At 70.7% G+C, this 82,807-nt stretch carries 81 protein-coding genes (1 of these 81 only partly in view); 53 read left to right on the forward strand and 28 right to left on the reverse strand.

Features of this window, described 5'->3' with window-relative positions:
• Positions 1–330 carry the 5' portion of an AfsA-related hotdog domain-containing protein gene (locus ABZ845_RS18550; RefSeq protein ID WP_360980477.1) on the reverse strand. Its footprint begins 486 nt before the window's first position, so the window shows 330 of its 816 coding nt (coding positions 1–330); it begins with the start codon at positions 328–330; the stop codon falls past the left edge of the window.
• A gap of 227 nt (positions 331–557) precedes the next feature.
• Between ABZ845_RS18550 and ABZ845_RS18555 the strand changes: the two genes are divergently transcribed.
• The 7 genes from ABZ845_RS18555 (at position 558) to ABZ845_RS18585 (ending at position 5,143) form a co-directional block, all read left to right on the forward strand.
• A complete protein-coding gene (locus ABZ845_RS18555) occupies positions 558–1,160 on the forward strand; it encodes a TetR/AcrR family transcriptional regulator (RefSeq protein WP_360980480.1) in 603 nt (200 codons plus the stop codon).
• Positions 1,161–1,399: 239 nt separating this feature from the next.
• The gene (locus ABZ845_RS18560; protein WP_360980483.1) at positions 1,400–2,194 is read left to right on the forward strand and encodes an SDR family oxidoreductase; all 795 of its coding nucleotides are present in this window, start codon (positions 1,400–1,402) and stop codon (positions 2,192–2,194) included.
• A 116-nt stretch (positions 2,195–2,310) separates the two neighbouring features.
• Positions 2,311–2,541: a tautomerase family protein gene (locus tag ABZ845_RS18565; RefSeq protein ID WP_360980486.1), complete on the forward strand. Its 231-nt coding sequence runs from the start codon at positions 2,311–2,313 to the stop codon at positions 2,539–2,541.
• Between the two features lie 58 nt (positions 2,542–2,599).
• A complete protein-coding gene (locus ABZ845_RS18570) occupies positions 2,600–4,030 on the forward strand; it encodes an MFS transporter (protein ID WP_360980489.1) in 1,431 nt (476 codons plus the stop codon).
• A gap of 167 nt (positions 4,031–4,197) precedes the next feature.
• Positions 4,198–4,488 (forward strand): hypothetical protein, encoded by a 291-nt coding sequence (locus tag ABZ845_RS18575; RefSeq protein ID WP_360980494.1) that lies wholly within the window; start codon positions 4,198–4,200, stop codon positions 4,486–4,488.
• Complete coding sequence (locus ABZ845_RS18580) at positions 4,485–4,712, forward strand: acyl-CoA carboxylase subunit epsilon (RefSeq protein ID WP_360980497.1); 228 nt, start codon at positions 4,485–4,487, stop codon at positions 4,710–4,712. The genes ABZ845_RS18575 and ABZ845_RS18580 overlap by 4 nt, the downstream gene beginning before the upstream one ends.
• A complete protein-coding gene (locus ABZ845_RS18585; protein ID WP_360980500.1) occupies positions 4,703–5,143 on the forward strand; it encodes a MerR family transcriptional regulator in 441 nt (146 codons plus the stop codon). The genes ABZ845_RS18580 and ABZ845_RS18585 overlap by 10 nt, the downstream gene beginning before the upstream one ends.
• Here the strand turns inward: ABZ845_RS18585 and ABZ845_RS18590 are convergent.
• Positions 5,101–6,234: an acyl-CoA dehydrogenase family protein gene (locus ABZ845_RS18590; protein WP_360980503.1), complete on the reverse strand. Its 1,134-nt coding sequence runs from the start codon at positions 6,232–6,234 to the stop codon at positions 5,101–5,103. The genes ABZ845_RS18585 and ABZ845_RS18590 overlap by 43 nt on opposite strands.
• 103 nt (positions 6,235–6,337) lie before the next feature.
• Here ABZ845_RS18590 and ABZ845_RS18595 point away from each other — a divergent pair, with 103 nt between their 5' ends.
• Entirely contained in the window at positions 6,338–6,940 is a 603-nt protein-coding gene (locus ABZ845_RS18595) for a TetR/AcrR family transcriptional regulator (protein ID WP_360980506.1), read from the forward strand.
• Here the strand turns inward: ABZ845_RS18595 and ABZ845_RS18600 are convergent.
• A complete protein-coding gene (locus tag ABZ845_RS18600; RefSeq protein ID WP_360980509.1) occupies positions 6,910–7,998 on the reverse strand; it encodes a ScbA/BarX family gamma-butyrolactone biosynthesis protein in 1,089 nt (362 codons plus the stop codon). The genes ABZ845_RS18595 and ABZ845_RS18600 overlap by 31 nt on opposite strands.
• A 108-nt stretch (positions 7,999–8,106) precedes the next feature.
• Here ABZ845_RS18600 and ABZ845_RS18605 point away from each other — a divergent pair, with 108 nt between their 5' ends.
• On the forward strand, positions 8,107–8,805 hold the full coding sequence (locus tag ABZ845_RS18605; RefSeq protein ID WP_360980512.1) for a ScbR family autoregulator-binding transcription factor: 699 nt from the start codon (positions 8,107–8,109) through the stop codon (positions 8,803–8,805).
• Positions 8,806–8,836: 31 nt separating this feature from the next.
• On the opposite strand, the gene ABZ845_RS18610 is transcribed toward ABZ845_RS18605, so the two are convergent.
• The gene (locus ABZ845_RS18610; RefSeq protein ID WP_360980515.1) at positions 8,837–10,117 is read right to left on the reverse strand and encodes an amino acid deaminase; all 1,281 of its coding nucleotides are present in this window, start codon (positions 10,115–10,117) and stop codon (positions 8,837–8,839) included.
• Positions 10,118–10,271: 154 nt separating this feature from the next.
• Between ABZ845_RS18610 and ABZ845_RS18615 the strand changes: the two genes are divergently transcribed.
• Positions 10,272–10,883, forward strand: a complete 612-nt coding sequence (locus ABZ845_RS18615) for a hypothetical protein (RefSeq protein WP_360980518.1) — start codon at positions 10,272–10,274, stop codon at positions 10,881–10,883.
• A 6-nt stretch (positions 10,884–10,889) separates the two neighbouring features.
• On the opposite strand, the gene ABZ845_RS18620 is transcribed toward ABZ845_RS18615, so the two are convergent.
• Positions 10,890–12,140 carry a hypothetical protein gene (locus tag ABZ845_RS18620; RefSeq protein WP_360980521.1) on the reverse strand — a complete coding sequence of 417 codons (1,251 nt, stop codon included), beginning with the start codon at positions 12,138–12,140 and terminating at the stop codon, positions 10,890–10,892.
• 56 nt (positions 12,141–12,196) lie between these two features.
• Positions 12,197–12,712, reverse strand: a complete 516-nt coding sequence (locus ABZ845_RS18625; protein ID WP_360980524.1) for a SigE family RNA polymerase sigma factor — start codon at positions 12,710–12,712, stop codon at positions 12,197–12,199.
• Positions 12,713–12,810: 98 nt separating this feature from the next.
• Between ABZ845_RS18625 and ABZ845_RS18630 the strand changes: the two genes are divergently transcribed.
• Positions 12,811–13,302 (forward strand): hypothetical protein, encoded by a 492-nt coding sequence (locus ABZ845_RS18630; protein ID WP_360980527.1) that lies wholly within the window; start codon positions 12,811–12,813, stop codon positions 13,300–13,302.
• Positions 13,303–13,556: 254 nt separating this feature from the next.
• On the opposite strand, the gene ABZ845_RS18635 is transcribed toward ABZ845_RS18630, so the two are convergent.
• Complete coding sequence (locus ABZ845_RS18635) at positions 13,557–15,233, reverse strand: glycoside hydrolase family 18 protein (RefSeq protein WP_360980530.1); 1,677 nt, start codon at positions 15,231–15,233, stop codon at positions 13,557–13,559.
• 402 nt (positions 15,234–15,635) lie between these two features.
• Here ABZ845_RS18635 and ABZ845_RS18640 point away from each other — a divergent pair, with 402 nt between their 5' ends.
• The 15 genes from ABZ845_RS18640 to ABZ845_RS18710 all read left to right on the forward strand — a co-directional run bounded on the left by ABZ845_RS18640 (position 15,636) and on the right by ABZ845_RS18710 (position 28,476).
• Positions 15,636–16,499, forward strand: a complete 864-nt coding sequence (locus ABZ845_RS18640) for a hypothetical protein (protein ID WP_360980533.1) — start codon at positions 15,636–15,638, stop codon at positions 16,497–16,499.
• A 137-nt stretch (positions 16,500–16,636) separates the two neighbouring features.
• Positions 16,637–17,350 carry a Flp pilus assembly protein CpaB gene (gene cpaB, locus ABZ845_RS18645; protein ID WP_360980536.1) on the forward strand — a complete coding sequence of 238 codons (714 nt, stop codon included), beginning with the start codon at positions 16,637–16,639 and terminating at the stop codon, positions 17,348–17,350.
• 60 nt (positions 17,351–17,410) lie between these two features.
• A complete protein-coding gene (locus ABZ845_RS18650; protein ID WP_360980539.1) occupies positions 17,411–19,030 on the forward strand; it encodes an AAA family ATPase in 1,620 nt (539 codons plus the stop codon).
• A gap of 104 nt (positions 19,031–19,134) precedes the next feature.
• The gene (locus tag ABZ845_RS18655) at positions 19,135–19,449 is read left to right on the forward strand and encodes a TadE/TadG family type IV pilus assembly protein (RefSeq protein WP_360980542.1); all 315 of its coding nucleotides are present in this window, start codon (positions 19,135–19,137) and stop codon (positions 19,447–19,449) included.
• A 40-nt stretch (positions 19,450–19,489) separates the two neighbouring features.
• Positions 19,490–20,830: a CpaF family protein gene (locus tag ABZ845_RS18660; RefSeq protein ID WP_360980545.1), complete on the forward strand. Its 1,341-nt coding sequence runs from the start codon at positions 19,490–19,492 to the stop codon at positions 20,828–20,830.
• Between the two features lie 37 nt (positions 20,831–20,867).
• Positions 20,868–21,815: a type II secretion system F family protein gene (locus ABZ845_RS18665; RefSeq protein WP_360980548.1), complete on the forward strand. Its 948-nt coding sequence runs from the start codon at positions 20,868–20,870 to the stop codon at positions 21,813–21,815.
• A gap of 13 nt (positions 21,816–21,828) precedes the next feature.
• Complete coding sequence (locus tag ABZ845_RS18670; protein WP_360980715.1) at positions 21,829–22,719, forward strand: DUF5936 domain-containing protein; 891 nt, start codon at positions 21,829–21,831, stop codon at positions 22,717–22,719.
• A complete protein-coding gene (locus ABZ845_RS18675; RefSeq protein ID WP_360980551.1) occupies positions 22,716–24,044 on the forward strand; it encodes a histidine kinase in 1,329 nt (442 codons plus the stop codon). Before ABZ845_RS18670 ends, ABZ845_RS18675 begins: the two co-directional genes overlap by 4 nt.
• On the forward strand, positions 24,037–24,780 hold the full coding sequence (locus ABZ845_RS18680) for a response regulator transcription factor (RefSeq protein ID WP_360980554.1): 744 nt from the start codon (positions 24,037–24,039) through the stop codon (positions 24,778–24,780). Before ABZ845_RS18675 ends, ABZ845_RS18680 begins: the two co-directional genes overlap by 8 nt.
• A gap of 111 nt (positions 24,781–24,891) precedes the next feature.
• A complete protein-coding gene (locus ABZ845_RS18685) occupies positions 24,892–25,101 on the forward strand; it encodes a hypothetical protein (protein ID WP_360980718.1) in 210 nt (69 codons plus the stop codon).
• A gap of 11 nt (positions 25,102–25,112) precedes the next feature.
• Positions 25,113–25,706: a pilus assembly protein TadG-related protein gene (locus tag ABZ845_RS18690; protein WP_360980557.1), complete on the forward strand. Its 594-nt coding sequence runs from the start codon at positions 25,113–25,115 to the stop codon at positions 25,704–25,706.
• Between the two features lie 15 nt (positions 25,707–25,721).
• Positions 25,722–26,303 carry a hypothetical protein gene (locus ABZ845_RS18695; RefSeq protein ID WP_360980559.1) on the forward strand — a complete coding sequence of 194 codons (582 nt, stop codon included), beginning with the start codon at positions 25,722–25,724 and terminating at the stop codon, positions 26,301–26,303.
• Positions 26,304–26,309: 6 nt separating this feature from the next.
• A complete protein-coding gene (locus ABZ845_RS18700; RefSeq protein ID WP_360980562.1) occupies positions 26,310–26,942 on the forward strand; it encodes an OmpA family protein in 633 nt (210 codons plus the stop codon).
• Positions 26,943–27,039: 97 nt separating this feature from the next.
• Complete coding sequence (locus ABZ845_RS18705; protein ID WP_360980565.1) at positions 27,040–27,615, forward strand: dihydrofolate reductase family protein; 576 nt, start codon at positions 27,040–27,042, stop codon at positions 27,613–27,615.
• Positions 27,616–27,705: 90 nt separating this feature from the next.
• Complete coding sequence (locus tag ABZ845_RS18710; RefSeq protein ID WP_360980568.1) at positions 27,706–28,476, forward strand: class I SAM-dependent methyltransferase; 771 nt, start codon at positions 27,706–27,708, stop codon at positions 28,474–28,476.
• A 191-nt stretch (positions 28,477–28,667) separates the two neighbouring features.
• On the opposite strand, the gene ABZ845_RS18715 is transcribed toward ABZ845_RS18710, so the two are convergent.
• Complete coding sequence (locus ABZ845_RS18715) at positions 28,668–29,003, reverse strand: DUF192 domain-containing protein (protein WP_360980571.1); 336 nt, start codon at positions 29,001–29,003, stop codon at positions 28,668–28,670.
• Between the two features lie 657 nt (positions 29,004–29,660).
• Here ABZ845_RS18715 and ABZ845_RS18720 point away from each other — a divergent pair.
• From ABZ845_RS18720 to ABZ845_RS18735, 4 genes are all read left to right on the forward strand, one after another.
• A complete protein-coding gene (locus ABZ845_RS18720) occupies positions 29,661–30,434 on the forward strand; it encodes an isoprenyl transferase (protein ID WP_360980574.1) in 774 nt (257 codons plus the stop codon).
• A 452-nt stretch (positions 30,435–30,886) separates the two neighbouring features.
• A complete protein-coding gene (locus ABZ845_RS18725; RefSeq protein WP_360980577.1) occupies positions 30,887–32,212 on the forward strand; it encodes a PhoH family protein in 1,326 nt (441 codons plus the stop codon).
• Positions 32,213–32,628: 416 nt separating this feature from the next.
• Positions 32,629–33,327 (forward strand): transglycosylase SLT domain-containing protein, encoded by a 699-nt coding sequence (locus ABZ845_RS18730; RefSeq protein ID WP_360980580.1) that lies wholly within the window; start codon positions 32,629–32,631, stop codon positions 33,325–33,327.
• A 173-nt stretch (positions 33,328–33,500) separates the two neighbouring features.
• Positions 33,501–34,817 (forward strand): AI-2E family transporter, encoded by a 1,317-nt coding sequence (locus tag ABZ845_RS18735; protein WP_360980583.1) that lies wholly within the window; start codon positions 33,501–33,503, stop codon positions 34,815–34,817.
• 81 nt (positions 34,818–34,898) lie between these two features.
• On the opposite strand, the gene ABZ845_RS18740 is transcribed toward ABZ845_RS18735, so the two are convergent.
• Both ABZ845_RS18740 and ABZ845_RS18745 read right to left on the reverse strand, forming a co-directional pair.
• The gene (locus ABZ845_RS18740) at positions 34,899–35,435 is read right to left on the reverse strand and encodes an alkyl hydroperoxide reductase (RefSeq protein WP_360980586.1); all 537 of its coding nucleotides are present in this window, start codon (positions 35,433–35,435) and stop codon (positions 34,899–34,901) included.
• Between the two features lie 3 nt (positions 35,436–35,438).
• A complete protein-coding gene (locus ABZ845_RS18745; RefSeq protein ID WP_360980589.1) occupies positions 35,439–35,993 on the reverse strand; it encodes a peroxiredoxin in 555 nt (184 codons plus the stop codon).
• 178 nt (positions 35,994–36,171) lie between these two features.
• Here ABZ845_RS18745 and ABZ845_RS18750 point away from each other — a divergent pair, with 178 nt between their 5' ends.
• From ABZ845_RS18750 to ABZ845_RS18765, 4 genes are all read left to right on the forward strand, one after another.
• Complete coding sequence (locus ABZ845_RS18750) at positions 36,172–37,128, forward strand: LysR substrate-binding domain-containing protein (RefSeq protein ID WP_360980592.1); 957 nt, start codon at positions 36,172–36,174, stop codon at positions 37,126–37,128.
• Between the two features lie 312 nt (positions 37,129–37,440).
• Positions 37,441–38,211 (forward strand): MarR family transcriptional regulator, encoded by a 771-nt coding sequence (locus ABZ845_RS18755; RefSeq protein WP_360980595.1) that lies wholly within the window; start codon positions 37,441–37,443, stop codon positions 38,209–38,211.
• 172 nt (positions 38,212–38,383) lie between these two features.
• Positions 38,384–38,770: a roadblock/LC7 domain-containing protein gene (locus ABZ845_RS18760; protein ID WP_360980598.1), complete on the forward strand. Its 387-nt coding sequence runs from the start codon at positions 38,384–38,386 to the stop codon at positions 38,768–38,770.
• A gap of 4 nt (positions 38,771–38,774) precedes the next feature.
• Complete coding sequence (locus ABZ845_RS18765; RefSeq protein ID WP_360980601.1) at positions 38,775–39,203, forward strand: hypothetical protein; 429 nt, start codon at positions 38,775–38,777, stop codon at positions 39,201–39,203.
• 67 nt (positions 39,204–39,270) lie between these two features.
• Here the strand turns inward: ABZ845_RS18765 and ABZ845_RS18770 are convergent, their stop codons facing one another.
• The 3 genes from ABZ845_RS18770 to ABZ845_RS18780 are packed head-to-tail and all read right to left on the reverse strand — an operon-like array spanning position 39,271 to position 42,829.
• Positions 39,271–41,622, reverse strand: a complete 2,352-nt coding sequence (locus ABZ845_RS18770; protein ID WP_360980604.1) for an FtsX-like permease family protein — start codon at positions 41,620–41,622, stop codon at positions 39,271–39,273.
• Positions 41,619–42,308, reverse strand: a complete 690-nt coding sequence (locus tag ABZ845_RS18775) for an ABC transporter ATP-binding protein (protein WP_360980607.1) — start codon at positions 42,306–42,308, stop codon at positions 41,619–41,621. Before ABZ845_RS18775 ends, ABZ845_RS18770 begins: the two co-directional genes overlap by 4 nt.
• Entirely contained in the window at positions 42,305–42,829 is a 525-nt protein-coding gene (locus tag ABZ845_RS18780; RefSeq protein WP_360980610.1) for a PadR family transcriptional regulator, read from the reverse strand. The genes ABZ845_RS18775 and ABZ845_RS18780 overlap by 4 nt, the downstream gene beginning before the upstream one ends.
• Before the next feature lie 427 nt (positions 42,830–43,256).
• Here ABZ845_RS18780 and ABZ845_RS18785 point away from each other — a divergent pair, with 427 nt between their 5' ends.
• A complete protein-coding gene (locus tag ABZ845_RS18785; RefSeq protein WP_360980613.1) occupies positions 43,257–45,632 on the forward strand; it encodes a transglycosylase domain-containing protein in 2,376 nt (791 codons plus the stop codon).
• A 69-nt stretch (positions 45,633–45,701) separates the two neighbouring features.
• Here the strand turns inward: ABZ845_RS18785 and ABZ845_RS18790 are convergent, their stop codons facing one another.
• The 5 genes from ABZ845_RS18790 to ABZ845_RS18810 form a co-directional block, all read right to left on the reverse strand.
• The gene (locus ABZ845_RS18790; protein WP_360980616.1) at positions 45,702–47,165 is read right to left on the reverse strand and encodes a catalase; all 1,464 of its coding nucleotides are present in this window, start codon (positions 47,163–47,165) and stop codon (positions 45,702–45,704) included.
• 203 nt (positions 47,166–47,368) lie between these two features.
• Positions 47,369–49,489, reverse strand: a complete 2,121-nt coding sequence (locus ABZ845_RS18795) for a SpoIIE family protein phosphatase (RefSeq protein WP_360980619.1) — start codon at positions 49,487–49,489, stop codon at positions 47,369–47,371.
• Positions 49,490–49,763: 274 nt separating this feature from the next.
• Positions 49,764–50,456, reverse strand: a complete 693-nt coding sequence (locus tag ABZ845_RS18800; protein WP_360980622.1) for a DUF402 domain-containing protein — start codon at positions 50,454–50,456, stop codon at positions 49,764–49,766.
• A gap of 84 nt (positions 50,457–50,540) precedes the next feature.
• On the reverse strand, positions 50,541–51,926 hold the full coding sequence (locus ABZ845_RS18805; RefSeq protein WP_360980625.1) for a class II fumarate hydratase: 1,386 nt from the start codon (positions 51,924–51,926) through the stop codon (positions 50,541–50,543).
• Positions 51,927–52,115: 189 nt separating this feature from the next.
• Entirely contained in the window at positions 52,116–53,798 is a 1,683-nt protein-coding gene (locus tag ABZ845_RS18810; protein ID WP_360980628.1) for a fumarate hydratase, read from the reverse strand.
• A 180-nt stretch (positions 53,799–53,978) separates the two neighbouring features.
• Between ABZ845_RS18810 and ABZ845_RS18815 the strand changes: the two genes are divergently transcribed.
• The gene (locus ABZ845_RS18815) at positions 53,979–54,698 is read left to right on the forward strand and encodes a DUF1707 domain-containing protein (protein WP_360980631.1); all 720 of its coding nucleotides are present in this window, start codon (positions 53,979–53,981) and stop codon (positions 54,696–54,698) included.
• 165 nt (positions 54,699–54,863) lie between these two features.
• Complete coding sequence (locus ABZ845_RS18820; protein ID WP_360980634.1) at positions 54,864–55,235, forward strand: WhiB family transcriptional regulator; 372 nt, start codon at positions 54,864–54,866, stop codon at positions 55,233–55,235.
• 137 nt (positions 55,236–55,372) lie between these two features.
• On the opposite strand, the gene glpX is transcribed toward ABZ845_RS18820, so the two are convergent.
• Positions 55,373–56,410, reverse strand: a complete 1,038-nt coding sequence (glpX, locus tag ABZ845_RS18825; RefSeq protein ID WP_360980637.1) for a class II fructose-bisphosphatase — start codon at positions 56,408–56,410, stop codon at positions 55,373–55,375.
• 127 nt (positions 56,411–56,537) lie between these two features.
• Here glpX and ABZ845_RS18830 point away from each other — a divergent pair, with 127 nt between their 5' ends.
• Positions 56,538–57,062: a DUF4245 domain-containing protein gene (locus ABZ845_RS18830; protein ID WP_360980640.1), complete on the forward strand. Its 525-nt coding sequence runs from the start codon at positions 56,538–56,540 to the stop codon at positions 57,060–57,062.
• Between the two features lie 79 nt (positions 57,063–57,141).
• Here ABZ845_RS18830 and ABZ845_RS18835 read toward each other — a convergent pair whose 3' ends face one another.
• Together ABZ845_RS18835 and xseA are read right to left on the reverse strand one after the other, a co-directional pair.
• On the reverse strand, positions 57,142–57,381 hold the full coding sequence (locus ABZ845_RS18835) for an exodeoxyribonuclease VII small subunit (RefSeq protein ID WP_360980643.1): 240 nt from the start codon (positions 57,379–57,381) through the stop codon (positions 57,142–57,144).
• A 91-nt stretch (positions 57,382–57,472) separates the two neighbouring features.
• A complete protein-coding gene (gene xseA, locus ABZ845_RS18840) occupies positions 57,473–58,681 on the reverse strand; it encodes an exodeoxyribonuclease VII large subunit (protein ID WP_360980646.1) in 1,209 nt (402 codons plus the stop codon).
• Positions 58,682–58,809: 128 nt separating this feature from the next.
• On the opposite strand from xseA, the gene ABZ845_RS18845 reads away from it, so the two are divergent.
• On the forward strand, positions 58,810–59,814 hold the full coding sequence (locus tag ABZ845_RS18845) for a 4-hydroxy-3-methylbut-2-enyl diphosphate reductase (protein ID WP_360980649.1): 1,005 nt from the start codon (positions 58,810–58,812) through the stop codon (positions 59,812–59,814).
• Positions 59,815–59,855: 41 nt separating this feature from the next.
• Positions 59,856–60,596 (forward strand): polyphosphate--glucose phosphotransferase, encoded by a 741-nt coding sequence (gene ppgK / locus ABZ845_RS18850; protein ID WP_360980652.1) that lies wholly within the window; start codon positions 59,856–59,858, stop codon positions 60,594–60,596.
• 59 nt (positions 60,597–60,655) lie between these two features.
• Here ppgK and ABZ845_RS18855 read toward each other — a convergent pair whose 3' ends face one another.
• Complete coding sequence (locus ABZ845_RS18855) at positions 60,656–60,994, reverse strand: DUF6542 domain-containing protein (RefSeq protein ID WP_360980655.1); 339 nt, start codon at positions 60,992–60,994, stop codon at positions 60,656–60,658.
• 474 nt (positions 60,995–61,468) lie between these two features.
• On the opposite strand from ABZ845_RS18855, the gene ychF reads away from it, so the two are divergent.
• Complete coding sequence (gene ychF / locus ABZ845_RS18860) at positions 61,469–62,557, forward strand: redox-regulated ATPase YchF (RefSeq protein ID WP_360980658.1); 1,089 nt, start codon at positions 61,469–61,471, stop codon at positions 62,555–62,557.
• A 103-nt stretch (positions 62,558–62,660) separates the two neighbouring features.
• Here ychF and ABZ845_RS18865 read toward each other — a convergent pair whose 3' ends face one another.
• On the reverse strand, positions 62,661–65,309 hold the full coding sequence (locus tag ABZ845_RS18865; RefSeq protein ID WP_360980661.1) for an amino acid permease: 2,649 nt from the start codon (positions 65,307–65,309) through the stop codon (positions 62,661–62,663).
• Between the two features lie 369 nt (positions 65,310–65,678).
• On the opposite strand from ABZ845_RS18865, the gene ABZ845_RS18870 reads away from it, so the two are divergent.
• From ABZ845_RS18870 to ABZ845_RS18880, 3 genes are all read left to right on the forward strand, one after another.
• The gene (locus tag ABZ845_RS18870; protein WP_360980664.1) at positions 65,679–65,975 is read left to right on the forward strand and encodes a hypothetical protein; all 297 of its coding nucleotides are present in this window, start codon (positions 65,679–65,681) and stop codon (positions 65,973–65,975) included.
• Complete coding sequence (locus ABZ845_RS18875; RefSeq protein WP_360980721.1) at positions 65,972–66,391, forward strand: archease; 420 nt, start codon at positions 65,972–65,974, stop codon at positions 66,389–66,391. Before ABZ845_RS18870 ends, ABZ845_RS18875 begins: the two co-directional genes overlap by 4 nt.
• Positions 66,392–66,514: 123 nt before the next feature.
• Positions 66,515–67,939, forward strand: a complete 1,425-nt coding sequence (locus ABZ845_RS18880) for an RtcB family protein (RefSeq protein ID WP_360980667.1) — start codon at positions 66,515–66,517, stop codon at positions 67,937–67,939.
• Between the two features lie 64 nt (positions 67,940–68,003).
• On the opposite strand, the gene ABZ845_RS18885 is transcribed toward ABZ845_RS18880, so the two are convergent.
• Entirely contained in the window at positions 68,004–69,026 is a 1,023-nt protein-coding gene (locus ABZ845_RS18885) for an SMP-30/gluconolactonase/LRE family protein (RefSeq protein WP_360980670.1), read from the reverse strand.
• 110 nt (positions 69,027–69,136) lie between these two features.
• Between ABZ845_RS18885 and ABZ845_RS18890 the strand changes: the two genes are divergently transcribed.
• Complete coding sequence (locus tag ABZ845_RS18890) at positions 69,137–69,577, forward strand: MarR family transcriptional regulator (RefSeq protein ID WP_360980673.1); 441 nt, start codon at positions 69,137–69,139, stop codon at positions 69,575–69,577.
• On the opposite strand, the gene ABZ845_RS18895 is transcribed toward ABZ845_RS18890, so the two are convergent.
• Positions 69,574–70,698 (reverse strand): threonine synthase, encoded by a 1,125-nt coding sequence (locus ABZ845_RS18895; RefSeq protein ID WP_360980676.1) that lies wholly within the window; start codon positions 70,696–70,698, stop codon positions 69,574–69,576. The genes ABZ845_RS18890 and ABZ845_RS18895 overlap by 4 nt on opposite strands.
• A 131-nt stretch (positions 70,699–70,829) precedes the next feature.
• On the opposite strand from ABZ845_RS18895, the gene ABZ845_RS18900 reads away from it, so the two are divergent.
• The 7 genes from ABZ845_RS18900 to ABZ845_RS18930 all read left to right on the forward strand — a co-directional run bounded on the left by ABZ845_RS18900 (position 70,830) and on the right by ABZ845_RS18930 (position 78,960).
• Positions 70,830–72,392 carry a S8 family serine peptidase gene (locus ABZ845_RS18900; RefSeq protein ID WP_360980679.1) on the forward strand — a complete coding sequence of 521 codons (1,563 nt, stop codon included), beginning with the start codon at positions 70,830–70,832 and terminating at the stop codon, positions 72,390–72,392.
• Positions 72,393–72,623: 231 nt separating this feature from the next.
• Entirely contained in the window at positions 72,624–73,730 is a 1,107-nt protein-coding gene (locus ABZ845_RS18905; protein WP_360980682.1) for a DUF4190 domain-containing protein, read from the forward strand.
• Between the two features lie 147 nt (positions 73,731–73,877).
• Positions 73,878–74,630 carry a GntR family transcriptional regulator gene (locus ABZ845_RS18910; RefSeq protein WP_360980685.1) on the forward strand — a complete coding sequence of 251 codons (753 nt, stop codon included), beginning with the start codon at positions 73,878–73,880 and terminating at the stop codon, positions 74,628–74,630.
• A 312-nt stretch (positions 74,631–74,942) separates the two neighbouring features.
• Complete coding sequence (locus ABZ845_RS18915) at positions 74,943–75,125, forward strand: SPOR domain-containing protein (protein WP_360980688.1); 183 nt, start codon at positions 74,943–74,945, stop codon at positions 75,123–75,125.
• A gap of 21 nt (positions 75,126–75,146) precedes the next feature.
• Entirely contained in the window at positions 75,147–75,548 is a 402-nt protein-coding gene (locus ABZ845_RS18920; protein WP_360980691.1) for a (deoxy)nucleoside triphosphate pyrophosphohydrolase, read from the forward strand.
• A 117-nt stretch (positions 75,549–75,665) separates the two neighbouring features.
• Positions 75,666–76,073, forward strand: a complete 408-nt coding sequence (locus tag ABZ845_RS18925) for an ATP-binding protein (protein ID WP_360980694.1) — start codon at positions 75,666–75,668, stop codon at positions 76,071–76,073.
• Between the two features lie 247 nt (positions 76,074–76,320).
• Complete coding sequence (locus tag ABZ845_RS18930; RefSeq protein WP_360980697.1) at positions 76,321–78,960, forward strand: SpoIIE family protein phosphatase; 2,640 nt, start codon at positions 76,321–76,323, stop codon at positions 78,958–78,960.
• A gap of 30 nt (positions 78,961–78,990) precedes the next feature.
• Here the strand turns inward: ABZ845_RS18930 and ABZ845_RS18935 are convergent, their stop codons facing one another.
• The gene (locus ABZ845_RS18935; protein ID WP_360980700.1) at positions 78,991–80,550 is read right to left on the reverse strand and encodes a TPM domain-containing protein; all 1,560 of its coding nucleotides are present in this window, start codon (positions 80,548–80,550) and stop codon (positions 78,991–78,993) included.
• Positions 80,551–80,701: 151 nt separating this feature from the next.
• On the opposite strand from ABZ845_RS18935, the gene ABZ845_RS18940 reads away from it, so the two are divergent.
• Positions 80,702–81,001: a hypothetical protein gene (locus ABZ845_RS18940; RefSeq protein ID WP_360980703.1), complete on the forward strand. Its 300-nt coding sequence runs from the start codon at positions 80,702–80,704 to the stop codon at positions 80,999–81,001.
• Positions 81,002–81,036: 35 nt separating this feature from the next.
• On the opposite strand, the gene ABZ845_RS18945 is transcribed toward ABZ845_RS18940, so the two are convergent.
• Together ABZ845_RS18945 and ABZ845_RS18950 are read right to left on the reverse strand one after the other, a co-directional pair.
• A complete protein-coding gene (locus ABZ845_RS18945; protein ID WP_360980706.1) occupies positions 81,037–81,813 on the reverse strand; it encodes a succinate dehydrogenase/fumarate reductase iron-sulfur subunit in 777 nt (258 codons plus the stop codon).
• The coding region (locus ABZ845_RS18950; RefSeq protein WP_360980709.1) for an FAD-binding protein at positions 81,810–82,807 on the reverse strand (998 nt) is incomplete at its 5' end. The genes ABZ845_RS18950 and ABZ845_RS18945, both read right to left, overlap by 4 nt.

The raw sequence follows: 82,807 nt of genomic DNA on the forward strand, positions 1-82,807 counted from the left end.
CTCGCCGTCCCGCTCGAGGTCGGCGATGAGGGTGTTGCAGCTCTGGTGCTTGTGGGCCTCGCCCCGGTCGGCCAGGGCCGGCGTCCGCAGGTCGAAGTCCAGCCGCTCGGCGAGGCCGAGGAGCAGGGCCTGATCGCGGACGAGCTCCCACTCGTCGGCGGTGACGCCCTGGCCGGCCCGGACCCGGATCGGCTGGGAGTCCCAGGAGTAGACGCCAAGGCGCATCTCCTCGATGAGCTGTGTGACGGTGAGGACGCCCTCCTGCACGGCGAATCCGGCAAAACGGTCACCGACGACCAGCAGGGTGCGGGGAGTGGCTGTGGCTGACATGTGTATCTCCTTGGCGGGGCGGCCGGAACCCGACGGGGGCCGCGAAACGGGAGGAATGTCGAACAGGAACAGCTGACATACGGGGGCCTGCCGCCTCATCCGTGCCGGTTCTTCCGGGGTGGCGGGGCCGATGGGAAGACCGTAGGCGATGCGGAGGCCCCGGCACAACCATCTAGTTGGTTTTTCTGAACTATCCAGTTGGTTTTGCTGTGGACTAGGCTCGCCCCATGGCTGAGACACCCAAGGGACAGCAGACCCGCGCCAAGCTCCTGGAGGCCGCCGAGGCGGAATTCTCCGAGCATGGCCTCGCGGGTGCCCGCGTGGACCGCATCGCCGAGCGCTCCGGCGTCAACAAGCAGCGGATCTATGCGTACTTCGGCAACAAGGAAGCCTTGTTCGCGGCCGTGATGCACAAGGTGTACGCCCATATGTCCGAGGCGGTCCCCATCCCCACCACCGAGGAGGGGTTGCGCTCCTATGTGGGCGAGGTCTTCGACTATCACCGCCAGTCCGACCTGGTGCGGCTGCTGGCCTGGGAAGGGCTGCACTACCGGGATCGGCCGATCCTGGACGAGAAGGAGCGCGAGGCCTACTACGTCCGCAAGACTGCCGCGCTCAGTCTCGCGCTCGGCGTCGACGACCCCGCCGTGGCGGCCCGCGTCCTCATCGCCCTGATCGGCATCGCGTCCTGGCCGTTCATCGTGCCGCAGCAGCGCCGGCTGATGCTGGGGCCGAGCGGTGAGACGGAGTCGGGCTGGGCGCTGCTGCGGGCCAGCGTCGTCGCGCACGGGCACTCGATCATCGACAACGTGCTGGAGGGGGCTGTCTGAGGGGTCGTCGCATCGCCTGACCGGTAAGGGAGTTCGGGAAGTCCCGGGCTCCCTTTCTGTCGGCCGAAAGCCAAAACCAACTAGATGGTTGCGTCTGCTCGAGAACCCCGCTACCTTCTTCATCACCAGGCCGGACGCGCTCCGCACGGACCACCGGCCTTCTCTGGCCATCTTTCTGACATTCCCTCAACTTGTGGCACAACCATGCCTGTTGAGGCCGACGTGAAAGTGAGGACACCGTGGACAGCACGGCTCCCGCCCCTGTCATCGTCGTCAGCGGCGCCACCGGCGGCATGGGCTCGGCCGTGGCCGAGGAGCTGGCCCGGTCCGGCGCCACCGTCGTCCTGCTCGGCCGTGACGCCGCCCGGCTGGAGCGGACACGGGCCGGGATCGACGGCCGCACCGGCGGCGTCGGCCGGCTGGTCGCCTACGAGACGGACATCAACTCCACCGCCTCGGTCGACGCCACCGTCGCGGCCGTGGTCGCCGGGCACGGCCGCGTCGACGGACTGGTGCACGCGGCCGGGGACGGCCCGCTGGCCCCGCTCGACGAGACGACCGACGACATGTGGCAGACCACCTTCGACGGCAAGCTCATGGGCGCGGTCCGGCTCACCCGGGCGCTGACCGGCCCCATGACCGAGGCCGGCGGTGGCTCGGTCGTGCTGGTCAGCGGTGTCTTCCGCAAGGACCCCGACCCGCTCTTCCCGGTGAACAGCGCGGTCAACGCCGCCCTCGCGGCCTTCGCGAAAGCCGTCTCGAAGGACCTCGGCCGCCGCGGCATCCGGGTCAACGTCCTCGACCCCGGCGCCGTCCGCACCCCGCTGTGGGACGAGATCGCCCAGGCGATCGGCGACCGCACCGGGGCGACCGCCGACGAAGTCACCGCCCAGGTCGCCGCCCAGACCCCGCTCGGCACCATCGCGGACCCGGCCGATGTCGCCCGGCTCGCCGCGTTCCTGCTCTCACCCGCTGCCCTCCATGTCGCGGGCGCCGCGATCACCCTCGACGGCGGAGCCTCGGCCGGCTTGTAGGCCCCGTTCCGCCCGTCGACTCCACGGGGCGCACGCCATCCGGCGTCCTCGTGCCCGCACCCCCGCACCCCCGCAGGTCCTCACCTCTACGCCCGCATGCCCGAAGGAGCTTCGTCATGCCCGTCCTCTCCATGACCACCTGGCCGAACCAGACCGACGAGAAGTGCCAGGAGCTGATCGAGGAGCTGACCGCCACGGTCCACCGCGTCATCGGCGCGCCCCTCGACAAGATCACCGTCTACATCCAGGAGATTCCGCAGAACCGCTGGGGCGAGGGCGGAGTCCTCGGCACGAACCCCGAGTTCGCCGAACTCAGCCGCCGGCGTGCCGCGCCGGCCGATGCCTGACGCGCTGCCCGAGCCGTCCTTCCCCCCACCAACTCGGCCGCTTCCAAGGAGAATTCCCATGGCCATCCTGACCCGGTCCGCGCAGACCGGCCGGCGCCCGGTCGCACCGGCCGGTGAGACGCCCGCCGCGCGGCGCAGCTCCTCCACCACTGTCCTCGCGGCAGCCCTGCTCGCCTTCTTCGTGATCTCACTCGACGGTTCGGTCGTCAACGTCGCCCTGCCGGCCATCTCCCACAGCCTGCGCGGATCGATGGCCGACCTGCAGTGGATCGTGGACGGCTACACCCTGATGTTCGCGGCCTTCATGCTGTCGGCCGGTACGTTCTCGGACCGGATCGGCGCCAGCCGGGCCTACGCCTGGGGGCTCGCCGCCTTCACGGTGGCCTCCCTGGCCTGCGGTGTCGCGCCCAACCTGGGCACGCTGATCGGCGCCCGCATGGTGCAGGGCGGTGCCGCCGCGCTGATGGTGCCCGCCTCGCTCGCGCTGATCCGGCAGACCTACTCCGACCCGGGCAAGCGGGCGCGGGCCATCGCGATCTGGACGGCCGCCGGTTCCGTCGCGGTCGCGGTCGGCCCGGTGGTCGGCGGAATGCTCACCAGCGGGCTGAGCTGGCGGGCGGTGTTCTACCTGAACCTCCCGGTGGGCGCGATCGGCCTCGCCCTGCTGACCCGGATCTCTCCCTCGCCCCGCCGTACGGCCCCGGTCGACCTGGTCGGTCAGCTGTCGGTCGTGGTCTCCCTGGCAAGTCTGACCTACGCCGTGATCGAGGGCGGACGCGAGGGCTGGTGGAGCGCGGGTGTGCTGGGCACGCTGGCGCTGTCGGCGGTGGCCACGGTGGTCTTCGTGGTGACGCAGTCGCGGCGCGAGCACCCCATGGTGCCGCTGAGCATCTTCAGGTCCCGCACGGTACTGGTCTGCCTGGCGGCGGGCTTCACCATCAACGCGGTCTTCTACGGGGCCATCTTCGTGCTCGGCATGTACTTCCAGCAGGTGCGCGGTGCCTCTCCGGTCAGCACGGGCGCGATGTTCATCCCGATGTGCGCGCTGATCTCCATCGTCAATATGGCGGGCGTCAAACTGGGGGCGCGCAAGGGCGCCTGGGTGCCGATGACCATCGGGCAGCTCGTCATGACCGCGGGTTCGCTGCTGATGCTCACGGTCACTTCCCACACCTCGTACCTGATCCCGGTGCTGCTGCTGGTCCCGATCGGCCTGGGCGGCGGGTTCGCGGTGCCGTCGCTGACGGCGGCGATCCTGGAGAGCATCGACGGCGAGCGGGCCGGCACGGCGGCCGCGGTGCTCAACACATTCCGCCAGGTCGGCAGTTGCCTCGCGGTGGCGGCCTTCGGCGCGCTGATCGCGGACACCTCGCACTTCCAGCAGGGCTTCGACACCAGCTTCGTGATCGGCGTCGCGATGCTGCTGACGACGGCCGTGGCCACGGCAGTCCTGCTGTCCCGCCCGAAGCGGTCCGGCGGCAAGGCCTGAACTCTCCGCGGGAATTCCGGTTCCCGGGCTCCCCTCGCCGACCGCTCGGCCACCGTACGAAGACCCCGGCCCGGGATCGTTCCCGGGACCGGGGTCTTCGCATGCGCTCAGGCAAAGTGAAGATAAAATACCTTCACGAAGGAATGTAAATGCTCCATGATGGACGCATGCCCGTCATGGAGGACCGCACCGCACCGCACCGCCCCACCGAAACCACCCGCTCCCGGCTCGCCGGACTCCGGCTGTTAAGGGAACTCGCGCAAGAGGGCCCCGCCCCCGGCGCGACCGCCCGGCAGCACGCGCGCGGGGAGTTCACCGCCCGCGAGCGCATCGAACTCCCACTGGATCCGGGGGCGTTCGGCTGCGCCCTCGGCGAGGCGCACACCCCCGCGCTCATACGCTCGCCCGCCGAGCACCGCGACCTGCCGTCCCGCGAGCACGGGAACCGGCCGGTATGAGCGACGAGGCCGAGGTGTGCGTCCTGCGCGTGCTGCGCGGCGCTCCGAGCCCGGAGGAAATGGCCGCGGCCACCGCCGTACTGATGGAGCTGGCCCGGCGGACGCCTCCCGCGCGGGAGCCCGCGCCCTCCCGGGCCGCACCCACCTGGCACCGCCCCGCCCTGACCGCGCACCGCGCCCCCGCATCGTGGTGCCACCGACCCGGAGGAACACCATGCCCGTGATCCAGGCCCCGCAGGCCACGAGCCACGACAACCGCCCCACCGCCCACGCCGCCACCTACTCTCTGGCGGAGGTGGTCCGCATCAGCGGCCTCGACGAGGAGACACTGCGCTGGTACGAGGACCAGGGCCTGATCGAGGGTGTGCAGGAGGACCCGTACGGTGGCCGCGCCTACGGCCCGGTGCACCTGCGCTGGCTCGAATTCCTCGAGCACCTGCGCAGTACAGGGATGCCGCAGGACCGCATGGGCCGCTACGTCGAGCTGTACCGGGCGGGCGACTCGACCCTCGCCGCCCGCCGCGGGCTCCTCGAGGCGCACCGGGAAACGCTGCGCGACCGGTCCCGGGAGTTCGGCGCCACGCTGCGCTACCTCGACTGGAAGATCGGCTTCTACCTGGAGCGGGAAGCGGTACTTCTGCGGGCCGCCGCGTGAGCGCCGAGCGCGGTCGAGGCGTAGGCGGCGGCCACCGGCTCCAGGCGCAGCACACCGTGCGAGGCGGTGGTGTGCACATCCCGCCACAGCCGGTTGAGGTCGCCGCCGCCGTCGCGGACATGGGCGCCGCCGGTGCGGAAGAGGCGGTCCACCGCGTCGGCGAGCAGCCCGGCCGCCACGGCCGCGTCCCGCTGGTTGCCGGTGATGAGGGCCGAGGTGACCGGCTCGGTGTCGGCGCGGCGGGCCGCACGCTCCAGCAGCAGGCCGGCCGCGTCGATGTGCGCCGAGGTCACCGCGAGGGTCTCGCGCACCGCCGCGCTGTCATGGTTGGGGCGCCCGCTGCCTGGCGCCGTCGCCGCGGCCCAGCGCGACCACACGGCCAGGGCCTGACGGGCGGCGCCCAGCGCCGGGGCGCAGAACATCAGGCCGCCGGCCAGGAGTGCGGGGGCGGTGTGGCAGCGGGCCAGGCCCGGCGCCTCGCCGCCGCGCATCAACGTGGCCTGGGGGAAGGAGCGTTGGTGCGGGACGAAGGCGTCCCGCACCACGGCGGTGTGACTGCCGGTGCCGCGCAGCCCGGTGGCGTCCCAGGTGTCGCTGACGTCCACGGAGCGCGCCGGTACGGCGAACACGCGCACCCGCCCGCCTTCCTCCGCCGGTTCCGGCGCGGCCACCAGCACCCACTGGGCGCTGTCAATTCCGCTGACGCAGGCCCAGGAGCCCGACACCAGCCAGCCGCCCGCGACCGGCCGGGCCGACCCGGCGGGCGGCATGAGCGCGGCGACGATCCGCACGTCGGGGGAGGCGCCCCACAACTCGCGCTGCCCCTCCTCGGGCAACAGCGCCGCATAACGCCCGTGCGCGGCCCAGAGCATGGCGACCCACGCGGCCGATGTGCACGCGCGTCCCATGTCCGCCACCTCGGCGAGCAGGGTCTCGAACCTCCCCTCGGTGCCACCCCATCGGCGCGGCACGAAATGCCGGGCCAGCCCGGTGGAGGCCAGTGCGGCCACGACCTCCCCGGTCAGTCTGCCGTCCCGGTCGGCGGACCGGGCGTTGTCGGCGACCGTGTCCAGAGCGCTGGTTGAGGACATTCTGTGCACATCCTGTTCGGGATCCCGCACCAAAAAAGTGCGTTCAAGAAGGTATTATTTGATTCACCCTGGCCGCCCCCTCACCGATCCGAAGGGACGCACGATGGCGAAGCAGGCGCGCTCGCTCCGCACGCATGAACTTGTCCTCGACGCCGCCGCCGCCGAATTCGTCCGGCACGGCTACCCGCGCGCCAACCTCCAGCACGTGGCGGCCCGCACCGGATTGACCAAGGGCGCGCTGTACGGCCACTTCGCCTCCAAGGAGCACCTGGCCCGGGCGCTGACGGAGCACCTCGACACGGTGATGGCCGAGATCCTCGCGCGCCACCCGGCCACGGACCTCCCGGCGCGCGAGCGGCTGCGCGCACTGTGCCGTGCGCTGGCCGAACGCGTCGAGTCGGACCTGCGGTTCAACGCGGCGCTGCGGCTGGTGCTGGACGAGGCCCCGGCGGCGCCCGAACCCCCCAGGCTTCTGGCGGACCTGCGCGCGCTGGCCGCCGAGGTGGTGGACAGCGCGGAGGCCGGGGGCGTGCTGGAGAGCGCCGTACCGAGCCCGGCCCTGGCCGATCTCGCCACCGTGATCCTGGTGGGCGCCTACTACACGGCGCCCGATCTGGAGCGGCGAGGTCTGGCCGAGCGGGTGAGCGACCTGTGGGACGCCTCCGAGGACGGGGCTCAGGCGACCGAGGAGACGGGAACCCGGTGAGCGGTGCTCGCCGCGGCCGGACCGGCGGCCCCCCACCGGGCCCGGCAGGTGGCCAGCCGGGTGGTTCCCTGCATGGCGTGCAGCGTGAGGCGGATCGTGCCGGCGTTGACGTCGCGCTCGCCCACCACCAGGTCTATGGGCGCGTCCAGTTCACCGAAGGCCAGGCAGTCGACCTCCATGCCGAGCAGGGAGTGCACGGCCCCCGGCGCGGTGTCCCCGGGGTGCAGCAGCAGATGGCCGAGTTGGCGGAAGCCTTCCAGGGTGACCATCAGCGGCACGTGATCGCTGGGGTGGTCGAAGTAGATCGGGTGCTCGACGTCGATGAGCAACTGCCAAGGCGAGTCGGCGCGTTCGCGCACCAGCACGCAGTCCTTGGCGCGCAGTCGGCCCACCGCCGCCGGGTTCGCCCGCTGGAGCGGGCGCGGCGCCGAACCGGTCGTGGCGACGCCGCGCGGCTTGGCCCCCCTGCCGCGCAGCATCGCGTACCGCTTGTCGTCCACGGCGACGACGTGCAGGGCCCCACGGCCGCAGGCCTGGCCGCCCACCGTGAGGACGACCTCCAGACGCATGCCGTAACGATGCGGCGGACGGTTGCCGGTCCATACCCACCGCGCTTCCAGGACCACGGGGACGGGCTCGCCACCTATGCGCAGGGCGCCCGGGTCGGTGATCTCGAACTCGGAGTCCAGGCCGATGAAGCGGTGGTTGAGCGGCACGTCGTAGTAGGCGTGCGCGAGGTAGACCAGGGACTGCCGGATCGTCTCCATGAACAGCAGCGGGTCGCTGGTGCCGTCGCTGCCCGGAGAGTAGAGGGCGTGGTCGCGCGGCCACTGCGCGGCGACCAGGAAGCCGTGCTCACTGATGCGCACGGCATCGGTGAGGAAGACCTCGGCGATGGCGGCGCGGTGCACCATGTGCCGCGGGACGGCGCTCAGATAGCTGAGCTGCGGATGTCCGGGCCGCGCGGATGCCGCGAGGGCCGGTGCGAGGTGCCGTGGACGGAAGGTGTCGACGCGAGAGGTGGCCGCGCCTTGGGAAGTGGCGACAGGCTGATGCATGGTCTGGACCCCCAGTGAATGTATTCACGCAGACAGCAACATCGGCGCGACGGGTTGTGACCGCCGGGCCGCGATTTACAATACATTCCCGAAGGTATATTTCAAGCGATGATCAAGGATGCTGAAGTAGGGATGGACGCCATGGCCGAGGAACGCAGAGCCCCCAGGTCCCGGCCCGACCGGGGCACCGCCCCCCGTGACCGTGACACGGGGCTGAAGCAGGAACGCGCCGTGCGCACCCGCGGCCAGGTCCTCGACGCGGCGGCGGAGGCCTTCGCCGCGAAGGGCTTCCCCGCGGTCACGGTGCAGGACGTGGCCCAGCTGGCCGGGGTGACCAAAGGGGCGGTGTATTTCCACTTCGCCAACAAGGAGGCGCTCGCCCAGGCGGTCGCCGAGGAGTTCTACCACGTGCTCGGGGTCATCGGGCGGGAGGTGGAGGAGGCAGGACTGCCGCCGCTGGAGGCCGTGGCGGAACTGCTGGTGCGGACGGCTGTCGTCTTCCGCGACGACACGATGATCCAGGCGGGCGCCCGGCTGCAGATCGAACGTTCCCTGATCGGTGCCGAGATGCCGACGCCCTATGTGGGCTACACCGAGTCCGTCACGAGGTGGCTCCGCCAGGCCAAGCAGGAGATCCGGTGCCCGGAGGCCACCGCGCGCGTCCTCGTCTCCGCGTTCTTCGGCGCCCAGCACATCTCCTGGATCCTCAACGACCGCGCCGACATCGCGGACCGGGTCCAGGAGATCCTCGGCGCGGTACTGCCGGGGGCGGGCGCCGCGCCCGGCAAGGCCGCGGCGAAGGCCTGAGAGGGCCCGGCGCCTGCCCCGGACGGTCCGGCTAGAAGAACGTACGGACGTAGTCGACCACCGTGCCGTCCGCCTCGGCCACCGGGATCAGCTGCCACTTGTCGAAGGACGTGCAGGGGTGGGACAGGCCGAAGCCGATCCAGTCGCCCACCTCGACGTCCGCCTCGGGGCCGGTGCGCAGCCACAGATGCTGATCGGACAGGGCCGTCACCTCGATCCCGGCCGCCGGACGCTCGGCGCCGTCCCGGCGCACCGTCCGGGCCACGGGGAGATCGAGGTCGTAGGCGGCGTCCCGCTTGCCCGCGTTGACGAACGCCTGGTCCGGCGACGGCCGGGAGATCACCTGGGCCCAGAGCCGGAACGCGGGCTCCAGGGCGCCCTCCTCGGGCACCCGGTTGAACGGGGTCAGCCTGCTGTAGTGGACGTCGTCGTGTGAGACGTACGCGCCGGAACGCAGCAACTTCACAACGGGCAGCGAGAGTCCGGGGATGTCGGCGAAGGCGTCGGCGACCGCGTCGAACCACTCGCTGCCGCCCGCGCTCACGACGATCTCGTCGGCCCCCGAGAACCGCCCCGCCTTGTCGAACTCCACGGCGATGCCGATCATCCGGCGCAGCCACGCACCCACCCGCTCCGGCGAAGCCTGCGGCACCTGGGCCTCGTACCCCGCCACACCCACCAGGCGCAGCGTGTCCGTGCCCGCCACCGCGTCCGCGACCGCGGTGGCGTCCGCCTCCGTGCGCACACCGGTACGGGCGCCCTCGCCCGCGCCCAGCTCCACGACGACCTCCATCGGGCGGGCGGCGGCACCCCGCAGGGCGGCGTCCATCAGCTCCACGCCGCGCACGGAGTCGACGTAGCAGACAAAGCGGAAACCGGGGTCGGCGGCCAGTTCGGCGGCGACCCAGCGCAGGGCCGCGGCTTCGACCAGCTCGTTCGCCAGGAACACCCGCTGGATGCCGAACTGCCGTGCCACACGCACCTGGTGGGGAACCGCGAGGGTGATGCCCCATGCGCCGTGCTCGATCTGGCGATGGAAGAGCTGGGGCGCCATGGAGGTCTTGCCGTGCGGGGCGAAGGCGAGACCGTGGCGGGCCGCGTACGTCTCCATCAGGCCGAGGTTGTGCTGGAGGCGCTCGGCGGAGAGGGCGAGCAGGGGGGTGGTGAAGCCGCCCGTGAAGAGGTTGCGGCGCTGGGCGGCCAGCTCGGCGAGCGTCAGTCCCCCGGCGTCCGGCGGAAGCCCCTTGAAGCGGTGGTCGGCGCGTTCCGCCATGACAGCGGCGAGGCGTTCCGCGGCGGTGGCGGCGTCCATGAGTCCTCCTGGCTGGTGCGTCGCGCCTTGTGCGATGACCGGTGGCCGGGAAGGGCCGGCCGGGTCGGATCGTCCGGGGAAGAAGAAGGGAATATTGGTAACGATGGCGGGGGCGGGTGTGTCTGGCGCGGGATCTTCGACCATACTGCCCGCTGTGGAGCAGCGCATTGGTTCGAGCAGCCAGCCTCTGGACGGCGCCGGGGTCGACCCGGCCTTCATCCCCGGGCTCATCTCACCCGTGTCCGGCGACGGGCCGGAGGGCACCGGGCCCGACGACGAGCGGGTCACGGTGAAGGAACCGGTCTCCGACGCGGTTCCCGCCGAGGCGGCGGAAGCCGGAGAGCAGCCGGGCGAGGAGCCGGAGCAAGGGCCGGAGAAGGAGCCTGAGAAGGAGCCGGAGAAGGAGCCTGAGAAGGAGTCGGCCGTGAACGGCTCCGGGGGCGGCCCCGCCTTCGAGGCCTCCGACCGCCGCGCCCGGATCGTCGCGGACCGCAGTGGAGTCCGGCTCTGCCTTGACGATCAGGAGTGCGAGTTCCGCTGGGACGAGATCGGTGCCGTGGAGACGGAGACCGCGCGTTTCGGGAAGCGGTTCACGGTGACCGTGCACACGCCCGACCGCCGGTGGTACCCCATCGAGATCGACGCCGACTCCCGTTCGCGCTTCCCGGAGTGGGAGGCCCGGCTGGACGAGGTCCTGGACGCCTACTTCGAGGACGGCGAGAAGGAGGAGAAGGAGCTCGCCGCCCCCGGGCAGGTCGACGGCTGACCGCGGTCAGCCTCGCGAGTACCACTTCGCGTTCGTGACGACGGCCTCCAGTTGCTCCATCGTGAGCGCGGGGGCCTTGCGGGTCGCCGGGGTGTTCTGCGCGCCGGAGTTGAAGGCACTGATCACCACGCGGTAGCCGTCGGGGCGGATGGTGTCGACCGTCCACCACACGACACCCTTTCCGCCCTTCTCACCGGGCCGCTGGTGGGTGACGACCTTCATCCCGTCCGGCAGGGTCTTCGTGCCCGCGCCGAAGAGCTCGTTCTCGACATCCGACTGGTCGCCCTGGACATTGACCTGCACCAGGCTCTGGCCCTTGCCGTCGTCGAGGACCGCGTACCCGAACCCGGCGTCCGCACTGCTCTTCGAGACGACCCTGACGCCCTTGGGCAGCAGTGAGACGAGCGTCGACGACACCGAACCGCCGGGGACGCCGCGCGCCGGGGCCGGGTCGGGCGCGAAGGACGGCACGGGGACGGCGTCCAGGGCGCCGCGCCACTCGTGCGCGGTGGCGAGCTCCGTCAGCTGTCCGGCGGTGAGCGGAGGCACCTCCCGGGTGACGGGAGCGTCCTTCTCGGCTCCGGCGTTCCACTCCTGCACGCTCACGTGCTGCCCCGTGCGCGAGACGAGTTCAGCCGTCCACAGCTTGGTTCCGGAGCGGCTGTTCGGGTACTCGTAGCCCTTGAGGATCATGAGCTTGGAGCCGTCGTGCAGCATGGTCGTACGGCAGGTGTCGAAGGCGATGAACACCTTGTCCGGGCACTCGGTGGTCTGACGGGCCTCCAGACCGCCGGGCTGGATGCGGGAGAGGCCGACGGCGATGGCCGCGTCACCCTTGCCGTCGTCGTACACGACCTTGGCGAAGGGCGGCAGCCGGCCGTCCGTACCGCGTCCCTCCGTGTGGGTGAACCGCCCTTCGGGCAGCAGCTTTTCGAGGGTGTGTACGAGCGCGTCGCCGCTCACCCGCCGCGCGGGGGCAGGCGGCACGGGCGGGGACGATGTGCCGGTGGTCACGGACTGCTTGCCGCCCGCCTGGCCGCCGGGAAGCACCATCGCCCCGCCCAGTCCGACGAGCGCGATCCCGGTCACCCCGCCGAGTACGGCGAACTGGCGCCGCAGCACGCGACGTCGGCCGCGCGCTTCGCCGTGTGAGACCAGGTCGCGCCGAGGAGGTTCGAAGCCGCCCCCGGCGTGGCGCAGGGCCTCGGTGAACCGGGCCTCGAAGGAGTCGTTCGAGCCGTTGTCTTCAACGGGCATGGCAAAACCGCCGTTTCTACGGTGTGGCATGGCTGGTGGTGGGGGCCGAGGGCGGGTCAGGGTCTGGCGTACTCGCCCAGGGTGTCGCCGAGCAGAACGCGCAGCCGGGCCAGGGCGCGGACGCAGCGGGTGCGCACGGCGGCGGAGCTGGTGTTCATCGCCGCTGCCGTCTGCTCGACGCTGCGGTCCTCCCAGTACCGCAGGACGACCACGGCCCGGTCCTTGGCGGGCAGCCGCCCGAGAGCCTCGACGAGGGTGAGCCGCAGATGGGCGTCATCGGACGTGCCCGGCCCGGCGATGTCGGGAAGGGAGTCGGTGGAGCGCTCCTTGCGGCTGCTGTGCCGCCGCTGGTGGGCGAGGTAGGTACGGGTGAGGACGGTCTGGGCGTACGCGGCCGGGTTGTCGGCACGGGAGATCCGCACCCAGCGGACGTACACCTTGCCCAGGGTCTCCTGGACGAGGTCCTCGGCGAGGTGTGTGTCCCCGCCGGTGAGCAGACAGGCGGACCGGTACAGATGCCGGGCGCGCGCGGCGGCGAACTCCTGGTATGCGTCACTGCGCCCTGGTCTCATCGATTCCCCCGTTGCCCTGTCCCGTCATGTACCGCCCTCACCCCCTTGATGCGCCGGCCCCACCGGAATGTTTCAACCGTGTCCGGGAGCCTGGATACTTGATCGCGGTACGAGGCGGCGGACACGAGGGGACGACGACGATGCACCAGCCGGGGCACGGCCCGCCCGTACACGGTCACCCCGGGTACGGACATCCCGGGTACGGCCATCAGCCGCCACCGGCGGCCCCCGCGGGCTTCGGTCCGCCGCCACCGGCGTACGCACCGTATCCTCCGCCCCCTCAGGTCCCGTCACCGCCTTCGGCACCCCCGGGACCCGACTTCCTCGCTGCGGACCGTCACAACTCGGTGGTGGTGGACGCGGCGGGCGTCTCCTTCGAAATGGGCGGTATGACGGCGGACTTCCCGTGGCAGGTGATACGCGGCGTCCACTACGGGCCCGGCCCGGGGGACAAGGCGCTCATCGTCTCGGTGGTTCATGTGGACGGCAGGATGTACCAGTGCGGGGTGACCGCGAAGCCCCGCGAGAGACTGTCGGAGTGGTTCGGGCAACTGGCGTCGGTGCTGGGCCATTACCGCCCGACGGGCTGACGCACGGCAGACCGGCGTGCGGCCCGATCGGACCCCGCGTGCGCGGTCGTGGTGTCGAACCAGGTGTCCACCACGAGCAGCGTCGCCGTCACGGCGGCTGCCAGGGCTGGCCCGCGAGCCCGGTCTGATCGAAACGAGAGGTCCTAGCGCTGCGGCCGGAAGGGTTCACCGGCTCGCGGTGACGCGGGTGCGGTGCCGCCATGCTCGCTCGCACGACGCCACCGCACCTCACCTCTGTGTCATCCCCGCACCGTCTACGGCAGTGCGTGCACGTGCGGTCCCACCGTGTTCGACCACGCGTTGCCGGACGCCGCGTCCCAGTTGGTCGACCAGGTCATGGCGCCCCGCAGGCCCGGATAGGTCTTCGACGGTTTGAAGGAGCCGCAGCCGGTGCCCCGAGTCAGGCAGTCCAGGGCGTTGTCCACCACGGTGGGGGAGACATAGCCGCTGCCCGCCGCGCTCGTCGAGGCGGGGATGCCGAGACCCACCTGGGAGGGGGCGAGCCCGCCCTGGAGCTGGATACAGGCGAGGGCCGTCAGGAAGTCGACCGAGCCCTGGCTGTAGACCTTGCCGTCGCAGCCGAGCATGGAACCGCTGTTGTAGTACTGGGTGTTGACGACGGTCAGGATGTCCTTGATGTTCAGTGCCGTCTGGAAGTACCCGTTCGATGCCGACTGCATGTCTATCGTCTGCGGGGCCATGGTGATGACCAGCGAGGCTCCGGCCTTGGACGACAACTGCCGCAGCGCCTGTGACATATGGGTCGCGTCGAGGCCGTTCTCCAGGTCGATGTCCACTCCGTCGAACCCGTAGGTCTGCATCAGGGAGTACACCGAGTTCGCGAAGTTCGCCGCCGAGGCGGAGTCGTTGACCGACACCGTGCCGTTCTGGCCGCCCACCGAGACGACGACCTTCTTGCCGGCCGCCTGCTTCGCCCTGATGTCCGCCTTGAACTGGTCGACGGTGTATCCGCCGAGGCCGGAGGAGTCCAGGGTGAAGGACACGGCGCCCGGCGTGCCCGTCGCGTCCGCGAAGGCCACCGCGATGATGTCGTACTGCGAGGGGACACCGGAGATCTTCTGGACCGTCGCGCCGTTGTTGAAGTTCTGCCAGTACCCCGTCACCGCGTGCCCCGGCAGGGCTCCGCCCCCGCCGGACGCGGCCGTCGTGGCCGTCACCGCCTGGGACTTGGGCGACTCGCCCGCCGCGTTCGTCGCCGTCACCTGGAAGGAGTACGACGTCGAGGGGGAAAGGCCCGTCACGGTGGCGGATGTCCCCGTGCCGGAGGAGACCCTCGCACCGCCCTGGTACACGGTGTAGCCGGTCGCCTCCGGCACCGCGTTCCAGGACAGGGAGACCGAGGAGGACGTGGTGGACGCGACCGCGAGGCCCGCGGGGGCCGCGGGCACGGTCGGGGACGGGCCGCCCCCGCCTCCTCCGTCCGGCCCGTACACCGACACGTCGTCCGCGTAGTAGGCCGCCTGTCCGTACCAGCCGTGGAGATAGACGGTCACCGAGGTCGTGGAGGCACCGGTGGTGAAGGTGGTCGACAGCTGCTTCCAGCCCGTCGAGTCCGGGGTCCAGGTGGATACATCGGTGGTGCCCGTGCCCGTCGCCCCGAGGAAGGTGTAGCCGCCCTGCACCCAGGCGCTCAGCGTGTACGTCGAGCCGGGCTTCACCGTGACCGTCTGCGCGCACTGCGCGTAGTCCTGGCCCGCCGGGGTCGCCTTCAGCGCGGCCGAGCCGCTGTGCACGGGGGACGACACCGTCGTGCCGCTGCCGGCGGAGCAGGTCCAGTTGACGAGGCCGGACTCGAAGCCGCCGTTCCTGGCGTTGTTCGCGTCCGCGGCCACCGCGTGTCCGGCGGTCAGGGGGGAGAGGGCGAGCGCGGCGACGGCGGCCGCCGCGAGAGTCCGTCTGGGTCGGGGCATGCCTGGTACGCGGTCCACTTGAGCCTCCGATGGGGGGTGAGGTGGGGAGTTGGGGGAGGAGTGGGAGGTGTGAGAGGGGTGGGGGGAGTGGGGGAGTGGGGGCATTGCGGAACGGTGGCCACCGCCTGACCAAGAATTTGGTCCAGACCAATGGGGTTGTCAAGGGTTCCGGGCCGCCCTCTCGCGGCGCCAATGCCACGCATGGCGGGGCGAGTTGCGGCATATGCGCCTACTCTGTGTGGATCATGCCCCACCTTCCGTGAGGCGATCTTCCCGATTCGGTGTTGAGCGGGGCATGCCGTGGATATGGTGCTGGTGCAGGACGATGCAAATGGATGTCACAGGGGCCAACTGAGGCGGTGGTCGACCACCTCGCCGCAGTGAACGGGGTGGTGTGCAACCGTGCCGACCGCGATAGCAGTCACCAGTTCCGACCTGGTGCTCCCCCCGCTCGACCGGCAGACGCCGCCCGCCGCCGTGCAGCCACGGCCCACCCTCGAACAGTCCTTGAACGCCCTGCACGCGCTCATCGAGCACCATGGCTACGTCATCGCCGTGCACTCCACCACCGGGGACGACCCGGCGGTACAGCGGCTGCGCACCGTACGCTCCGTCCTGGAGAGCGACCGTGTCGCACTGCTCGGCGTCGATCTGCCACCGCTCGGACTCGCCCTGCTCGCACAGCAGTTACGCCAGCTGTCCGTCTGCGACGTCAGCCCGGGAGTCCTGGCGTCGTCCGCGCGGCTGCTCGCCCACTACATCTACGCGGGGGCGCTGCTCGGCTCGGTCGCCGGACTCGACCACGTCCCGGTCCCGCTCGCTACGCACGCCAAGTCATGGGTCCCGGGTGCCCAGTTCGCCGTACTCGCCCATCCTCGTCCGCAGCTCGCACGGGTGGGCCAGGAGGAGTTACCCGGTCCCGAATTCGGCACCCGGATGGTCGTCGCCGCCGGGCAGCCGCCCTCCGACTGGGTGACCGCCACCCTCGCTCCCGCCTGGCACGTCCAGGGTGTCGCCACCGTGCCCCTGCCCGCCCAGTCGACGCGTTGGTGGGGCACCAGCCGACTCGCCGAGTTCGCGGCGGGCCTGCACGACGTGTCCGTGCTCTACCAACTCGTCTCTTCCGTACGGCGTGAGATGTGCCGCTGGTGCGGACTCGAACTCATCGGCGACCGCTGCGGGTTCTGCGCCGCGCCCCTGTCGGCGCCGCCCGACCAGCCACAGCCGCCCGCCGTCGTTCACGCACTTCCCCGGGGCGCCACCTGACCCCGTCGCGCACCTCCCCGGCACGACCGACCGCATCCCGTACGGCGGTCCGTACGACCGCTCGACCGACCGCACGACTGCACGACCGCACGACTGCCCGGCCGCCCGTCCCCGCTCCGATCGAGGTTGTCCGCGTCATGAACTCACGCCAGCGCCGCGGCGTCATCCTGCTGGTCCTCTCGGCCCTCGCCGCCGTCGGCGCCTTCGCCGGGGTGCTGTCGGTGATCCGCGACGTGAACTCCAAGGTCGGCCCCGAGGTCACGGCGTACCGCCTCAGGAGCGACATCGCTCCGTACAAGGAACTCACGGCCGATCAGTTCCAGAAGATCTCCATGCCCAGACGCTGGCTGTCCACCACCGCCGTCACCAGCCTCGCGCAGATCCGCGGCAAGATCGCGGTGACCGGTCTGAAGGCGGGATCGCTGCTCCAGACCGACATGATCGTGGACCGGCCCGATCTCCAGCCCGGACAGCAGGAGATCGCCATCATGATCGACGCGTCGACCGGCGTCGCCGGCAAGATCGATCCCGGCTCACGGGTCAATATCTACGCCACCTTCAAGGCCGACAACGACAAGAGCAAGGACGAGTCCAGGCTCATCGTGACCGACGCCCGTGTCCTGGACGTCGGCAAGCTCACCGCGCTGGACCCCGGCCGGTCCAGCGACGACCGGCGGCGTGACGCCACCGAGGCCGTCCCGATCACCTTCGCGCTCGACACCGCCGATGCCCAACGCGTCGCGTACGCCGAGTCGTTCGCCGAGCACGTCCGGCTCGCCCTGGTCGCGGGCGGCTCCGGGACCGCCGTCGCACCCGGCGACCGCACCTACACCCTCGACAAGGACCACTAGGAGGCCGCGCATGAGGTCCGTACCGGCTCCCGGCTGGCCTGTCCCCCAGAGGGCCGGCCGATGACCATCCGAATCCTGCCCGCCGTCGGCGACCTCGACACGGCCCGCTCGCTCACCACCCTGCTGAGCCAGCTCCCCGACGCCGAGCCCGCCCCGCCCGTCCATGACTCCACGGCCCTGCTGGACACCCTCGCACGCCTGGCGGGCGACTCCCTCGACGAACTGCCCGAGGTCGTGCTCGTGCACGAGCGGATCGGGCCGGTTCCCGCGCTCGACCTGATCCGCGACCTGGTGCTGCGCTTCCCCGCGGTAGGGATCGTCCTCGTCACCGCCGACACGAGCACCGGCGTACTGACCGCCGCGATGGACTCCGGCGCCCGGGGCATCATCACGCTGCCCCTCGGCTACGACGCCCTCGCCGAACGCGTCCAGGCCGCCGCCTCCTGGTCGGCCGGCATGCGGCGCCACCTGAGCAGCGGCACCCCCGAGCTGTACGCCTCCTCGTCCGGCGGGACCGTGGTCACGGTGACGGGCGCCAAGGGCGGCGTCGGGGCCACCGTCGCCGCCGTGCACCTCGCGCTCGCCGCACGGGCCTCGGGCCGCACGGTCGCGCTGGTCGACCTCGACCTCCAGTCCGGGGACGTCGCCTCCTACCTCGACGTCCAGTTCCGGCGCTCGGTAGCCGACCTCGCCGGGATCGCCGACATCAACCCCAGGGTCCTCCAGGACGCGCTCTACGCCCACGACAGCGGCATCGGACTCCTCCTCGCCCCCGCCGAGGGGGAGCGCGGCGAGGAGGTCACCGACCGGGTCGCCCGCCAGGTCCTCGGCGCGCTGCGCGCCCGGCACGACGTGGTCGTCGTGGACTGCGGCTCCCAGATGAACTCCGCCACCGCGGCGGCCGTCGAAGTCGCCGACCACGCGCTGCTTCTGGTCACCCCGGACGTGGTCGCGGTCCGGGCCGCCAAACGGATGGTGCGCCTGTGGGACCGCCTCCAGATCCGCAAGGCGGAGGAGACCCTGACGGTCGTCAACCGCCACTCACGGAGCACGGAGATCCAGCCGTCCCTGGTCGAACGCGTCACGGGCACCCGCGTCGCCCGCGCCGCGGTCCCCGCCGCCTTCAGGGAACTCCAGTCGGTGGTCGACGCGGGGCGCCTGCAGGACCTCGATGCCCGCTCCACGGTGAAGCAGGCGCTATGGGTGCTGGCGGGCGAGCTGGGACTGGTGGCGGCGCAGGAGGGCGGGGGCGGCGGGCGGCGGCGCAGGGCGGCGTCCGACCGGGGTGCGCTCGGCCTGTGGCGCAAGGGCGGAGACCGGGGGTCGGTGACCCTGGAGTTCGCCGGCATGTTCCCGCTCGTCCTGGTCGTGGTGGCGCTGCTGTGGGAGTGCGTCCTGTACGGCTACACGTACTCGCTGGCGGGCAACGCGGCGGACGAGGCGGCACGGGCGGCGACCGCGGCGTACGCCGTGCACGGCGACACGGCCGGGGCGTGCCGGGCGGCGGGCGCCGCGCATCTCCCGGGCGCCTGGCAGGGCGCGCGGATCGAGTGCGCCCCGGACGGCCCGGTGATGAGGGCGACCGTACAGGCGGACGTCCCCCTGTTCTTCCCGGGCGTCGACCCGGGCTGGCGGGTGGACGGCAGCGCGGGTGCGGCGCTGGAGGGGGACGGCGGATGAGGCTCTCCTTCCGCGACCGCACGGCACCACACGCCGGACCCCGCACGGCCCCACCCGCGTCCCGCGCAGCGCGGGCCCTCCGTGGGAACGACCGCGGTGTCTCCATGCTCGAATTCGCTGGATTCCTCCCCATCCTCCTTCTCATCGGCATGGCCACCATCCAGCTCGGCCTCGTCGGCTACGGCATCAGCCAGGCCGGCTCGGGGGCGCGTGCGGCGGCACGCGCGGCCTCGCAGCACGGCGGCGACGGCGCGGCGGCGGGCCGGGCCGCGGTGAGCGGATGGCTGGACCCCCGGCCGGACGTGGAGCAGGGCGCCGACACCACCACCGCCACGGTCACCGTCCATGTCCCCGCCGTGATCCCCCTGTTCGGCGGCTGGGACGTGAGCCGCCACGCGACCATGCCCAACGACGACTGAGGCCGAACCCCTTCACGACAGAGAGGAGTTGACGACGGAGATGAGCCTGCGCTCCCGTATCGCCGCCCCCGACGACGGTGCCGTGTCCCGAGAGGACGGGCACCTTGTCGCGGTCTACCGCGCCAAGCTCCTCGAAGAGATCGACCTCGCCGAGATGTCCGGTCTCGCGACGGCCGAGCGCAGGGTCCGCCTGGAGCGTGTCCTCGGGCACCTCATCAGCCGGGAGGGGCCGGTCCTCTCCTCCGCCGAACGCTCCCAGCTGATCCGCAGGGTCGTGGACGAGGCCCTGGGCCTCGGCGTACTTGAACCGCTCCTCGCGGACGCCTCGATCACCGAGATCATGGTCAACGGACCCGACTCGATCTTCGTGGAGCGCGCGGGCCGCGTGGAACAGCTCCCGCTGCGGTTCGCCTCCACCGAGCAGCTGATGCAGACGATCGAGCGGATCGTCTCGACCGTCAACCGGCGCGTCGACGAGTCGAACCCCATGGTCGACGCCCGCCTGCCCACCGGCGAACGCGTCAACGTCATCATCCCGCCGCTCGCCCTGACGGGCCCCACCCTCACCATCCGCCGCTTCCCGCGCGCCTACACCCTGCCCGAACTCATCGGCCTCGGCTCGCTGGACGAGCAGATGCTGATGCTGCTCGCCGCGTTCGTCCGCGCCCGCTTCAACGTCATCGTCAGCGGCGGCACGGGCACCGGGAAGACCACCCTGCTCAACGCCCTCTCCGGGCTCATCCCGCCCCATGAGCGCATCATCACCATCGAGGACTCCGCCGAGCTCCAGCTCCAGCAGCAGCATGTGATCCGCCTGGAGTCCCGCCCGCCGAACGTCGAGGGCAAGGGCCGTGTCACCATCCGCGACCTGGTCCGCAACAGTTTGCGGATGCGCCCCGACCGGATCATCGTCGGCGAGGTCCGCGGCGGCGAGACCCTCGACATGCTCCAGGCGATGTCGACGGGCCACGACGGCTCACTCGCCACCGTCCACGCCAACTCCGCCGACGACGCGCTGATGCGTCTGCAGACGCTGGGCTCGATGTCCGAGGTCCTGATCCCCTTCGAGGCGCTCAAGGACCAGATCAACTCCGCGGTGGACGTGGTCGTCCAGCTCGCCCGGCACACCGACGGATCCCGCAAGGTCGTGGAGCTCGCGCTCGTCGTGTCGCACGGACGCGAACAGTTCCGCGTCACCACCGTGTCCCGGTTCGTGCCGAGGCCGCTCGCCCCCGACCGGATCGTCCGAGGCCACTTCGAGCACCTTCCCCTTCCGCGGCCGGTCGCCGAGAAACTGTACGGCGCGGGCGAAGCGCTGCCCCCGGCCTTCGGCGTAGTGGAAGCCGCCGACGCGCTGAACACGAGGCAGGCCATCGGATGACACCCGCCCGCGCCCCCGCCCCCGTCAGGAGCGAGCCATGAACGACCCCGCACTCCTCGCCCTCGGCGCCACCATGCTGACCGGCACACTCGCCGTCGCGGGCGTGCACCTGTACGCGTCCGGGCGCGCCCGGCGGCAGACACTCGTCGACCGGCTCTCCGGCGGTCCCACGGACCCCCCGCACACGGCGACCGGCCGGATGCGCCGCTTCACGGGCATCGACCGCAGACTGCGCCGCACCCGGCTCGGCCGAACCGTCCACGTGCGGCTCTCCGCGACCGGACTGGACCTGACGGCAGGGGAGTTCTGCGTCTACGTCACCGCGGCCGTCGTCGCTCTCTGGCTGATCGCGGCGACGTCCCTCGCCCCCTTCTTCGGGCCGATCGCCGGGTTGATCGGGGTATGGGGCGCGGCCATCTTCCTCAACTGGCAGCGGCAAAGGCGGATCGAGGCGTTCATCGCCCAACTACCGGACGTGGCACGCCTCCTCGCCAACGCGACGGCCGCCGGACTCGCGCTGCGCACCGCTCTCGCCATGGCGGCGGAGGAGCTGGAGGCCCCGGCGGGCGAGGAGCTGGCCCGGGTCGCCGACCAGCTCACGCTCGGCCGCTCCGTCGACGACGCCCTCGACGAACTGGCCGAACGCCTCCCGTCGCGCGAACTGATCGTCCTTGTCACCACCCTCGTCCTGGCCAACAAGGCGGGCGGCTCGGTGGTCAGCTCACTGCGCAACCTGACCAAGACCCTGGAGGACCGCAAGGAGACCCGGCGCGAGGTGCGCACCATGCTCTCCGAGGTGAACGCCACGGCGTTCACGGTCCCGCTGCTGGGCCTCGGCTCCCTCGTCCTGGTCAACTCCTCCCACGAGGGCGCACTCGCCCGTGTCACCGGTTCCCCGCTCGGTCAGGGCCTGGTGCTGCTCGCGCTCGGCCTCTACACGGTCGGCTTCTTCGCCATCCGCCGCCTCGGCAAGATCGAAGTGTGAGGGGGAGACCGTGCTGCTGCCCCTGCTCCTCGCCCTGCTCATGGCGGCCTCCGTCGCGGGCATCCTCCTCGGCGTCCGCATGATCCGCGCGGACGCGAAGCTCCCGGGCGACCTGGCGCTCGCCCTCGAGGTGGGAGCCACCCGTGTCTCCAGGGCGGGATCCGCGGTCGACCGTCTGGGCATGCGCTTCGCCCCGCTCGTGCTGCGCCTGATGGGCCCGGGCCGCGTGGACGCCAAGCGCCGCCGCATCGACATGGCCGGCAACCCCGGCGGTCTCACCGTGCACCGGTACGCCGCGCGCCGGGCGGTCTACGGTGTCTTCGGTGTCCTGATGGGCCTGGTCTTCCTGACCGGCGGTCACCCGCTGCTTGCCGCGGGCACGCTCGCCTTCGGGCTGCTCGCCGCCGACGCGCACATCTGGCAGGCCGTCCGTGAGCGCAAGGACGTCATCGACCGTACGCTCCCGGACTTCCTGGACGTCCTCGCGGTCGTCGTCTCGGCGGGGCTGGGCTTTCGCCAGGCCCTGGACCGGGTCGCCGAGAAGTACGAGGGACCGTGGGCGGACGAGCTTCGCATCACCCTGCGCCGGATGGACATGGGGGTCAGCCGCCGCCAGGCCTTCGACGAGCTGCGCAGACGCAACTCCTCCGAGCAGGTCGCCCAGTTCGTCTCGGCCCTTCAGCAGGGGGAGGAACTCGGCTCCCCGATCGCCGAGACCCTGATCCAGCTGGCCACGGACATGCGGCGCACGGACGCCCAGAACGCCCGCCGGCGGGCCGCGAAGACGATCCCCAAGGCCACGCTGGTCACCCTGGTCTTCATGCTCCCGGCCACGATGATCCTCATCGCAACCGGCATGTTCCTGGGCTCGGGTGCGGACTTCGGCTCGATTCTGGGCCGATGACGGACAGGTCAGGGCCGATGATGAGCAGCCGCGCCCCGCGCCCCGCCTCCGGGTACCTGGAGGACGACGCCCCGCCCCCGGCCGGCGTCCGCCTCCAGCTGGGCGCGCTGCAGTCGCTGTGCCGCCAGACCGTCGCCGTACGCCTCGCCATGGTGGTGGTCGGGGCGCCGTTCGCTCTGGCGCACACCCCTTCCCACGGTGCCTCCCGTTACGCGGTGCTCGCCGCAGCCGTCCTCGGCGTCATGACGTCGTACGCCCTGCTGCGCGACTGGGACCGGGTCGGCCCGCGCCTCCTCGCCCACCCCGAGCTGATGGCGCTCGACCTGCTCTTCGTCGCCACGCTCCTGCTGACCGCGTCCCCCGCCTCCCCTCTCGCCTACGCCACGGTCTGCACCCCGCTCCTGTCCGGACTGCTCTACGGCTGGCGTGGCGCGGGCATCCTCACCGGACTCCAGCTGGCCGTCGTCCTCACGGGCTTCCGAGCCTGGGAGCACCGCCCCGGCGCCGGCACCAGCACCCTGCTCGTCGCCGGATTCTGCGTCGCCGCCGGCGTCATCGGAGTCACCCTGCGCAATCTGCTCTTCCGCTTCGGCACGGCGAGCGAGGCCCTGTCGGAGGCGAACGCACGCCTCGCGGCGGCCCAGGCCGTGGAGTACGAACGCGCCCGGCTCGCCCGCGAGATGCACGACTCCGTGGCCAAGACCCTGCACGGCCTGGCCCTCGCGGCGGATGCCCTCGCCGCCTCGGCCGACGAGGGCGACCCCGAGACCCTCCGACGCCAGTCGGCCCTGGTGGCGGGCGCGGCCCGCAGAGCGGCAGCGCAGTCCAGGGACCTGTTGTCGGACCTGCGGCGCCGTACGGACACCGCGACCGCGCGCCTGGACCTTGCGGCCGAACTCGACGTCGTGCTCCACGAGTTCGCGGCACGGACCGCGACGCCGGCCGATGTGAGCGCACCGGGAACTCCCCTGCTCCTGCATTACCCGACGGCACGCGACGTCCTGGCGATCGTCTCGGAGGCGCTGGAGAACACCCATCGCCACTCCCATGCCACTCGCGTACATCTCGCACTCGACACCGCTCAGGGCACGGCCTTCGACCTCTCCGTCGAAGACGACGGCGTCGGCCTGCCCCCGGACACCGCGCCCGAGGAACTGGCGAGATCCGGCCACTTCGGGCTGCTCGGCATGACGGAGCGCGCAGCGTCCTTGGGGGGCAGCCTCAGCCTGGGCCCCTCATCGCTCGGCGGCGCCCGGATCGTGCTGCACGTCCCCCTGCCCGTCACTCCGCCCCACATCCCCCAAGAGGAGGCCGCACATGCCTGACCAGGCACTTCCCGGCCCGATCCTGCGCATTCTGGTGGCCGACGACAATCCGGTCGTACGGGCCGGCCTGGCCGCGCTGCTGGCCGTCCACCGCGACATCGAGGTGGTCGCGGAGGCGGCCGACGGCGGGCAGGCGCTGGCGTACGCCGTCCGGCACCGTCCCGATGTCATCCTGCTGGACGTCCGCATGCCCGGCACGGACGGCCTGACCGCACTGCCCGGCCTCGCCCGCCTGGCCTCCGTGATGATGCTGACGTACAGCAGGGAACCCGAGGTGGCGGCGGAGGCGCTGCGCCGTGGAGCCACCGGGTATCTGGTGCACGGCGAGTTCACGGCGGCCGAACTGGTGGCCGCGGTACGGGAGGTCGGGGCGGGGAGGCGCTGCCCCGTTCCGTCTGTCCTGTCCTCGATCGGCGGTTCCTACGAACCGAGGGAAACGCATTCGCACCTGCAACACGCTGTGGCACAGTCGCCGACGGCGCGGTCCGGCCGTGCGGGGGGTCCGCGACGGCGGGCCGCGGGGTGGCTGGACTTCGGGCTGAGTTCGAGGGAAGTGGAGGTCATGGATCTCATCGCGTCCGGTATGAACAACCGGCAGATCGCCGCCGCCTGCTTCATCAGCGAGAAGACCGTCAAGAACCACATCAACCGCATCTTCGCGAAGCTGCACAGTTCTTCGCGCAGCGAGGCGATCGCGTACTGGCTGGGAACGGCGCGGGAGGGGTGGGGGCGATGACCTCGCGGTCACGGAGAAGTTGGGCCCCTGGGCCCACTCGCAGTAAGTACCGCTTCACGTACGGTGCTTGGGTTGCTGGCAGCCGCATCGGGCGGGAGGGCAGGGGCTGTGATGACGAGGGTGAGGCGCGGGATCAGCGGGTGGATGCGCGTGGTCGCCTCCCGCATGCGGGGGGATGCCGGGGCGGGGTTCGTGGAGTATGCCGGGTTGATGATCATCATTGCCGGGATCTTTACGCTGATCGACGGGTTGGGTCTGGACGGCCTGATTTCCAAGGCGATTTACAACGCGGTCAACAGCGTGGTCGGCGGCGGTGGCTGACCTTTGTACGGTTGAGCGGTGATCGAGGCCAAACCCTTCCGATCTACATCTGGTTGACCGGGATTCTCCTCTTTGCAGCAGTCGCCTTCTTTGTGTTCGCGCAAGCAGCGTCCGCCCGCAATGGTGCCCAATCCGCGGCGGACGCTGCGGCTTTGGCAGCCGCGCAGGACTCCCGCGACGAGTTGATGACTGAGCTACAGGCAGCCATCGGCCATGACGACCACTGGCTGGACTGGCTGAAGGGAAACGGCTTCCAGGGCACGGGGGCCACCGCTGCGGCCGACCGGCTCGCCGGCGAGAACGACTCGACTGTGCAGGGCGGTGCCGTACCGACCATCGTGGACGGCTATCCCGGATACCAGGTGTCCATCGTGACCCGGTACACGGTCGGGAAGTCCATCATCCCGGGCACGCAGGCTCAGCACGCCAAGGCCGAGGCCATCGCCGTGATCCAGCCGCGCTGCACCTTCGCGTCCGATGCCGACCCGAAGAAGCCCGTGCAGCTGGACTGTGACGGTCATGCCGTCGACATCGACCCCGGACACTTCACATCGGACGACCTCCCTGACGCGTCCGTGCTGTTCTCCGTGCACCTGGTCAAGTGAAAGGAAGCTGTACCGATGGAATTTCGGCACGCCATGAAGGGCCGCAGGGCGCTCAGCGCGGTCGCGATCACGAGCGGGCTGCTCCTCACGGTGGCCGGTTGTGGCGGGGGAGGCGGCAGCAAGTCGGACGAGAGGCCCCCGGCTTCCGCGCGGAGCAGCGGCGGTGAGCGACAGGAGTCGCAGACACCCCAGTCCAACCCTGTCCTGGCCGAAGTCAAAGGAGAGAGCGGGCTGACGCTGACCATCACGTCCGCCAAGCGTGACGCTGGGGGTTTCGTCACCGTGGAAGGATCGGTGACGAACAATACGAACGACATCTGGCTCGCGCAGAACTGGCGGGGCGACGAACGGGAGCTGACCCTGAACGGATCATCCGTAGCGGGCGCCAGCCTGATCGACCAGAAGGGAAAAAAGAAGTATCTGGTTCTTCGGGACACCACAGGGCGCTGCCTGTGCACGAAGTTCGACGGGCCAGTCAAGCAGGGGCAAACTGCCGACTGGTTCGCCCAGTTCCCGGCGCCGCCGCAAGGCACCGCCCAGGTCGACTTCGAGGTCGGCGCCATGCCCCCAGCCTCCATCGACATCTCCGAGGGGTGACCCACCATGCCCCCCGCTCCCCGCCTCGCCACCACCCTCTGCCTCCTGGCCCTTCTCACGCTCACCGCCGCGCCCCGAGCCACCGCCGACCCCACCCCCAGCGCGCCCCCCGGGAGCGTCACCACCCCTTCGCCCCCCTCCGTCGACCCGTCGAGCCCGGGGCTGAAGCTTGCCGACGGGGCCACGCTCGCGCCGGCCAAGGTGCTGGACATCAAGTCCGTCGTGGAGGATCTCGGTGGTGAGGAGCGCCGGGAGGACACCAACGCGAGCGTGACCTTCGCGCTCCAGGCGGAGGTGCTGTTCTCCAAGGACAGCGCCAAGCTGAACCCCGAGGCCCGCACCCGTATCGACGCCATCGCGAACGAGATCAAGAAGCAGCACGCCACGGACGTCCGTGTCTTCGGCTTCACCGACAACCTCGGTACCTATGCCCACGGCCTGGTCCTGTCCAAGCAGCGTGCGGAGGCGGTCCACGACCAGTTGGCCGCGAGCCTCGGCGGGAACGTCACCTTCGAGGTGCGCGGCTACAGCGAGGACTACCCGATCGCCGACAACTCCACCGAGGAGGGCCGCCGCAAGAACCGCCGCGTGGAGGTGTCGTTCCCCAGGGGAGGCACGTCCGGGGGCGGCTCCTCGTAGGAGGGGGCGAATTCCCGGGGCCGCCTCCCCGCCCGCGCGGCGGGGCTGCGCGATGCTCGTGGCGTCCAGTCGGTCGGCGTCAGAACCGGGAGCTGCCATGAGAAAGATCGTCCTGATGATGTCCATGTCTCTGGACGGCTATATGGAGGGCCCGAACCGGGAGATCGACTGGCATCTCGTGGACGACGAGCTGCACCGGCACTTCAATGACGTGCTGGGGGACATGGGCGCCTTCCTCAGCGGGCGCGTGACCCACGAGCTCATGGCCGGCTTCTGGCCCACCGCGGACGCCGACCCGCAGCGCACCGGGCCCATGGTCGAGTACGCGCGGATCTGGCGGAACATGCCGAAGGTCGTGTTCTCCCGGACCCTGCAACACGCCGACTGGCACACCACCATCGTCCGGGACGTGGTCGTGGACGACATTCTCGCGCTCAAGGCGCAGGACGGCGGCGACCTCGCGCTGGGCGGCGCCACTCTCGCCGCCGAGTTCCTGCGGCACGATCTGGTGGACGAGTTCCGGGTGTACGTCCACCCGATCCTCGTCGGCCGCGGCCAGCGCCTCTTCGCCGAGAGTGACGTCATGACCGCCCTCCGGCTGATCGAGACCCGGCGGTTCGGCAACGGGGTCGTGCTCCTGCACTACGAACGCCCTCGGACCGCCGAGCGGTGAACACGTGTGCGGGCGGCCCGCCTCCCCGGTGAGGGCCGGGCGTGCGAAATCCCGTCGCGTTCCCCTCCCCTCCGCTGGGAGCATCGTCGTATGAACCGTGGCTCTGTGTTCGAAGACCTCGTCAGGGAAGCCGTCGACGCCTCCACCGACGGATGGGACTTCTCCTGGTTCGAGGGCCGGGCCACGGAAGAACGACCCCCTTGGGGGTATGCGCGCATGATGGCGGACCGGCTGGCGCACGCGTCCGCGGCGCTCGACATCCAGACCGGGGGAGGAGAGGTCCTCGCCTCCGCTCCGGTGCTGCCTCCGCTGACCGCCGCCACAGAGGGCTGGCCGCCGAACATCGCCAAGGCCACAGCTCTGCTCCATCCGCGCGGCGCGGTGGTCGTCGCCTCGCCCGAGGACGACCCACTGCCGTTCGGCGAGGCCGCCTTCGACCTCGTCACCAGCCGGCACCCGGTGCGCACCCACTGGCACGAGATCGCCCGCGTCCTGCGTCCCGGCGGCACGTACGTGTCCCAGCAGGTGGGTCCGGCGAGCGCGTTCGAGGTGGTCGAGTACTTCCTCGGACCGCAGCCGGAGCAGGTCCGCGGTGCCCGCGACCCGAAACGCGCCGAGGCCGCGGCCGAGGCCGCCGGGCTCGAGGTGACCGGTCTCCGGACGGCCCGGCTGCGCATGGAGTTCCACGACATCGCGGCCGTCGTCCACTTTCTGCGCAAGGTGATCTGGATGGTGCCGGACTTCACCGTGGAGCGGTACGAGACGCGCTTGCGGTCCCTGCACGAGCGGATCGAGTCGGAGGGGCCCTTCGTGGCCCACAGCAGCCGCTTCCTGATCGAGGCGCGCAAGCCGTCGAACTGACCCGGCGAGACCGCTGTCCGGGGGACGAGACGGCAGTTCAAGGGTTTCCACATCGTTATCGAGGGCGGCTCGCCTCCCGCCCTCAGCTCACGTAACTTCAGTGCAAGAAAATTCGCGTGAGCAAAGCTGCGCGGTTGGCATCGCGCAGTGGAGGGGGCTGCGCGGCGTCGTGCGCCCGCGCCGACACGCCGTCAGGCGTCCCGCACGGCCACGCGTGTCCCGGGCCGCAGTCCCCATCGCTCCAGCATCCCCGCCTCGGCCTCCAGGACGTGGCGAGCGCGAGGGCGTGGCAGTCCGATCCGCCCCGGCCGCATCGTGCGGACCGCGATGACCCGCAACGTCCGGTCCAGGTAGGCCACGTCGACGGCGAACCGCATCCCCAGCGTGTGCACCGCGTTCGCCGGGCTCAGCAGCAGCGCCCCCTCGATCCCGTCCCGCCCCAGCAGGCCGCGCCGGCGCGCCCGTGCCGACCGGGCGATCTCCAGCGGCACCGGGTCTGATGTCCCTATGACGGTGAACGTGGTCATGACTGACGACGGTAGCGCCGGCACCAAGGGCCGGCGGTGGCGTCGGGCGTGCGCACTGGCGTCAAGTGAACGTGCCTGTCGCGGGTCACCCACCGGGAGTACGCCCGGGGGTGTCGCCAGGAGTCCCGGAAGGACCCTTACATCCCTCGGGCCCCTTTGGATACCTCTGGATTCGGCCCTAATTCCTTGGAATCCGCTGTGATCCAGCCATGTGCGCGCCTTGATTGAACGGTTCCGGCGGCGGCGTCACGTTGCCGATCGAATTCGGAGAGTAATTGTGGCCCGCTGATGCACCCAGCATCACTTACGAAGGGTTATGGTGGAAACCCCCCCTCGGGCCGGTCCGTCTCCCCCCCACGGACCGGCCCGTTTTATTTGGCCGTCCGGAATGCTCCCCTTCGGCCCGTCCGTACCCGCCCACCTGGGTCCGCCGTCCGTCGTGGAGTACGTGTCCACCCGGCGCGGGGGACGCCCCTGCCGCGCGGGGACGCCCGTCCCGTGCCACCCTGTTCGCGGATACGAACCCGGGGCAGCGCGCTGACACCTCTTGGTGGGGCCCGGTTTCGCGGGGGTAGGCTTCGCCCCCGGGGGCCGCCATCTGACGGGGTACACGTACTCCTGTACCTGTCTGATCCGCACGGAGGGGCTGACAATCACGTGAACCTGCGCGACAAGCTGCGCGGCCTGCTGGTGAGGCTGTACGCACGCCGGGTGGAGGGCCACCTGGACCACGCTCAGGTCCCGGGGCACATCGGCGTCATCATGGACGGCAACCGCCGCTGGGCGAAGGCGGCGGGCTCGACCGCCGCGCAGGGCCACCGGGCCGGGGCCGACAAGATCGAGGAGTTCCTCGGCTGGTGCGCCGAGACGGACGTCGAGGTCGTCACGCTCTGGTTGTTGTCCACGGACAACTTCGACCGGCCCAAGGAGGAACTGGTCCCGCTCCTCGGGATCATCGAGGACGTCGTCCGCTCGCTCGCCGCCGACGGCCGCTGGCGTGTGCACCACGTGGGGGTGCGCGATCTGCTGCCCCCGCAGATGCAGTCCGCCCTCAAGGAGGCCGAGGAGGCCACCGCGCACGTCAAGGGGATACTGGTCAACGTCGCCATCGGCTACGGCGGTCGCCAGGAGATCGCCCACGCGGTCCGTTCCATGCTGCTCGACGCCCATGACAAGGGCGTCTCCATGGAAGACCTGGCCGAGTCCGTCGACACCGACCTGATCGGCCGGCACCTCTACACGAGTGACCAGCCCGACCCCGATCTGGTGATCCGCACGAGTGGCGAACAGCGCCTGTCCGGATTCATGCTCTGGCAGACGGCCCATTCGGAGTACTACTTCTGCGAGGTCTTCTGGCCGGCCTTCCGCAAGGTCGACTTCCTGCGCGCGCTGCGCGACTATGCGGCGCGACACCGCCGCTACGGCGGCTGAGACACGACCCTCCCCGCACCTCCCCGCGTTCTCCCGCGTCCCCTTGCCGAGTGGCCGGGTGCGCGCTTCGGGCCACCCTTTGTGCCGTAACCCGAATTCCCCCTCTTCATACCGGGGTCCGGGCATCACCCACTCGGACGCGGGCTTTAACAGGGAGTTCACCTAGGCGCCGTCATATGCCGTGGCATGGCAGCGCATGTTCGAGGGCATAAGCCAAGCAGGTCGACACCCGAACCACGGGTGTCGTATCTCAGCGGACGGCTCGGGGCCGTCCGCCCGGGAGGCCCTTTGCACCAGCCCCACCGTGCGATCTCGGCACGGAAGAAGCAGTGGAGGGCCGGTTTTCGGCCCGTGCATCGCGGCCGTCGACCGGTCGGGATCTCTCCCGCCCAGCCCCACCCGGCACTCCACTCCGTCGCTCCCCGACCTCTTCCGAGGGGGTACGTCCTTCCGTGGTGACCAGCGCAAAGCGCCGCAAGTCAGACAGGCGCACTTATGTTCTCGACACCAGCGTCCTGCTGGCCGACCCGAACGCGATGACCCGCTTCGAGGAGCACGAGGTCGTGCTCCCCGTGGTCGTGGTCACGGAGCTGGAGGCCAAGCGGCACCATCCCGAACTCGGGTATTTCGCGCGGCAGGCCCTTCGTCTGCTCGACGACTACCGCGTTCGATACGGCCGCCTCGACGCCCCCATCCCGACCGGGGACCTCGGCGGGACCCTCCGGGTCGAGCTCAATCACTCGGACCCCAGCGTGCTGCCCACCGGCTACCGATTGGGGGACAACGACTCCCGCATCCTGGCGGTCGCCCGCAATCTGCAGGCGGAGGGGTTCGACGTCACCGTCGTGTCGAAGGACCTGCCCCTGCGGATCAAGGCGTCCTCGGTCGGACTCCTGGCCGAGGAGTATCGCGCCGAGCTCGCCATCACGGACTCCTCCGGCTGGACCGGTATGTCCGAACTGACCCTCGCTGCGGAGCAGGTGGACCTCCTCTTCGAAGAAGGGCATGTATACGTCCCCGAGGCGGCGGGCCTGCCCGTGCACACCGGTCTGACGATCCAGTCGGAGCGGGGCAAGGCGCTCGGGCGTGTCACGGCGGAGGGCAGTGTCCGCCTGGTGCGCGGCGACCGGGAGGCGTTCGGCATCAAGGGCCGCAGCGCGGAGCAGCGGATCGCTCTCGATCTGCTGCTCGACCAGGACGTGGGCATCGTGTCGATGGGCGGCCGGGCCGGCACCGGCAAGTCGGCGCTGGCGCTGTGCGCGGGCCTCGAGGCGGTGCTGGAGCGCAGGCAGCACCAGAAGGTGATGGTCTTCCGGCCGCTGTACGCGGTCGGCGGCCAGGAGCTCGGCTATCTGCCGGGCACCGAGGCGGAGAAGATGAGCCCCTGGGCGCAGGCGGTCTTCGACACGCTGTCCGCGGTCACCAGCCGCGAGGTCATCGAAGAGGTCACCGCGCGGGGCATGCTGGAGGTTCTCCCGCTCACCCATATCCGGGGCCGCTCGCTCCACGACGCCTTCGTCATCGTGGACGAGGCCCAGTCGCTGGAACGGAATGTGCTGCTGACCGTTCTGTCCCGGATCGGTGCGAATTCACGCGTGGTCCTCACGCATGACGTCGCCCAGCGGGACAACCTGAGGGTGGGGCGGTACGACGGAGTCGTCGCCGTCGTGGAGAAACTGAAGGGGCATCCGCTCTTCGCCCATGTGACACTCACGCGGTCCGAGAGGTCCCAGATCGCGGCCCTTGTGACCGAAATGCTCGAGGAAGGGCAGATCTGAACCCAGTGGTCGACTTGGGGTAGCTACCCGTCAGTTGGTGCCGTCCGGCAAAGGCGTAGAGCCTAGCCGGGCGGCATCGTGATGTGTGGGCTTTTCCGTGAACCGCGTGGGCCAAACGAGATGTGAGCTTTCACACTCGGCGCAGAATTGCCACCCGGCATCCGGTTACGGCAGAGTCTCACTCCTGTCAGGCCCCGCATACGGCACACTTGTACCCCCAGCGGTACGGCACAACAGAAGCATCAGAACTCCATACAGCCGTCGTATGCCGCCCGAGCGTCACGTGGCCGCTCCCCTCCCGGGAGTTGCCCACCGGGCCCGTGCCTCCCGTGACCCCGCAGTTGGGAGGCCAGCGCCAGGGGCACGATTGCGTCCGCCAGGGTCACCGAAGCGGGCGATGCTGGAAGGAAAACCGTGTGAGCCGGATTTCGGTCCGGGGATTCGCAGTGGCTTCGGCCACCGCGGTCACCGCTGTAGGCGCCGTCACAGGTGTTGCCTCGGGCAGCACCGGCCAGCCCGGAAACGACGCCGAGGCGACGGCAAGCGACACGACGCTTCTCGCCGACATCCCGGCGGGTCAGCAGGCCCAGGTGCAGACCGCGTCCCTGACGCAGCAGGCCGACGCACAGGCCATCGCCGCCGACGCGAGCGCCAAGAAGGTCGCCGAGGAGTCGGCCCGCAAGCAGGCGGCCGCTGACGCGGTGGCCAAGCAGAAGGCCGCGCAGCAGGCCGAAGAGGAAGCCAAGGCGCGCAAGGAGGCCCAGGAGCAGGCCAGCCGCTCGGCCACCCGTGACGCCTCCAGCTTCCCGGTCCAGAGCTCCTACACCGTCGCGCAGATCCAGGCGATGGCGCGTCAGATCGTGGGCGCGGGCCAGTACCAGTGCTTCAGCAACATCGTGACCCGCGAATCCGGCTGGAACTACCAGGCGGTCAACCCGAGTTCCGGCGCCTACGGTCTCGTCCAGTCCAACCCCGGCATCAAGATGGCGAGCGTGGCCGCCGACTGGCGGACCAACCCGGCCACCCAGATCAAGTGGGGCCTGAACTACATGAACGAGCGGTATGGCAGCCCCTGCGATGCCTGGTCGTTCTGGCAGGTCCACAACGCGTACTAGAGTCCCGCCTCCCGTTCGGGCGTGACCGCTCAATTTCTCGGAGCCCCGCACCGTCTTTCCGGTGAGGGGCTCCGTTGCTTTATGCCCGCGGGCCCGCCATGTACGGTCGGAACCGACGACTCCAGGGGGGAGTGGTGGGGAGCACCCGGGGACTCGGGGGAAGAGGACGGATCATGTCGCAAGTGCCAGGCTGGCTGTCCCGGCTCGGCGCCGGACTGACCCAGGTGGGCGAAAAGCTCGACGAGCGCCGCGCCGAGGTCGAGAAGGAGCACACGCCCGGACCGCCTCCGGCGCCGGTCAGCGTCCCGCCGCCCCCGGCCCCCACGCCCGAAACAAAGGCGCGTCCGCAGCCCGTCGAAGCGGTGCCGTGGGGCGTGCGGGTCGCGGCCGAGGCGGGCTGGCGCCTGCTCGTGCTCGCGGGCACGGTCTGGGTGCTGATGCGGGTCATCAGCGCCGTGCAGCTTGTAGTCCTGGCGTTCGTCTGCGCGCTGCTCATCACGGCGCTGCTGCAGCCGACCGTGTCGCGGCTGAGACGCCTCGGGGTACCGAGAGGGCCGGCGACCGCGCTGACCGCGATCCTCGGCTTCGTCATCATGGGCCTCATCGGCTGGTTCGTGACCTGGCAGGTCATGGAGAACATCGACTCGCTCTCCAACCAGATCCAGGACGGCATCGACGAGTTGCGCAAGTGGCTGCTCAACAGCCCCTTCCACGTCACGGACAAGCAGATCAACCAGATAGCGAAGAACCTGCGCGAGGCGATCGGTGCGAACACCGACCAGATCACGTCGGCGGGTCTCGAAGGCGTGCAGGTCGTGGTCGAGGCACTGACCGGCATCCTGCTGACGGTCTTCTCGACGCTCTTCCTGCTCTACGACGGCCGGCGCATCTGGGAGTGGACCCTGAAACTGGTACCGGCCGCGGCGCGGCCGGGAGTCGCCGGTGCGGGCCCGCGAGCCTGGCGCACGCTGACGGCCTACGTCCGCGGCACGGTGATAGTGGCTCTGATCGACGCGACCTTCATCGGCCTGGGCATCTACTTCCTGAACGTCCCCATGGCCGTGCCGCTCGCCGTGTTCATCTTCCTCTTCTCCTTCATCCCGCTGGTCGGCGCCGTGGCGTCGGGCGCGCTCGCGGTGGTGGTGGCGCTGGTGACCCAGGGCGTCTTCACGGCCATCATGACGCTGGTCGTGGTCCTGGCCGTCCAGCAGATCGAGGGCCACATCCTGCAGCCGTTCATCCTGGGCCGCGCCGTCCGCGTCCATCCGCTGGCGGTCGTCCTGTCGGTGACTGCGGGCGGGATGGTGGCCGGGATCGGCGGAGCGGTCGTGGCGGTGCCGCTGGTGGCGGTGTCGAACACGGTGGTGGGCTATCTGAGGTCGTACGCGCACGGCACGACTCCCGAGCAGTCGCGGGAGGACCTCGCCGCCACGACCCCGGAGGAAACCGCGGGGCCGGACCAGGCCCTGGAGGAGACACCGGCCGTCTGACCCCGCGTCTCGCGGCACGCGGCACGCACAGGGGCCCGTCCCCGGCGAAAGCCGGTGACGGGCCCCTGCGGCCGACAGCCGTTACTCGGCGGCCAGGACCGCTTCCGCGTCCAGGGTCACGCCGACCGCCTGGACCACCGAGGCGATCTTGAAGGCCTCCTGGATGACCTCACGGTCCACACCCGCCTTGCGGAGCACCTGCTCGTGCGAGTCCAGGCACATCCCGCAGCCGTTGATCGCCGATACGGCGAACGACCACAGCTCGAAGTCGACCTTGTCGACGCCGGGGTTGCCGATGACGTTCATCCGAAGGCCCGCGCGCAGGGTGCCGTACTCGTGGTCGGACAGCAGGTGGCGCGTGCGGTAGAAGACGTTGTTCATCGCCATGACGGCGGCCGCCGACTTCGCGGCGGTGTACGCCTCAGGCGTCAGGTTCGCCTTCGCCTCGGGCTCCAGCTCGCGCAGCACGATCGCCGAGCGGGACGCGATCGCCGTGGCCAGCACGGTGCCCCACAGCTGCTGGGCCGACAGGTCGGAGTTGCCGATGACCGAACCCAGATTGAGCTTCAGGTCCTTGGCGTAGTCCGGGACGGCGGACTTGAGGGAGTCGAGGGACATCGCTCACTCACCGGCCAGCAGCTTGACCGGGTCGAGGGTGTTCTCGCCCTTGCTCCAGTTGCACGGGCACAGCTCGTCGGTCTGCAGGGCGTCCAGGACCCGCAGGACCTCCTTCGGGTTACGGCCGACGGAACCCGCGGTCACCATGGTGAACTGGATCTCGTTGTTCTGGTCCACGATGAAGACGGCACGCTGCGCGAAGCCGTCCTCGCCCTCGATGCCCAGCGCGCGCATCAGCTCGTGCTTCGAGTCGGCCATCATCGGGAACGGCAGCTCGCGCAGGTCCGGGTGGTCCTTGCGCCAGGCGTGGTGGACGAACTCGGAGTCGCCGGAGAAGCCGAGGATCTGGGCGTCACGGTCGGCGAACTCGTCGTTCAGCTTGCCGAAGGCCGCGATCTCGGTCGGGCACACGAAGGTGAAGTCCTTGGGCCACGCGAAGACGATCTTCCACTTGCCCTCGTAGGTCTTGTGGTTGATCTCCTCGAACTCCGCGCCCTTCTCCAGCGAGACGCAGGCGGTCAGTTCGAACTCGGGGAACTTGTCACCGACAGTGAGCACGTGCTCTCCTTGATGCACAGAAACACCGCAGGCACCAGGTGTTTCTCATGGGTTGGACGATCTCGATCCTGACACAGGGCGCATTGATTCAGGAAATAGCTACACTCGGTCGCGTTGATCGGAGCCGTCTATCAGTGACCGGCGGTATGAGCGGTAGGAACAGGGAAGGGGTACGGCCATGGGCGGGACCAAGGGGAACGGGCGGCGCCAGCCCAGTCTCGCCCAGCTGCGTGCCTTCGCCGCCGTCGCCGAACACCTCCACTTCCGGGACGCCGCCGCCGCGATCGGTATGAGCCAGCCCGCGCTCTCCGGCGCCGTCTCCGCCCTGGAGGAGGTGCTCGGGGTCACGCTGCTGGAGCGCACCACCCGCAAGGTGCTCCTGTCGCCCGCCGGTGAACGTCTCGCCGTACGGGCCAGGGCCGTACTGAACGAGGTCGGCGCACTTCTGGAGGAGGCCGAGGCCGTCCGCGCTCCCTTCACCGGGGCACTCCGGCTCGGTGTGATCCCGACCGTGGCACCGTACCTGCTGCCGGCGGTCCTCAATCTCGTTCACGACCGCTATCCGGACCTCGACCTCCAGGTCCACGAGGAGCAGACCGCCAGCCTGCTCGACGGACTCACCAGCGGCCGTCTCGACCTGCTGCTGCTCGCCGTTCCCCTCCAGGTTCCCGGTGTCACGGAACTTCCTCTCTTCGACGAGGACTTCGTACTCGTCACCCCGCTCGACCACTGGCTCGGCGGGCGGGACGGGATTCCCCGCCAGGCCCTGCGCGAGCTGAACCTGCTGCTGCTGGACGAGGGCCACTGTCTGCGCGACCAGGCACTCGACATCTGCCGCGAGGTGGGACGAGAGGACGCGGATGTGACCACGACGGCCGCCGGTCTGTCCACGCTCGTCCAGCTCGTCGCCGGAGGGCTGGGCGTCACCCTGCTGCCGCGTACGGCGCTCAAGGTGGAGACCAGCCGCAGCAACCAGCTTCTGACCGGCTACTTCGCCGACCCGGCCCCGACCCGGCGCATCGCCTTCGCCATGCGTACGGGCACCGCGCGCGGCGCCGAGTACGAGGAGCTGGCCGGTGCGCTGCGGGAGGCGCTGCGCCCCCTGCCCGTGCGGGTGCTGGGGTCCGGCGTCTGAGAACTCCCCGCCGCACCCGCACACATACTCGGTCATTCACGCGTCCGATGACGCACCGGGAACGGCGAGAGAATTCAACTTCCGTCAGGTAGTGCGAATATCGGTGCGGTATGCGCCCCGGCTGATACACATGCCTCCTCAGCGTGACGCGTCAGGCGTGTGTGCGACATTCCAAGGGGAGTTGTGGCGGGCATACGGGAATCCCTTGGGCGGGCCGGTTACGACCCGCTGTCGCGGGCTGTGACGCGATTCGCGCGGGAAAAGGGCGACGGCGGGCTGAGGGTTTCCGGACAGCCCGGGGGAGTCGTCCATGTGCGCGACGGACTCGTGGTCGCTGTCTCGAGCCCCGGCGCCCCCGGACCCGGAACGCTGCTCGTGCGCTCCGGGCGGTCCGGCGCCGGGGCTGCCGGACTGCGGGTCGTGCGCGTGATGGCGATGCAGGACGCGGTCTTCGCCATCGCCGCCGGGAGCGTGGACGGCTGCGAGGAGCTCGACGACCCGGCCGACCCGCCCGAGGCGTTGAACGTCGGCGAGATGTCCACCCGTCTGCTCCACCAGGCGGCGCGCAAGCTGGCCGCGCTGGATGTCCTGCCTCATCCAGTGCGCCCCGAGCGGGAGCGTCCGGTGCCCGCACTCGGCGTCGACCTCACCCAGCTCAGCGAGGTGCAGCGGGAGTTGCTTGCGCATGCCGACGGCCGCCGCACCGCTCGTGACATCGCCTTCCGCACCGGACGGGCCGTGTACACGATCACCGTCGAGATGGCCCGGCTGCTGAGCGAGGGACACCTCGAGTGCCTCGACTCGGCGGTGCCACCGGTGCGCATACAAGCCAGTGTGCCGCCGGAGGGACTGCGCCCCCGCACACCGCCCCCGGAGGCGGAGGAGCCGGCGAACGCGGCGGCGCCGGAGGTCGCCGCCGGTGTGCCGCCTTTCCCCACCTCTCCACCGCCCGCGGGCCCCGCCCCCGCCCTGCCTCGCCGTACCCCCGGCGCGAGCGGGATCGCCGAGACGCTCGACGAGGAGAAGGAGGGCGGGGCGAGCTGGAGGGGGTTCTTCCGGCTGCGCAGCGGAACCGCGAAATGACGTACCCCAAGACGGCTCACCTAGACGCCGGATGACATCAACGGACGGAAACGAAAGGCGGGCGCACACGAAAGATGAACGCCGACAAGAGTCGAGAGTCAACTACATGCGAATACCGACGACATACGAACACATGCGATCAGCCAGGGCACTGCCGTAGGGAGTCGAATACATGGATCACAACGCGCTGGCACGTGAAATGCGCGGTCTGCGCGAGCAGGTGACCGGAATTACGGACACGGCGGTCGCCGCGTCCGACGGGCTGCTCATCGCGGCGGACACGGCGAGCGGTATCGATCCCGAAGGGCTGGCCGCCCTCGCGGCCGCCGGGCTCGGTCTCGCGCGACGCACCGCCGAGGCGACCGCCCGTGGCGCCCTGCGCGGTGCGGTGGCGTACGGCAGCGATGGCTGTGCCGCGTTCTACGCGGTAGGTGACACCGCCCTGATGGTCGTACTCGGCGACGAGGGCGTGGATGTGGATCGGATGCATCGGACGATCCAGCCGACGATCGACCGGATCGGCTCGATCCTCACCGAGAAGGCACCCGAAGGAGTGTGAAGGGATGGCGACGAAGCGTATGACTCCGGGATTCTCCGATCAGGTGATGGGCCTGGTCAAAGCACTGCGTACGGATGCCCCCGACTGTGTCGCCTCGGGCGTGGTCGACATGTCGACGGGCATGCTGCTGTCGTACGAGACCGTGGACAACCACCCGCCCGAGGTGCTCGACCTCCTGGCGGGCGCGACCCTCGACCTGTTCCAGGGCCGTACGGTCGTGATGATCGAGGACGTGTTCAAGGAACGCCGGGGGATCACCACCGAGAACCACTTCTTCCAGGAGATCCTCGTCAACAGCGACAACCTCACCCATCTGTTCGTGCGAATGACCGAGCAGCAGGACGTCGTCGCCGTGGTCGTGTGCCGCAAGTCCGTGAACGTCGGCATGCTCTTCGCCCAGGTGCGCAGGGTGGTGAAGGAGTATCGACTTTGAACATGTGCGGGCCCCCTCCCGGACACAGGGAGGGGGCCCGCACGGGTCGCGCGGTGCGCGGCGGAGATCACTCCGTGCGCAGCCCGTCCGGCCGCATCATCCGCATCAGCGGCGGCAGGCTGAGCAGCGTCACCAGAAGGACCACTCCGGCGCCGATGCCCGTCATCGACAGGACGCTCCCCCAGTCCACGCGGATGCTCTGGCCGGTCATCGACAGCAGGACCGCGCCGAGACCCACCCCGACCACCGACGCCAGCAGCAGCCCCAGTGCGACCGGGATCGAGCTCTGCCACAGGACCGACAGACCGAGCGTCCGGCGCCGGGTACCGAAGGCGACCAGCGACGACAGCAGCTTCCTGCGCTCACGCAGCTGCTCCAGCTGTGACACCAGCAGGCTCGCTCCGATCAGCGCCAGGACACAGGTGGCGCCCACGAGCAGACCGGTGCGCAGGGAGACGAACCGGTTGTTCGTCTGCGTGGACGACATCTCCATGGTGTTCGCCATGATGTCGATCCGTGCCGCGGTGGTGCGGATGTTGTCGACCGCGTCCGGCACGGAGTGGTCGATCGAGAGGTAGATCTGTCCGTGCACCAGGGACGAGACACGCTCTCGCATCGCGCCCGGTGTGAGCAGGATGCCCGCTGTCGCCCCGCCCGTCGGGTCGTTGGTCGGCCGGACGTGCTTCAGCACCTTCGGCACCGTCCAGGACACGGTGCGGGTCTTCGTGTCGAGGGTGTCCGGGTCGAGGTAGAGCGTCTTGCCCGGCTTGAGCGTGTCCGACTGGTACGAGCCGAGGTGGGTGACGAACACATCACCGTCGCGGCAGGAAGGTATCTTCGCCACTTGCCTCAGCGAGGCGCAGTCCCCCACGGTGAATTCGGCGGAGCTGCCGTCGCCCTTGGGCTTGTCCACGAAGGTGCCGCCGCCGAGCGCCGTGGACTTCAGGACGCCCTTCGTTTCCTTGAACTTCTGGCCGGCCGTGTCGAACGGCACCCCGTTCGGCAGGTTCACCTGCACCTGCGCCCGGCTGAGGTCGTTCTTGGTCGCCGTGGTGTAGTGGCCCGTGACCCCGGCGAACAGCATCTGCAGCGCGATGGCTCCGGCCACCGCCACCGCGATGCCGTTGACCATGCGGGCCGCGCTGCCGCTGCTCAGCTGGAGCCTGCGGACGGCCAGCTGCCAGGCGACGCCGCCCCGGCCGAGCCGTGCGACCACGGCTTCGATGACCCACGGCAGCAGCGCGGTCACACCGACGAGCAGCAGCATGACGCCACCGGTGACCAGGTTGGGGTTGTAGTCCGTGTGGTCTCCCTGCCCGATCATCGGGTAGAGCAGTGCCACGCCGCCCACCGGCAGCAGCAGCCGCCACCACAGCCGGCGGCGCCTGAGCTTGGCCGTGCGGACCACGCCGAGCGGCTCGATGACGACCTGGCGCAGCGCGAACAGTGTGACCAGCACCGCCGCCGCCGGGACCGCGACCGCGATGAGCACGGCGAGGGCGGGCGAGGGGTTCAGATAGTCGGGGAAGACGCTGATGCCGAGGATCTCCGCGGTGCCCGCGACCTGGCGGCCTATCAGGAAGAACCCGGCGCCGAGGACCAGCCCGAGCAGCGATCCCGCGAGCGCCTCGCCCGCGGCGACGCGCCTGGTCATCCCGCCGTCGGAGCCGACGAGCCGTAGCGCGGCGAGCCTGCGGTCGCGCCGGTCGCCGCCGAACCGCACGGCCGTGGCGATGAACACGGCCACCGGCATCAGCAGTACGACGAACATGACCAGGGTGAGCAGGACGAGGATCGGATCCGCCTGCTGCTGGACCGGATGGGGATCTCCGAACCGGTTGATACGAGCCACGGAGGAGCCGTTGATCCTGGGCGCGAGGTTGTGCGCTCCCGCGTAGTAGGCGAGTTCGTGCGAGCCGACGAGCCCGCTCTCCCCGATGGTCCCGGTGATCCGGAACGGCAGCCGCTCCCGCAGCACCTTGCCGCTGTCGGAGTCGAGCAGTGTCTTCAGCGCCGGGGAGACGACCATGTCGCCCGCCGCCGGGAACTTGTCCACCCCGGGCGGCAGTGGCGCCCGGGAGCCCTCGGGCTCCAGCAGCCGACCGCGTACGTCCATGTCGTGGAACGTGTCGTCGATGTCGGCGATGACGAGTGTGTTGTCCGCCTTGGGCTTGTCCGTCGGGCCGTAGGTGTAGTCCTGGCGCGCCTGCTCACGCTCGTGCCGCACCGACAGGATGCTGGGGACGGCCGCGCTGAGCAGCAGCAGCGCCACACCGAGCCCGACGCCGACGGCCGTCAGCAGGAGCCGGATCCACCCTTCGCGCCCGCCGTTGACGGCGAACCGGACGCCCATGGCCAGATCCCTGGACCTTCCCCAGGTCCTGGACGCTCCCGCGGACGGCTGCTTCCGCGTCTTCATACGGCCCGCTCCATGTCCCGGGACTTGCCGTCACGCACCACGATCTCGCGGTCGGAGTACGCGGCCACCCGCGCCTCGTGCGTCACCAGCACGACCGCCGCGTTCGAGGACCGGGCCGCCTCGGTGAGCAGTTGCATCACGCGCTCGCCGTTGAGCGAGTCGAGGGCGCCGGTGGGTTCGTCGGCGAACAGCAGGCGCGGGTCGGTGACCAGGGCGCGGGCGACGGCGACGCGCTGGCCCTGACCGCCGGAGACCTCGCCGGGACGTTTCTTCGCGAGGTCGTCGACCTCGAGCCGCTCCATGCGGGCCAGCGCGTGCCGCTCGGCCTCCTTGCGGGACATGCCGTTCAGCCGCAGTGGGAGAGCCACGTTCTCGACGCAGGTCAGTTCGGGTACGAGCTGACCGAACTGGAACACGAACCCGAACTCGGAGCGCCTGAGCAGGCTGCGCTCGGCGTCGCTCATGCCGGCCATCTCGCGGCCGTTGTAGAGGATCGAGCCCGAGTCGGGGGGCACGATCCCGGCGAGGCAGTGCAGCAGGGTCGACTTCCCGGAGCCGGAAGGGCCCATCACCGCGACGACCTCGCCGGGGTGGATGGAGAACTCGGCGCCGTCGAGGGCGACGGTCTGGCCGTAGGTCTTGTGCAGGTCCTGCGCTGCGAGCAGGGAACCGGGAGGAGGAGTCACTTGGTCACCGCCTGGGCGAGTCGGTCCAGCCGCGCGGTGGTCAGCTCCAGCCAGCGCAGGTCGGCTTCGAGGTGGAACAGGGCGTGGTCGCAGATGAGCTGGTCGGCCAGATCGCCCTGGCGCTTGCGCTCGGTCAGCATCCGCATCATGCGCAGATGCTCCGAGCGCTGGGTGTCGAGGATCTCGGAGGCGTCGCGGTGCGTCAGCAGCGCGAGGACGACCTTGGTGTAGAGGGTCGACTGCAGATACGGCTCGGGCTTCTCCGGGGTCGCGAGCCACCGCTGTACGTCGGTGATCCCGGCCTCGGTGATGGCGTACCGCTTCCGCTCCGGGCCGCCGCCCGCCTCGATGCCGTCGACCTCGACGAGACCGTTCTTCAGCAGTCGGGACATCGTCGAGTAGACCTGGCCGTAGTGCAGCGGCCGGTCGTGACCGAACTTCTCGTCGAAGGCCCGCTTCAGGTCGTAACCGTGACGGGGCCCGGACTCCAGGAGTCCCAGGAGTGTGTGACCGATGGACATGGAAGCACTGTACACACGGCGTATACGCACCGCGTATACCTACTGTGTATAGATCTTGGTCCAGGGCGTGAGGGGGGCATGTTTCCCCTGGTGGGAGGCCATTGTCACGTTTCTGCTACACGAGTGGGGGGAGGGATTGATGTCGGCCACCACCCGCCCTGGCTTCCGGCTCGGGCCGGAGGGTGCGGCGCCGGGTTCATACCTTTTTGCTCTGTGGCCCGCTTCTAGCGAATCGATAACACCTGTCCGGACCTGACAACCTTTTGCGTCTTTCTTTCGTCGGTTCCGGTGGGGCAGGTGCTGATTGTCACGTCCGCAAAAGGTGGGATCGGCGGCCCTTTGTCATACCGCACGGTGTTAGTTTTCTGAGCTGACCTGGGCCACGTACCTGTGTGACACACGACGACGGAGCGGAGCGGATCGACTCATGGGACGAGCGGAAGAGAGACGAGCGCGGCAGCGCAGTGGCCGCCGCGCGGCGCCCAAGCGCTCGACCGGAACGACTGTTTCCGCATCGGTCGGCCCCGGTGCCGCTCCGGTCGGTTCCCGCGTCGCGGCCCGCGCCGGCGCCAGGGCCGACTCCAAGAAGGGGAAGGGCAAGAAGGGCGGCATACGCAGGTTCTTCACCTGGAAGACGGTCCTGGGCTCGCTGTTCACCTTCGTGCTGCTGGTCATGGGCGCGTTCGCGTTGCTGTACATGATGACTCCCATCCCGGATGAGGCGAACGCCGCGGCCCAGCTGGAGAGCAACGTCTACTACTACAACGACGGGAAGACTCTGCTCGCCCGCACCGGTGATCTGAACCGCGAGAACGTGGACCTCTCGCAGGTCCCCAAGGACGTCCAGCACACCTTCGTCGCCGCCGAGAACAAGACCTTCTACAACGACGCCGGCGTCGATCTGAAGGGCACGGCCCGCGGCATCCTCAACACCCTCTCCGGCAAGGGCGCGCAGGGCGGTTCGACGATCACCCAGCAGTACGTCAAGAACTACTACCTGACCCAGAACCAGACCGTCACGCGCAAGCTGAAGGAACTGGTCATCTCCCTGAAGCTGGACCGCCAGAAGTCCAAGGACTACATCCTGGCGGGCTACATCAACACCAGCTACTACGGCCGTGGCGCCTACGGCATCCAGGCCGCCGCGCAGGCGTACTACCGCAAGGACGCCAAGCACCTCACGGTGGAGGAGGGCGCGTACCTCGCGGCGCTGCTCCAGGCGCCGAACCAGTACGACTGGGCCATCGCCACGAACACCGGCAAGCAGCTCGCACAGGCCCGCTGGAACTACGTCCTGAACAACATGGTCGGCCAGCACTGGCTGGACGCGGGCAAGCGCGCCGCCATGAAGTTCCCGGTGCCCATGGACCCGAAGCCGGCGCCCGCCCTGAAGGGCGAGGCCGGGTACATGGTGGACGCGGCCAACACGGCCCTGGAGAACCAGCTCGTCGCCCAGGGCAGTACCCAGGCCGAGGCAGAGGCGAGGGTGAAGCGGGGCGGCTGGACCATCACGCTGAACATCGACCGGAAGAAGCAGGCTCAGCTGGAGCGGGCCGTCAAGGACGAGCTGACCAGCAAGCTGAACCCGAAGGAGCGAGCGAAGGACGCCGACGTCCAGCCCGGCGCGGTGTCCGTCGACCCGAAGACGGGCCGGGTGCTCGCCATGTACGGCGGCCTGGACTACTTCAAGCACTACGTGAACAACGCGACCCGTCGCGACTACCAGCCCGCCTCCACCTTCAAGCCGGTGATTCTCGCGACGGCCCTGGACCAGCAGGCCAAGACGCAGGACGGCCAGGCGATCGACGCGAACACGATCTACGACGGCACGAGCGGCCGTCCGGTCAAGGGCAGCGCGATCGCCTTCGACCCGCCGAACGAGGACAACCACAACTACGGTCCCATCAGCGTCCAGAGGGCGATGGACGACTCCGTCAACTCGGTCTTCGCGCAGATGGGCGTCGACGTCGGCATGCAGAAGGTGCTGAAGGTCGCGGACTCCCTGGGTCTGGACACCAAGGGCCTGCCGGCCGTGCCCGCGCAGACGCTCGGTTCCATGGGCGCGAGCCCGATGGAGATGGCCGGCGTCTATGCGACCCTGGACAACCACGGCAGGAAGGTCACCCCGGCGATCATCCAGAAGGTGTTGTTCCGGGGCGGCGACTTCGCCATGCCGAACCCGATCGGCGGCCAGGTCATCAGCCCCCAGGCCGCCGACACGGTGACCTCGGTCCTGACCGGTGTGGTCGACGACGGAACCGCCCGCGACTCGGTGGCGGGCAACTCGGAGCGCAACGACCAGCAGGTGGCGGGCAAGACGGGTACGTCCGACAGCAACAAGTCGGCCTGGTTCACCGGCTACACGCCGAACCTGGTCACCTCGGTCGGTCTGTTCGGCCAGGACGCCAAGACGGGTGCCCAGGTGACGCTCGCGCACGCCACGGGCCTCACCGACAGCGGAGGCCGCATCAACGGTGGCAACTACCCGGCGAAGATCTGGGCCGCGTACACCTTCTCCGCGATGGGCTCGGTGACGAAGTTCGAGCTGGACACGCAGCAGGGCGCGGCTGTCCAGCCGACCGTGTCGCCGTCGCTCACCCACTCGCCGACCAGCTCACCCTCGTCGTCGCCGAGCACGAGCAAGGACCCGTCGCCCAGCAAGTCGGCGTCGAGCAAGCCGCCGACGAGCTCGACTTCGCCGTCGAACAGCAAGCCGCCGACGAGCCCGCCGCCGTCGGCGTCGATTCCGCCGACGTCCAGCAAGCCGCCGGTGGACCCGATCGATCCGAACCCCCCGCAGTAGCGCGAAGGGCGCCCGGCGGACCTCCGCCGGGCGCCCTTCGCCGTGAAACACCGGACGTGAAGGTGTACGTCAGCCGCCGTTGACGTTGTGGGCGATGCGGTCGCCGATCTCCTTGTCGACGTTGCGCCAGTACTGCACCGCGCGGTCGAGGACGGGGCGGGAGACGCCGCACAGCAGATGCCCGCTCACGTTGGAGACCAGCCGGTCGCGGGCCGCGTCGTCCAGCACCTGACGGACCATGGTGTGCGCCTGACCGAAGTCGTCGTCCTCGCGGTGGAGCTCGGGGGCCTCGCGCACCATCTCGCCCGCCGACCGCCAGCCCGCGATGTCACCGAACCGGCCGACGTCCGCCGCGGGTCCGCCGTACGAGTTGGGCGCGTACGGGGCGGCGGTGTTCGCGGGCTCGTAGCGCATCGGGCCGTCCTTGGCGTACGAGTTCACCCGCGAGCGCGGCCGGTTGGGAGGCAGCTGGGTGTAGTTCGGGCCGATGCGGTAGCGGTGCGTGTCCGGGTACGAGAAGAGCCGGCCGAGCAGCATCTTGTCCGGGGACGGGCCGATGCCGGGCACCATGTTGCTGGGCTCGAACGCGGCCTGCTCGATATGGACGAAGTAGTCCTCCGGGTTCTTGTTCAGGGTCATCCTGCCGACCTCGATCAGCGGGTAGTCGCCATGCGGCCACACCTTGGTCAGGTCGAACGGGTTGAACCGGTAGTCCGGGGCGTCGTCGAACGGCATCACCTGTACGTACACCGTCCAGGACGGGTGGTCGCCGCGCTCGATCGCCTGGAACAGGTCGCGGCGGTGCAGGTCGGTGTCTTCGCCGGCGAGGCGGTCGGCGTCCTCCTGGGTGAGGAAGTCGATGCCCTGGTCGGTCTTGAAGTGGTACTTGATCCAGAACTTCTCACCGCCGCCGTTGACCCACATATAGGTGTGGGAGGAGTAGCCGTTCATGTGGCGGTACGACTTCGGGATGCCCCGGTCGCCCATCAGCCACGTCACCATGTGCGCGGACTCGGGGGACAGGGTCCAGAAGTCCCACTGCATGTCGTGGTCGCGCAGCCCGTTGTCGGGGCGGCGCTTCTGGGAGCGGATGAAGTCCTGGAACTTCTGCGGGTCACGGACGAAGAAGACCGGCGTGTTGTTGCCGACCATGTCGTAGTTGCCGTGCTCCGTGTAGAACTTGAGCGCGAAACCGCGCGGGTCGCGCCAGGTGTCGGGGGAGCCGAGCTCGCCGGCCACGGTCGAGAAGCGGGCCAGCATCTCGGTGCGCTTCCCCGGCTGGAACAGGTCGGCCTTGGTGAACTGGCTCACGTCGTTGGTGACTTCGAGGACCCCGTACGCACCACTGCCCTTGGCGTGCACCACCCGTTCCGGGACGCGCTCCCGGTTGAACTGGGCCATCTTCTCGATGAGGTAGTGGTCCTGGAGCAGGATGGCACCGTCGGGGCCCACGGTCAGCGAGTGTTCGTCGCTCTCCACGGGGATGCCGGCGTTGCTGGTCGTGTACGGGACCTGCTGGGATGCCTGAGCCACAAGCGTCCTCCCGTCGCTACAGAGGGTGTCGGTCAGGTCGCTTCGTTCCTTTTGCTCCTTTCCAGCAGTCAACTCCGCAAACGGGACGACGGCAACCTTGGATCCGGTCCAGCCCTGGTCCTCATCCGGGTTCGTCCGGGCCCTCCCGGTCCGCTGACGCCCCGGCGCGGCCGGGCCCGCCCATGCCCGGGCGGGGGCCGGCGTCACCCCCGGTTCAGCTCGAACCAGACCACTTTCCCGGTGCTCAGCCGGGTCGCGCCCCAGCGCCGCGCCAGCCGGTTGACCAGGTAGAGCCCCCGGCCGCCCTCGTCCGTGGCGCGGGCCTGCCGCAGCCGCGGCAGCTGGGGCACGTCGTCCCCCACCTCGCAGCGCAGCACGTCCGTGCGCAGCAGACGCAGCGTGATCGGCCGCGACGCATAGCGCACCGCGTTGGTCACGACCTCGCTGACCAACAGCTCCACCGAGTCCGTCAGCTCCTCCATGCCCCAGCGGGCCAGCGCCCGGCGGGCCAGGCGCCGCGCACGGCCCGGGGCGGCGTCCTCGGGCTCCAGGAACCAGTACGCGACGTCACTCGGCGCGATCCCGTCGAATCGGGCGGCGAGCAGCGCGATGTCGTCGTCCCGGTCGCCGGGGCCGAGCATGTCGAGCACCTCGTCGCACAGGGCCTCCAGCGGCGGCGGATGATCCGCGCCGGTGAGCTGGGCGGTCGCGGCGAGCTTCTCCCGAAGCTGCTCTATACCGGTCCACACGTCCCGCAGCCGCGACTCCACGAGGCCGTCCGTGTACAGCAGGAGGGTGGCGCCGGCCGGGGCGTCCAGCTCGACCGCCTCGAAGTCCACCCCGCCCACACCGATGGGCGCGCCCGCGGGGACCCTCAGCACCTCGGCACGGCCGCCCAGATGCAGCAGTACCGGCGGGGGGTGGCCCGCGTTGGCGATGGTGATCCGGTGCGCGACCGGGTCGTAGACCGCGTACAGGCAGGTGGCCATGCGGTCGGTGCCGAGCCGCTGGGCCTGCTCGTCCAGGTGGTGCAGCACCTCCTGCGGCGGCAGGTCGAGCCCGGCGAGGGTCTGTGCCGTCGTGCGCAGCTGCCCCATGATCGCCGCGGAGGTCATGGAGTGACCCATGACGTCACCCACCACCAGCGCCACCCGACTGCCGGGCAGCGGAATGGCGTCGTACCAGTCGCCGCCGACGCGGGCGGTCTCGGCGGCGGGCAGATAGCGGGAGGCGAGCCGAACGCCCGTCGGGTTCGGCAGCGTCTCCGGCAGCATCGTGCGCTGCAGCTCGTCGGCGATGTACGCCTCACGCCCGTACAGCACCGCCTTGTCGATGCCGAGGGCGCTGTGCGTGGCGAGCTGCGCGGCGACCAGCAGATCGTCGGCCTCGAACGCGAGGCGCTCCGGGCGGCGCAGGAACAGCACGGCACCGATGACCCTGCGGCGCCCGCGCAGCGGCGCGAGGATCGCGCGCTGGCCCCCGGGGACCGTGAGGTCGTCGCCGAGCAGTTCCGGCAGCGCGGCGCGGGCGGCGGGCGCGTCGGCGAAGACCGGCCGCACCCCGCGCAGCACCTCGGCGAGCGCGCCCCCGGGCCGTACCTCGCAGATCTCGTTGCTCAGCGCCGCGAGGCCGGAGTTCTCCGGCGCCGGCACCGTCAGGATCCCCTCCTCCAGATCCCGCTCCTGCGGAATCCGGTCGGTACGCCTCAGCCGCAGCACCAGCGGCCCCGTGGGCCGTTCGTCGCCCACGGGCAGCGGATCGCGCAGATAGACGAGGATCGCGTCGGAGAAGGTGGGCACGGTGGCCCGGCACAGCCCCATCACGATCTCGTCGAGATCGATACCGCGGGCGATCCGCCGGGTCGCGGCGCCCACGAAGCGCAGCCGGTCCCCGTCGCGCCGCATGGGCATGGGGCCGTGCGGCGGGGCCTGACCGGTGCGCCGGTCCTTGCCGGCGGGCGGACCCGGGGCACGGTCCTGTTCGGCGCCGGGCTGCACCGGAATGCTCTCCGGCGCGGGGCGCGGCCGGTGTGTGCCGCCCGTCTCGTCGGCGGAGGGCTGGGAGTGCTCGCCGTCCGGAGCGGGCAGCGGGGTGGACGCGCCGGGCGGGTTGCCGGACGGGCCGTGCTGTGCCGCGCACGCGAACGGGGCGGCGGGCGACGCGGAGGAGCCGCCCGGCCGGGTCTGTGCGGGTAAGGCGGAGGGCGACGGCGAGGGCAGCGGCTCCGGGGTACGCAGGAGCGCCCCGCGGCCGTCCGCGGGGCCGGCGCCCGGCTGCGGGCGCTCGTGGGAGGTCGGGTGCTCCGTCACGCGTGTCGAATCCATCCGTCCGGGGCTGCGCGCCGTGCGTGCAGTGGGTCCCGCAGAAGTCCCGATACCCGGAATGCATGTCCCAGGAACGGAATTCCCGCGTGCTCCCACACCGTCCATGGCCCACGGGCCGGGCGAGCCGTCCCGGTGTGGCCCTCGTACCCGTCGCTCACGTCCTGCCGCCCCTCGGTGACGTTCGGTCAAGCCCAGCGCATACTGCGGGAGTTGCTGTTGCATGCCCTTGCGGAGGACGATCCTACGGTTGTACCGCGGGGGCGCAACAAGGGTCTCATGAGGTCACCTGCGCAGGCGTACGGTCCCAGTCTTCCGGCAGAGGAGGCACTGACCAGGCTGGATCAGGTCGCCAGTGCTGCCAGCCGTCCGAGAAGGGCGCGTCCCACGCGCGGATCGCCGCCATTGCCGAGCGTCCCGCTTCCCGTACCCGCTCGGCAAGCTGAGCGCCCATCAGCCCGTCGCGCTGTGCCTGTGCGAACTCATCCTCGTCGCGCCAGTCCCAGCTGCGGTCGGGGTAGACGCAGATGTCCAGGAAATGGTCCTCGGAGTCGACGCCGCCGTCCCATCTGAGCAGCGGTGTCTCCAGGTTCACATACCAGTTCTTGAACTGCCAGCCCGGATCCCAGAACAGCCATACCGACCAGGGGTCGCCGGGCCGGGCCAGCTTGAGCACACCGGTGCCGGACCAGCGGTCGAGCGCTATGGACCGCGGGGCCGTGTAGCGGGACCCCAGCGGCTCGGCGTGCACCGGCCTGCCGTCGGCGAGCACGGGCTTGACGCACTCGGTCCCGGGCGCCATCCACACCGCGAGCACCTCGTGGTCGTCCCTGACCACGGTGACGGGGCGGACGATGTGGAAGCGTTCCTTGCCGTTCTCCCGGTACCGCCACAGGATCCGCTCCCCCGGCGCCCAGTGCCTGCCCGGCCCGCCCGCTTCCATCCACCTCACCGCTCCGTCGTCCGCCATGCACAGATATTAGGTGCCTCGGGCATCAGACGCCTCAGCGTCCGTGATGGTTCGCTCACGGGCGGACGACATGACGCGCACCGCTCACGGGTGCGTCATCCCCAGGACATCGAGCGCCTCGTCCAGCTGCTGAAGGGTGAGGTCGCCGCGCTCCACGTACCCCGAGTCCAGGACGACTTCACGGATGGTCCTGCGCTCGGCGAGCGCCTTCTTGGCGACCTTCGCGGCCTCCTCGTACCCGATGTACTTGTTGAGGGGGGTGACGACGGAGGGCGAGGACTCGGCGTACTCGCGGGCGCGTTCGCGGTGCGCGACGATGCCGTCCACGGTCCGGTCGGCGAGCAGCCGCGAGACGTTGGCCAGCAGCCGGACCGACTCCAGTACGTTCTTCGCGAGAACCGGCATCATCACGTTGAGCTCGAAGGCTCCGGAGGCGCCCGCGGTGGTGATCGTGGCGTCGTTGCCGATGACCTGCGCGGCCACCATGAGGACGGCCTCCGGGATCACCGGGTTGACCTTGCCGGGCATGATCGAGGACCCCGGCTGGAGATCGGGCAGCCCGATCTCGGCCAGCCCCGTCCGCGGGCCCGACGCCATCCACCGCAGATCGTTCGAGATCTTGGTCAGCCCCACGGCGATGGTCCTGAGCTGCCCGCTCATCTCGACGACGCCGTCCCGGGCGCCCTGGGCCTCGAAGTGGTCCCGTGCCTCGGTCAACGGCAGTCCGGTGGCCCGGGCGACCTCGGCGATGACGGCGGCGGAGAAGCCCGGCGGGGTGTTGATCCCGGTGCCGACCGCGGTGCCGCCCAGGGGCAGCTCCGCGAGCCGCGGCAGCGAGGCGTGCAGCCGCTCGACGCCGTAGCGCACCTGGGCGGCGTATCCGCCGAACTCCTGTCCGAGCGTCACGGGGGTGGCGTCCATGAGATGGGTCCGCCCTGCCTTCACGACATCCGCGAACTCCTCGGCCTTGCGTTCGAGGGAGGACGCCAGGTGTTCGAGCGCCGGGACGAGGTCGCGGGTGACGGCGGCGGTGGCGGCGATGTGCAGGGAGGAGGGAAAGACGTCGTTGGACGACTGGGAGGCGTTCACATGGTCGTTGGGGTGTACGTCCCTGCCGAGCCGCTCGGTGGCGAGCGTGGCGATCACCTCGTTTGCGTTCATGTTCGACGAGGTCCCGGAGCCGGTCTGGAACACGTCCACGGGGAACTGCTCGTCCCACCGCCCCTCGGCCACCTCGGCTGCCGCCTCCTGAATGGCACCGGCCATGTCCTTGTCGAGCACGCCGAGCTCCGCGTTGACCTTGGCGGCGGCGGCCTTGATCCGCGCGAGAGCCTCGATGTGCGCACGCTCGATCCGCTGCCCGGAGACGGGAAAGTTCTCCACGGCCCGCTGGGTCTGCGCCCGCCACTTGGCGCCCGCGGGGACCCGTACCTCGCCCATGGAGTCATGCTCGATGCGGTATTCGCTCATGGTGGGTACAGCGCGCAAGGGGACACGGATGTTCCGCCGATTAGCCCGTCCGGCGTTCGAGGGCGAGGCCGTTCAGGCCGAAGCGGGGCCTGGGGCGCGGCCCCAGCGGGGCGCAAGGGGCGGAGCCCCTTGGGCGGGACGGGAAGGGGCGGCCGGGGGCGGGACTCACCCCCGCCCACCCCGTCAGGACTACGCCAGCCCCGGTCCCCGGACCGGAATGGACGTGAACGTCGGCGGCTCGGCAGGCGCCTGGAAGAAGTCGTTCCCCTTGTCGTCCACGACGATGAACGCCGGGAAGTCCTCGACCTCGATCTTCCACACGGCCTCCATGCCGAGCTCCTCGTACTCGACGACCTCGACCTTCTTGATGCAGTCCTGCGCGAGCCGCGCGGCAGGCCCGCCGATCGACCCCAGGTAGAAGCCGCCGTGGGACGCGCACGCGTCCGTGACCTGCTTGCTCCGGTTGCCCTTCGCCAGCATCACCATGGAGCCCCCCGCCGCCTGGAACTGCTCGACGTAGGAGTCCATGCGCCCGGCCGTCGTAGGACCGAAGGACCCGGACGCGTAACCCTCCGGAGTCTTGGCCGGACCCGCGTAGTACACCGGGTGGTCCTTCAGGTACTGCGGCATCTCCTCACCCGCGTCCAGCCGCTCCTTGATCTTGGCGTGCGCGATGTCGCGTGCCACGACCAGCGGACCGGACAGCGAAAGACGCGTCTTCACCGGGTACTTGGACAGCTCGGCGAGGATTTCGTTCATCGGCTGGTTCAGGTCGACGCGCACGACGTCACTGTCGCCGCCCTGCTCCAGATGCTCGTCCGTCGTCTCCGGCAGGAACCGCGCGGGGTCCGTCTCCAGCTGCTCGAGGAACACGCCCTCCGCCGTGATCTTCGCGACCGCCTGACGGTCGGCCGAGCAGGAGACCGCGATCGCGACCGGGCAGGAGGCGCCGTGCCGCGGAAGCCGCACCACGCGCACGTCGTGGCAGAAGTACTTGCCGCCGAACTGGGCCCCGATACCGATCTTCTGCGTCAGCTCGAAGACCTTCTCCTCCAGCTCCGTGTCCCGGAAGCCGTGGCCGAGCGGGGAGCCCTCGGTCGGCAGCTCGTCCAGGTAGTGCGCGGAGGCGTACTTGGCGGTCTTCAGCGCGTACTCGGCGCTCGTACCGCCGACGACGATCGCCAGGTGGTACGGCGGGCACGCGGCCGTACCCAGGGAACGGATCTTCTCCTCCAGGAACTTCATCATGGAGGCCTCGTTCAGGACGGCCTTCGTCTCCTGGTAGAGGAAGGACTTGTTGGCGCTGCCGCCGCCCTTCGCCATGAACAGGAACTTGTAGGCGCCGCCGTCCGTCGCGTACAGCTCGATCTGCGCCGGCAGGTTGGAGCCGGTGTTCTTCTCCTCCCACATGGTGAGCGGAGCCATCTGCGAGTACCGCAGGTTCAGCCTGGTGTACGCGTCGTAGATACCGTGGGAGAGCGCCTTCTCGTCCTCGCCCCCGGTGAGGACGTTCTGCCCGCGCTTGCCCATGACGATCGCCGTGCCGGTGTCCTGGCACATGGGGAGCACGCCCGCCGCCGCGATGTTCGCGTTCTTCAGCAGGTCCAGCGCGACGAACTTGTCGTTCGCCGAGGCGTCCGGGTCGTCGATGATGCGGCGCAGCTGGGCGAGGTGCGCCGGGCGCAGGTAGTGCTGGATGTCGTGGATCGCCTCTTCGGCGAGCTTGCGCAGAGCCTCCGGCTCGACCTTGAGGAAGGTGCGTCCGTCGGCCTCGACGGTGGCGACGCCCTCGGAGGTCACCAGCCGGTAGGGCGTGGTGTCCTCTCCTGTCGGCAGCAGATCGGTGTACGCGAACTCAGGCATCTCGCCCATTCCTCACTAGACAGTCAGCGGCTGGCCTCCGTTGGCAGCGTCCACCAGCGTAGAACCTGGTGGCGGCGGCGAGCTTGTGAGGTAGGGCTCAGTCGACCGGCCGGCCGGTCCGGGGCCGGATTTCCACAGGCCCGGATCGAGGGGTAGTCGCGATCTATCGCGTTTCGGTACGCTGCTCCCGTGGACCTTCACAAGAGCCCTGCCCCGACGGACCGCCGGCCCGTGCCCCCGGCCGAGCTGCGCTGCTCCGACGCCGACCGTGACCGCATCGCCGACCTCCTGCGCGACGCCCTTGCCGAGGGCCGCCTCACGGCGGAGGAGCACGCCGAGCGCGTGGAGGGTGTGCTCAACGCCAAGACGGTCGGTGAGCTGGAGCGGTTCGTCCGCGACCTGCCCGCGGCCCACTCGGGCCGTACCACCCCTCAGGCGCGCATGCCGGCTCCGGGCCGCCCGGCCCCCGGTTCGGTACCGGTCGAGCCCGACGACAACGTGGTGGCGGTCTTCAGCAGCGCCGTGCGCAAGGGCCGCTGGCGCCCCGGCCGCCGTATACACGCGTACGCGATCTTCGGCAGCGTCGAGATCGACCTGAGCGAGGCGATATTCGAGTATCAGCAGGTCGTGATCAAGGCGATCTCGGTCTTCGGCAATGTCGAGGTCCGCGTCCCGGAGAACATCTCGCTGCGCGGCACCGGCGGCGGTGTCCTCGGCAACTTCGAAGTGAGCCCGCTGGATTCGGAGGAGCAGGACGCGCCCGTCGTCTATGTGGACGGACTGGCCGTCCTCGGAAACGTCGAGGCGCGGCCCAAGCGGGGCAAGCTCGTCGCGGACATCCTCGACCGAGTGTCGGACAAGGTGTCGGGCAAGGTGGACAAGGCTTTGCGTAAGCACCTGGACCGTTGACATGTGTGAATCCGGTCGCACCGAAAGGGGGCGGGCGGGGGTGCGGAGGCGCGCGAACACCCTCTGGAATACCAGCGGTTGGGAACTCAGTGCATAGGCGCGCGTACAGCGGGTAGGGCTTGCTGCATCGTCTCTCGCTCGCGAAGCCGTCGTCAGGAGTAGACCGTGCTGCAACCGCCGCTTTCGTCTCTGCAGGTCGCTGACGTCCCGCGTCAGCGGGTGCCAGCGCACGACAGAGACCAGGACGCCCCATGGCACACGGAGGCGGTGTGCCGGCGCGACGAGGCGGGCCTGTTCTTCGCCCCTTCCAAGGAGCCCACCGCGGCCCGGCTCTCGCGCGAGGAGGCGGCCAAGCGGGTGTGCGCGCGCTGCCCGGTCATGGTCGAGTGCAGGGAGCACGCGCTGCTCCAGCCCGAGCCCTACGGGGTGTGGGGCGGCCTCACGGCCGCCGAGCGCCGTGTGGTGCTGGCCCGGCGCCGCCGCCGCGACATGGAGCTGAAGAAGGCCGCGCGGGGGACGATAGCCGCGGCCGGCTGACGGCCACCGCGGCCGCGGCCGACGAGACCCACCACGGGCCTACGGGCCCCGGGCAAGGGCGCCCTCTCCGCACAGAGGGCGCCCCGGCGTGACGAGCGGGAGCGCCGGACGGGGGCCCGGCGCCCGTGGCCCGCTGCCTACTTCGCGCGGTCGAAGTCGACGGCGCTGTACGCGCGCAGTTTGCTCAGCCGGTGCACGGATTCGATCCGGCGGACGGTGCCGGACTTCGAGCGCATCACGATCGAGTCGGTGGTGGCGGTCTCGGAGCGGTACCGCACCCCGCGCATCAGTTCGCCGTCGGTGATGCCGGTGGCGACGAAGAAGACGTTCTCGCCGGAGACGAGGTCGTCCGTGGTCAGCACGCGGTCCAGGTCGTGGCCCGCGTCGATGGCCCGCTGCCGCTCTTCGTCGTCCTTGGGCCACAGCTTGCCCTGGATGGTGCCGCCCAGGCACTTCACCGCGCAGGCGGAGATGATGCCCTCGGGCGTCCCCCCGATGCCCAGCAGCAGATCGACGCCCGTGCCCTCGCGCAGCGCGAGGATCGAACCGGCGACATCTCCGTCCGAGATCAGCTTGATCCGCGCGCCGGTCTCCCGGACCTCCTTGATGAGGCCCTCGTGGCGGGGCCGGTCCAGGATGACGACGGTCACGTCCTCGGGAGCGGACCGCTTCGCCTTCGCGACGCGGCGGATGTTCACCGAGGCGGGCGCGTTGATGTCGACGAAGTCGGCCGCCTCGGGGCCGGTGACCAGCTTGTCCATGTAGAAGACCGCGGACGGGTCGAACATCGTGCCGCGGTCGGCGGCGGCGAGCACCGCGATGGCGTTCGGCATGCCCTTGGCGGTGAGCGTGGTGCCGTCGATCGGGTCCACGGCGATGTCGCACTCCGGACCGGTGCCGTCACCGATCCGTTCCCCGTTGAAGAGCATCGGGGCCTCGTCCTTCTCCCCCTCGCCGATGACGACGACGCCGTTCATCGAGACGGTGTGGACGAGGGTCCGCATGGCGCGCACGGCCGCGCCGTCCGCGCCGTTCTTGTCCCCGCGGCCGACCCAGCGGCCCGCGGCCATGGCGGCGGCCTCGGTGACCCGGACGAGTTCCAGGGCGAGGTTGCGGTCCGGGGCCTCGGACGGTACTTCGAGCTCGGACGGCAGGTGGTGATGATTCTCGGTCATCGGAGCGCACCTTTCTGATACGACGACGGCCGGATGAGGGTGTGCTCACAGACTCTATCGTTGAGCAGACAAGATGAGCAGAGGGCCCCACGGATGAGCGGACCTCTGCACCTGCGACGATAGGGGCGTGGCAGGCACGAATGGCAAGCAGAAGACGGTCCGGGACATGATTCTCTCCCTGGGCCTGATCGGGCTGATGGCGGGCGTCATCTACCTCTTCTTCATTCCGCACGACGAGCACACCCCCGATATCAAGCGGGTCGACTACAGCGTCGAGCTGCTCACGGCCCGCCGCTCGGCGACCTACCCGGTGGCGGCGCCCGAGGGGCTGCCCGCTACCTGGAAGCCCACCTCGGTGACCTTCGACGGCAGTCAATTCGATGCCTGGCACCTCGGCTTCCAGGACCCCACCGGTCAGTACGTGGCGGTCGAGCAGTCGACTCAGCAGCCCGCGGCGTTCATCGACGACGCGAGCCAGGGCGGCAAGGAGTCGACGGCCACGCAGAACATCGGCGGCCAGGTCTGGCAGCGCTACACAGGGGGCCGCTACGACGCGCTCGTGCTCAAGGCGAAGGGCTCCACGACCGTGGTCGCCGGCACGGCGTCGTTCGAGCAGCTGACGAAGATGGCGCAGGCGCTCAGGACGAAGTGACACCCGTCCGGACCGGCGCCAGAGACGCGCGCCGGTCCGCCGGTTCCATGACCGCCTGATCCATGGGCGGCCCGAAAGGTCACTCGGGCGCCGCCGCGCCCTCCTCCCGAGCGTCGTCCTCCTCGGCGAGCGTGGCGTCAAGGCGCTTGCGCGCCCCCTCCAGCCAGGTCCGGCACACCTTGGCCAGCGCCTCGCCCCGCTCCCACAGCGCCAGGGACTCCTCGAGCGTCGTGCCACCGGCCTCGAGACGCCGTACGACCTCGATCAGCTCGTCCCGCGCCTGCTCGTACCCGAGTGTCTCGTCCGTCTTGCTGGTCATACGCCCACCCTAGAGGTCACTCCACACCTTGATCTGGCCCGTGCCGGGCCTGCGCTCCGTGCCGGGCCTGCGCCCCGTACCTGTTGCGGCACTAGCCCTCGACCCGAACCGTGAACTCCCCCTCGGCGACCCGCGCCCGCAGCGTCTCGCCCCCCGACACCTCCGCCGGGTCCCGTACGACGTGCCCGTCCGGCTTCTGCAGCACCGCGTAGCCGCGCCGCAGTGTCGCGGCCGGTGACAGCGCCACCACGCGGGCATGCGTATGGGTGAGCTCCGACTCGGCGCGGTCGAGCAGATGCCTGAGCGTGCGGCGGCCGCGGTCGGCCAGTGAGGCGATCTGGTCCGCCCGCTCGTCGATCATGCGGTGCGGATCCTCCATCGAGGGCCGCGCCAGCGCATGCGCCAGGCCCCGCTCCTCGCGCTCGACGAACGAGCGCACGCAGCGCCGCGCCCGGTCCCGCAGCCCCTGCACACGCTGCAGTTCCTCACCCACGTCCGGCACGACCTTCTTTGCGGCGTCGGTCGGGGTGGAGGCGCGCAGGTCGGCGACATGGTCGAGCAGCGGATTGTCCGGCTCATGGCCGATGGCCGACACGACCGGCGTACGGCAGCCGGCCACCGTCCGGACGAGCTGCTCGTCGGAGAACGGCAGCAGGTCCTCCACGCTCCCGCCGCCGCGCGCCACGATGATCACATCCACCTCGTCCAGCGCGTCCAGCTCCTTCACGGCCTGGACGACCTGGGGCACGGCGTGTACCCCCTGCACGGCGACGTTGCGCACCTCGAAGCGGACGGCGGGCCAGCGGTGCCGCGCGTTCTCCAGCACATCGCGCTCGGCCGCCGAGGCACGGCCGCAGACGAGCCCGACGAGCTGCGGCAGAAAGGGCAGCGGCTTCTTGCGCTCGACGGCGAACAGTCCCTCGGCGGCCAGGGACTTCTTCAGCTGTTCGAGCCGCGCGAGTAGTTCCCCGACGCCCACGGGCCGTATCTCGGCAGCGCGCAGGGACAGCTGCCCCCTCGGGGCGTACCACTCGGGCTTCGCGTGGACGACCACACGGGCGCCCTCGCTCACCACGTCGGCGACCGCGTCGAACACCTGGCGGTAGCAGGTGACGGCGATGGAGATGTCGTGCGACGGATCGCGCAGCGTCAGGAAGACGACACCGGCTCCCGGCCGCCGCGACAGCTGGGTGATCTGCCCCTCGACCCACACGGCCCCGAGCCGGTCGATCCAGCCGCCGATGAGCCGCGACACCTCGCCGACGGGCAGCGGCGACTGAGCGGACGTGTTGAGAGCCATGCGCCCGAGCGTAACGGCCGCCACCGACAACACCGGCCGCCACGGACTCTCCCTCACCTTCCCCGGCCCTCCACACCCCGGGGCCGCCCCCTGAGGCGATCCACACCCCCCGGGGACGCGGCCTTACGATGGTCCGCATGACAGCTTCGCCTGGCCGCCGTGTTCTGCTCGCCGCCCCCCGGGGCTACTGCGCGGGCGTCGACCGTGCCGTGATCGCCGTCGAGAAGGCCCTGGAGCAGTACGGGGCCCCGATCTACGTCCGCCACGAGATCGTCCACAACAAATACGTCGTGCAGACCCTGGAGAAGAAGGGCGCGATCTTCGTCGAGCAGACGGAGGAGGTGCCGCCGGGGAACATCGTGATGTTCTCCGCGCACGGCGTCGCCCCCACGGTCCACGAGGAGGCCGAACGGGGCCGGCTCGCCACCATCGACGCCACCTGCCCGCTGGTCACCAAGGTCCACAAGGAAGCCGTCCGTTTCGCCGATGAGGACTTCGACATCCTCCTGATCGGGCACGAGGGCCACGAGGAGGTCATCGGCACCTCCGGCGAGGCCCCCGACCACATCCAGCTGGTCGACGGCCCCGGGGACGTCGCGAAGGTCGAGGTGCGCGACCCGTCCAAGGTCGTATGGCTGTCCCAGACCACCCTCTCCGTGGACGAGACCATGGAGACGGTCGACGCCCTCAAGGAGAAGTTCCCGCAGCTGATCTCCCCGCCCAGCGACGACATCTGCTACGCCACGCAGAACCGCCAGCTCGCGGTGAAGCAGATGGGGGCCGAGGCGGACCTGGTCATCGTGGTCGGCTCCCGGAACTCCTCGAACTCCAAGCGGCTGGTCGAGGTCGCCAAGCTGGCGGGCGCGCGTGAGGCGTACCTCGTGGACTTCGCCGACGAGATCGACGAGGCGTGGCTGGAGGGCGTGTCGACGGTCGGTGTGACCTCGGGCGCCTCCGTGCCGGAGGTCCTGGTCGAGCAGGTCCTGGAGTGGCTCGCGCGGCGCGGCTTCGAGGACGTCGAGCTGGTCAAGGCGGCGGAGGAGTCCATCACCTTCTCGCTGCCCAAGGAACTGCGCCGTGACCTGCGCGCGGAGGCGGAGACCCGCCTGGCGGGCGGCACCGCGCAGGACTGAGCGACAGGAGGCCCACGGCCCTACGACGTACCGTGGTGCCCATGCAGATCTTCGGTGTGGACATCGGCGGTTCTGGAATCAAGGGCGCACCCGTGGACCTGGAACGGGGCGAGCCGACGGAGGAGCGCTACAAGGTGCTCACTCCGCACCCGGCGACGCCCGACCTGGTGGCCGACGGCGTCAAGGAGGTCGTCGGTCACTTCGGCTGGACGGGCCCGGTGGGCATCACGTTCCCCGGGGTCGTCACGGGCGGCTCCACGATCCGCACGGCGGCGAACGTCGACACGAGCTGGATCGACACGGACGCCCGCGCCCTGTTCGGCAGCCGACTGGGCGGGCTGCCTGTGACCGTGCTGAACGACGCGGACGCGGCGGGCGTGGCCGAGATGACGTTCGGCGCGGGCCGTGACCGCCGGGGCACGGTCATCTTGCTGACCCTCGGTACGGGCATCGGCAGCGCCCTGTTCGCCGACGGTGTGCTGGTGCCGAACACGGAGCTGGGCCATCTGGAGCTCGGCGGCCACGAGGCGGAGAAGCGCGCGTCCACAAAGGCCAAGGAGGACCACGACCTGACGTGGGAGCACTGGGCACGCCGGGTGCAGAAGTACCTGGCCCATGTCGAGATGCTGTTCTCGCCGGAGCTGTTCGTCATCGGCGGCGGCGTCAGCCGCAAGTCCCACAAGTTCCTGCCGCTGATCGAGGGCATCAAGGCCGAGATCGTCCCGGCCCAGCTGGAGAACAACGCGGGAATCGTGGGAGCGGCGATGCGAGCCGCGTCCTGAAGACGCGGGCCGCTTCTTGAAGCAGACGGAAGCAGCGCGGACGCGGGCCGGACGCGGGCTCAGGCCATCCGTCGGCGCTGTGCCACCCGCCGGCGCATGACCCGCACCCTGCGCACGGTCGCGATGACGCCCGCGACGAGTGTGCCGCCGTACAGCCAGCCCGCCTGGGTGGCCAGCGCCGTCACCAGTCCCACCGTGAGCTCGCCGAGCCCGCTGTCGCCGTCGGCCACCGTCAGCAGGCCGGCGGCGAAGGCGATGGGCACCACCACGGGCGCCGCCACCAGGTCCCCCGGCCGGACCCACAGCGCCGTCAGCGCGCACACGGGCAGGAACAGTACGCCGTAGACGGTGAGGGACGAGCCGAACACCAGCTGGTCCAGGCAGCCGATCACGAGCATCACGGCAGCGCAGAACAGCCCGCCACCGAGGCCGGTGAGGCGGGGGCCGGGCAGGCGCCGTACGGCCGCCGGGCGGCGCTGGGGGCCGCCGCCTGTTCGGCTCCCCGCCCGTGCCGCCGGGGGGCTTCCCGCCCCTGCCTCGGGCCGGCCTGCGGAGGGGGGCCGGGGGGCCGTGTCGGACCGTGCGCCCGCGGCCGTACCCCTCCGGCCCTGAGGGGGGAGGGGGGCACCGCGTCGCGGTCCGTAGTGCGGGGGGCGTGTCCTGTGTTGCTCCACTGGACCAACTTAGGTCGGTTTATGTGCGGAATGGCCTCTCAGACACGCCGTCGACGCGACCTTGTCCAAGCGTTCGATACGCCGGCGGGGTGGTGCCCGGCACACCGTAGACTGGTGGATCGGCCCGCACACTCTCCTGACGGACCCGGGCCCACCGCCCCAGTCCAGTCCCCCACCTCACGTACGGGAAGTCGCAACGTGTCGCTCACGATCGGAATCGTCGGTCTGCCCAATGTCGGCAAGTCGACCCTGTTCAACGCCCTGACCAAGAACGACGTGCTGGCGGCCAACTACCCGTTCGCCACCATCGAGCCGAACGTCGGCGTCGTGGGTGTCCCCGACGTCCGTCTCGGCAAGCTGGCCGAGATCTTCAAGTCGGAGCGCGTCCTCCCGGCCACCGTGGACTTCGTCGACATCGCCGGTATCGTGCGCGGCGCCAGCGAGGGCGAGGGCCTGGGCAACAAGTTCCTCGCGAACATCCGCGAGTCGGATGCCATCTGCCAGGTCATCCGCGCCTTCAAGGACGAGAACGTCGTACACGTCGACGGCAAGGTCTCGCCGAAGGACGACATCGAGACGATCAACACCGAGCTGATCCTCGCGGACCTCCAGACGATCGAGAAGGTCCTGCCGCGTCTCCAGAAGGAGTCGCGCATCAAGAAGGACGTCGCCCCCAAGGTGAAGGCCGTGGAGGAGGCGAAGGAGATCCTGGAGAAGGGCGACACGCTCTTCGCGCACGGCATCGTGCAGGGCAGCGAGCGCGCGGAGCTGCTCCACGACCTGCACCTGCTCACCACCAAGCCCTTCCTCTACGTCTTCAACGTCGACGAGGACGAGCTGATGGACGACGGCTTCAAGGACGCCCAGCGGACACTGGTCGCCCCCGCCGAGGCGATCTTCCTGAACGCCAAGCTGGAGGCGGACCTCGCCGAACTGGACGAGGACGAGGCCCTCGAACTGCTCCAGTCCGTCGGCCAGGACGAGCCGGGCCTCGCGACCCTGGCCCGTGTCGGCTTCAACACCCTGGGCCTGCAGACCTATCTCACGGCGGGCCCGAAGGAGTCCCGGGCCTGGACGATCAAGAAGGGCGCCACCGCCCCCGAGGCGGCCGGTGTCATCCACACCGACTTCCAGAAGGGCTTCATCAAGGCGGAGGTCGTCTCCTTCGGGGACCTGGTCGAAACGGGCTCGGTCACGGAGGCCCGCGCCAAGGGCAAGGCCCGCATGGAGGGCAAGGACTATGTGATGCAGGACGGCGACGTGGTGGAGTTCCGCTTCAACGTGTGAGCGGTTGAAATGGCGACCACGTCGCCGACCTGGCAGACATGCCGGTCAGAAGGGGTCGGGCTCCTGAGGGCCCGACCCCTTCGGCGTCGCCCCGGTGAGGCCGCTACGGGCCGGGCGACGGCGGGAGGGTCTGTTCGGTCCAGATGGTCTTGCCGGTGGGGGTGTAGCGGGTGCCCCAGTGCTGGGTCATCTGGGCGATGATGAACAGCCCCCGTCCGCCTTCGTCGTCGCTTGCGGCGTGGCGGAGGTTGGGTGTGGTGTGGCCGGGGTCGGAGACCTCGCAGATGAGGGTGCGGTCGCGGATGAGGCGTACCTGGATGGGGCCGCCGACGTAGCGGATGGCGTTGGTGACGAGTTCGCTGGCGATGAGTTCGGTGGTGAAGGTGAGGTCGTCCAGGCCCCAGTCGCCGAGTTGCCGGTCGATGGTGGAGCGCAGGGAGGCGACGGCGGCGGGGTCGGGCGGCAGCTCCCATTCGACGAACTGGTTCCGGCCCAGGGTGCGGGTGCGGACGAGGAGGAGGGTGGCGTCCTCGTCGACGGGCCCGGGGAGCAGGGTGGAGATGGCTCTCTCGCACAACCTTTCGAGCGGCTGGTCGTGGTCGGACAGGATGCGGGAGATCTGGGCGAGGGCGGTGTCGCGGCCGGTGGTCGCCTGGAGCAGCCCGCCGGTGAAGAAGGCGATCAGGCTGTTGGGCTCGAACTGCAGTTCCGTGCCCTGGTAGGGCAGGCCGCCGACGCCCAGCGGTGGCCCGGCCGGCAGGTCCGGGTAGTAGGCGGCGCCCGTGCGCGGCTCGACCACCGCCATCACCGAGTCGCCCGCCCGTGCGAGGCTGCAACGCCCCGACACCGGGTCGTAGACCGCGTACAGGCAGGTCACCCCCTTGGCCTCGTCGGCGTGCGGCCGAGGGTGGCCGGGGACATGGCCGGGGGCGTGACCGACCCCGCTCTCCTGCGCGGTCTGCTCGACCAGGTCCTCCAGACGGGAGAGGAGCTCGTCGGGCGCGAGGTCCAGCCGGGCCAGGACGCGTACGCCCGTACGGACGCGTCCCATGGTGGCGGCGGCCCGCAGGCCATGGCCGAGCACGTCGCCGACGACCAGGCCGACCCGGGCGCCGGACAGCGGGATGACGTCGTACCAGTCGCCGCCCACGCCCGAGCCGCTGTCGGCGGGCAGATAGCGGCTGGCCGAGTCGAGGGCGGTCAGCTTCGGCAGCCGGTGCGGCAGCAGGCTGCGCTGGAGCTTGAGGGCCGCGGAGTGTTCCCGGGTGATCACCAGCATCAGTACGAAGCCGACCAGCAGCGCCCCCAGGCCGACGACCGTCACCCCGCCCGTCGGGCCGATCAGCGGCAGGTGGACGATCGTCGAGCCGTACCCGGGATTCGCGTAGACGACGAAGGTGGCGTAGAGGAACAGGCAGAGCATGATCAGCCCGCCGAGCCCCGGCAGCAGGCCCTTGAAGACCAGGTCCTTGGTGCTGCGGGTGAGGACGCCGCGGTGGTACCAGAGGCAGGCGAAGCCGGTCAGACCGTAGTAGAACGTGATCGCGAGCCCCACCGAGTCGATCGAGTCGGCCAGCGTGTTCGCGCTGAACGACGCCAGCAGGACCAGGACCGCGATGGAGAGCGCCCCCATGCCGACCGTCGACCAGGTCGGGGTGAGGAACCTTCGGTGCACCCGGGCGAAGCCGGCCGGGATCGCCTTGTGGACCGCCATGGAGAACACGGTCCGTGCCACCGGCAGGATGGTGGTCTGGGTGGAGGCCAGCGCCGAGGTCAGCACCATCAGGATCAGCAGCCTCGACAGGAACAGTCCCGTGCCGGTACCGCCGAAGACGGACTCGCCGAGGCCCGAGAGCACATCGCCCGAGTTGCTCGCGTTGCCGAGGCCCGAGCCCGAGGCGCCGACCCCGGCGAACGCCTGCGCCGAGGTGGACACGAGCGCGTACATGACCAGCAGCAGCACGGTGGAGACGATCGCGGCGCGCCCGGGGATGCGCGTGCTGTCGGCCGTCTCCTCGTTGACAGTCACGGCGGTGTCCCAGCCCCAGTAGATGAAGACGCTGGCCAGAACGCCCGAGGTCAGGGCCTTGATCGAGGAGATCTCGAAGGGGTTGAACCAGGAGGCGGAGACATGCAGGGCGGTAGGGGGAGGACTGGTGTAGACGCGGACCAGCGCGACCACGGCGAACAGGATCAGCACCCCGACCTCGACGTACAGCAGCCAGCGCTGGACGGCGGCCGACAGTTCGATGCCGACGTAGCAGACCGTGGTCATCACGGCGATCCAGACGATGCCGGCCACGGTGGTCCACAGCCGGCTCGCGGCCAGCCCCTCGAAGCCGAGCAATCGGAAGCCGTAGATGCCGGCGATCTGGGCGAGGTTCGACATGACCAGGAGGTCGGCGACGATGATGCCCCAGCCGCCCATCCAGCCGGTGCGCGGGCCGAAGGCGCGGGTGGCCCAGGTGAAGGTGGTGCCGCAGTCGGCGTTGCTGGCGTTCAGCTCCCGGTAGGCGTACGCGATCAGCAGCATCGGGATGAACGCCAGCATGGTGACGATCGGGGCCTGGAGCCCGACCCCCGCCACGATGAGGCCCAGCGTGGCGGCGAGGCTGTAGGCCGGGGCGGTGGAGGCAAGCCCGATGGCGACCGAGGAGAACAGGCCGAGGGCGCCGTTCTTGAGCCCCTTCCGTCCGGCCCCCGTCCCGGGTGCGGGGCGACCGGCGGACGCGGCGCTGCCGAAGAGCCTCACGCCTGATTTCAACTCCGGGCCTCACCGGTCCGCAACAGCACCGCGCGGCCGTCCCGGGGGGTCTGGCCACCCGTTCCTGCGTTGGGCATGATCCCTCCTGCCGCGACTGCTGCTCCTCGCAAGTCGGGACGAATCGGATGTACGGCACTGTCACCACCCTGCCCTCTGCGGAGCGGATTAACAACAAGTGCGCCGCCCCCGCCGCGCCGTCCCGGCCGCTGCCGTACCGCCCCGGCCGCCGCTCGTCCCGTCCCCGCTGTCGCTCCGGGACCGGCGGGCGGACCATACCCAGTAGCAGGTATCGCGGAGCTGTCGGAACGGGCACCCGCGTTCATGAGGTCAGAAGGTCATGAGGGAAGGGTGATGATCATGCTCTGGGCATCATGGACGACGACGGGGGTGTACGCGGGGCGGGGAGGGGCCCGCACCGAGGATGCCGGGATCATGACCGGCGACCTGACCGTGCATACGACCTGGGACGGCAGCGAGGCGGACGTGGCGATCCAGTACAGCGGCGGCTCCCAGTGGTTCACCCTCGCCGGAAGCCCCGTGCCCTGCGACTCCGAGGCGGGCAGCCGCCATCTGCACCAGGAGGTGGTGGAGGCCGTCCGGGCCGGCGGCGGAGCGACCGTTCCGCACGTCGGGGAACCAGGGCGTCACCACTGAGCGCCGCCGGTGGGCACCGCGGCGTCCCGCACACCGCGGACCTGCGGGTCGAGGCGTGGGGCGCGACCCGTGAGGAGTGCCTGGCGCAGGCGGTACGGGGGGCCTGCGAGGCGTTCCTCGACCTGACCGGGGCCACCGTCGCCCGCAGCCGGGACGTGCTGGTGCGGGCCGGCAGCGACGAGGATCTGCTGGTGGCCCTGCTGGAGGAGATCGTGTACCGGCTCGACACCGACGGCGAGGTCCCGGTCGAGACGGAACTGTCGCCGGTTCCCGGCGGTCTGCGTGCCGTTCTGGGCATGGCCGACGCCGGTTCGCTCCCGGTGACGGGCGCGGTCCCGAAGGCGGTCACGCTGCACGGGCTGAGCGTCGTCCGAGGGGCAGACGCCTGGACCTGTTCGGTGACGCTCGACGTCTGACCCCCGCGGGCCCTCGTCCTGCCCCTCTACGATGGAGATCTCAGCGGCCTCCTCCCGCGAGCCCGGTCTGATCCAAACGAGAGGCCCTAGCGCTGCGGCCCTCGGCCGACAGGCGGTGACCGTATGGACATCACGCTGGTGCCGGAGAGCCCGTTCCGGTTCCGGATGGACCGGAGCGGCGGGATGCGAGTGCCCGGAGTGGTCTTCGCGACGCGGGAGCTGCTGCCGCAGGCGACCGGCGACAAGGCGCTGGAACAGGTGGCGAACGTGGCCACGCTGCCCGGCATCGTGCGCGCCTCCTACGCGATGCCCGACGTGCACTGGGGGTACGGCTTCCCGATCGGCGGCGTCGCGGCCACGGACGTCGACGCGGGCGGGGTGGTCTCACCGGGCGGCGTGGGCTTCGACATCTCCTGCGGTGTCCGCCTGCTCGCGGCCGGCATCGACCGTGAGCCGCTGGCGCCCAGGATGCGGCGGCTGATGGACATCCTCGGCGACACGGTGCCGCGCGGGATGGGACGCGGCGGTCTGTGGAAGCTGTCGGGACGGGCGCAGATGGACACTCTCCTGGCCGCCGGTGCCGGGTACGCGGTCGAGCGGGGCCATGGAGTACCCCGCGACCTCGAGCGCTGCGAGGACCACGGGGCGCTGGCCGGAGCCGATCCGGCGCAGGTGGGGTCCCGGGCCGTGGAGCGTGGACTCCAGCAGGTGGGCAGCCTCGGCTCGGGCAACCACTTCCTGGAGGTGCAGGCGGTGGACCACGTCTACGACGCGGCGACCGCGACCGCCTTCGGCCTGCACGCAGGCCAGGTGTGCGTCATGATCCACTGCGGTTCGCGGGGCCTCGGCCACCAGGTGTGCGGCGACCACGTCCGCGTCATGGACCAGTCCCTGCGCTCCTTCGGCATCCACGTCCCGGACCGGCAGCTCGCCTGCGCGCCCGTCGTGTCCCGCCCCGGCCGTTCCTACCTGGGGGCGATGGCGGCAGCCGCCAACTACGGCCGCGCCAACCGCCAGCTGCTCGCCGAGGCCGCGCGCCACGCCTTCGCCACGGCCGCGGGGGCTGAACTCGACCTGGTCTACGACGTGTCCCACAACGTCGCGAAGATCGAGACCCACGTCGTGGACGGTGCCCGGCGCAGGCTGTGCGTCCACCGCAAGGGCGCCACCCTGGCGCTCCCGCCCGGCCACCCGGACCTGCCCGGGGACCTCGCGGCCTTCGGGCACCCCGTGCTGGTGCCCGGCACGATGGGCACGGCCTCCTATGTCCTGGTCGGTACCCCCGGCAACGACGCGTTCGCGTCCGCAGCCCATGGCGCCGGGCGGGTGTGGAGCCGCCACCACGCGCTGCGCCAGGTCCGGGGCGAGCAGGTGCGCGACGAACTCGAGTCCCGGGGCATCGCCCTGCGGCCGTCCTCCTGGCGCGGACTCGCCGAGGAGGTGCCCGCCGCCTACAAGGACGTCGACGAGGTGGTGCGCGCCGCCGAGGGTGCGGGGCTGGCCCGGCCGGTCGTCCGCCTGGTCCCGTTGGGCGTGGTGAAGGGTTAGCGGCCGCGAGCCCGGTCTGATCCAAACGAAAGACCCTAAGACGTACCCGGCCGCGAGCGCCCGCTCAGATTCCCGTCACCCGCGCCACGGTGAACGGCGTCCGGGGCGTGCCCTGCCCCATCGGGCCGCCCTTGTCGAACTGGGAGCGCACCACGAGGAGGTGGCCGCGCTCATGGACGAGCGTGGTCGGGATCTGGAGATCGTCCGAGGTGATCCGGTGTTCCAGCCGGGCGTCGGCTCCCTCCGCCGACAGCCGCCAGCGGCTGATGGTGTTCGACTTGTTGTGCGCGGCCCACAGGGTGCCGTGCACCAGCTCCAGACCGTCGCCGTCGACCAGGTCGCCGCCGTGCAGGTCGACCTGGCGCACCGCCCCGGTCGCGAGGTCCACCCGGTACAGCCCGCCGCCCGTCATGTCGACCGTGAACAGCCACCGGCCGGATATGGCGATCCCGTTGAGTGTGAACGCCGGCGCCGGGGCCGGAGGTACCACGCCGCTCAGGTCGTAGCGGGGCACGAGGGCGGCGCGTTCGCCCAGGGCGCCGGCCAGGTCGGCGGGAGTGACGGCGTACACGAGGGGGCGGACGCTGTCCGTCAGAAAGACGGTGCCGTCGTCCGCGATCGCCAGATCGTTGATGAAACGGGATTGGCCCTCCGGCACCTCGAAGCGGGCCAGGAGCGCCCGGGTCCGCACGTCGTAGACGTCGACCCCGGACGTCGAGTCGATCACCCACAGCCGTCCCGCACGGTCCACCTTCAGACCGTTGGCCGTGGAGCGGCCGTCCGTGCCCGCCGGCAGGAAGACCTCGGCCCTGCGACGGCCGGGTGCCGCCCGGTAGACGGCTCCGGTGGTGTACGAGCCCACATAGACCGCGCCGGTGCGCGGATCGGCCGCGATGCCCTCGGGATAGACACGGTCGCCGGGGAGTTCGAAGGCCGTGGAGATACGAGGCGGCCGGGACCGGGCCGCGGCGGGAGACGCGGGGACCACCGTCGCGGCGGCGGGTGACGCGGGGACCACCGCCGCCGCGGCGGCGAGGGCCGCGGCGGAGAGGAAGGCGCGGCGCTTGATCGGACGGGACACTGACACGTCGGACACCTCTTGGTTAGGTTACGCATCCATCGACGCATACAAATCTAGATTAGAACTCTAATCATCGCCAGTGTATTAACGATCGATACCGCCGATACCATGCGCAGATGACGACCCTGCCCGCGTCCGAGCGTCTCGGCTTCCATCTCAAGCGCGCCGAACAGGCACTCAACGCGACGAAGAACGCCGTTCTGAAACCGGCGGGAGTCACGGTCGCGCAGTACGCGGCGCTCCTTCACCTGGCCGAGAACCCGGGTATCTCCGCCGCTGCCCTGGCCCGGCTGTGCGGGGTGACACCGCCGACGATGAACACCGTGCTGAAGAACCTCCAGGACCGCGGCCTCATCGAGCGCACACCGCACGAGTGGCACAAGAACGTGCTGGAGACGCGTCTCACCGGCGAAGGGCGGACGGTCATGGCGGACGCGGACGCGCGTGCGGTGCGCGTCGAGCGGGCGCTGGCGGCGGAGTTCACCGACGAGGAACGCGACACGCTGGTCACGCTCCTCGGACGATGTGTGGACCTGCTGGAGAGGGAGCGGAATTAAGGATTTCCCGGTCCTCCGGCCAGTCCCGTCTTCAGGCCGGCCCCGCACAGCGGCACCACCGCGCTGCGCGCCCCCAGGAGTCCCTCCCGTACCGCCGCCCAGCCCACCACCCCCGTCGGCTCCACATACAGCCCCTGGGACGCCAGGTCCTGCTGGGCGTGCCGGATCTGGTCCTCCGTCACGGTCAGGAAGGTGCCGCCCGAGTCCCTTACCGCGCGCAGGATCTGACGGGCCCTGGGCGGACGCGGGATGGCGACGCCCTCGGCGAACGTCGGGGCCACGGGCGTGGCGGCGTCCTCCGCCAGGTCATCGGCTCCCTCCTCCCATGCGTGGGCCAGCGGCGCGACGGCCGCCGCCTGCACCGCGTACAGGGCCGGACGGCGGTCGATGAGGCCCGACGTGTAGAGCTCGGCGACGGCCAGGGCCGCGCCCAGCAGCAGTGTGCCGTTGCCGACGGGCAGTACGAGCACATCCGGGAGACGGCCGCCGAGGTCCTCCCACAGTTCGTGCGCGTACGTCTTGGTTCCGTGCAGGAAGTACGGGTTGAAGACGTGCGACGCGTAGAAGACGTCCGGCTCGTCCGCCACCTCGCGCGCCGCGCTCGCCGCCGCCTCGCGATCGCCGTCGACCACCTGGACCCGCGCCCGGTAGGCCGAGATCTGCTCGATCTTCTCGGGTGACGTGCCCTCGGGGACGTACACCGTGCACGGCAGCGCGGCGCGGGCGCAGTACGCCGCGATCGACGTGCCCGCGTTGCCGCTGCTGTCGGCGACCACCTGCCGCGGTTCCAGCCGCTGGGCCAGTTCCGCCAGCAGCACGGCGCCCCGGTCCTTGAAGGAGAGTGTCGGCAGCAGGAAGTCCAGCTTTGCGGAGATGCCGTTCTTCAGCGGCACGAGCGGCGTGCGGCCCTCGCCGAGGCTGAACGAGGGGGTGGCCAGCGGCAGCGTCTCCGCGTACCGCCACATCGAGTTCACCCGCCCGCCGAGGGACTTGAGCGGAGCGGGGGTGGGTGCGAAGTCCAGGTCCAGCGGGCCGCGGCAGACGGGACAGCACCAGGCGAGCGACCGCGCGGCGACGCGTGTGCCGTCCGCCGGGCAGTAACAGTCCGGCAAAGGTGTCATGAGTGCAGGGTAATTGTCCGGTTAGTGATGATATGTCACTATCTCTTCGTGGCGCCTGCGTTGTGGCCTTGCCCTGGCCGCGGCTCCCTGGCCCTCTGACGACGAAGCAACACCGACGAGGAGGATCCCGGATGACAGCCATGCGTCAGGCCCGGCGAAGAGCGGCCGCCATCGGGCTGGCGGCCCTGGCCGCCGGGCTCGTCCCCGCTTTCAGCGCGCACGCGGTGCCGGGCCCCGAGGGCCTGATCCAGTACGAGGGCGCGGACAACGCCGTCCCGGGCAGCTACATCGTGGTCCTGAAGGGGGCGTCCATGCAGGCGGACTCCGACGAGGGCCGGGCCCTCGCCGCGAAGTACCGCGCCAAGATCGGCTGCACCTATGTCAAGGCGCTCAACGGGTACGCGATCACCGCAGACGCGGCCGACGCGAAGCGGTTCGCCGCCGACCCGGCCGTGGCCTCCGTGGTGCAGAACCGCATCCTCCACATCGACACGACCCAGGTCTCGCCGCCCTCCTGGGGCCTGGACCGCATCGACCAGAAGAACCTGCCGCTCGACCGCAAGTACGTCTACCCCAACACGGCGGGCAAGGGCGTGACCGCCTACGTCATCGACACCGGCGTGCGCATCAGCCACAAGGACTTCGGCGGCCGTGCCTCCTACGGCTACGACGCGGTCGACAACGACCCCGTCGCGCAGGACGGGAACGGCCACGGCACGCACGTCGCGGGCACGATCGCGGGCACCTCGTACGGTGTCGCCAAGAAGGCCAGGATCGTCGCCGTCCGCGTGCTCGACAACTCCGGCTTCGGCACCACCGACAAGGTCATCTCGGGGATCGACTGGGTGGCCCGGCACCGCAGCGGGCCGTCCGTGGCCAACATGTCGCTCGGGGGCGGCGCCGACAGCGCCCTCGACACGGCCGTCCGCAACACCATCGCCTCCGGTGTCACCTTCGCGGTCGCCGCGGGCAACAGCAACGCCGACGCCTCCGGCTTCTCGCCCGCCCGCGTCGCCGAGGCGCTCACGGTCGGCGCCACGACGTCGAGCGACACCCGGGCGAGCTACTCCAACTTCGGCCCGGTCCTGGACCTCTTCGCGCCGGGCTCCTCGATCACCTCCGACTGGAACACGGGCGACACGGCGACGGCCGTCCTGTCCGGTACGTCGATGGCGACACCGCACGTGGCCGGCGCGGCGGCGCTCTACCTGGCGGACCACCCGACGGCCACGCCCGCGCAGATCGCCACCGCGCTCAAGAACGCCGCGGCCGCCGGGGTCGTCAGGAGTCCGGGTGCCGGCTCGCCCAACCGGCTCCTCAACGACATCCACCCGCAGACCCTGACGGCCTTGCAGGACCTCGTGAACGCGGTGGAGCGCCCGATCCTCGGCAACTCCACCGCGGAGTCCACGATCACGGTCACCGGGCTCCCGGGGCACGTGCCCGCCAGGCTGGGCGTCGAGGTCCACATCAGGCACACGCACGTCGGCGCCCTGAGGATCCAACTGGTCGCGCCGGACGGGTCGGTGTACCTGCTCAAGCCCTACGGGACCGGCGGTGCCAGGGACGCCATCGACACCACGTACACCGTGCACGCCGCGACGAGGACGGCGAACGGTACATGGAAGCTGAGGGTCGGCGACAGGGCCCTGCTCGACACCGGGAAGCTCAACTCCTGGAAACTGCGGTTCTGACCGCGAGTCCCGGCCCCTGGCCGCGCGTGGTCGCGTGGCCCGCGTTCCACCCCGGTTCCTCCCGCGCCTACGATGCGCCCGTACATCCGTACGCCAGTTCTGCACAGTTGTGCACACAGTGCGAGGAGCACGGCGCCCGTGTCCATACCCCCGCCCCCCGGACCTCAGCAGCCCGGGGGTCACAGTCCGCAGGGTCCGCCGGGTCCTTACGGTCAGCCCTACGGGAACGGGTTGCCGTACCAGACCTGGGGGCAGGGGTACTCCCCGTACAACCGCCCCGCGCCCGTCAACGGGCTCGCGATCACCGCGCTCGTGCTCGGCATCCTGTGCTGTCTGCCCGGGGTCGGACTCGTCCTCGGGCTGATCGCGCTCAGGCAGATCAAGCGCCGCGGCGAGCAGGGCCACGGGCTCGCGGTCGGCGGCATGGTGCTGTCCATGCTCGGGCTCTTCGTGTGGGTGCTCGCCCTCGCGTCGGGCGCCGCGCACGACTTCTGGGACGGCGTCAGGAGCGGGGCGCAGAAGGCGCGCGCCGTCAGCGCGACCTACTCCGTGCGCAAGGGTGAGTGCTTCGATTCCCTGGACGGCTCGCTCACGGGGGAGATGCACGGCATCCGCAAGGTGCCCTGCTCCGGCGAACACCAGGCCGAGGTGTTCGCGTACTTCGCGCTGCCCGGCGGCGTCTACCCCGGCAACCCCGAGGTCCGCGAGGAGGCCGAGGGCAGGTGCAACGCGCTGCGGAGCGCGTACGCGATGGACTCCTGGGCTGTCCCCGATGACGTCCACGTCTACTACATCAGGCCCGACGGTCAGGCCTGGTCCCGCGGCGAGCACCATGTCATCTGCATGTTCGGCGGCACCGGCGACCAGGCCACCCTGACCGGCACCCTGCGCCGGGACGCCACGGACCTCACCGCGGACGAGGCCGCCTATCTGCGGGCGGACGGCGTTCTGTACACGGCGCTGGGCAGCGCGCCCACCCATGTCAGGAGTGCGGGGGACGACCTGCCGAGCTGCAAGGCATGGGCCGCCCGGGTCGCCACGGCGCTCGACGTCCAGACCCGTCAACTTCACGCCCGCACATGGGGGAACGGCGCGGGGCCTTCCGTCGAGGGCCAGGTCAAGGCCCTGGAGCAGGCGCGCGAGGAGTGGAGCGAGGCCGCGCGGGCGGCGGACGTCCACACCTTCTACGCCCACTACGACCGCGGCACCGCACTCCTGGAGGGCCGCGCCGCCGTCACCGCCCGCAAGGCTCTGGGGCTCGCCACGACCCCGCCGTCGCACGCCACGGAGGGTGAGGGCATCGGAAACCCGGATGAGAACCCGGGAAAACAGGTGTGACGGAGGCAGAAGCGGGGAGAAACGGCCTGCATAGAGCGTTTACCCGGCCGAAGTCATCACTTCGAGTGATTCTTTGGCCTGCGCTTGCGTGACACAACCCACGGTTGCCACTCTGTCGCTGTCTGTACAAGCTGATGGGAGCGGCCAGTGACTTTCGGTGAGCAGCCGGCGTATCTGCGTGTCGCGGGTGATCTTCGCAAGAAGATCGTCGACGGACTGCTGCCGCCCCACACCCGCCTCCCGTCCCAGGCCCGCATCCGCGAGGAGTACGGCGTCTCGGACACGGTCGCCCTGGAGGCGCGCAAGGTGCTGATGGCCGAGGGGCTGGTCGAGGGCCGCTCCGGGTCGGGCACCTATGTGCGGGAGCGCCCGGTGCCGCGCCGGGTGTCCCGCTCCGGGTTCCGTCCCCACAGCGGTGCCACTCCCTTCCGCCAGGAGCAGGCGGACGCCGCGGCGCGCGGCACCTGGGATTCGCACAGCCGGCAGACGGAGGCGATCGGCGCGATCGCCCAGCGGCTGGCCATCCAGCCGGGCGACCGCGTGATGTGCACGAAGTACGTGTTCCGGGACGCGGGCGAGGTGATGATGCTCTCCACGTCGTGGGAGCCGCTCGCCGTGACCGGCCGCACCCCCGTGATGCTCCCGGAGGAGGGGCCGCTCGGCGGCATGGGCGTCGTCGAGCGCATGGCGGCCATCGATGTGGTCGTGGACAACGTCACGGAGGAGGTCGGCGCCCGCCCCGGCCTCGCGGAGGAACTGCTGGCGCTGGGCGGGGTGCCCGGCCATGTGGTGCTGGTCATCCAGCGGACGTACTACGCCTCGGGCCGCCCGGTGGAGACGGCGGACGTGGTGGTGCCGGCGGACCGCTACCGGGTGGCCTACCACCTGCCGGTGAAGTAGCGGCCCGGTCCGCGGGAACGCGCCCCCGCGCGGGCGGGTGTGACCTCGAAAGCGGTTGCAATCCGGCCGTTCTCGAGGCCGTGCGCCTCGGTATCTGGTGCGCCGCTGCCGTCTGCGGTGCGTGCGCCGGGGGCGTACGGGACGGCGCGTTCGGCGGTGTGCGCCCTTTCCCGGTTGGCTTGTTGCGTACCTCTTTGTGAGAAGTCGTAATCGCTGCGTAAAGGTTAGGCGTAGGCTCGGGCATATGCGCAGTGCGGTTTCCTTGGTGTGCGGGGCGCGGCGGAATCCGGGGACGGGAAGTGGAGGCGCGCGGTGAACGACGGCACGATCGCTCTTCCCTGGCACGTCATACGGCAGGACGACAACGGCAACCGCTACCGCGTGGGCAGGTACGCGACCCGTGCCGAGGCCCAGAAGATCGTGGACGCCCTGGAGAGCAGCGGCCACAAGCAGCTCTACTGGGTGGAGCGTGTGGGGCCGAACCCGGGCATGTGAGGGTGCCGTAGGCTCCCGCGCATGACGCAACCGATCCTGGTGGTCGGAGCCGCCCTGCTGAGCGGCAACCGCCTCCTCGCCGCCCGCCGCAGCGCACCGGCCGAACTCGCCGGACGCTGGGAACTGCCCGGCGGCAAGGTCGAGCCCGGTGAGCGCCCGGAGCATGCGCTGGCGCGCGAACTGCACGAGGAGCTGGGCGTCAGGGCGGAACCCGTCGAGCGCGTGCCGGGTCAGTGGCCCCTGAAGCCCGGCTACATCCTCCAGGTCTGGACGGCCCACCTCCTGACCGGGACCCCCGAGCCCCTGGAGGACCACGACGCCCTGCGCTGGCTTGCCCCCGAGGAGATCTGGGATGTGCCCTGGCTGGACCAGGACGTGCCGGCGGTCCGGGCGGTCCTGGCGGCCTGGGATCGCATCGGATAGGGACGCGGCGAACCGTACGCCACGCGCCGCGGACAACGACGGTATCGGCGCTCGATACCGGGTATGTCCCCCTTAGGCACACGAAACCGGACATCGCAGGGCCCTTGGGTCGGGGAAGTGATCGGCGTGCTCGACTCCCACGGCGAAAGCGCCGAGTGGACATTCCCCGCCGACCCCAGCGCGGTACGCATCGCTCGCGCCGCGGTGAGGGGCCAGCTGCGCACCTGGGGCCTGGAGGAGTTGGGGGACGTCACGACGCTGCTGGTCAGCGAGCTGGTGACCAACTCGCTGCGGCATGCCGCCGGCCCCATCGGAGTGCGCATGGTGCGCGCCGACGGATCCGCCCCGCATCTGCTGGTCGAGGTCTCCGACCCGCTGCCCGACCCGCCGCGCGCGCGGACCGCGCGGCACGACGACGAGGACGGCCGCGGACTCCAGCTGGTCGCGCACTCCTCACGCCGCTGGGGCACCCGGCCCGCGAACTCCGGCAAGACGGTCTGGTTCGAGCTCGCGGTCCCCGCCTGACCACACCCCGTCAGCCTCCCCTGGAGCGGACCGAAAGGTTCCGGCCACGGGCGTTGACCGAACTCTTTGGTTCGACGGACCTCCACCTGGTTAGAAGACTGGAAGTATTGCCTGGCCGGTCCAAAAACGATCGGGACCGTGCTGTGATCGTGAACACCGTGTTGTGCGGCACCGTAGTGCTGGATACTGCGGGCAGCCGCCCCCGGTGACCGGTGCCGGGCGCGGTGAGCTGGAGGGGACGGTTCGCGTGAGCGAGATACCAGCGAAGGCCACGGAGTCCGAGGACCCGTCGGACGGCGCTCGGGCCGCGGAGGCGGAGGAGGCTGCGGAGGCCGAGGACGTGCTCGATTCCGGCGCGTCCGGGCAAGCCCCCGGCGCGCCGGGCGGCGTCACCATGTGGCAGAGCAGTGCGCCCGGCTCCATCTACGACTACATCAAGGTCGCCTCGTTCTCCATCGGCCCCGACGGGCACGTCGATCAGTGGAGCCTGCGGGCCGAGCAGATCTTCGGGATCCCCGCCGAGCGGGCCGTCGGCCTGGACCCCATCGCCGCGTTCATCACCCCGCAGCTGCGCGAGCGCGGCCAGCGCAAGATGGCCGAGATCCTCGACGGCCGGGAGTGGACCGGCGTCATCCCCTTCCGCGCACCCGACGGGAGCGGGGCCGAGGGGCTCGCCGAGGTCTACGTCATGCCCACCACGACGGAAGACGGCGAGCGGGCCGCCGTGTGCATCATCGTGGACGTCCGCACGCTGCGCAGCATCGAGACCGACCTCGCCGCCTCGCAGGCGATTTTCGGCCAATCTCCCTTCGGTTTCCTGCTGATCGACGCGGACCTGCGGGTGCGGCGCGCCAACCAGCGCTTCGCCGCCACCTTCGGCGGCACCCCGGACGAGCACCGTGGCCGCTCCGTTCATCACTATCTGCAGTCCCCGGAGGCAGAGCGCGTCTCGGCGACCCTGCGCCGTGTCCTGGAGACCGGCGAGTCGATCACGGACATGCATGTCTCGGGCACCATCCCCGGCAGCGACGAGCGCAGGCACTGGTCCGTCAACCTCTACCGCGTGCACAGCGGAAGCGGACATCCCATCGGAATCGCCTGGCTCGGAACCGACATCACCTCCCGCCGCGAGGCCGCCCGCGAGGCCGCCGCCGCCCGCCGCAACCTCGCCCTCCTCAACGAGGCGGGCGCCCGCATCGGCAACTCGCTCGACCTGGAGACCACCGCGCGCGAACTCCTCGACGTGGTCGTCCCCGGCTTCTGCGACCTCGCCACCGTCGACCTCTACCAGGGTCTCCTGGCCGGCGACGAGACCCCGCCGGGCCTGGCCGACGGCAGCGCCGAACTGCGCCGTGTCGCGTTCGCCAGCGCCGTCTCGGACACGCCGTTCGACGACGGGCCCGAGACCGTCGACGTCGGCGCCGTCCACCACTACGCCTTCAACTCCCCCTGCGCGGACGCCCTGCGCACAGCACGGCCCCGGCACATCCCCGCCGAGGACGGGGGCCTGATCCAGTCCACGCTCGCGGTCCCGATGGTCGCGCACGACACCGTGGTCGGCCTCGCCCAGTTCTCCCGTACGAAGGGCAGCGAGCCCTTCGGGGAACGCGACCGCGCGCTCGCGGTGGAACTGGCCGCACGCGCCGCCGTCTGCATCGACAACGCCCGCCTGTACCGCAGGGAGCACGAACGGGCGCTGATACTGCAGCGGTCCCTGCTGCCGCCGGGCGACCCCGAGGCCTCCGGCCTGGACATCGCCTGCCGCTATCTGCCGGGCAACGCGGCCACCGGGCGGCCCAGCGAGGTCGGCGGCGACTGGTTCGACGTCATCGAACTGCCGGGCCACCGCACCGCGCTCGTGGTCGGCGACGTCATGGGGCGTGGACTGCGCGCCGCCGTCGCCATGGGCGAACTCCGCACGGCCGTGAGGACCTTGGCACAGCTCGACCTCGAACCGGCCGAGGTCCTCGCACAACTTGACGAGATCGCGCGCGGCCTCGGCGCCCCGGGGGGCGTGCAGCAGGCGACCCGCGCCGCACGCCGGCCCCGCGAGGCGGACCTGTCCGAGGTGTACCTCGCGACCTGCGTGTACGCGGTCTACGACTCCGTCACCCGCCGCTGCACCTTCGCCAACGCCGGCCATCTGCCGCCGGTGCTCGTCGAACCGGGGGAACCGGCCCTGATGCTGGACGTCCCGCCCGGGATGCCGCTGGGCGTGGGCGGTGAGCCGTTCGAGGAGGTGGAGGTCGAACTGCCGGAGGGCGCGCTGCTCGCGCTCTACACGGACGGCCTCGTGGAGTCCCGCGACCACCCCCTGGACGAGGGCCTCCAGGCGTTCGTCGGGGCGCTGACCGACCCCTCGCAGCCGCTGGAGGACGTCTGCGACCACGTCCTCAACACCCTCGACACCCATCACGGCGAGGACGACCTCGCGCTGCTGATGGCCCGGGTGCAGGGACTGCCCGCGGAGTCCGTGGGCGACTGGACGCTGCCGCGTGAGCCGCGCAGCGTCGGCCGCGCCCGGGAGTACGCGCGCGCCCGGCTCCTCGCCTGGGACCTCGAGCCCCTGGTGGACACGGCGGAGCTGCTGGTCAGCGAGCTGGTCACCAACGCCCTTCGCTACGGCGAGGGGGAGATCAGACTGCGGCTGCTGCTCGACCGGACGCTGGTGTGCGAGGTATGGGACGCGGGCCTGGTCCAGCCGCGCCGCCGCCGCGCCAGGGACACCGACGAGGGGGGCCGCGGGCTGCAACTGGTCGGCCTGCTCTCAGCGGCCTGGGGCTCGCGCCGCACCCCGCGCGGCAAGACGGTGTGGTTCGAACTCCCGCTACCGGACGGCGAACACGGCCTCACCGATCCGGCGGAGGCGCTGCTGAGCCTGTTCTGAGCTTCTGAGCGGCCGGGTGCGCCAGAGAGCTCAAGGGCCCTCGGAAGGCGCGCTGTCCGGCTCCAGCGGGCGGAACAGATCGCCGCCGTCCCCGCGCCCGCGTGTGGCAGGTCCGCCGTAGTGCGCGGGGCCGCCCTCGCCCGGGCGGTGGGGGGCCGAGAGCAGGATGCCGCCCAGCACGGCGCTTCCCGTCCAGATCCCTTCGCCGTACGGCGTCCCGAACGCGCGGACGTCCCGCTCCGCGAGCTGCCTCGCCTGCCGGGCCAGTGCGTCCGCCTCACGCGCGTCGGCCAGCGCTCCGGCCGGCGGCGCGTCCGTGCTCCCGGCCTCGCGCAGCCGCCGCCCCGCCTCCGCGAGCCGCGTCCTGGCCTCGCAGCCGATGGCTCCGCGATGCGTCGTCACATAGTCGGACGTGGCACGAACGGTGCCGTCCGCGACGAGCAGCGCCCGTTCGAGGCGCCCGAGCGCGCGCGTCCCCTCCGGCAGGCGGCGCAGGGCCCGGTCCAGCCCGGCTCCCGCCCCTTCGATCCGGCGCAGCGCACCGACCGGGTCGCACCGTATCCGCGGCTCCTGCCCCGCGTCGGCCTCGCCGCGGGCGTCCTCCTGGACCTCCTCGCCGCCCGCGCCGCAGGAGGCGTCCGCACCGCCTTTCCCCCCGGCCGCCCCCTCCCGGCACTCCTCGCGCACCGCGGCCACCACCGACTCCCCGTACGCGATCCGACCGCGCAGGTCCGCCCGGGCGGAGCCGGTGCCCAGCTGCTCGCGGGCCTGAGCCAGGTCGCACTCGGTCGCGGTCAGAGCGTCCGGCAGGGCGGACCGCACTGCGGTCAGGCCGGACGAGAGCCGGGTGATGCCGTCCAGCAGCAGCTCCGCCTGGCCGACCGCGGCCTCGACGGCCCGCAGATGGGCCACCGCGTCGGCCTGCTCGCCCCGGTCCAGGGCCCGGCGCGCCCGGCCCAGGCAGGTCGTGGCGAACATCAGCCGGCCCTTGGCCTGTTCGTCGTGGCCCGCCACCGGCAGGTACGCCGACAGCGCATACCGCTCGCGCAGCCCCGCGAGCGTGCCGTCCGCGTCCCCGACCCGCGCCGCAAGCTCCCGAAACCGCAGCTCGGCGTACTCCACCGCCTCGCGCGCGGTCCGCTCGAGCGCCCGGACCTGGTCGAATCCGGCGGCCTCCGTGTCCAGCCGCCGCCCGGCCGCCTCGCACCGCGAGACGATGTCCGCCAGCACCACCCGCGCCTCGCCCTGCCCGTCGTCCAGCCGCTGCCGCATCGCGAACGCCTCCGCCAGCTTCGCCCCGGCGAACTCCACGGCCTCCGTGTACGGTCGCAGTACCTCGTTCCCGAACTGCCCGGCCACGTAGTCGAGTTCCTCCCGGCTCGCCCGGACGCTGTCGTCCGTCTCGATGAGCGACAGGACGGCCCGGTGGTCGAGTTCATCGAGCGGCACCACCGTGGTCGCGCCCCCGCCCGGTGTCGTCCGGGTCGCCGCACGCAGCCTGCGCCGCAGCGACGCGTACGCCGTCACGGCCACGGCGGCGACCGCGGCCACCAGCGGCAGCACCAGGTCGCCCGTAGAGGTCGGCGTCACATTTCGGAGCGTAGGACCGATCGGGCGGCACCGCGAGTGGGGTGCACCCGATACGGCACGCCCGGATTCGGCGGGGGCCCGTGTGGTGCGGCACCGGCGGCAGTGCCATGATCGGCCCCGCGGCCACGGGAGCCGGACAGGGGTGGGGAACATGCTGCACATCGCGTCGCTGATCAGCGTAGGGGTGGCCATGGTGCTCTACGCCGTCAGCGGTGTCGTGGCGATCACGACCAACCGGATGGTGGCGTGGCAGCGGCGGGCCGTCCTGCGGCCCCGGCTGTGGGGCGGCGGGGCTCTGGCGCTCGCCGGGGGGCTGGGGCTGGTGAGATGCGCAGGCTCCGTGCGCGACCTGACCGCCGCCGACGTCCTCTTCCCCGCCGGCCTGCTTCTGCTGCTCACCGGGGCGCTGCTCCAGATCCTCGGCAGGCGCCCCGGCCGCACGGCCGTGTGACGACCGCGCGGACCGTGCCCCAGGCGGCATCCTCCTCAGCTGTCCGCGGCACGCCTCCTGATCCTCGACCCCAGCCACACCAGCGGGTCGTACTTGCGGTCGACGGCACGCTCCTTCAGCGGGATCAGCGCATTGTCCGTGATCCTGATGCCCTCGGGGCACACCTCGGTGCAGCACTTGGTGATGTTGCAGTAGCCGAGCCCGTGCTCGTCCTGGGCGGCGCGCCCCCGGTCCAGGCCGGTCTCGTCCGCCGAGTCCAGCGGGTGCATGTCCAGCTCCGCCACCCGCATCAGGAAGCGCGGGCCCGCGAAGGCATCCTTGTTCTCCTCGTGGTCACGGACCACATGGCAGGTGTCCTGGCACAGGAAGCACTCGATGCACTTGCGAAACTCCTGAGAGCGCTCCACGTCCTCCTGCATCATGCGGTACTCGCCGGGCGCGAGCCCCCGTGGCGGCACGAAGGCGGGGACCTCCCGCGCCTTCTGGTAGTTGAAGCCCACGTCCGTCACGAGGTCGCGGATCACCGGGAAGGCCCGCAACGGCGTCACCGTGATCGTCTCGTCACGGCCGAACACCGACATCCGCGTCATGCACATCAGCCGCGGACGGCCGTTGATCTCCGCCGAGCACGAACCGCACTTGCCCGCCTTGCAGTTCCAGCGCACGGCGAGGTCCGGGGCCTGGGTCGCCTGGAGGCGGTGGATGATGTCCAGTACGACCTCGCCGTCATTGACCTCGACCTTGAAGTCCTCCAGGCCGCCGCCCCCCACATCACCCCGCCACACCTTGAAGCGGGCGTCGTAGGTGCTCATTCGTAAAGCTCCTCTTCGGCGAGGTACTTGACCAGCTCCTCCTTCTCGAAGAGGGCGAGCAGGTCGGGACGGATGGCTTCGGTGGTCTGACGGGAGAGCGTGATCTGGCCGCGGACCGGATCGGTCGCGGCCAGACCCCCGGTGGGGTCGGTCAGCCGGCACAGGAGATTGACGCGGCGCCAGGCGCGGTCCATTCCCGGAAAGTCCTCCCGGGTGTGGCCGCCGCGCGACTCGGTGCGTTCCAGGGCCGCCCGTGCCACGCACTCGCTGACCAGCAGCATGTTCCGCAGGTCCAGGGCGAGATGCCAGCCGGGGTTGAACTGCCGGTGGCCCTCCACCCCGGCCCGCCGCGCCCGTACGCGCAGCTCCGCGAGCTTCTCCAGGGCCTGGGCCATCTCGCCCTCGCGGCGGATGATGCCGACCAGGTCGTTCATCGTCTGCTGGAGCTCCTGGTGGAGGGCGTACGGGTTCTCCGGGGGGCGGCTTTGCTTCTCGGCGTCCTCGCCCGGTGCCGGGCCTTCGGCAGAGAACGGGCGCAGCGCCTCCGCCGCCGCCGCGTCGATCTGGGCGTCGTCCATGAGCGGCCGTCCCTCGGCGAGCCCTGCCGCGTACTCGGCCGCGTGCCGGCCCGCCCGGCGTCCGAACACCAGCAGATCGGAGAGCGAGTTGCCGCCGAGCCGGTTGGAGCCGTGCATCCCGCCCGCGACCTCCCCGGCCGCGTACAGTCCGGACATCCCGCGCGCCGCCGCCGTGTCCGAGTCGACGGCGATACCGCCCATCACGTAGTGGCAGGTCGGCCCGACCTCCATCGCCTCCGCCGTGATGTCGACATCCGCCAGCTCCTTGAACTGGTGGTACATCGAGGGCAGCCGGCGCCGGATGACCTCGGCGGGCATCCGCGTCGACACATCGAGGAAGACCCCTCCGTGCGGGGACCCGCGGCCCGCCTTCACCTCGGAGTTGATGGCGCGGGCCACCTCGTCGCGGGGGAGCA

Source organism: Streptomyces sp. NPDC047022 (genome assembly GCF_040644155.1).
GTDB lineage: Bacteria > Actinomycetota > Actinomycetes > Streptomycetales > Streptomycetaceae > Streptomyces.

Coding starts and splice junctions, on each gene's coding strand:
- ABZ845_RS18555 (WP_360980480.1), top strand. CDS start 558: ATGGCTGAGACACCCAAGGGACAGCAGACCCGCGCCAAGCTCCTGGAG.
- ABZ845_RS18565 (WP_360980486.1), top strand. CDS start 2,311: ATGCCCGTCCTCTCCATGACCACCTGGCCGAACCAGACCGACGAGAAG.
- ABZ845_RS18570 (WP_360980489.1), top strand. CDS start 2,600: ATGGCCATCCTGACCCGGTCCGCGCAGACCGGCCGGCGCCCGGTCGCA.
- ABZ845_RS18575 (WP_360980494.1), top strand. CDS start 4,198: ATGCCCGTCATGGAGGACCGCACCGCACCGCACCGCCCCACCGAAACC.
- ABZ845_RS18580 (WP_360980497.1), top strand. CDS start 4,485: ATGAGCGACGAGGCCGAGGTGTGCGTCCTGCGCGTGCTGCGCGGCGCT.
- ABZ845_RS18585 (WP_360980500.1), top strand. CDS start 4,703: ATGCCCGTGATCCAGGCCCCGCAGGCCACGAGCCACGACAACCGCCCC.
- ABZ845_RS18590 (WP_360980503.1), bottom strand. CDS start 6,234: ATGTCCTCAACCAGCGCTCTGGACACGGTCGCCGACAACGCCCGGTCC.
- ABZ845_RS18595 (WP_360980506.1), top strand. CDS start 6,338: ATGGCGAAGCAGGCGCGCTCGCTCCGCACGCATGAACTTGTCCTCGAC.
- ABZ845_RS18600 (WP_360980509.1), bottom strand. CDS start 7,998: ATGCATCAGCCTGTCGCCACTTCCCAAGGCGCGGCCACCTCTCGCGTC.
- ABZ845_RS18605 (WP_360980512.1), top strand. CDS start 8,107: ATGATCAAGGATGCTGAAGTAGGGATGGACGCCATGGCCGAGGAACGC.
- ABZ845_RS18610 (WP_360980515.1), bottom strand. CDS start 10,117: ATGGACGCCGCCACCGCCGCGGAACGCCTCGCCGCTGTCATGGCGGAA.
- ABZ845_RS18620 (WP_360980521.1), bottom strand. CDS start 12,140: ATGCCCGTTGAAGACAACGGCTCGAACGACTCCTTCGAGGCCCGGTTC.
- ABZ845_RS18625 (WP_360980524.1), bottom strand. CDS start 12,712: ATGAGACCAGGGCGCAGTGACGCATACCAGGAGTTCGCCGCCGCGCGC.
- ABZ845_RS18635 (WP_360980530.1), bottom strand. CDS start 15,233: ATGCCCCGACCCAGACGGACTCTCGCGGCGGCCGCCGTCGCCGCGCTC.
- cpaB (WP_360980536.1), top strand. CDS start 16,637: ATGAACTCACGCCAGCGCCGCGGCGTCATCCTGCTGGTCCTCTCGGCC.
- ABZ845_RS18650 (WP_360980539.1), top strand. CDS start 17,411: ATGACCATCCGAATCCTGCCCGCCGTCGGCGACCTCGACACGGCCCGC.
- ABZ845_RS18655 (WP_360980542.1), top strand. CDS start 19,135: ATGCTCGAATTCGCTGGATTCCTCCCCATCCTCCTTCTCATCGGCATG.
- ABZ845_RS18660 (WP_360980545.1), top strand. CDS start 19,490: ATGAGCCTGCGCTCCCGTATCGCCGCCCCCGACGACGGTGCCGTGTCC.
- ABZ845_RS18665 (WP_360980548.1), top strand. CDS start 20,868: ATGAACGACCCCGCACTCCTCGCCCTCGGCGCCACCATGCTGACCGGC.
- ABZ845_RS18675 (WP_360980551.1), top strand. CDS start 22,716: ATGACGGACAGGTCAGGGCCGATGATGAGCAGCCGCGCCCCGCGCCCC.
- ABZ845_RS18680 (WP_360980554.1), top strand. CDS start 24,037: ATGCCTGACCAGGCACTTCCCGGCCCGATCCTGCGCATTCTGGTGGCC.
- ABZ845_RS18685 (WP_360980718.1), top strand. CDS start 24,892: ATGACGAGGGTGAGGCGCGGGATCAGCGGGTGGATGCGCGTGGTCGCC.
- ABZ845_RS18695 (WP_360980559.1), top strand. CDS start 25,722: ATGGAATTTCGGCACGCCATGAAGGGCCGCAGGGCGCTCAGCGCGGTC.
- ABZ845_RS18700 (WP_360980562.1), top strand. CDS start 26,310: ATGCCCCCCGCTCCCCGCCTCGCCACCACCCTCTGCCTCCTGGCCCTT.
- ABZ845_RS18705 (WP_360980565.1), top strand. CDS start 27,040: ATGAGAAAGATCGTCCTGATGATGTCCATGTCTCTGGACGGCTATATG.
- ABZ845_RS18710 (WP_360980568.1), top strand. CDS start 27,706: ATGAACCGTGGCTCTGTGTTCGAAGACCTCGTCAGGGAAGCCGTCGAC.
- ABZ845_RS18715 (WP_360980571.1), bottom strand. CDS start 29,003: ATGACCACGTTCACCGTCATAGGGACATCAGACCCGGTGCCGCTGGAG.
- ABZ845_RS18735 (WP_360980583.1), top strand. CDS start 33,501: ATGTCGCAAGTGCCAGGCTGGCTGTCCCGGCTCGGCGCCGGACTGACC.
- ABZ845_RS18740 (WP_360980586.1), bottom strand. CDS start 35,435: ATGTCCCTCGACTCCCTCAAGTCCGCCGTCCCGGACTACGCCAAGGAC.
- ABZ845_RS18750 (WP_360980592.1), top strand. CDS start 36,172: ATGGGCGGGACCAAGGGGAACGGGCGGCGCCAGCCCAGTCTCGCCCAG.
- ABZ845_RS18760 (WP_360980598.1), top strand. CDS start 38,384: ATGGATCACAACGCGCTGGCACGTGAAATGCGCGGTCTGCGCGAGCAG.
- ABZ845_RS18765 (WP_360980601.1), top strand. CDS start 38,775: ATGGCGACGAAGCGTATGACTCCGGGATTCTCCGATCAGGTGATGGGC.
- ABZ845_RS18770 (WP_360980604.1), bottom strand. CDS start 41,622: ATGAAGACGCGGAAGCAGCCGTCCGCGGGAGCGTCCAGGACCTGGGGA.
- ABZ845_RS18780 (WP_360980610.1), bottom strand. CDS start 42,829: ATGTCCATCGGTCACACACTCCTGGGACTCCTGGAGTCCGGGCCCCGT.
- ABZ845_RS18785 (WP_360980613.1), top strand. CDS start 43,257: ATGGGACGAGCGGAAGAGAGACGAGCGCGGCAGCGCAGTGGCCGCCGC.
- ABZ845_RS18795 (WP_360980619.1), bottom strand. CDS start 49,489: ATGGATTCGACACGCGTGACGGAGCACCCGACCTCCCACGAGCGCCCG.
- ABZ845_RS18800 (WP_360980622.1), bottom strand. CDS start 50,456: ATGGCGGACGACGGAGCGGTGAGGTGGATGGAAGCGGGCGGGCCGGGC.
- ABZ845_RS18805 (WP_360980625.1), bottom strand. CDS start 51,926: ATGAGCGAATACCGCATCGAGCATGACTCCATGGGCGAGGTACGGGTC.
- ABZ845_RS18810 (WP_360980628.1), bottom strand. CDS start 53,798: ATGGGCGAGATGCCTGAGTTCGCGTACACCGATCTGCTGCCGACAGGA.
- glpX (WP_360980637.1), bottom strand. CDS start 56,410: ATGACCGAGAATCATCACCACCTGCCGTCCGAGCTCGAAGTACCGTCC.
- ABZ845_RS18835 (WP_360980643.1), bottom strand. CDS start 57,381: ATGACCAGCAAGACGGACGAGACACTCGGGTACGAGCAGGCGCGGGAC.
- xseA (WP_360980646.1), bottom strand. CDS start 58,681: ATGGCTCTCAACACGTCCGCTCAGTCGCCGCTGCCCGTCGGCGAGGTG.
- ABZ845_RS18845 (WP_360980649.1), top strand. CDS start 58,810: ATGGTCCGCATGACAGCTTCGCCTGGCCGCCGTGTTCTGCTCGCCGCC.
- ppgK (WP_360980652.1), top strand. CDS start 59,856: ATGCAGATCTTCGGTGTGGACATCGGCGGTTCTGGAATCAAGGGCGCA.
- ABZ845_RS18855 (WP_360980655.1), bottom strand. CDS start 60,994: ATGCTCGTGATCGGCTGCCTGGACCAGCTGGTGTTCGGCTCGTCCCTC.
- ABZ845_RS18870 (WP_360980664.1), top strand. CDS start 65,679: ATGCTCTGGGCATCATGGACGACGACGGGGGTGTACGCGGGGCGGGGA.
- ABZ845_RS18880 (WP_360980667.1), top strand. CDS start 66,515: ATGGACATCACGCTGGTGCCGGAGAGCCCGTTCCGGTTCCGGATGGAC.
- ABZ845_RS18890 (WP_360980673.1), top strand. CDS start 69,137: ATGACGACCCTGCCCGCGTCCGAGCGTCTCGGCTTCCATCTCAAGCGC.
- ABZ845_RS18895 (WP_360980676.1), bottom strand. CDS start 70,698: ATGACACCTTTGCCGGACTGTTACTGCCCGGCGGACGGCACACGCGTC.
- ABZ845_RS18900 (WP_360980679.1), top strand. CDS start 70,830: ATGACAGCCATGCGTCAGGCCCGGCGAAGAGCGGCCGCCATCGGGCTG.
- ABZ845_RS18920 (WP_360980691.1), top strand. CDS start 75,147: ATGACGCAACCGATCCTGGTGGTCGGAGCCGCCCTGCTGAGCGGCAAC.
- ABZ845_RS18940 (WP_360980703.1), top strand. CDS start 80,702: ATGCTGCACATCGCGTCGCTGATCAGCGTAGGGGTGGCCATGGTGCTC.
- ABZ845_RS18945 (WP_360980706.1), bottom strand. CDS start 81,813: ATGAGCACCTACGACGCCCGCTTCAAGGTGTGGCGGGGTGATGTGGGG.